This is a genomic window from Duganella qianjiadongensis (assembly GCF_009857915.1).
Classification (GTDB): Bacteria; Pseudomonadota; Gammaproteobacteria; order Burkholderiales; family Burkholderiaceae_D; genus Rugamonas; species Rugamonas qianjiadongensis.
The window spans coordinates 1-115343 of the sequence record NZ_WWCM01000011.1 but is presented as its reverse complement, the minus strand read 5'-3'; the positions used below and the strand labels follow the sequence as shown (position 1 = coordinate 115343).

Here is a 115343-nt window from a genome sequence, read left to right as displayed (position 1 = left end):
TGTCGAGATTCCCCACCATCTGGGCCTGCTCGGCCACTCCGATGCCGACGTGCTGCTGCATGCGATCACCGATGCCTTGCTGGGCGCGGCCGCGCTGGGCGATATCGGCAAACATTTTCCTGACACCGATCCGCAGTTCAAGGGCGCCGACTCGCGCACCTTGCTCAAGGAAGCGGCGCGCCGCGTGGCCGCGACCGGCTACCGCATCGGCAATATCGACGCCACCATCATTGCGCAGCGGCCGAAAATGGCACCGCATATCGGCGCCATGTGCGCCAATCTCGCGCAGGATCTGGGCCTCGACATCAGTCAGGTCAACATCAAGGCCAAGACCAACGAAAAGATGGGCTATCTGGGGCGCGAGGAAGGCATCAACGCCGAGGCCGTAGCCTTGCTGCTGGCAGCAGACTGAGTTCTGCATTTTCTTGAGGATGGGAGTCTAGCGTGGCGCGAGATGTTTATGCGTACCGGCAGGTGGCGGTGCAGTCCGTATCGGACGGGCGGCAGGTCTGGATACAGCCGGTGCCGGGACAGGCGTTTGCCCCCAGTCTGCGCGTGCATTGTGCGCGTGTGCTGTGCGATACGGCGCGCTATCCGCTTGGCACCTGCTTTCTGCTCGATGCCAAGCTGACTGACCGGCAGGGCGGCACGCCTTATCTGTATGCATGGCACGGTGATGTTGTGCAGGTGCTGACGCCCGCGCAGACGCGGGCATTTCTGGCCGAGTTTAAACGTGGCCGCATCTGATACGCCCGCCCTGCAACGTCGTTACTGACACTTCCGCCGCGGCTATTCAGGGCGGTGGCTACTCGCTATCTTCGTCGTTATCCTCGTCACTGGCGCTTGCACCGCGGCTGCGCGCTGCATCGGCGGCGTCGCGCAGCTTAGCGGCATCGGCGATAAACTGGTCGACGCTGCGGTCGGCGCTCAGGTGCCACTGTGGCGGCAGCAGCGCCGACATATACAGTTCGTCGCTGGCGCGGCCGCTGCCTTGCAGATTGAGCAGCAGGAGCAGCATGGCGCTGGCCGCATAAGTGATGCCGCTGCCGATGGCGTAGCGGTGCGGATGGTGCGGCTTGATGGTGCGCAGGTGGAAATACAGCATGGTACAGGCGATCGCCAGTATCACCAGATTGCCGTGGCGCGTCAGCGCGGTGGCATCCCACGCATAGGCCAGGGCCGTGCTGGCAAGGCGCCAGATACCCATCACGCATAGCCCGCTGCCGAGTATGAACAGATGGCGGCCCAAGCGGGCATGGCTGCCGAACAGACGATTGGCCAGCGCCCATGCGCCGCTCCACAACAGACCGGCGCCCAGACAGGAGGCCAGTGCCAGGATGTAGCGTACCTGGGCAAAGCTTTCGATGTCGTTGAACCAGGTTTCGACGAGGGCAAAGGCGGTCGTCAACAGCAGACCGGTGATGGCCGGTGCGGCGCCTTCCCAGCTATGCATGGTGGTGTCGGCCAGTTCCGGCGCCACGGCAAAATCGGCGCTGCGCACGCGCAGACGGGTGTGGCCAAGACGGATCACGCGATGGCCGTCGAGCGCAATCGCTGCGCAGCGCTTGCCGCCGTAGTAGCTGCCGTTGACGCTGCCCAGATCGCGCAGCAGCAACTGGCCATGTTCGTCCAGATCGATGCTGGCATGGCTGGCGGCGCTGTGGGCGTCGTCGAGTATCACGTCGTTATCGTAACCGCGGCCGATGCGGATCGGCAGCGCGCCGATGCGGTGGCGGTGCAGCACATCGCCATTGCGGGCGAGAATTTCAACGAAGTAGGGCGCATTCATTTGGCACCGCCTTTGGGTGCCGGTGCGTGCGTGAGTGCCGTGAGGAAGGCGCGGGTCAGGCGCAGCCCGTTGTCATACGAGACGCCGCGTGCATCGATGCGGCTCTGTAAGCTCATCAGGCTATGATCGGTGCTGGCAGTGAGCAGGGCAAAGTCGTACAGGCCGGCGAACTTGCGGTAGGCCCGCACGCACAGCACGGCACGCAGGGGCAGCTTGGCGTTGTTGACGAAATCCTCAGTACACTGGGGCGCCGTCAGACGGCTATCCTTGTTGTTGCCGAAGTTTTCGTTCTTGAACGAGGCACTGGCCAGCTGGGCGAAGCGGTACTGGTCCAGCCCTGCGCTGCGCAGGAACTGGTGGCGGATCGCGATCTGGCCCGTCTGCAGGCTGCCGCTGACGAAAATGGCGGACTCCATGGCGCAGCTGGCATCATCCACCGTGAACGGCTTGTCGGCCTTGACATTGGAACGCCCCCAGCAGCGCATCTGTTCCGATTCGCGCACCGGCACCTGATACGGGCCCATGGTTTTCAGGCTGAGCGGCGTGGCCAGCAGCTGGTCGACCATGGCGCTCTGGTGCCGCAGCAGCTGGGCCGCGACGATGGCGCTAAAGCTGGCCGGTGCCTTGGTCTGTTCGCCGACCTGACGCAGCAGGTCCTGTGCATAGCGCGCCGGTACGAGGAAGCTGACCAGCTCACCATCGAGCCGCTTGGAGACGTTGATGCCGGCCACTGCACCGTCGACGGTGACGCTGGGACCGCCGCTCATGCCGGAATTGATCGGGCCGGTGAACATCAGCTGGTCGTAGAAGCTGCGCGCAATCACGCCGTTGTAGGCGCCTTCGGAAATGGCGAAGCCCAGATCGAGCGGGTTGCCCAATGCGTACAGATACTGGCCTTGCGTGAGTCGCGCCAGCTTTTCCGGCATCTTGAAGAAACCGGTGCCGCTGCGGCTGACGCGCAGCACGGCCAGATCATGCAGCACATCGACGGCCAGCAGTTCCACATTGCCGTGCTGGCCGCTGGTATCGACCCATTCGCCCACATAGGTGTCCGGGTCGAGCGCGAACTGCGATACCACGTGATAATTGGTGATGACCAGATTGCTGGTGCCGATCAGGAAACCGGAACCGACCGAGGACTGGGTGCGGCCGCTTTTGAGCAGGGTGCGTACCTGCAGCAGATCATTGCGGGCGGCGCCATACAGATGCTGGGCGGCGCTCGATGGGGGCGGCAGCGGGGCGTTATCGGCGCCATCTTCATCGTCGCTGGCAGCGCTCTGCGCCGGAGCCGGCTTTGCTGCCGGCGTCGCTTCCGTTCGCCGTGCGGCAACGGCAGGGGCGCTAGGGTGGCTGGCAGCAGCAGGCGTACTGGCTGCCGGGGCGGCGCCGACGGCTGCGCCCGAAGCGGCCCAGACCGCGCCTGCGCTACAGCTAACCAGCAGTGAAACGATCAGTCGCTGAAAATTCATGCCATCCTTTTACAGTGCCGCTGATTACAGCGCGCCATCCTCCGCGGGGACGGGTGTCAGTGGCGTCATCATGTGCCCCAGCTTGGCTGCCTTGGTGTCCAGATAGTGCTGGTTGAAGGCATTGCGGTTGACCAGCAGCGGCACGCGTTCCGCCACTTCCACCCCGAGCTTGCCCACGGCATCAATCTTACGCGGATTATTGGTCATCAGGCGCAGCGATTTGACGCCGAATTGCGCCAGCATAGGCTGTACCATGCTGTAGTTGCGCTGGTCGGGCTGGAAACCCAGCTGCACATTGGCCTGCACCGTGTCGGCGCCGGCTTCCTGCAGGCGGTAGGCCCGGATCTTGTTGACCAGGCCGATGCCGCGGCCTTCCTGACGCAGATACAGCAATATGCCGCGGCCTTCTTCGGCTATCTTGCGCAGCGCGCCTTCGAGCTGGGCGCCGCAGTCGCAGCGCTGGGAAAACAGCACGTCACCGGTCAGGCATTCGGAATGCACGCGGCCCAGTACCGGCTCGCCATTGCCGACATCGCCCAGCACCATGGCCAGATGTTCCTTGCCCGTGCTTTTTTCCACGAAAGCGTGCAAGGTGAACTGGGCCCACGGCGTCGGCAGGGCGCACGAAGTCGTGTATTCCAGGTCCACATTTGCCGGGGTTGTTGCACTCTGCGACATAGTTCTGCTCTTCAAATAGTGATCTACAAGGTAAAAAACGCGCGCCGGGCTGTTCGAACAGACCCGGCGCGCCCCTCATGATACCAAAACTGGCGGAAAGTTTTTTTAGGCCGGCCTCTAGCTTTTACCGGCAGCTAGCGGCTGGCCCATGGTCCGGCCTAGCGGGGCAGGTCGAATACCAGAATTTCCGCGTCTGTCGCGTCAGCCAGCGTGACGGCATTTTCATCGCTGAGCTTGAGGGCGTCGCCGCCTTTCAGCGCCACGCCGTTCACGCTGACTGTGCCGCGGATCACGTGCACATAGGCCAGCCGGCCTGCTGCCAGCGGGTGCTCCAGCTGATCGCCTGCGGCCATGATGGTGGCGTACAGGCTGGCGTCCTGCTGAATGCGCAGGCTGTCGTTGCGCCCGTCCGGCGAGGCGATCAGGCGCAGTTTGCCCTGTTTGCTCTCGATGGGAATGTGCTTTTCCTCGTAGCCGGGCGCGGTGCCGGTGCGGTCCGGCTCGATCCAGATCTGCAGGAAATGCACGGTTTCGCTGCGCGAATGGTTAAATTCGCTGTGGCGTACCCCGGTGCCGGCGCTCATGCGCTGCACGTCGCCATAGTGCAGTACCGAGCCCGTACCCATGCTGTCCTTGTGTTCGAGCGCGCCGCTGAGCACGTAGGAAATGATTTCCATGTCGCGGTGGCCATGGGTGCCAAACCCCTGGCCGCCCATCACGCGGTCTTCATTGATCACGCGCAGCGGGCCAAAACCCATGTGCAGCGGGTCATGGTAGTGGGCGAAGGAAAAGCTGTGGTGGGAATCGAGCCAGCCGTGCTGAGCGTGGCCGCGGGCTGCACTAGGACGAATTTGCAACATGATAAGGCTCCGTTTCTATTTGGTTAATGTGCGATAATTTTGAAAATCATTTTTATCGCTGCATCCATGAATGACAGTATAAAGTGTCCGTTGCGGATTAAAAAACGGAAAATTTACGATTCAATCATCGAAAAAATCGAATGTTAAGACTGAGCCTGGAAGCTTTGCAGATTGTCGATGCGATCGACCGGCGCGGTTCCTTCTCTGCCGCCGGCAAGGAGCTGCACCGCGTACCGTCGACTATTTCCTACACCGTCAACAAGCTGGAAGATGACCTCGGCGTGCAAGTGTTCGAGCGCCATGGCCCGCGCGTGGTGCTCACGCCTGCCGGGGCCGAACTGCTCAAGGAAGGCCGCTATCTGCTGCGTGCGGCACAGGATCTCGAGCATAGAGTACGGCGCGTGGCCTCCGGCTGGGAAACCGAACTGACGGTGGGCATGGACAGCATGTTTGCCGCCTGCGCCTTGCAGGATGATGTGGCAGCGTTCTATGCACTGGGCCAGCAGACCCGGCTGCGCATCATGCAGGAAGCCCTGTCCGGCACCTGGGAGGCGCTGCTGGACCGCCGTGCCGACGTGCTGATCGGCGCGGCGGGCGAGGGGCCGGCCGGTGGCGGCTATGTCAGCCATGCGCTGGGCCAGATGGACTTCGTGTTCTGCGTGGCGCCCAGCCACCCGCTGGCAGCTACAACGGGCGTGCTGGAGCGCGGACATCTGCAGCCTTACCGCGCCATCAGCGTGGCCGATTCGGCGCGCCAGCTGCCGGCCCGTACGGTAGGCCTGCTGCTGGGGCAGGACAGCCTGAGCGTGCCCGATATGCAGAGCAAGCTGCGCTACCAGCTGGCGGGTGCGGGGTTCGGCTTCCTGCCGGCGCCCTGTGCGCGGGCCGCGATAGCCGCCGGCCTGCTGGTGGAGAAGGCCGTAGCCGAGCCCAAGCCGCCGGAAACCTTCTATCTGGCGTGGCGCAGCGGTGAAATGGGGGCGGCGCTGGCGTGGTGGCTGCAGCGCTGGCAGGCGCCGCAACGCTTTGCCGGCCTGCTCGCACATCTGCCTGCTCCTGTGTTGCGGGCTTGATGTAAATCAGGCGTTGTCCGGGTGTCGCAGCCACTGTTAAATGTTGGCTACTGCCAATAGATTCAGAGTAACATAACAGCATCTCTGACTGCCTCTGCCGGAATTCCATGACTGTTACGCCTGTTACGCCGCCTGTGTTCATTCATCCGCTGGCGGACCGCCACGGGGTGCCGTCGGCGCTGCTGCTCGATGCGCGTGGCATGCAGCCGGAGACGGCGCCGCTGGAACTGCTGCAGCAGCTGGCGGCAGGCAGCATGGTGTGCTACTTCCGCGACGGGCTGAGCGAGCCTAGCCAGCAACTGCTGCTGCAAGCGGGCTGGCAAGCTGCACCGGCGGAGGAAATCCATCACAGCAATGCGGCGCTTGATCAGGAATTCAAAGAAGTGCCGCGTACCGCCAACTGGATCGAAGGCGAGTGGTTTCTGGCCCCGCCACCCAAGCCGGTGGGCAGTCAGGCCGCCTCGCGCGCGCTGGCGCTGAAACTGGTGCAACTGGTGTCGGCCGATGCCGATACCCATGAAATCGAAGCACTGCTGCGGCAGGATCCGACGCTGTCCTACCACCTGTTGCGGCTGGTGAATTCGCTGGGCATGGGGGCATCCCGCAAGGTCAGCAGTTTTTCCCAGGCCATTCTGATCCTCGGCCGGGCCCAGCTGCGCCGCTGGCTCAACCTGATGCTGTTCTCGGCGCGCGAGTCGGACCGGCGTTCGGCCATGCTGCTGGCGCGGGTCGCGGTGCGGGCCCGCTCGATGGAACTGCTGGCCAGGGAAGCCGGCTACGATAAGGCCCAGCAGGAACAGGCCTTCATGGCGGGCATGTTCTCGCTGCTAGGCGTGCTGTTCGGCATGGCGCTGGCCGAAGTGCTGCAGCCGCTGACCATCAGCGCAGAGCTGGCGCAGGCTTTGCTGCAGCGGACTGGTGCGCTGGGCCAGTTGCTGACGCTGGTGGAGGCTGCCGAACATGCCGATCTGATGGCGCTGACGCGCGGCCTGCGTGCGCTGCAGATCGAGGTGGCCAGCTACAACCAGATACAGGCTGATGCCTATCTGTGGATGCAGGCTATTGCGGCAGGCAAGTCCGGCAATGACGCAGGCAACGGCGATGCGTGACATTCTGGAACGCTGTCTGGCCCTCAGCCAGCGGGCGGAGCAGCAGTCCGGCGCGGCGCAGAGCGCTACGCTAGCACAGCTGGCGGCCCTGCTGGCGGCCACACGCGATACCTTCCCGGCCGTGCCGGATAGTTGCACGGATGTCGCCATTATGCAGCTCGATCTGGTGGGTTACATAACTGGCTGGAACGACGGCGCGCAGCGGCTGTTCGGCTACAGCGCGGCGGAAATGCAGGGACAGCACGTGCTGCTGCTGTATCCCGAGGATGACGGCGATGGCGCACTCGATGAACTGGTGGCACAAGCCGACGGCAGCTACAGTAGCGCGGCCGAAGTGCAGCGCCGCACCAGCTCCGGCGAGCTGATCTGGGTAAAGCTCGATCTGCGCCTGCAGCTCGACGATAGCGGCGAAGCGGTCGGCATGGAAGTATGTGCGCGCAAGCTCGATGAAGTGCTGTCGCCAGCCGACAAGCTGACCCTGCACGCGCGCATTATCGAAGATTCCGATCAGGGCGTGCTGATTACCGATGCGCGCGAACGCATCGTTTCGATCAACTCGGCCTTTACCCGCATTACCGGCTACCCGCCGGAAGAGGCGCTGGGCAAGACGCCCGACCTGCTGCGCTCGGGCGTGCACGACGCCGAATTCCGCGCCCGCGTACGCGCGGCCATGCAGGGGGCAGGCGCGTGGCGTGGCGAAATCATCGGCCGGCGCAAGAATGGCGAGCTGTTTCCGCAGTCGGTCACGATCAGTGCCGTGCGCGACATGCAGGGCAAGATCAGCCATACCTTCTCGCTGTTTTCCGACATCAGCGTGCACAAGGATGCCGAAGCGCGCATGCAGCGCATGGCCAACTATGACGCGCTGACGGGGTTGCCGAATCTGTGCCTGCTGACCCAGTTGCTGGGACAGGCGCTGACGGAAGCCCGCCGTTCGCAGGAGCACGGTGCGCTGGTGATGATAGAGATCAGCCGGCTGGGTGCCATCAGCGACACGCTGGGCCATGAAGTGAGCAACGAGGTGCTGTGCGAAATCAGCCGGCGCCTGCGCCAGTCGCTGCGCGAGGCCGATGTGCTGGCGCGGCTGGACGGACATAAATTTGCCGTAGCGCTGCTGCACATCGAGAAGCGCGAGCACGCCGGCATCGTGGCGCAGAAGCTGCTGTCCACACTGGCCGAGCCTTTCACCGTAGAGCATCACCGGCTGCAGGTGGGCGGCCATGCCGGCATCACGGTCTATCCGGAAGATGGTGGCGATGTTTCCACCCTGATCCGGCATGCCGAGGTGGCGCTCAACAAGGCGATCCGCAGCATCGAATCGGGCCTGCTGTTCTACAGCGAAGAAATGAACCAGCGCGCCAAAGAACATATGCGCATCGAAGGCGAATTACGCCAGGCCCTGCTCAATCAGGAACTGCTGCTGTACTACCAGCCGAAAGTGAGCCTGCGCAGCGGCCGCATCGTCGGTGCCGAGGCGCTGCTGCGCTGGCGCCACCCCGTGCGCGGACTGGTTTCGCCCGGCGTGTTCATACCGGTGGCGGAAGAGACGGGGCTGATACTCGATCTGGGTAGCTGGGTGCTGGAAGAAGCCTGCCGCCAGATCCGCGCATGGCAGGACGCGAATCTGATCATGCCGCCGATTGCCGTCAACCTGTCGGCGCGCCAGTTCGACAGCAAGCTGCCGCAACGGATAGCGGCGGTACTCGAACGTCATCAGGTGCAGCCGGAACAGATCAATCTGGAAATCACGGAGAGCCTGCTGGTGCGCGGCGCCGAGAGTGTGATCGCGATCATGAACGAGCTGCGTGCCATGGGCATGCGGCTGTCGCTGGATGATTTCGGCACCGGCTATTCGAGTCTGGCCTATCTGAAGAAATTCCCCATCAGCACGCTGAAGATCGACCGCTCCTTCGTGATCGGCCTGCCCGACGAAGAAAATGACTGCGCCATCGCCCGCGCGATTGTCACTATGGCGCAGCAACTGCGGCAGGAGATAGTGGCGGAAGGGGTGGAAACGCCTGAGCAGATGAACTTCCTGCGCGAACTGGGCTGCGACCAGTTGCAGGGCTATCTGTTCAGCCAGCCTGTGCCGGCGGCCGATTTTGCCACCATGCTGCGTGACGGCAAACGTCTGGCGCTGGGTGCTCGCCTGCCGACGCCCTGACGCGCAAGCCCGTTTGCGGTTATGCTGATCGCTTTAACCGTCGAGTAAGGAAGTCCCCATGAGCCGTTACATCCTCGCTGAAGATCAGATCCATCCTGCCGTCCGGGCACAGGTAAGCAGCTACCACCGCACGCTGGTGGAGGAGGTGCAGGCGGTCGTGGCCAGCAACAAGGTGGTGGTAGTGGGCATGGGGCTGAACCCGTTCCCGCGCAAGGCGCGCAAGCTGCTCGATGCGCAGGGCATCGCCTACACCTATCTGTCCTACGGCAATTACTTCAATACCTGGCGGCCACGCATTGCGCTGAAGATGTGGACCGGCTGGTCAACCTTTCCCATGGTGTTTGTGAATGGCGTGCTGATAGGCGGCGCCAATGATCTGCAGAAGCTGATCGAGCAGGGCGAACTGGCGCGCATGCTGGCCAGCTAGTCGGGACTATCGTGGTTGGGCAGTTCCCGCAACTGGCGCAATGCCGCGGGAACAGCATCGGGATGGCAGGGCACATCGTTCTGTCCGCCATCGTTCTACAGGCAGTCTATTGTCAGGCCTCTGTGCGCCGTGAGTCTGCCCGCTAGCTTGCTGGTAAGGCTGACTTTTACTAACTTATCTGCCTGCTGAATCGCCACGGCGATTCCTCTTACGGGTGAACTATTTCTCTGCAAAAGCCACATACTGAGAGTAGCGTGGGACTGGCGCTTGCCTGTGCGGCATAGTACCTGCTGGTTCGACGAGAAAATCACATGCAATAAAAAATCCGTTCTCTCAATTCCCTATTCCATAAAGGAAGGCCTATGACTATTTCTATTCGAAAGCTCTCGCACACACACGATGCCTGCGCGACCTATGCCACAAACATGAAGTTTGTTCTTACCAACCTTTCTACCCTCGGTATCGCTCGTGCGAAGCCTGCTGCGCCCCAATTCGCTCCGCGTACTCTGGCCAAATCTTACATTCCGCCTACCGGTCTGTGGGGACGTATCACGGTGGCCCTCAGCGGCGCTGCAGCAAGACGTGAACGTGCTTGTGCCCGACTCAATACTTTCTATGACGGGGCGCAAAATTCGCTGGTAGCGACGGAGTTCAGCAATGTTGCGATGCTAAAATTTATTAAGGCATATGACGAATGCGATGATCGCGTCCAGCGAAGTGCAATGATGCAAAGTCTGAATGCTGATGTACGTGTCGCGGCAGAAACCGCACTGAACTGGGGCCGTCGCTAAGATTGTATAAGCGTCTGATTAGCCACTTCTGCTCGGGCGGATAGTGGTCAGGCTATTCCCTCGGCGTTGGGCCGCCCGAGGGAATAGCATCGGGATGGTAGGGCACATCGTGCTGTACGCCATCTTTGTACAGGCAGCCTGATGCCAGTCATCTGCGCGCCATGGGCCTGCCGGCTCGTTTGCTGGCACGCCTGACTCTCACATACTTACCGGTCCGCTGAATCGTCACGGCGATTCCATTTATGAGTGAACTATTTCTCTGCAAAAGCTACTTACCGAGAGTAGCGTAGGACTAGCGTTTGCCTCTGCGGCAAAGCACAGGCTAGCTCGACGAGAAAGCACACGCAACAAAAAAGAATCCTTTCCCTCAACGTCCTATTTATCAAGGAATACTTATGACCATTTCTATTCGAAATCTCGTGAACGCTCACGATAATTGCAAGGCCTTTTACGAAGGTGTAACGAATGTCGTGAACACGTGGACGGACAACGGCAACGCGGGTCGCGGCATCGTTGGTGTCAAGTCGGCCACCGTCGACTTCGCGCCGCGTACTCAGCCCAAATATTATCGTCAGCCTACCAGTCTGTGGGGACGTCTCACGGTCGCCCTCAGCGGTGCTGCAGCACGGCGCGAGCGCGCATGTGCCCGACTCAATACCTACCATAGCAAGGATAGTGAAAACCCGATCAATAGGGAGTTCAGCAATGTTGCGATGCTGAAATTTATCAAGGCCTATGACGAATGCGATAATCGTCTCCAGAAAAGCGCGATGATGCAAAGTCTGGATGTTGATGCGCGTGCTGCAGCAGAAACGGCACTGGGCTGGGGCCGTCGCTAAGACCTTATAAGCGTCTGATTAGCAGCTGCTAATCGGGCGGATAGTGGTTGAGCTGCTCTGTCAGCTGGCGCAAGGCCACAGGAGCAGCGTCGAGATGGTAGTGCACATCGTGTTGCCAGCCATCTTTTTCCACATGCAGGTCGTAGAGAAAATCGCCCGATTGCGGCGCCATCTTGCGCAGCTGTTCCGGCAGATCGAAGAACTGGCTGGCATCGAGCAATTGCGCCAGCCGGTGCGCCTGTGCAGGCGCCAGCTGTGCCAGATCGATGCTGCGCGTCTGCGCCCCGGCCGGGCCGGTAAAGCCGCCGGTACAACGTAAAGTCAGCCGGGTCATGATGGGTACTCCATTGCCTGCTGTTGCGAAAACTGTCTGCCGTCCTGCTGTTTGACTGCGCCGCTCGGCTGAAGTTCCCTCAGCCGGCCCTTATGATCCTACCTGCACCCCCACCAGCTGCCATGCGCGCTGCACCGCAAACTGCTCGGCGGTATCGCCGCCGTACAACAGCACGGCAGCTTGTGCCGTGGCTCTGGCCATATCGGCAAAGCTGGCCGTGGGCGTTAGCAGGCTCAGCGCCTTGTACCAGATCGGTCCGGCCTTTTCCCATGCGTGGCCCTGCAACGCCAGTGCGGTTGCATAGAAGGCGTGATTGGGGATGCCGGAATTACTGTGTACATCACCATCCTGTATATAGTCTGCCATGTTTTTCGGCTGGTCGTCGCCCGACCACGTGAGCGTGCGGTTGCCGGGATCGGCCAGCGAGCGCAGCGCCTTGCCTACGCTAGGCCCCATGATGCTGTCGCCGATCAGCCAGTCGGCATCGGCGGCTTTCTGCTGCAGGCGCCATTGCTTGACCAGCGAGCCCATGACGTCGGAGATCGATTCGTTCAGCGCGCCGCTCTGGCCTTCGTACACCAGCCCGCCCGGCACGGCATACTGGGTCACGCCGTGGCTCAGTTCGTGCGCTACCACGTCGATGGCCGCAGTAAAATCGTGGAACAGTTTGCCGTCGCCATCGCCATACACCATCTGCTGTCCGTTCCAGAACGCATTATTAAATCCGCGCTGGTAGTGCACGCTGGCATCCAGCCTGAGGCCTTTGTTATCCACCGAATTGCGCTGGAATACGGTATGGAAGAAATCATAGGTGTGGCCGGCATTGTCGTACGCCTGATTGACTGCTGCATCCTTGACGGCAGCCGCGCCTTCCGTGCGCACTACCTTGCCGGGCAGGGTAGTCTTGTGGCGGGCATCATAAATAGTGCGGCGCTGCTCGCCCGTATGCTGGGTGGCCGCCAGCGTGGGCATGACGGAACGCTGGCCGCGCAGGTGGGCGGAAATTTCGCACTGGTCGAGCAGGCACTGGCGCTCAGCCGGGCTGGCTTGCGCCGCTTCGGCCAGCTTGCGCAGCATGCGCGAGGGAATGATGCAACAGACGCAGTGATAGGGCAATGAGGGCATGGCAGGCTCCTACGCTTGGCGATAGTGCCTTTATACACGCGTTTCCCTTTCCAGCGCGCCACGTTTGATTTTCCTCAAATTAGTTACCGGCCGGGCGCAGCGGGTCGAGCAGGCTGCGCAGGTTGTTGTGATCGAGCTCGTACATCAGGGCCAGCAGGCCACCCAGTTCGCCCTTGGGGAAACCAGTGCGGGCAAACCAGCCCAGATAATGACCGGGCAGATCAGCGATGACGCGGTCCTGATACTTCCCGAACGGCATTTTATAGCTGAGTAGCCGGGCCAGTTTTTCGCTATCTGACACTGCTTAGCCTGTTACAGCGCGGCGACCTGCACGGCGGTCTTGCCATCCCACACCACTTGCGTGCTCATGTCGCGGCGCGCCATCAGCTTGTTGTTGATGTAGAGATTGGTCTTCAGCGTATAAGTTCCCTGTGGTGCCTGTTCCGGCAGGCTCAGCTCGAAGGAATTTTCGAAACGGCCACCGCTGCGGTTGGTGAGCGGCTTGGCTTTGGTTTTGAAGGGTTCGCCATGGGTGTCGTACACCACCAGTTCCTCGCGTACTTCGGTGATCGGGGTTTTGCTGCCATTCACTAGTTCTACCGTCGTATTGATGCGCATCGGCTGGCCGCGCTGCACCACGTTGTTCGACAGGCGCGGCACGTACGATACTACTTGCGGCTCCGGCGGCAACGCGCCACGGGCGGTGACGTATTCCTTGTCGATCTGGGCCGCGGTCTTGGTCTGGCGCGATTGCGAGTTGATGGCCACGCAGCCGATCGCGCCGGCAATGCCGCCCACCGCTGCGCCTTTTACTGCGCCACGCTTGCCATCGATCAGGGCGCCCAGCAGTGCGCCTGCCACGGCGCCGGCCAGCGCCGAGCTGCCCACGCTGCAAGGATCATCGCCGGCGCTCGCTGGCGGCGGCGGATTGCCCGTCTGACGCATGGCGCCACCGGAAGGCGCGGTAGCGCAGCCGGCAATCAGGCTCAGTATCAGTGCGGATGCCACAAGTCGGGTGGTGTGCTTGGTCATGGCGTACTCCTTCGATCGGTGTCGGGTTTAGCGGATGGTGGTGTCTTGCTGTAATAACTGGCGTTCGCGTTCGCGGATCTGGCGCGACAGGGCTTCGATGCGCGGATTGGCCGGGTCCATGCGGCGCGCGCTTTCCAGATAGGTGCGCGCCGAATCGAAGCGGCGCTGGGCGAGAGCGTTTTCGGCATCGGTGATAAAGGTCTGCGCCATCTCCGCCTTGGCGCTGGCCACGGCGCCGCTCTTCTGCTCGCGGCTATCGTCAGCGGCAGGGGCTGGTCGCGGCGCCGCTGCGGCAGGCGGCGCGGCAAGCGGTACATTCGCCGGCGCGGTGCTTGTAACTGGCGCCGGTGCTGGCGTTGTGGCGGCCGGCGCCGGAACGGACGCTTCATTTCTGGCATCGGTCACGGTCTTCAGGCGCACGATTTCGTTTTCCAGTTCCTCGCGCTCGGCCGCTTCGGTGTTGGCCGCCAGCAGGCTGGCCATGCCCTGCTGGGCGGCAGCCAGATTCTGGCTGGCCAGCGCGCGCCGGGTGGCCTGAACGGCATTGCTGGCGCTGGTCTGCGCCTGATTCAGGCGGCGCCGCAACTTGCCGGAGTTGGCTTCCGCAGCACATTTGGGCACCAGCCGGGCCAGCGTCTTGCTGGCACTTTCCAGCTTGTGCTCGTTGAGCTGGGTGGTCAGCAGACGCTGGTTGCTGCGGCAGGTTTCCACGGTGTCGGCGGCTTGCAAGGTTTTCTGGAATTTTGCCAGTTGTTCCTTGGCCGGCGCGTCGCAATTCGCCTGCGCAATATCGTTCTGCTGGCGGGCGCCGTCCAGATCCCCATGTTCGAGCGCCTGCTGGCCGGCGCTGATGGCACTCTGGCAGGCCAGGCCGCGTGCCTTGTCGCGCTGTCCCATATAGGCAAACAGTCCCAGCACCAGCACGATGCCGATGGCGAGATTGCGCCACAGCCGCGAGGGTTTGCGCTGGCCGCCGGCAGCTACGGACGCTTTGCTATCCGGTTGCGCAGCGGGCTGCGCATGCGCGGCCTTGGCAGCTGGAACGGGTTCAGGCTTGGTCTCTGCAGGCTTGGCGGGTTCGGGCGGCTTCTGCGGTTGGCGCGGTGGCGTGGTTTCCGCACGTTTGGGGATGCGCGTGGTCTCACCTTTGCCACGCGGGACAGGCGGCGCCACCTCGGCCGGCGGCACGACGGGATCGGCACTGCCATGCGCCTGCGGCGCACGGCAGTAAGGACAGAACGCTACCGCACTGAACAGCGGCTGCTGACAACTGGCACACTTCATTGCAGACTATCCTTAGGCCAGTGGCGGCGGCATCAGTGGCGGTGGCGCCACAGCGGCCGTCAGGCCTAGCAGCGGCGCCAGCTCGGCCAGCTGGGCCAGATCGGTCCACGCCGCCAGCCCCTGACGCCAGACCTTGGTCTGGGCCGGCGCCACCTGTCCGGATTGCACCATCTGGGCGATCTGCTGGGCTGTGTAGGGACCATATTGCTGGCCATTGATGCCGAGGTGATACTGGTACTCGGGCTGGGCCGGGATTAGCGGCGGCGGTACCAGTGGTGGTGGCATGCCACCTGCCGCAGGCGGCCATGCCGCTGCCGGCGCCGCGACTGCTGGCGCTACACCGGCAGCACCGATGGCCTGCAGGTGCGCAGTGTCGAACAGTTCTTTCCGCAGCACGAATTTCAGGCGTGGCTGGCCATCTTCGCCTGGCTCGCGCACTTCCCAGTCATAGGCGTCGGCATCCGAATCGGGCACGACCTGGCACCATTCGGCCAGATGGTCGAGCAGGCGTTCCGACAGCACGCTGGCCTGGGCTTCGCTCATGCCTTTGCGGCGTGCCCGGTCGCGTAGTTCGCGCTTTATTTCGCCCGCAATGGCGCTGGCAAAGCCCTTGCGCACGTCGTCGGCGCCGGTGGCATCCTGCACCAGTTTGGCGGTGTACACGGCATTTTCATAGTGGTCGGCCAGCGCCGCCAGAGCTACCGTCTGCACGGCATCGAGCTGGTCGATTTTTTCCTGTACGCGTGTGACGATAGGTTCGCGGTAGGTGGTGGGCAGGCCGTTCTGGCGCACTGCGCGTTCGTTGCCGATGCGGCGAATATCGCCCCGTTCATAAACAAACTGGTACTGGCCGGGCGGCACGAAACGCTGGGTTGAACGGGTCAGCACGCCCAGCATCACCGCCTGCAAGAACTGCTTGAAGTCCTCGGCCAGCCGGTTGATTTCGTCCGTGGTCGGCGCAATCGGGTGGCTGAACTGGGTCGAGTCGATGTGGGTGTGGGTAGGGCTCTTCTCCGCTTCCTTGCGATAGCTGGTGCGCCAGCCTTCCAGGCCGCGCAGTACCGTCATCGGCACGCCGGACAGCTCGCAATAGCAGACCGCACGGCCCGGCACGCCCGTTTCGACGATCTGCAACTGGGCCGAGGTAATCCCGGCCACGGTAGGGATGCAGGTATCGAGCTCGGTGCCGAAGCGGCGTTTGAATTCTTCGGCATGGGCCACACCGATAAAGCATTTGTACTGATCAGCCTTGACGTTGAAGTCGCCCGACAGATTGGCGTCTATCCATGGCATGGCGCAGGCCAGCAGTTTGCGGAAGCGGTCCATGCGCTCGCTCGGGTTCATCTGTTCCAGTGCGTCGAACAGCGGATCGTTGGCCTGCAGGTCGCCTTCGCTGGCGCTGGCCAGTGCCAGCTGGCGTTCCGCCATACGCTTGACCTTGAGCAGGATATCGTTGCGCTGGGCCGCGTCGCCCAGCATGGGGAACAGCACTTTCGAGCCGCCGATATCCTTGAAGGCTTCATCGGCCCATTCGCGCAGGGTGAGCAGGCCGGGCATGGGGCGCACGGTCTGCGCGGTAGGCAGCACGATCAGGGTAGCATGGTCTTTGCCGAGGTCCTGCTGCAGAATCAGGTTGGCCTGCTGCAGCTGGTTGAGCATGTCCAGCACGGCTTCGCGCCCCGCCTGCAGTTCGCCCACCAGACCGTTCCAGACGGCGCGGCCCTGACCATCGATGCCGGTTTTCTTGCCCAGCCAGTCCGACAGGTCCTGCATCAGGATCACGCTTTCCTCGGCGGCTTTGGCGCGCAGGTGGAATTTGAGCGAGTTGGCGATTTCGGTGCGCAGGTGGTCCATCACGGCGATAGCCTGTTTTTCGCCGCTGCCGAACAGGCCGCCCTTGGTCTGCTCCAGATTGGTCAGCAGGCGCTCGTATTCGCGCGTGCGCACGGCTTCCTTGATTTCGCGGTAGCGTTCGGCGTTGGTGCCGAGTGCCTGCATCAGGCCCGTGCCGGGCGATTCCAGTCTGTCCTTGATCTGTTCGACCAGCGATAGCACGTATTCGAGACCGCCGAAATCCTTGTTGTCGAGATAGGCATACAGCTGATCGCGCACGGCCTGCTTGATGCGCTCGAGCAGTTCGCGGCGGCGCTTGCTGATGCGGTCTTCCGTGGTGTCGGCATTGGTATCCTGATCGCGCACGGCATCGCGTTCGAGCCGCTTGAAGGTTTCGCGCACCTGCACCGGCCACTCGCTGCGGTCAAAGCCGTTGCGGATGGCGTCGATGCTGCTGTTGACGCGCTGTTCCACGCCGGCCAGCAGCAGGCCATGCTTGTCCTGTAGCAGATCGTCAACGATCTGGTAGTCGAGGAATTCGCCGTTGCTGCGTTTGAGTTCGATCTGCTTGTCGGAGAACTCGGGGAAGTCGCTGAAGGTATGGGTGCGCAGCGCCATCTGGGCGGCCATGAAATCGTCGCGCTGCTTGTCGGTGGCGCGGTTGGCCGCTGCATCGCTGCTGCCTACGCCGAAGAAGGCCTGCAGCATGGCGCCGGCCCAGCGGTGCGCCTGTTCGTCGCGACGGGCTTCCTGGCGCGTGTCGAGCACGGCCTGACCGAAGGCCGAATAGCGTTTCGAGTACGACAGGCGCATATCGGCAAAGCGCGACTTGGGTACCAGCGCATCATGCAGGAAGTTTTTATGCAGCGCCTGATTGACGGCGGTAGACCGCTTGCGGCGGGCAAAGTCGCCCGAGGCGAAATCTTCGAACAGGGCATCGGCCACCATGTGGTAGACGTCCTTGATGTCCTTGGTGTGCTGCTGGGCCAGATTGCCCGAATCTATCAGATACACTTCGCTATACGGTTCGCGCGGCAGTTCCGGCTGGTCGTAGGCATCCCAGCGGCCCACATAGCCCTTGTTGCCCAGCATGGCCGATTCCAGTTCCATCAGGGCAGCATAGCCATTGGCTTCGGTGCGGTCCTTGTTGGCGCCGGCATAGCCGGTGGGCAGGAACAGCATCAGTTCGACATCAGCCTGGCCCACTTCCGTCTTGGCCAGCCAGCGCGCCAGCAGGCCCATGTCGAGGAAGGCGCCGGAGCCCGTGCCGCCGGCCACGGAACCGACGACGACGATGCGGAACTTGCTGTTCTCCATGCGCAGACCCAGCCGGTTCAGCTGGGCTTCATGCGACAGACCGGCCTTCAGGGTCTTGAGCTTGAGGCGTATCTTGTCGCGCACCTTGGTGTATTTGTCGAACAGGTAGAGGCGCGAAATGGCGCGGATCTGGCCTGCACCTTTGGCCGGGTCTATGCCCAGTTCGCGGATTTTCTTGGGCGTCAGCGACAGCCACTCTTTGATGTGCGGGTATTTTTCCAGCGCGTCGTCATCGCGGCTGTACTTGTCCATATCGAACGATTCGACGATCTTGTCTTCGTCGCTGAACTTGACCAGATCGAACTGCAGATCGTCGGCCTGAGCGCGGCCACTATCGATCACGGCACCGGCGTCGAGATCGAACTGGATGAACTGGGCGACCGGAAAATCGGCCAGACTCTCGACCCGGGTGCGTTCGCCATTACCACCCCACAGACTGTTGAGAATGCGGCGGCGTACCCGCATCAGCACTTCCATGCCGGTGCCGCCTATGCCGATGAAGAGGGTGGGGCGCAAATCCATGATCTGCTCCTGTTTGCGTTCCCCCGCACCCAAAGTCTGGTTCAAATTGTCCATATTGCCCACTTCCTCAGTTCATACTACAAGTTTTATTTGCGACCTGTTACGAAGGTCAGCACCAGCGCTACGATGGCGATCAGGCTGAGCGGGCCGATGATCAGTGGTGCCATGAATTTGGCGGAATTGACCACGGCCAGAACTACGCCAGTCGACATGCAGGCGAGGAACACAAACAGCCACCAGCCGGCAGCGTTGGCCTTGTTGGGCGGCACGCGCTTGGCCACCAGTGTATTGGCGTAGGCGCCGCGCACGAAGAAGAAGGCAAGGTACAGTATCAGCAGAACGGCAACGCCTACCAGCAGATCGCGCGAGGAGGTATCGGCTTCGGCCGGTGCCAGCGCAGGCGTGGCTGCCGTGCTGCTGACGGTGGCAGGGGCGCTGGCGGCAGCTGGTGCGGAAGCGCTGTCGGCAGGCGGAGGCAGCGTGAAGCCGGCGCTTTCTTTGCTATCTTGGGACATTGTCAGGTTCTCCTTAGAAAAAATGGTTACTGCGAGGGCTAGCGGATCTGCAGGGTGTGGCCATCGGCTACCCGGACTATGGCCGGTGCGCCGAAGCCGCGCTTGATTTCGCCGACGATTTCGCCCTGTTCGTTGATCACGCTCTGGGTACTGAAGGCTTTCAGCATGAGGTGGCGCGGCTGGCCGTCCACCAGCACGGCATAGCGCTGGCGCTTGCCCGAGAATAGTGCCAGTGCAGCGATGCCTAGCAGCAGCGTCAGGATGCCGCCGACCACCACGACCACCGGGGTGAGCGGATACTGTACCCGGACCAGCAGTGGTACCTGCGCACGCGAACTGCGCACTTCCTTGGGCGGCACCAGCGCTTCGGCCAGCGGATCGCCGGGGAACAGCTGCTGCATATCGGCAAGGAATTCCGGCGGCAGGGCCAGCTGCTGCCCGCTCAGATCGAGTGTCACCAGCATCGGCAGCTGCACCCGCTTGCCCATGGCGCGGATGGCCTGAGCCGACCAGGCCGACGGCACCTGTTCCAGCGGCAGCCTGAATTTCACGTCCACGGCCTGTTCCGCACCGGGCGCCAGCGCAGCCAGCCGGTCGGGGCTAACTTCAATCGGCACGCTCGGGCTGCCGGCGGCGTTCAGGCTGGCGCTCACGCTGGCATTGCTGATGGCATAGGGGTAGAACTGGTTCTGCAGCGCAGCTTTCAGGTGTACGGTGGGTACCAGCGCCGTGGCATCGACATCGAGCAGCAGGGTGCGCTGGTCACTGCCCAGCGAAGCGCGCATATTGGGCGCATCCATCAGCGCCTGCGGCACGATGCGCAGGGCATCCTGATCGACCGGTTTCAGCCGAGCTGGCGGACGGGTCAGCACGCGCGACAGCCGCCCATTGGCGAGTATCCGGCTCAGTGCCTGCGCCGCGGGTTCGCCGTAAGCCAGCGCATACACCATCAGGCCGCGCGCGTTGTACAGCTTGCCCTGCACCGGCATTTTGAGCGGGAACACCACGGTCTTGGTGATCGACGGCTCGAGGTGCAGCAGGCGGTAGAAATCGCGGTTGCGTTCGGCCGTGGCCTGATCGTTGCCGGGACTGTTGCGGTTGTTGGTGAAGATCCAGATGATGCCCGATTTGCCCTGCAGCGCACCGGTAATGGTCGCGCTGATGGCTTCCTTGAAATCCGTATCGGCCAGCGCCGGGCCATTGCCCTTGTGTGCCAGTGCCAGCGGCGCCAGCAGCCGGCCCACGCTGGCGCCATCGCCCGTGCCGAGCTGCTCCGGCGAGTGGTGGCTGCCGCTGCTCTGGCTGAATGCCAGCGTAATGATGCGGTCATCCGGTTCGGCGGCGGCGGCGGCCACGGCGGCTACCAGCGGTTTCAGCTGCGAGGCCGGATCGGCATAGAACGGTTCCATCCAGCCCGAATTCTGCACCAGAAAGGCTTGCTGGATAGCAGCCGAGGCCGGTGCCGCCAGCGTCGCCAGCAGGCCGGCCGCGAGCATCAGTGGTCGTAGCGTCTTGTTCATGAGGCGAGGTTCCAGCCATCGATGCGAGCCAGTTGCGGATGATAGGCCCAGAGTTTGCCGTGATAGGCGAACAGGCGCATATTCCAGGGCTGGGCCACCACGCCCGTATGAAAGGCGGTCTCCGTGGCGTCGTCGTCCCACACCAGCTGCAGGCGCATGCGGTCGGTGTTTTCCAGCAGTGCGGTGAGCGACTGTGTATTGCCCAGCTTGAGTCCTACCACGCCCTTGTCGCCCACTTCCAGCAAAGGAATCACGTTTTCACTGGCGGCGCCATCGTCGCCATGTTCGGGTTCTTCCCACGGGTTGTTCTTGAGTTTGCTGGCGAAACGGTAATTGATGCTACCGGAGCAGAAACGGGGCGACAGCGCGGGCTGCTGCTGTGGCTGGAGCTTGCCCAGTTCCAGATACAGGTAGTGGCCAGCCTGCTGGTCAAAGCAGAGTTGCCACAGGGTGCCGGCGGTGTCCTGATACGGACAGCCGAAACTGAATTCCGGCGTAAGCTGTGCGGGCCAGGCGATGAACTGGGCGCTGACGCTGCCATCAGCCTGCTGCTGCACATGCAGCTGGCCTTGCGCATACAGCCATACGGCCATGCGGCCATAGGCTACCGGCGTGCTGCCGGCATCGAGCCGGGCGGGAGCATTGGCCACCTTGATGCTTGCGCCGGGCTGGCCGTCTGCCGCGATCTGGGCACAGTGCAGGCTGCCATCGGCTTGCTGCAGCGGCAGCCAGACTTGCTGGTTAAAGGTGACTGGTGCACCGATGGCGGCGCCATTGCCGCTGTAGCTGACCTGATAGCGCAAGGCAGGCAGATCGACCACCAGACGGGCCAGACCCGCATCCGTACCCAGCAGCAAAGTGCTGTGGAAGCCGCTCGCCAGTTCGCAGCGCCAGCTGGCGCGCGGAATATGGGATTCGGCCAGCAGGCTGGTGCTGTTGCCTTCGATCGCTTGCCAGTGTGCGCTTTCCGGCAGCCAGACAAACAGACTGCCTTTGGCCGGGTCGAGTGCCAGCAGTACCTCGGCCGGGGTGCCGAACTGACCGGAAATAAACTGGTATTCGCCCGGTGGCGGCACCGGCAGCGTTGCGTCGGCATCGCTGTCGGCGTGGTAGCTGGCAGGGTTGGCCAGTGCCAGCGTGCGCTGCGATTTGCGCAGGCCCAGCACTTCCGAGTTACGCGCCATGGCGACGCTGCGGGCGCCGAAGGGCGGTATCCAGCCAGTTTCGGCAGCGGGGCGGGCCGGGGCGGCAAGGGGAGTGCCGTCTATGGGCGAGTAGTTAAATTCGGGCGGAAACAGGCTGCCGTCCGTACTTGCCTTGCGCATCAGCATGAAGCGGGCAAGGTCGGCTGCAGGCAGTTGTTGCGAGACGGCATAGCCTAGTTGCGTACTGACTAGCTGAAAGCCGCCACTGCTGCTATCCCAATTTCCCGTATCCAGTGGCCAGACCGTCGTATTCTCGTTATTCATCATTCATCCAGCGACCGATGCTAATACTCAATCCCGTTAATTTATATTTAAGTGTTATGTTACATATTACCGTTTTTTTAGCCCTATGGAAACTTAATGTGAGATAGCGACGCTCTGTAAATCTCACCAATTCTCACTCTGGCTGCCATAGGTAAACAGCACTTTCAGCCACGTTAACTTTGTTTGTACTTTTGAATATTAAAATCTTAATTTTCAGCCCATTTGCGTTCGCTCTAGCGTAACGGGGTGTCAGCGTGGAAAACCCGTTTCAGCTGGTGGGTGTATATTGTCGGCCATTTAATTCACGGCCTCAGCTGCATATATGTCGGTCATTTCACTTTTTATACTGCTGCTGTATTTCGCAGTGTTAATGGGCGTAGCATGGCACACGGCGCGCCATGCCAGTAACCAGAGCTTCTTTATCGGAAACAGGCGTAGTCACTGGCTGCTGGTGGCAGTCGGCATGGTGGGCACGACGCTCAGCGGAGTGACTTTTATCAGCGTGCCCGGCATGGTCGGGCGCGAAGGCTATGCTTATCTACAAGTCATGGCTGGCTATGTGGTCGGCTATGTGCTGGTCGCTGGCGTGCTGCTGCCGCTGTATTACCGCATGCAGCTTACTTCGATTTACCAGTATCTGGCGCAGCGTCTGGGACAGGGGGCTTACCTGAGCGGGGCGGGCTGCTTTATCGTGGCACGCACGCTCAGTGGTTCGGCGCGGCTGTATCTGGTGGTGAACATACTGCAGGCGACGCTGCTCGATAGTCTGCACGTGCCGTTCTGGCTCACTGCGTCAGCGATATTGCTGATGATATTGCTCTACACCTATCAGGGTGGGGTCAAGACGCTGGTGTGGACCGATACTCTGCAGACGCTGGGCATGTTGCTGGCGGTGGTGGCCTGCGTCCACTGGTTGCTGGGCCAACTTGATCTGGATGTCGCTGCGGGCTGGGCAGCACAGGAAAGCGCCGGCCTGACCCGCATGTTCAACCTCCACGTGGACAGTCCCGGCTACTTCTGGAAGCAGTTCCTCGCCGGAATCTTCATCGTGCTGGCGATGACGGGCATGGATCAGGAAATCATGCAGAAGAATATTTCGGTGGCGACCCTGCGCGACGCGCAGAAGAATATGCTGTTGCTGACCGTGGTGCTGAGCGGGGTGCTGCTGCTGTTCATGTTTCTCGGTGGCCTGCTCAGCCTGTACGCCCGTAGCGCCGGCATGGACCTGAGCGGCGACAAGCTGTTCCCGGCCGTGGTGATGCAGCATATGCCGGTCGCGCTGCAACTGCTGTTCTTCCTCGGCCTGGTGTCGGCCCTGTTCCCCAGCGCCGATGGCGCCATGACGGCACTCACGGCCAGCTTCTGCCTCGATATACTGGGCTGGCAGCGCCGCAGCGACCTGAGCGAAGCGCGCCAGCTGCGCCAGCGTCACTGCGTGCATCTGGGCTTCTGCGCGCTGTTTCTGGTGCTGGTGCTGCTGTTCCGCTGGCTCGATAATCCCAGCATGATAGGCTTGATTCTGAAGCTCACTGGCTATACCTATGGTCCTATCCTCGGCCTGTTTGCCTTCGGCCTGCTGACCACGCGCACGCTGCACCATCGCACCCGCTACGCCGTGCCGCTGGTGGCGCTGGCCGGACCGCTGCTGTGCTATCTGCTGGAACTGAATCAGGCAGCGCTGTTTGGCAGCTACCGCATGGGGCTGGAGCTACTGATCGTCAACGGACTGCTGGTTTTTGCCGGGCTCTGGGCGATTTCCCGCCCGGCGCGCTAAGGACAGCATACAATGGCGTACTTGTTAATTTCGCAATCGACTGGAGCTTGAATGAGTAAGTCCCCGTTTTCCTGGCTGCGTAGTGGCTTTGTATGGTTCTGGCATGCGCTCGATACGGGCCGCCGCACCGTACTCAATCTGCTGTTCCTGCTGGTGCTGATCGTGCTGGCCATCGCAATCTTCGGTGGCGGCGCCAAGTCGCTCGGCCCGAAAACCACGCTGGTGCTGAATCTGAAAGGCCATCTGGTCGAGCAGGCCAGCGGCAATGCGCGCGAGGCGCTGATGAATAGCGTGAGCGGCAGCGATAACCGCAAGACGCTGCAGCTGCGCGATGTGCTGAGCGTGCTGGACGCGGCGGCCAAGGATGCCAATATTACGGCTGCGGTGCTGCTGACCGATGAAATGGATGGCGGTGGTCAGGCCATCCTGCGCGAGGTGGCCGCCGCACTGGACCGCTTCAAGGCCAGCGGCAAGCCGGTAGTGGCCTGGGGTTCCAGCTACGACCAGCGCCAGTACCTGCTGGCGGCGCATGCCTCGGAAGTGTATGTGCATCCGATGGGGATGGTGATGCTGGAAGGCTTTGGCCGCTACCGCAACTACTACCGCGATGCGCTCGACAAGCTGGGTGTGACGGTCAACCTGATGCGGGTAGGTACCTACAAGAGCTTTGCCGAGCCGTTTATCGCCAACGGTCCTTCCGATGCCGCCGCCGAAGCCGAGGCTTATCTGAACAACGGTCTGTGGTCGGACTACACGGCGGAAGTGGAAAAAGCCCGCAAGCTGGAGCAGGGCGCCGTGATGAAGACCATTAATGATCTGCCAGCGCTGGTAGCGCAGCAGCAGGGCGATCTGGCCAAAGTGACGCTGGAAGCAAAGCTGGTGGATGGCCTCAAGACCCGCGACGAAGTGCGCGCCATGATGGTCAAGCGCGGTGCGCCCGACGCTGCCGGCAAGAGCTTCCGCCAGATCGGCTTCGACGATTATCTGGCGCGCATCCATCCCAAGCTGACGGGCGATGCGGTCGGTGTGGTGGTGGCGCAGGGCGAAATCAGCGATGGCACGGCCAGTGCTGGTTCCATCGGCGGCGACTCCACCTCCAAGCTGATCCGCGCTGCACGCGAGGACGACAGCATCAAGGCGGTGGTGCTGCGCGTCGATTCGCCGGGCGGCAGTGCGTTTGCCTCCGAAGTGATACGGCGCGAGCTGGAACTGACCCGCGCGGCCGGCAAGCCGGTGGTGGTCTCGATGGGCAATGTGGCCGCATCCGGCGGCTACTGGATCTCGATGGCGGCCGATGAAGTGATTGCCGCGCCGACCACGATTACCGGTTCGATCGGGGTGTTCGCCATCCTGCCGACGGCCGACGAGGTGATCGACAAGCTGGGCATCCACACGGCCGGCAAGCCGACCACGTGGCTGGGCGATGCTACCAACCCCTTGCGCCCGCTCGATCCGCGCTTCGGTCAGGTGATACAGGGCAGCATCAACCATATCTATGCCGACTTTATCGGCCGTGCCGCCAAGGCGCGCAAAACCACGCCGGAAAAAATCGACGCCGTGGCACAAGGCCGCGTGTGGACCGGCCAGCAGGCCAAGGAGCGGGGTCTGGTGGACCGTCTGGGCACGTATGGCGATGCGCTGAAAGCTGCCGCCAGCCGCGCCAAGCTGGAGGACTATCGCGTGGTGTACATGGAACCGGAAGTGAGCAAGGTAGACCGGATTATCGGCCTGCTGGGCGGCTCCGCTGCACAGGCGGTGGCGCAATCCATGGCCCAGTCGCTGGGCGTGCAGTGGAAGCTGGGCGTGGGCCTCAATACTGGCCTGCCGGCGACGGCAGCCAACGGCATTGCGCAGGATCTGGGCTGGCTGGCCGAGCTGACGGCAGCGCACAAGCCGTTCACGGCGGTGACCCACTGTCTGTGCGAATCGCCCTGATACTGCAGGAACTGCGCTAGCCGGCTTTCAGCGGCAGCGTGATCAGGAAGGCGCTGCGGCCATCGTCGAGACGGATGCAGCGCGCTTCGCCGCCGTGGCGGCGGGCGATCTGCCGCACCAGCGCCAGGCCCAGACCTGCGCCATGATGGTCGCGCGTGCCCTGGCGACGATAAAACGGTTCGAATACCCGCTCCGCTTCGGATGCCGGCACGCCGGCGCCGCCATCGGACACCGTCAGACGGGCCTGCCCGTCGGCGCAGCAGATGTCAAGTCTGGTGGGCGGCGCGCCGTGGCGGCGGGCATTCTCCAGCAGGTTGCGCAGCAAGCGGCGCAGCAGGCGCGCATCGCCATCGAGCAGCGCACTTGCGCCATCGAGCTCCGCCTCGTCGTAGTGGGCGCATTCCTCCGCGGCCAGTGCCAGCAGATCGACTTCTTCCAGTCTTACTTCGGCGTTGACGGCATCGAGCCGGCTGGCCAGCAGTATTTCATCGAGCAGGGCGTTGAGTTCGCGGATATCCTGTTCCAGTCCTGCGCGGCGCTTTGGGTCGACGTCGTCCTGCATCAGTTCCAGCGCTAGCCGGATGCGTGCCAGCGGCGTGCGCAGTTCATGCGAGGCATTGGCCAGCAGTGTCTTGTGGGCGCCCACCAGCTGTTCGATCTGGTCGGCGGCACGGTTGAAGCTGCGCGCCAGCTGGGCTACTTCATCCTTGCCTTCCACCGCCACCCGCGCGCCCAGATTGCCGGCGCCGAGCGCCTCCACGCCCTGCTGCAGCCGCTCCAGCCGTTTGGTCAGATGGCGCACCAGCGGGAAGGCGGCAATGCCTATGCCTAGCGCCACCAGCAGCAGGGCATTGTGCAGCATGGCTTTGGGCCGGGTGAAACCGAGCGGCACGCTGGATAGCAGGCGGCGGCCATCGGGCAGGCGCAGAAACGATTCCGGCGGCGGGCCGCGCAGGTCGCGCTGGCGCCAGCGGTGCGGCGGAATCTGCTGGCCCACCACGGCCAGCACCTGCCAGTCGCGCCCGTAGAGGGTGAGGTCGGCATTCAGGCCGGCCGCCATGTGTTCCAGCGCGGCCTGCTGCTGCTCCGGCGGCGCCTCGGCACTGGCCAGTGCATTCTGCATCACTTGCGCCAGTGTGCTGTTGGAGCGCTCCAGCGGCCCGCCGCTGCGGTGCCAGACCAGCATGACGGCCAGTGCGAAGATCACCAGCGTGACCAGCAGCGCGACATAGAAGCGGATGTACAGGCGCGGCAAGCCCCAGTGCCAGCGCGGGCCTGACCGTGGCGTTTCCATCAGTCCTGCACCTTGGCGAACAGATAGCCGCTGCCGCGTACGGTGATGATACGGCGCGGTTTTTTCGGATCTTCTTCGACGGCAGCGCGGATGCGCGACATGTGTACATCGATAGAACGGTCGAACGCTTCCAGCGGTTCGCCCTTGAGTAGTTCCATCAGGCTGTCGCGCGACAGTACGCGGCCTGCATGGCGGGCCAGCACCAGCAGCAGATCGAACTGGTAAGCCGTCAGTTCGCAGGGCTGGCCGTCGAGCCGGGCAGTGTGGGCGGCGGGATCGATTTCGAGGCGGCCAAAGCGTAGCAGCTCCGCGCCGGGTGCGGCCGGCAGGCCGGGCTGGTGGCGGTGTTCGCCGCGCCGGCGCAGGATGGCGCGCAGGCGCGCCAGCAGTTCGCGCGGTTCGAAAGGTTTGGGCAGGTAATCGTCGGCACCGAGTTCGAGCCCGATGATGCGGTCGATGGCATCGCCGCGTGCAGTCAGCATCAGCACCGGCACGTCGGAGCTGCTGCGCAGCTGGCGGCACACTTCCAGCCCATCCATATCGGGCAGCATCAGATCAAGTATGACGGCGTCCACATCGCCCGCCAGCATGGCGTTTAGGGCGGCGCGTCCGCTGGCGGCGTGGCTAACGCGAAAAGCCGCCTGCGCCAGATACTCGGTGAGCATCTCGGCGAGGCGGGGATCATCCTCAACCAGCAGGATGTGATCGGGATCGGCGGCAGAGTTCATGCGTCTCATTCTACGTTTGCCTTGCGCCCCGTACAAGCTTGCGCAGGGCGGCAAGGCAGGCCGGCTTAGCCGCCGTGATGACGGCGCTCGTGCATCTTGTCCAGACGCTCGGCCAGTTTCTGACGCTGGGCTGGCGTCAGATTGTCGCCGATATCGGCCAGCAGCTTGACCACCCGTACCGATGCCTTGTCGGCCAGCGCAATGCCGCTGGCGCGGGCTTTTTCCAGCTCGGCGCGGTTGATGGTAGGGGCGGCCAGCAGGCTGGTGACCTGTTTATGGATCTGGAACAGCTGCTCGTGCATGGGCTTCAGGTCGTCCATGGCGGCTTTCACCAGCGGATCGATCTTGGCTTTCTGCGCGTCGGTGGCGTCCGCTTCCACATACAGATGCTTGAGCATGCGCTCCATGTGGTCGCCGGCGGCCATGGCCGGTCCGTGGCCGCCCATGTGGCGTTCGACAGCAAAAGCGCCCAGGCCGACGGTCAGGGTAGTCCCCAGCAGGAAGGCGGCAATGGTCTGGCGGTTAAAGATACTCATGTTCTCTCCTCATTCGGGTAATCGGGAAACGACAGGAACAGTGTGCGCCGCCTGTGTGTATCGGGCATGTCGGAATGGTAAAGATATGTAAAGCAGTGGTTGGAAATTGTGAGCAAAGTCCTTGATTTGTAGCGAGTTTGTATCGGCAGGGGCATGCTGTCACACAGAGGAATTTTGCTGTGCTAGAGTCCTCGCATCGATCGCCATGGCGGCTTTGCCATGGTCACGCACGCCAATCAAGGACATCAATGGATACCCAGAACAAGACCGTAACTCAGGAAACACCAGCGCGCCGTTCGCGCCTGCTGGGCAGTGTCATCGCTGTCGCTGCCATGGCAGGGCTGGGCGGGCTGGCGTGGTATCTGACTCATCAGCCGGCGGCCGCACCGGCCGGTGCGCCCGGTGCGGCGGTGCCGGGCGGTCCTGCAGGGGCCAGTGGCCCCGGCGGCGGGCGGCGTGGCTCGGTCACCACGGTAGGCGTGGCGACGGCAGAGCAGGCCGATCTGCCGGTGACGCTGGAAGCGCTGGGCACGGTAACGGCCGCCGCCACTACCACCGTGCGGGCACAGGTCTCCGGCATACTGCAGCAAGTGCTGTTCAAGGAAGGCCAGATGGTGAAAGCAGGGCAGGTGCTGGCGCAGATCGATCCGCGCCAGTTCGATATGGCTTTGCTGCAGGCTTCCGGCCAGCGTCAGCGTGACGAGGCCCAGCTGGAAAACGCTAGGCTGACGCTGAACCGCTACCGCACCCTGCTGGGACAGGACTCGATCGCACGGCAGGATGTGGATACGCAGGCGGCGCTGGTCAAGCAGCTGGAAGGCACGGTCATGACGGACCGCGCGCAGGAAGGTACGGCGCGTCTGAATCTGGGCTACACCAAGGTGGTGGCGCCGATTACGGGGCGGGTTGGCCTGCGCGTAGTCGATGTGGGCAATCTGGTGGGCGCTAGCGATGCGGGCGGCATCGCCGTGATTACCCAGCTCTCGCCTATCGACGTGGAATTCTCCGTACCGCAGGATAGCGTGCCGGCCCTGATGCAGCAGGTGAACAGCGGCGCCAGTCTGGCTGCCGTGGCGCTCGACCGCACCCGCACCAATGTGCTCGAAAACGGCAAGTTCTCGGCCATGGATAATCAGGTTGATGTGCAGACCGGTACGGTGAAGGCCAAGGCGCGCTTTGCCAATACCAAGTCGGCGCTATTCCCTAGCCAGTTCGTTAATCTGCGCTTGGAGCTGCGCACTATCAAGGATGCCGTGATGGTGCCGGTGACGGCGGTGCGCCATGGCACGAACGGCGATTTCGTGTATGTACTCAAAGCCGACAAGACCGTGACGGTGCGGCCTATCACGCGTGGCCACTCCACTGCCGAGAAGGTGCAGATCGCCAGCGGCCTGCAGGCGGGCGAACAGGTGATTACCGAAGGCGCCGACCGTCTGAAGGAGGGGGCCAAAGTCACGCTGCCCGGTGGCGGTGGCCAGCGTGGCAGCGCAGGTGGACACGCTGCCAGCGCCAGCGCGGCCGCAGGCGCGGAGGCAGCATCGGGGCAGGGCGAGCGCCGGCATCGTAAAGATCAGGGCGCAGCACAATAATGAGTCCGTCCGCTCCCTTTATCAAACGACCGGTAGCGACTTCGCTACTGATGCTGGCCATTGTGCTGGCTGGCTTTGTCGGGTTTAAATTCCTGCCCCTGTCGGCGCTGCCGCAGGTGGATTTCCCCACCATACAGGTACAGACGCTGTATCCGGGCGGTAGTCCCGAAGTGATGGGCCAGACCGTGACGGCGCCGCTGGAACGCCAGTTCGGCCAGATGGCCGGACTGCAGCGCATGAGTTCTACCAGTGCAGCCGGTGTTTCCATTGTCACGCTGCAGTTCGGGCTGGGCCAGACGCTGGATGTGGCCGAGCAGGAAGTGCAGGCCGCGATCAACGCTGCCGCTTCGCTGCTGCCGACCGATCTGCCGGCGCCGCCAGTGTATGCCAAGGTCAATCCGGCCGATGCGCCGGTGCTGACGCTGGCCATTACCTCGGACACCATGCCGCTGACGGAAGTGCAGAATGTGGTCAATACCCGGCTGGCGCTGAAAATCTCGCAGGTTTCCGGCGTGGGGCTGGTCACCCTGAGCGGTGGCCAGCGTCCGGCTGTGCGCATACAGGCCGATACCAATGCGCTGGCATCTTACGGCTTAGGGCTCGATACCTTGCGCACGGCGATTACGGCGGCCAATGCCAATGGCGCCAAAGGCAGCTTCGACGGCCCGACCCGTGCCTACAGCATCAACGCCAACGACCAGCTGGTGACGGCGAGGGACTACAAGGAGCTGATTCTCGCCTACAAGAACGGCGCGCCGGTGCGTCTGAACGATGTGGCGACAGTGAAGGACAGCGCGGAAAACGTGGAGCTGGGCGCTTGGTCAGGCAATGGTCAGACCTTGCGCCAGGCGATTATCCTGAATGTGCAGCGCCAGCCCGGTGCTAACGTGATTGCGACGGTAGATGCCATCAAGGCGCGCCTGCCGGAACTGCAGGCCGGGCTGCCCGCGGCCATGAAGGTGGAGGTGCTGAGCGACCGTACCACCGGCATCCGCGCTTCGGTCGAGCATGTGGAGCAGGAACTGCTGCTGGCGGTGGTGCTGGTGGTGCTGGTGATCTTCGCCTTCCTGCATAGCCTGCGGGCGACGGTGATCGCCAGCCTGTCCGTGCCGATTTCGCTGATCGGCACCTGCGGCATCATGTATCTGCTGGGGTATAGCCTGAATAATCTGTCGCTGATGGCGCTGACCATCGCTACCGGCTTTGTGGTCGATGACGCCATCGTGATGATCGAGAATATCTCGCGCTACATCGAAGAAGGCGAGACGCCCATGGCCGCAGCGCTCAAGGGTGCGGCGCAGATCGGCTTTACCATCATTTCGCTGACCGTTTCGCTGATTGCCGTGCTGATCCCGCTGCTGTTCATGGGCGATGTGGTGGGGCGGCTGTTCCGCGAGTTCGCCATTTCGCTGGCCATCACCATCCTGATTTCGGCGCTGGTGTCGCTGACGCTGGTGCCGATGATGTCGGCACGCTGGCTGAAAAACCATGCAGAAGAAACCCCTAACCGCTTTGCGCAGCGCTTCCAGCAGTTCTTCGACGACGTGATCGCCCATTACGACCGCGCGCTGGTCTGGGTGCTCGACCACAGCAGCCTGACCCTGCTGGTGGCATTGGGCACGCTGATGCTGACGGTGCTGCTGTATGTGGTGATCCCGAAAGGGCTGTTCCCTACGCAGGATACGGGCCAGTTGCAGGCGCGGCTGGAAACGGGCAAGGCGGTTTCCTATGCCCGCATGGCCGAGCTGCAGCAGCAGGCTGCGCGGCTGATACTGGAAGATCCGGATGTGGCCACGCTCAGCTCCGTGGTAGGGGTGGATGCGGCGAATAACACCATGCTGCATACGGGCAGCATGCTGATCAATCTGAAGCACGAACGCAGCGGCCACCAGCAGCAGACCATGGACAGGCTGCGCCAGCGCATCGCGCAGATACCGGGCCTGACCCTGTATCTGCAGCCGACGCAGGACCTGACCATCGATGCGGAAACCGGGCCGACCCAGTTCCGCGTGTCGGTGGAAGGGGCCGACAACGCCAGCGTGAACCAGTGGGCCATCAGACTGGCAGAGCAGATGCGTACCAAGGCGGAACTGCGCAATGTGGTGTCGGACGTGGGCGCCAGTGCCAATGCGGCCTACGTTACCGTGGACCGCGATAGTGCTTCGCGCATGTCGATCACGGCGGCTTCGATCGATGATGCGCTGTACAGCGCCTTCGGCCAGCGCATCGTCTCCACCATATTCACGGAAACCAACCAGTATCGCGTGATTCTGGAAGCACGGCGCGACGACATTGCCACGCCGGCCGATCTGGGCAATCTGCAAGTGCGCACCGGCTCCGGCAAAGCGACGCCGCTGTCGGCGGTAGCCACCATCAGCGAACGTGCGGCCCCGCTGCAGGTAACCCACGTGGCGCAGTATCCGGCCACTACGCTGGGCTTCGATACGGCAGCCGGGGTGTCGCTGGGCACGGCGGTGGACAGCATCCGTCAGGCCGCGCGCGAAATCGGCTTCCCGCCATCCGTCACGCTGACCTTCCTCGGCGCGTCCGGTGCCTATCAGGCTTCGCTGTCCAACCAGCTGTGGCTGATTCTGGCTGCCGTGGTGTGCGTGTACATCGTGCTCGGTGTACTGTACGAGAGCTATATCCATCCGCTGACCATCCTGTCGACCCTGCCGTCGGCCGGTGTGGGCGCGCTACTGGCGCTGCTGGTGAGCGGACAGGATCTCGGTGTCATCGGCATCATCGGCATTATTCTCCTGATCGGTATCGTCAAGAAGAACGCCATCATGATGATAGACTTTGCCATCGAGGCCGAGCGCGAGGAGGGCAAGGCCCCACGCGCTGCCATTCATCAGGCGGCGCTGCTGCGTTTCCGGCCGATTCTGATGACCACGCTGGCCGCGCTGTTTGCTGCCGTGCCGCTGATGCTGGGCTGGGGCGAGGGCGCCGAACTGCGCCGTCCGCTGGGTCTGGCCATCTTCGGTGGCCTGATCGTGAGCCAGTTGCTGACCCTGTTTACCACGCCGGTGATCTATCTGGGCTTCGACAGTCTGGCGCGCCGCTTTGGCCGCGGCAAGGCAGTCTTGCCTGAAGGTGGTGCGTCGTGAATCTGTCCTCGCCTTTCGTCAAACGGCCGATTGCCACCGTTCTGCTGACCTGCGGGCTGGCGCTGGCGGGCATAGGTGCTTTCTTCGTGCTGCCGGTAGCGCCGCTGCCGCAGGTGGACTTCCCCGTGATTTCGGTGAATGCCAATCTGCCCGGCGCCAGTCCGGCCACCATGGCGTCCAGCGTATCGACGCCGCTGGAGCGGCATCTGGGCGTGATCGCCGGCGTCAACGAAATGACCTCGCAATCGAATACGGGATCGTCCAGCGTCACCCTGCAGTTTGACCTGAACCGCAATGTGGACGCGGTGGCGCGCGAGGTGCAGGCCGCGATCAATGCCAGCCGTGTCGATCTGCCCGCCACCCTGCGCAGCAACCCTACCTATCGCAAGGCCAATACTTCCGGCATGCCGGTGATGATACTGGCGCTGACTTCCAGAACCAAGACGCCAGGCCAGATATTCGACGCCGTTTCCAATACCGTGCTGCAGCGCCTGTCGCAAGTGACCGGGGTGGGCGACGTGGAACTGGGCGGCAGTTCTCTGCCGGCCGTGCGGGTGGAGCTGAACCCGTATGCACTGAACCGCTACGGCCTGTCGATGGAAGACGTGCGGGCAGCGATACAGGCCACCAACGCCAATCGTCCGCGCGGCGCCCTGCAGGGAAATGGCCGCCGTTTGCAGATCTATACCGAGTCCGCCCATGCCACCGGCGGCCGCAGCGCGGCCGATTACCGCAATCTGGTGGTGGGCTGGCGCAATGACACGGCGATCCGCCTGCAGGATGTGGCGGAAGTCGTCGATGGCGTGGAAGACCAGAACAATCTGGGCCTGTTCAACGGCCAGCCGGCGATTGTGGTGATTCTGCGTTCGCAGGCTGGCGCCAATGTGATCGAGACGGTCGACAGCGTGCGCGCGCAGTTGCCGCTGTTGCAGGCACAACTGCCCTCGGACGTGAAGATCGAGGTGGCATCCGACAGCACCAATTCGATCCGTTCCTCGCTGCACGAGATCGAAATCACGCTGGTGATCTCGGTGCTGCTGGTGGTGTTCGTGGTGAGCGTGTTCCTGCGCAGCCTGCGCGCTACCATCGTGCCTGCGGTGGCGACCGTGGTGTCGCTGCTGGGGACGTTCGGCGTGATGTATCTGCTGGGTTTCAGCCTGAATAATCTGTCGCTGATGGCGCTGACGGTGGCCACCGGCTTCGTGGTCGACGATGCCATCGTGGTGCTGGAAAATACCACGCGCCATATCGAAGCAGGCATGGACCGTTTCAAGGCCGCGCTGCTGGGGGCGCGCGAAGTGGGCTTTACCGTGCTCTCCATCAGTCTGTCGCTGATCGCCGTGTTCATTCCGCTGCTGTTCATGGGCGGCCAGTTCGGCGCACTGTTCAAGGAGTTTGCCATTACGCTGTCGGCGGCAGTGATGATTTCGCTGGTGGTGTCGCTGACCACCACGCCGATGATGTGCGCATGGCTGCTCAAGCCGGGTCATACCCACGCCGGTCCGCCGGGGCCGATAGCGCGCTTCTTCGAACGGGGCTTTAACGCCGTCCTGAAAGGCTACGAACATAGTCTGGACTGGGCGCTGTCCAGCGTGTGGCTGGTGATGCTGAGTCTGGTGTTCGTGATCGGCCTGAACTTCTACCTGTTTGCCGCCATCCCCAAAGGCGGCTTCCCGCAGCAGGACACGGGGCAGATCAGCGGCGGCATCCGTGCCGACCAGAGCATTTCCTTCCAGGCCATGCAGGGTAAGCTCAAGCAGCTGGTCAACATCATTAAGGACGATCCGGATGTCGCCACAGTGGTGGGCTTTACGGGCGGACGGCGTGCCGGTGGCGGTTTCATGTTCATCAACCTCAAGCCGGCCAACCAGCGCACGGTGGCCGGGCAGGCCGTGATTGCCCGCCTGCGTCCCAAGCTGGCCAAGGTGACGGGCGTGAGCCTGTTCCTCAGTCCAGTGCAGGATCTGCGCGCAGGCGGGCGGCAGGCCAACGCCAATTACCAGTACACGCTGAAGAGCGATAATCAGGCCGACCTGAAAAAATGGGCCAGCCGCCTGGCCGAGGCCATGAAAACCCAGCCCGCGCTGACCGATGTGGATACCGATCAGGCGGAAAATGGCGTGGAGACTTTTGTCAGTATCGACAAGGCCAGTGCCTCGCGTCTGGGCCTGTCTGCCAGAGATATCGACAATGCCCTGTACAACAGCTTCGGCCAGCGTCAGGTGGCCACTATCTACAGTGAGCTGAACCAGTATCACGTCATCATGGAAGTGCCGCGCGAATACGCCAGAAGTCCGGAAGCGCTGAAAGATGTGTATGTACCATCCAAAGGTCTGCCCGCGCCGAGCGCCAGCAATCCTAACGGCGCGCCGGTGGCGCAGACGGTAACCACCAGCGCTGGCGGCAAAACCACCACTACAGCTAGCACCACGCCGGCCAATGTAGCGGCTCCGGCGGTCAAGGACGCTTCATCCGGCTCTGCGCTCAGCACCAAGGCCACTACCATGGTGCCGCTGTCGGCCATTGCCACCTTTGTCGAAGGTTCGACCGCTACCGCCGTCAACCATCAGGACGGCGAACTGGCTACCACCATTGCCTTCAATCTGCAGGCGGGCAAAAGCCTGTCCGATGCGGCGGCGCAGATCAAGGATGCGGAAGCGGAAATCGGCATGCCGAACAATGTGCGCGGCAGCTTCCAGGGTTCGGCCAAGGCGGCGCAGGACAGTAACAAGTCCCTGCCATTGCTAATACTTGCCGCCGTGGTCGTGATCTACATCGTGCTGGGCATACTCTACGAGAGTCTGGTGCATCCCGTGACGGTGCTGACCACCTTGCCATCGGCAGGCGTGGGCGCCGTGCTGGCGCTGCTGATTTTTAAAATGGAGTTCTCGACGATTTCGCTGATCGGCATCTTCCTGCTGATCGGTATCGTCAAGAAGAACGCCATTCTGATCATCGATTTTGCGCTTGAAGCCGAGCGCTCGCGTGGCCTGACGCCGCGTGCAGCGGTGCGCGAAGCCTGTGTGCTGCGCTTCCGTCCTATTCTGATGACGACGCTGGCTGCCGCACTCGGTGCGCTGCCGCTGGCCATCGGCTTTGGCGAAGGCTCCGAGCTGCGCCAGCCGCTGGGCGTGGCGATTATCGGTGGGCTGATCGCCAGCCAGATACTGACTCTGCTGACCACACCCGTGGTCTATCTCCTGATGGATAAGCTGCGCCGCCGCAGCCCGTCCGAACAACACCTGAGCCGCCTGCATGATGCGGCGCCGGGCACACCATGAGCCTAACTATGTCTCCAAACCGTTTTTCTTCGATGACGCTGGCCGTGCTGGCCGCTTTGCTGGCCAGCGGTTGCGCCGTGACGCCGGCCTACCACGCCGCCAGTACCCCGCAGCCGGCGGCCTACAAGGAAACCGCCAGCGCGGCCGATAAAGCCGCTGCCGGCTGGAGCGAGGCAGCACCGGCCGATATGCTGGAGCGCGGCCCATGGTGGCAGCTATTTGGTGATCCGGTGCTGGACCAGCTGGCCGCGAGCATCGAAGTCTCCAACCAGAATGTGGCAGCGGCGGTGGCTAATTATGCGCAGGCGCGCGCGCTGGTGCAGCAGCAGCGTGCCAGCCTGTTCCCCAGCGTGACCCTGTCGGCCAGCGATACCCGCTCCGGCGGTGGCGACAAGACGCCCACGGCTAACCAGTACCGTGCCAGCATAGGCGCCAGCTGGGAACCGGATATCTGGGGCAAACTGGGCGCGGGCGTGGACAATGCGCAGGCCAGCCTGCAGATCAGCGCAGCCGAACTGGCTGCCGCGCGCCTGTCAGCACAGGGCGAGCTGGCCACCAACTATTTCTCGCTGCGCCAGACCGATGCCCAGAAGGCGCTGCTGGACGCTACGGTAGAAGGCTACGCACGGGTGCTGCAGATCACCCAGAACCGCTTCGATGCGGGGCTGGCAGCGCGCTCCGATCTGTTGCAGGCGGAAACCCAGCTGGCCAATGCCCGCATCGACCAGCTGACTCTGACGCGCCAGCGCGCCACGCTGGAACATGCCATGGCAGTTTTGCTGGGCAAGGCCGCCAGTGATTTCAGCCTGCCGGTGGCCGAGTGGAAGGTGGTGGTGCCGGATGTGCCAGCAGGCGTGCCGTCCACGCTGCTGCAGCGGCGCCCCGATATCGCAGCGGCGGAGCGCCGGGTGGCGGCGGCCAACGCCCAGATCGGCATCGCCCGCAGCGCCTATTTCCCGTCGCTCAATCTGACGGGCAGTTATGGCTACGCGGCGGCCAGTTCGGCGGGACTGTTCAATGCGTCCAATAATCTGTGGTCGCTGGGGCTGTCGGCTGCGCAGACGCTGTTCGATGCCGGTGCCACGCGGGAGCGCGTGGCCGGAGCGGAAGCCCAGCGCGATGCTGCCATCGCCCAGTATCGCCAGAGCGTGCTGGCGGCGTTTGCCGATGTGGAGAACCAGCTGGCTGCTACCCGCGTGCTGGCGCAGCAGCAGGACTTGCGCAAGCAGGCATCGGCTGCAGCCGATCAGGTGGAGGCGCAAATGCTGAACCGCTATCGCGCGGGGCAGGTCAGCTACAGTGACGTAGTGACGGCGCAGAATACGGCGCTGACGGCGCGCCGCGCGCTGGTGCAGGCGCAGGCGGATCGCCAGACCACGGCCATCGCCCTGATTCAGTCGCTGGGCGGCGGCTGGCACGTACCGGCGCCATAGTCCAGAACCGCGACAGAGCGGAATTTCCGGCCTGCTGCGGCAGCGGGCTGGCCTCTTCAAAACAGCGGGAAATCAGGTCTTGCAGCCCTAAAAAGACCACTCATTCGGTGCCAGAAGGAATATACTCCCGCCAGAACTCAAACCGGGGTATAAATCTTGTTAAAACATCTACTATTACCCGCTGCACTGCTAAGCGCATTTGCGGCACAGGCCGACGAAGGCCAGTGGCAACCCTACCAACTGCCACAGTTGAAGTCCGAATTGAAACGCGTGGGCATTACCATCCCGGCCGAAAAACTGGCCGATCTGTCCAAGCATCCGATGAGCGCCATCGTGTCGCTGGGCGGCTGCTCGGCATCGTTCGTGTCCGATGCAGGTCTGGTGGTGACCAATCACCACTGCGCCTATGGTGCCATCCAGCGCAACGCCACGCCCGAACACAATTACATTGTCGATGGCTTTTTAGCCAAGACCCGTGCGGAAGAACTGCCGGGAGGCCCGAACACGCTGGTGTATGTGACGGATAAGGTGGAAAACGTCACCGATCGCGTGCTGAAAGACGTCAAGCCCGGCATGTCGGGCAAGCAGCGCCACGAAACCGTGGAAAAAGCCATCAAGGCCCTGATCGCCGAATGCGAAAGCGATAAATTCTATCGCTGTTCGGTGCCGGCCTTCCACCGTGGCCTCGAGTACTACCGCATCCGCCAGATGATGATACGCGATGTGCGTCTGGTGTACGCGCCGGCCGACATGATCGGCAACTTCGGCGGCGATATCGATAACTACGAATGGCCACGTCAGGGTGGTGATTACTCCTTCCTGCGCGCCTACGTGGGCAAGGATGGCCGTCCGGCCGATCCGTCGCCGGACAATGTGCCATATCACTCGAAAGATTTTCTGGTGGTGTCGGCCGAAGGTCTGAAGAACGGCGATCCGGTGCTGCTGGCCGGCTATCCGGGCCGCACCAGCCGCTACAAGCTGCCGTCGGAAATCCGCGCAGCGCGTGATGCTGCCTATCCGGCCCGCGTGGCCGAGATACAGGCCGATCTGGACGTGATCGCAGCCGCCACCAAGGGCAATCCTGCTGCCGCTGTGCGCTACGCCAGCGTCGACAAGAGCATGAACAACGTCATGAAGAAGACCCAGGGGCTGCTCGACGGCTTCGCCCGCAAGGACATTGCTGCCATCAAGGATGTGCAGGATGCCGAGTTCCGCGCATGGTATGGCAAGCAACCTAACATGTCGAAAACCCTGCTGGCCGAACTCGATAGCGTGATCGCTGCCGATCTGGCGCTAAGCGACGAAGAATTCGGCTACAGCGTGGCCACCACCTCGGACCTGCTCAAGAGCGCCATCACGCTCAACCGTCTGGCGCGCGAAAGCGCCAAGCCGGACGCCGAGCGCGAATCGGGCTACCAGCAGCGCGATCTGAGCTTCATCAAAGCCCGTCTGAACCGTCTGGAACAGTCGTTTGTCGCCAGCGTGGATCAGGCCCGCTTTGTGGCAGCCCTGCAGCGCTATGCCAAACTGCCGAAGTCCATGCACGTGACCGATCTGGATAGCCTGCTGCCAGCCGTGGACGCGGTACCAGCGCTGTACACCCGCACCGAACTGGGCGACACCGCCAAGCGTCTGGCGCTGGTGGGCAAGGATGGCGCAGCCTTCGCTGCCTCGGACGACGCCTTCGTACAGCTGGCCATCAAGCTCGATGACGTGACCCAGTCGCTGAAAGAGCGCCGCAAGGAACTCGATGGCAATCTGGAACGGGTCATCCCGCAATACATGCAGGCCGTGATCGCATGGAAGAAGTCGCAGGGCAAGCCGGTCTATCCTGACGCGAATTCCACCCTGCGCGTCACCTACGGCACGGTGTCGCCATACTCGCCGAAAGACGGCATTACCAAAGGCCCGTTCACCACGGTGGAAGGCATCGTCGAGAAGCATACGGGCAAAGATCCGTTCAACGCGCCGCAGAAGCTGCTGGACGCCATCAAGGCCAAGCGCTATGGCCAGTTCAAGGATACGGTGCTGGGTACCGTGCCGGTCGATTTCCTCACCAGTGCCGATACTACCGGCGGCAATTCCGGTTCGGCTGTGATGAACCGCAAGGGCGAGCTGGTAGGCCTGAATTTCGATTCGACCTATGAATCGATTACCAAGGACTGGTATTTCGACACGGCCATTACGCGCGCCATCCATCTGGATATCCGCTATATGCTGTGGGTGATGAGCGAAGTCGATCACGCTGACAACGTGCTCAAGGAAATGACCATCAAATATCCGGCCAGGAAGTAATGGAACTGCTCGCTGCCCTGCTGGCCTACGCCTATATGCCATGGAAACTGGCAGGGCTGGCGACGACTCCGCTGGAGCTGCTGTCCTTCCTGCTCTCGGTGGCGACGGTGTGGTTCAACATCCGCCAGTCCCACTGGGGCTGGCTGTTTGCCATCATCTCTTCTGCCACCTACGGGCTGGTGTTCTTCGGCTCGCGCCTGTACGGCGACATGGGCTTGCAGCTGGTGTTTATCAGCGTGTCGGTGTACGGCTGGTACCAGTGGCTGCACGGCGACGATAGCCACGAGCGCCTGCCGGTGACGGAGCTGGGCAAGCGTGGCCGCTATATCGCCGCCGCAGCATGGCTGGGCGGCTTTGCCGTGCTGGCGTGGTTCCTCAAATCGTACACGGATACCGATGTGCCCAATTCGGATGGTTTCCTCACCGCTGGCAGTCTGGTTGGCCAGCTGCTGCTATCGCGTAAGAGGATCGAGAACTGGCATGTGTGGATCATCGTCGATGTGCTGTATGTGGCGCTGTACCTGCACAAGCATCTGGTGCTGACGGCCATCCTGTATGCCGTATTCGTCGGCATGGCGGTGATGGGCTTGCGCGCATGGCGCGGCGACGTACCGGCCAGCGGCCGCATGGCGCTGGAATGAGGCCGGCCACACCGCTGCGCATAGCCATACTGGGCGCAGCATCCTCCGGCAAATCCACGCTGGCGGCGGCGCTGGCCGAGCACTATCAGACCCTGTGGGTGCCCGAATATCTGCGCGAGTTTGTCGATGTGCAGGGCAGGGTGCCCCGTTCCGAAGACCAGTTCCATATCGCCAGTACCCAGCGTGCGCGCGAGGAGCTGGCAGCAGCGCGCGCCAGCAAGTATCTTTTTTGCGACACTACGCCGCTGATGACGGCCATCTACAGCCGTCACTATTTTGGTGCAGTGGACGCACCGCTGGCCGCGCTGGCCGCCAGCCACCAGCAGGATTACGACCTGACGCTGGTGACGGCAGCTGATATTCCGTGGGTGGCCGATGGCCTGATGCGCGAATGCGAAACGGTGAGCGTGACCATCAACCGCATGCTGCTGGACGAACTGGCTGCCCGTGCGATACCCTACATACTGGTGTCGGGGGAACCCGGCGAACGACTATCTCAGGTGGAGCGGCATCTATGAAGCGGCTGGCGGTGATATTGACGTTCGTATCGCCGCTAGCACTGGCGGATACCGGCTATTACCTGGTTTCTACCTACGACGTCGAGCATCAGGCCTCGATCGATTTCAAATACTGGAATGCCCACTACAAAGGCCGTACCGTGGCTGCGCCGGAAGTCGGCATAGGCTACGGCGTCACTTCGCGCTGGTACACCGAGGTGTATGCCAAGTGGATCAAGCTCAATGGCGGTGCCGGACAGTGGGTGCAGACCGACTGGCAGAATGACTTTCTGCTGACGCAGGGGCAGTACGATGTCGATCTGGCGCTGCACACCCGCGTGGCGCGCGCCCGCAACAGCGACGATGGCTACAGCATCGAATGGGGCCCCGTGCTGCAGACCGAATATGGCCGCACCCAGTTCAATGCCAACCTGTTTTTCCAGCGTGATCTGCATCTGAACCAGCCGGCTGCAACGTCGACCACGCTAACCTATCAGCTACAGGTCAAGCACAACTGGCTGCCATGGCTGCAGCCGGGCTTGCAGGCGTTTGGCGAAGTGGGGAAGTGGAATGACTGGCTGCCTTACCGGCAGCAGTCGCACCGTGCCGGGCCGATGGTGTACGGACACCGCGATATCGGCCAGCAGGAAGTGAAATACGAATTTGCCTATCTGATAGGACGCAATTCGGCACGCGCAGCCAAGAGTGTGACGCTGCGCGTGCAGGTCCTGTTTTAAAGGTCGAACTGGGCCGATACGCGCAGCGTGCGGCTGGCGCCCGGCATCAGGTAGCCGCCCAGATCAGGGGTTACGTCGCGCCAGTAGAACTTGTCCAGCGCGTTGTCGACACTGGCGCGCAGCGTTACCGGCGTGTTGCCCAGACGGGTGGCATAAGCGCCACCCAGATTAAGCACGTGGTAGGACGGTACGAACACCTTGTTCTCGATGTCGAAGGCTTTCTTGCCCGAGTATTGCCAGTTGGCGCTCAGCGACAGTCCGGATACTTGCGGCACGGCGTAGTCGGCATAGGCGCTAGATTTGAAGGCCGCTACGTTGGTGACGCGCTTGCCATCGAGGCTGGCTAGACCCGTGTCGTGCTGCTGGGTGTTGAGGGCGGTGGCGCTGACGCCGACGTTCAAGGCGCGGCTGACACGGCCATTGAGCGCCATCTCCAGACCGCGGTTCTGGGCTTCGCCATTGCGCACGTACTCGTTCTGCGCCGAGGTGTACTCCAGCCCTTTGCGGATCTGGAACAACGCCAGCGTGGCGTTCAGGTCGGGATGCACGTCGGCTTTTACGCCTACTTCCACCTGTTTCGATTTATTCGGCGCCAGCGCGCGGCCCTGATTGCTGGTGCCCAGCGGCGCGACGCCGCCGTATTCCAGACCCTGTGCCAGCGAGCTGTAGACCGATACATTGCTGCGCAGGGCGTACACCAGCGACACATTGGGCAGCCAGTAGCCGGTATCGGTGTGGGCGTACTGGATGGCGACACCCTGGTCGTCAGCGCCGACATATTCGTCGCGCTTGATCTGCACGTAGCGTGCACCCGCGTGCAGCTTGAGCTGCTCGGTAATGCTGGCCACGTCCTGCGCGAACACGGCGCGGTCCAGCGTATGGCGGCGTTCCGATACGGGGCCGCTGCTGCCTTGTGCCGGTGCTACCACGATAGGGTGGTAGATATTGCTGTAGCCGGTACCGTCCACGCCTGCTTGCGTGTACAGGTAGTCGCCCCATTTTTCGCTGTTGCGTGCCAGCGAGGCGCCGAAGGTGATCGCGTGCCCGATGCCGGCGCTGACGAAGCGGCCCTGCAGCAAAGCCTGCACGGCCAGCGGCGATTTTTTCTCGCCCAGACTCTTGTAGTCGTACACGTCGAAATCGCCATTGCCGCAGTAGCCGGGGTACAGGCCCTGCGCGCCGCAGCCATAAGGGAAGGCCGTGTAGTCATCGCGCTTGAACTGGTGCTGGTTGGCGCTGATGCTGGCGTTCCACTCGGGCGAGAAGCTGTAGGCAAAGCGCGCGCCCAGATTGCTGCTGGTGGTTTCCACCGGACGGCTCCATGGCTGGTTGTTCAGCATGGTGTCGGCCGCCACTACCGGCAGGGTGGTGTTGTTGAGCAGCTGGAAGCCCGGTGCCGTTACTTGCGCTTTCTTCTGGATGTCGCCATCGATCTGCAGCAGGGCTTGCGGCGAGATTTTCCAGTCGAAGGCAGCACTGGCAAACTTGCGGTTACCGTCCGCGCCCTTGATGTAGGAACGCAGGCGTTCTGCGGCCAGATTGACACGGTAGCCGAAGCGCGTATCGTCGAAACGGCCGCCCAGATCCACCGCACCGTACAGGTTGCCGCGCTCGCGTTCTTCCAGCAGCACGGTGCGCAGCGTCTGTTCTGTCGGGCGTTTGGTGACGTAGTTGATCATGCCGCCCGGCGCGGAAACGCCTGCCTGCAGGCCGGACAGGCCTTTCAGCACTTCGATGCGCTCCTTGTTCTCCAGCGGGATCTGGGTATCGCCCGGTATCGCCATGCCGTCCTTGCGGTAGCTGGTGGCGTTATCGAGCTTGAAGCCGCGGATCGAGAACTGCTCGGAATAGCCGACCGCATTGTAGGCGTCGCTCAGGCTGGCGTCGTAGCGGGCCGCGTCGGTGGTGGAGTGGATTTGCAGATCCTGCATCTGCTGGGCGCTGATGACGCTGACGCTGGCCGGGGTTTCCAGCAGCGGCGAGTCGCTGAAGCCGGCCACGCTGGCACGGTTGAGCTGGGCTTTGCTGGCGGTCACCAGTACTTCGGGCATGCTGTGTTCGGCGCTGTCGGCGAGTGCGCTGACAGGAAAGGCAAGGGCGATCGCGAGGGCGAGCGGGCTGGCGGTAAATTTGGCGGTGGTCATAGGGACTCTCTACATGTTCGGCTGGGTGCCGTGCGGGAGAGCCATCAAAGAAGGGAGAACTACTTTGCGCTTTCCTTCGCTGGCATTATCCAGATCAGGTACGAAGGGTATCTCTCACCCGGACACAACGGCCCAGGACCCCTAGCGAAAGCGAGAGTGTAACATAGATCGCACGCCACCCCGCATTTCATGGTGCGGTGCGGGGGGGCGCAGCCGGCGCTAGCCAAACACCTCCGCTATGGGTTTGGGGGCGCCGATGATGCTGGCGCTGGAGAAATCAAAGCCGGTCGAGGTGTAAGGCGTCAGGCGGCCATCGTTGCCTATGCTGGCGTGGGCATGGGTGAACGAGCGGTACACCAGTTCAACGCTATTGTCTGCTGCCGCGTCGTTATCGACGGCGCTGGTAAAAGCAGTGTTGAAGAAGTATTCGTCCACCAGCGCGGGTTTGCCGGACGCTGAATCGTGGGTGTAAGCCTCGATCTGCACTTTGGTGCTGGTGCCGTTGCGCAGATCGTCCATCAGTTTGATCAGCGCGGCGCTCTGGCCCAGTTCGAGCTTGACGCTATCGGGCACGGCTCTGCCTACCGAAGCACCCGTGCCTTTGAGGAAGCTGGAATCGGCCGTGGCGCCGAAACTGAAACCGCTCAGCGGTACCCAGCCGTTGACCCCGTCCACGTGGATAAAATAGTCGAGCGGGGTAGCGCTGGAAATTTGCGGATCGAGCGGGTTTCCGGCTGCATCGGCGCCGGGATCGACGCTGCCGCCGGCCGGCAGGGCGTCGTTCATGGTGCTGACATTCCAGGAGAAGTGCAGGCCGTTGCTAATCGGTACGCCTTTCTGATCGATGGGTGTGAGCACTTCATCGACGGCTTTATAGACGAAGCTTATCTGATTGCCGGTACTGCCGTCGCTGCCGGCGCTGGTCTGGACGCCCGTCGCATAAACCGAACTGAAGTTAAACTCCTGCACCACGTTTTTGAGGGTTGGATCGCCTGCATAGACTTCGATTTCTACCCGGTTCATAGACGTGCCCTTGAGTATATTCGTCATGAAGGCACTCTGCGCGACGCCGCTGCCCAGCGTCAGTCCGACGGCATCCGGCACCGGCTTGCCGACGGCTGCACCGCTCCCTTTGAGCACGCTCGTTTCGGCGCTGGCGCCGAAGGAAAAATCATCGAGCGTCATCCACGCGCTCGCCTTGCCGGTGCTATCGGTATAGCGCAGGTAGTAATGCAGTTCGGTGCCGGGCTCGACGCTGGCGGGCGCTGGCTGGCTGTATGCCTCGGCGACTATGGCAGGGGCGCTCGCCAGCTCTGCGCTGGAAAAATCAAAGCCGGTCGAGGTGTAAGGCGTCAGGCGGCCATCGTTGCCTATGCTGGCGTGGGCATGGGTGAACGAGCGGTACACCAGTTCAACGCTATTGTCTGCTGCCGCGTCGTTGTTGACGGCGCTGGTAAAAGCAGTGTTGAAGAAGTATTCGTCCACCAGCGCGGGTTTGCCGGACGCAGAATCGTGGGTGTAAGCCTCGATCTGCACTTTGGTGCTGGTGCCGTTGCGCAGATCGTCCATCAGTTTGATCAGCGCGGCGCTCTGGCCCAGATCGAGCTTGACGCTATCGGGCACGGCTCTGCCTACCGAAGCACCCGTGCCTTTGAGGAAGCTGGAATCGGCCGTGGCGCCGAAACTGAAACCGCTCAGCGGTACCCAGCCGTTGACCCCGTCCACATGGATAAAATAGTCGAGCGCGGTAGCGCTGGAAATTTGCGGATCGAGCGGGTTTCCGGCTGCATCGGCGCCGGGATCGACGCTGCCGCCGGCCGGCAGGACGTCGTTCATGGTGCTGACATTCCAGGAGAAGTGCAGGCCGTTGCTAATCGGTACGCCTTTCTGATCGATGGGAGTGAGCACTTCATCGACGGCTTTATAGACGAAGCTTATCTGATTGCCGGTATTGCCGTCGCTGCCGGCGCTGGTCTGCACGCCGGTCGCATAAACCGAACTGAAGTTGAACTCCTGCACCACGTTCTTGAGGGCCGGGTCGCCTGCATAGGCTTCGATTTCTACCCGGTTCATAGACGTGCCCTTGAGTATATTCGTCATGAAGGCACTCTGCGCGACGCCGCTGCCCAGCGTCAGCCCAACGGCGTCCGGCACCGGCTTGCCGACGGCCGCACCGCTCCCTTTGAGCACGCTCGTTTCGGCGCTGGCGCCGAAGGAAAAGTCATCGAGCTTCATCCACGCGCTAGTCTTGCCGGCGCTATCGGTATAGCGCAGGTAGTAATGCAGTTCGGTGCCGGGCTCGACGCTGGCGGGCGCTGGCTGGCTGTATGCCTCGGCGACTATGGCAGGGGCGCTCGCCAGCTCTGCGCTGGAGAAATCAAAGCCGGTCGAGGTGTAAGGCGTCAGGCGGCCATCATTGCCTATGCTGGCGTGGGCATGGGTGAACGAGCGGTACACCAGTTCAACGCTATTGTCTGCTGCTGCGTCGTTGTTGACGGCGCTGGTAAAAGCAGTGTTGAAGAAGTATTCGTCCACCAGCGCGGGTTTGCCGGACGCTGAATCGTGGGTGTAAGCCTCGATCTGCACTTTGGTGCTGGTGCCGTTGCGCAGATCGTCCATCAGTTTGATCAGCGCGGCGCTCTGGCCCAGATCGAGCTTGACGCTATCGGGCACGGCTCTGCCTACCGAAGCACCCGTGCCTTTGAGGAAGCTGGAATCGGCCGTGGCGCCGAAACTGAAACCGCTCAATGGCACCCAGCCGCTGACGCCATCCACATGGATAAAATAGTCGAGCGGGGTAGCGCTGGAAATTTGCGGATCGAGCGGGTTTCCGGCTGCATCGGCGCCGGGATCGACATTACCGCCGGCCGGCAGGACGTCGTTCATGGTGCTGACATTCCAGGAGAAGTGCAGGCCGTTGCTAATCGGTACGCCTTTCTGATCGATGGGAGTGAGCACTTCATCGACGGCTTTATAGACGAAGCTTATCTGATTGCCGGTATTGCCGTCGCCGCCGGCGCTGGTCTGGACGCCCGTCGCATAAACCGAACTGAAGTTAAACTCCTGCACCACGTTTTTGAGGGTTGGATCGCCTGCATAGGCTTCGATTTCTACCCGGTTCATAGACGTGCCCTTGAGTATATTCGTCATGAAGGCACTCTGCGCGATGCCGCTGCCCAGCGTCAGTTCGACTGCGTCCGGCACCGGCTTGCCGACGGCTGCACCGCTCCCTTTGAGCACGCTCGTTTCGGCGCTGGCGCCGAAGGAAAAGTCATCAAGCGTCATCCACGTGCTAGTCTTGCCGGTGCTATCGGTATAGCGCAGGTAGTAATGCAGCTCGGTGCCGGGTTCGACACTGGGCATAATGCCGCGGGAGATGGGGCTGGTATCGCTCACCCCGTTGACCACCACATCGACATGGGCCGTGCTGGTGCCGCCGTGGCCGTCGCTGACCGTGTAGTCGAAGCCGTCGGTGCGCTGCTCGCCGCTGTTCAGGGCCTGCAGCGTTTGCGAGGCGCGCGGGTCGTAGCTGAAGGCGCCGTTGGCGTTCAGTGTGACGGTGGCGCCCAGGGCGGTGGTGAAATTGCCGGGATTGCTGATCACCAGCGCATCGCCATCTTTGTCGCTATCCTTGCCGCCACTGCTGCCATCGATGACATTGCCTGTAACGACGGTGTTTTCATCGGTGCTGGCGTGATCGTTGAGCGCCAGTGGTGCATCGTTGACCGCTTTGATGGTCAGGTTGACGCTGGCGATGTCGGAATTATCCTTGCCGTTGCTGGCGTGGTAGCTGAAACTGTCGGCGCCGTTGTAATCGGCATCGGGCCGGTAGATAAAGCTGCCATCGGCATTCAGGCTCAGGGTGCCGTGCGCGGGGCCCTGATCCAGTAGGGCCACCAGTGGCTGGCCATTCGGGTCCTGATCATTGCTCAGCACACTGGCATAGCTCTGTTGCCCTGCATCTTCGTCCAGCGTGTAGTTGTCGTCTGCGGCATGGGGGCGGGCCAGGGTGAAACTGATGGCATGCAGCAGAAAATCGCTACCGTGTTTGCTGCCGGAGGTGTAGCTATCTGTGCCGAAACTGCCGTCGGCCTGATTGTAGCCGCCAAAGGCAAAACTGCCATCGCTACGCTGGGCGCCGGCGCTGAGTTCGACGCTGCTGAAGTTCTGTGCGCTTTCCAGCTGCACCTGCTGACTGCCGCTCAGGCTGTTAGCGGTAATAAATTGTTCGCCGACCAGACTGCCTTGGGCGTTATACAGTCTGATGCGCATGGCTTCGGCGTAGCCGCTGCCATCGTCATTGGCAAAAAAGGAGGCGAGACTGAGATTGACGGCTCTGGCCGCTTCCGTCAGGTTGAAGCGCAGCGCTTCGCGGCCGTCCACTTCCTGCCTGATGCTGCTGGTGGCGGACGAAGTACCGCTGACGCCCAGATCGCCCCGGTAGATGTCGCCGCCGGCCAGTGTGGCGCTCAGCATGTCGGTATATTTGAGGGCAGTCCAGACTTCGGCGGCGTTGCTGGCATCGGCTTTGTGCACGGCGCTGACGCCGCTGTACGACCAGGCATTGACCCATTGGCCGCCGGCACCGGTCTGGCTGGCCGGGGCGTTGCCCAGGCTGATAATACGGTCGGGCGGCACGCCGCCCGCAATGACGGAAACAGACATGGCGAACTCCTGTGCGCTTAGCGGCGTTGACGCTGGTATGCCAGCAGGCCCAGTCCGGCGCCCAGCATCAGCCAGCTGGCCGGTTCGGGGACGGTGGGGACGATTTCGCTGATGCTCACGTTATCGAACAGCCAGAAGCTTTCATCGTGGCGCAGCTGGAACTCCAGCAGCGTGCTGTTCTGGGTGGCGGTAAATTGCACGGAATACGCGGTGTAGCCGCTGGCAGTCTTGTCCTGAAACAGCCAGATGCTGTGCTGATCCGTCAGCACCTCGACGGAGCTGATGGTGGCGGCGTTGTTCACGCTGGCGCCCAGATTGGCGAGCCAGAACGTTAGCTGGTAACTGTGGCCGGTCTCGGTGTTCAGCGTCTGGCTCAGCGCGGCTGCGCTGCCATTCTGGCCCAGTATGGCGCCGTAGTTGCCTTCATAGGGCATGTCGCTGGCGACCAGGTTCACGCTGGTATCACCAGTGAGTACCCAGCCTGTGAAATCACCGGTCTCGAAGCCGCCATTGCTGATGCTGGGAGCGGCTTGTGCGGTGGCGATACAGCACAGGAGCACGGCACTGGCGACGTATTGCAGGAAGAGCTTCATTGAATTTCCCTCCTTACATTTGTTATAAAAATTACACTGGTGGCGGGTATTCTGCGCTTCTCTGCCAGTTTTTTCAGCAGATTTTAAGTGCGGCGTGCGCATTGTTAAAAAAATGCCACGTAATTCTTGTAGGTAATTCTCTGCAGTGATGGACTGGCGTGCGCCTTATATCGAGCTGTGTCAGTACACTGGAAAAGAAGCAGCGCATCACGGCGCTGGAGGCAAAAGGAAGGGACGGGAATGAAGCCATCCTATCGTGAAGGGAGCTGGTTTGCGGTGCCGCTGCTCGACGGCGGCTATGCCTGGGGGCTGGTGGCGCGGCTGGCACCTGCCAGCAAAATCATGCTGGCCTATTTATTCGGTCCGCGCATGGGCCAGCTATTGCCGGTTGACCAGCTGGAACGTCTGACGCCGCAGCAAGCCTTGCGGATACTGCGGGTAGGCGATATGGCACTGGCCAGCGGGCACTGGCCTGTGCTGGGCGATAGTCCCGACTGGCAGGCGGCGCGCTGGCCGGTGCCGCAATTTCTGCGCCGCGCCGAGAAGCTGCAGCGCGCCTGGCGGGTCAGTTATACCGATGCCGATCCCAGCCGCGCCGAGCGTGAAGAAGCGGTGGCCTACGACACCCCCGGGCTGGAGACCGATTCGCTGTTTGGTTATGGATCGGTGGAATTACTGCTGACCCGCCTGCTGGGCGAGACCCCGCCTAGTCGCAGCTGACATTCCACGCGGCGTATTCGCCGCGATGCTTGCGCACGGCCACGCGCACACGCGTGGCGCGATCGCTATCGAACAACAGGGCAAACATTCTGGTCGCGCCATCTGCCGCTGCTGCGGGCTCGATGGCGGCAAGCGTGAAGGGCAGGGCGCGCTGGCGTATGCATTGCGAATTTCCGGCCAGTAGCAGGCGCGCACGTTGCAGCAGCTCGGCATGCTGGCGCAGCAGCGCCACTACGTCTTCGGGCGGCAGGGCAGGCGCCATCAGTACGGTGTGAGGTGCAGCGCTGCAGATAGTGTTGGGACGGGCCAGCCAGACATGCCATGTAGGCGGCTGGGCGGCGGGCTGCCAGCGCGTGCCTGTTCTGGCGCTGGCGTCATAGATGAAGCTGGAGCGGATCTGGCGGCACAGGTCCACGGCCGAGTGGCGCGGTGCGCTGTCGACGCGGGCGATGACCTGCCATGGCTGTTTGCTCCGGCGTGTAATGTCGAACGCCGGCGCAAACAGCGGAGCAACAGGACGCGCGCCATGCGCTTCGCTCAGCGCCAGTGCGCGGTAGTATGCGTCGAAACTGCTGCGTTCCGCTTCGCTGGCTTCGCGCTGCTGCAGTTTATTAGCTGCTTCCCTGTCAGCGCGCGCGTGTGCCGCGCTGCCGGCCAGCAGCAGGACAGACAGGCAGAGCGTCAGGCCGCAGCCCGGCACAGCGCGGGGGCGCAGCATCATACCGCCTTCATGCTGATCTGGATCTGCAGGCCGCCGCCGTCGCGGTTACGCACCTGCAGTTCGGCGTCGTGGCGCTGGATGACGCGCTCCACGATGGCCAGTCCCAGGCCGGCACCGTTGGCCTGTCCGCGTGCCGTATCGAGGCGGGTGAAGGGCTTGAGCAAGTGTTCGATCTGTTCGTCCGGTACGCCGCTGCCGTGGTCCTGCACTTCGATCAGCACACGGCGCGCAGTAGGATTACCCTTGATGCTGCAGCGGATATCGATCTCCGTCACGTCGCTGCCCGGCGTCTTGCCGTAGCGGCGCGCGTTCTCGATCAGATTATTGATGACGCGCTTGATATCGGTCGCGTTGCCCATGGCGTGGGCGCCTGCGGCAATTTCGGTGCTGATGCGTACATCAGGCAGGCGTTCCGCTTCATGCGCGGTTTCTTCCAGCAGGGCCGAAAGGTCGATGCTGGAGAAGCTCGAGGCTTCGGTCGGTTTGGCGTAGTCGAGGAACTGGCCGATGATGTCGTCCATCTGGGCGATGTCGGACTGCATGCCTTCGCGTGCCTCCTTCGACAGATCGGCCATTTCCACTTCCAGCTGCATGCGCGCCAGCGGCGTGCGCAGATCGTGCGAAATCCCCGCCAGAATGACGGCGCGGTCCGATTCCACCTGCTGCAGCTGCACCACCATCTGGTTGAAGCTGCGGTTGGCCTGCATGATTTCGGTGGGGCCTTTTTCCGGCAGTGGTGCAGGGCGCCTGCCTTGTGCAAAAGCGCGCGTGGCCTGCGTCAGCCGGCGCAGCGGCAGGTTGATCAGGCTGGAAATGAAGGCAGCACCGATCAGCGATACCACCGACACCACGCTGGCCCAGCCCAGCCACTGTATGCCCGTCAGGCCGCGTATGCGTTCGCGTTCCAGCATCAGCCAGTAGGCGTCGTCGTCGATCTTGAAGCTGACCCAGAAGCCGGGCGTGCCATTGACCTTGGAGGAGAAGCGCGTATCGGGCCCCAGCTTGGCGCGCACCAGCTTTTCGATATCGGGCATCAGCGCATTGGCCGGTGGCGGCTCGACCTTGTCGTCGTCCTCCAGCGCGAACACGCGGATGCCTTCGTTGGCCACCAGTTCGAACAGCAGTTCGCGGCGCAATTCGGGTGCCGAGTGGGTCAGGGCGGCGTGGGTGATGGTGACCACCGAGATCACCTGCGAGGAAATCTGCTGCACCTGCGGCTCGTGCTGCACCACGCTGATCATGCCGACCCAGGCCGTCATGCTCAGGGTGGTGAGGGCACCCAGCAGGAAAAAGGTGCGCCAGAACAGGCCACTTTTCAGGCTAGCCAGCCGGAGCGAAAAACGCGACATCATGACACTGGCGCGCCTTAGCGCGGCTGGCCCTCCGGTATGAAGACATAGCCCAGACCCCAGACGGTCTGGATGTACAGCGGGCTCGATGGATCAGGCTCGATCAGCTTGCGCAGACGCGAAATCTGCACGTCCAGACTGCGGTCGAACACTTCGTATTCGCGGCCACGGGCCAGTTCCATCAGCTTTTCGCGCGACAGCGGCTGGCGCGCATGGCGGGCAAATACCTTGAGCACGGAGAATTCGCCCGTGGTCAGCGGTACGGTTTCGCCGTTTTTCTTCAGCGTGCGGGTGCCCAGATCGAGCACGAACTGGCCGAACTCGAACGATTGCGGGGTTTCCGACGGTGCGCCCGGAATCTCGTCCGGACCACGGCGGCGCAGCACGGCGCCGATACGGGCCACCAGCTCGCGCGGGTTGAAGGGCTTGGGCAGATAGTCGTCGGCGCCCATTTCCAGGCCGACGATGCGGTCCACGTCTTCGCCCTTGGCAGTCAGCATGATGATGGGGGTCTGGTCGCCCGCGCCGCGCAGGCGGCGGCAGATCGACAGGCCGTCCTCGCCGGGCAGCATCAGGTCCAGCACCAGCAGGTCGTAGCGCTCGCGCAGCCAGAGCTTGTTCATGGCGGTGGCATTTTCGGCCGTGAAAACGTTGAAACCCTGTTCGGTCAGATAGCGGCGCAGCAGGTCGCGCAGGCGCACGTCGTCGTCTACTACCATGATCTTGGCCTGATGGCCGTTCTGGTTGGCGGCGCTGTTGCCGGAGTCGGTCGATAAAGTCGTCATATCCCTGCCAGATTTGTCTTATTCATGTTGCTATGGTAACGTCATAATCGTTCCGCGAAAACGCCTGATTTGAGGCATTACAAAGTGTTACAAACTTTACCCAATTGCTCTTACGGCGTCAGGTAATCCAGCATACACTCGGGACATAGATTCAGTCATTGGGAACGCCAAGATGGGCATCAGTCACAAAAAAATGAACGCGGCAGCCAGCGCATATTTTTGCGTGCGATCGTCCGTCGGCACCTTGCTGGTGTGCGGCGGCCTGCTGGCCGCCGGTCTGGTGCAGGCAGCCGATATGGGCGAAGGCCAGCACCGTGACGAAGCCCGCGGCGGTCCCGGTCGCGACATGCAGGGCGGGCGTGGTCAGGATAACCGCAACAGCGATATCCGCCAGATCGATCCGCGCAGCTACGAGGCACGCGCCGAAGAGCAGCGCCGCGCCATGCAGGAAGCTGGCCGCAATGCCGAAATGAATCGCCGGGCTGGTCGCCTCACGCCCGATGAGCGGCGCGACCTGCGCCGCCAGATCAACGAAGTTGGTCAGGACATCTACGCCAATCCGCCGCGCCGCTGATTCCACTATGGTGCCGGCGGCATACTTATCAATGTATTATTGATATGTAGCAATTAGTTCACAGTTACGCTTCCCACAATGTGAATTATTCAACCTTCCTTTTAGGCAGCGTGTAAGATTAATTAATTACACGCAATGTCTGTCGGCGTGCATGCCGAATGGAGGAGGATGGTGGTTCAAGACGTTGCTCTAGTGACATCTGGGGAGGAAGTTCACACTCCGGGTGCCGGCTTGCCTGTCGGTCTGGTGCGCCAGAGCGATGGCATCTTCATCGACATGTCGATGTCGCAGCTGACGCTGGTGGCCGCTATCAACGAGGTGTTCCACTCGCACCGCTTTTTCTCCGGTCTGGATTACCAAGTGCTGATCAAGGCCCTGTATGGCGTAGGGCCGGAAATGCCGAGCAAGGATCTGGTGCGCATCGCCACCGATCTGGGCGACATTCCGCCTGAACGCGTAGCCCTGTACAAGCCGCCTAAACTGGGGCGCGGCTATGCCGAATACTATTTCGAGACGCTGTATCTGGAAGCGCAGGAACTGTCCGACGGCACCATCATTCCGGAACGGCCGACCCGGCTGAATGTGGACGAATTCGTCACCGAGATGTGGAACAAGGGCATATTGTTCGGCATCGAAGTGGCAGCGGTGGCGGCGGCGATAGCTTCCACCAAGCCGGACCGCATTACCGTGGCCGTCGATCTGGACCCGCAGCCGGGCCAGAATGCCAGCGTGATGGAAGTATCGTCCGACCTGCACCGCAGCGATGCGCCCAAGGAGCGCGCCGATGGCCGGGTCGATCTGGGCAGCTTCCAGAACCGCTTCCCGCAGATCGAAGCCAATGTCAAACTGCTCAAGAAAATACCGGCCGTGCCGGGCCAGCCCGGCTATGACACGGGCGGGCGCCGTACTGCGCCCGATGCGCCGCAGGACCTGACGCTGAGTTTCTTTGCCGGCGAGGGCACGGAAGCGCGCATGTTCGAAGATGGCGAATACGTGGTGTCGACCCGCAAAGGCTTTCTCAATGTGGACGCCAAGTCCAAGCGCATTTCCATCACCGACAAGATCATCAGTGTCGATGGCGTGAGCGGCAAGACCACCGGCAATCTGGAGCTGGCGGGCGCCTACGAGGAATTCGGCGACATCCAGGAACAGCGCGAAGTAACTGGTAGCGATATCACCGTGCATGGCAATGTGTACGGCAACATCACTTCGCGTGGCGGCACCGTAGTGCTGGGGCAGAATCTGGTGAATGGCGCGGTGCATAATGCGTCCGGCAATATCACCATCAGCGGGGTGGCTTCCGGCTCCGTGATCCATAGCGATAGCGGCCAGATCGTCATAGGCCGGGCCGAGAACTGCGTTATTTCCGGCACATCGGTGACCATTACCGACGCCTCCAACTGCGAGATCATCGCCGAACAGGTGCGCATCGAACTGGCCGAAGGCTGCGCCGTGGCGGGGCGCGATGTGGAGATCGACAGTGCCGGTCCGCGCCGCCGCACGGAAATGCTGGTGCATGTGCTGGTGCGCGATGTCAGCCAGTTCGATCAGGAGATCGGCGAACTGGGGCAGCGCGAAGCTGCGCTGATGCAGGCGAACGAAGAAATCCAGCAGAAAATCAATGCTATTGCCGCCATCCCCGACGTGCGCCGCTATCTGGCGCTGGCGCAGAAGCTGCGCAATCAGGAGCTGCAGCTATCGCCCGAGCAGGGTCATTTGCTGCGCAAGATAGCCGCTGCGGTGGCCAGCGAGCTGCAGGCCATCTCCACGCTGCGCGACGAACTGCGGCCCGGTCAGGTCCAGCTCAAGATAACGCAGGAGAAGCTGCAGCGCGTGATCGAGCAGAAACTGGCCGCGACCGGCCATGCACGCTGCAGCCTGCGTATGGTGTGCGGCGAGACCATGGTGCGCACCATGCCGTTCCAGAGCACCAGCACGGACCTGATCATGCAGCCGGCAAAAGACATCAAGCTGCGTCTGCGTAACGGTGGTGCAGGCCGCATGCTGTTCTGCGATAGTGCCGGTGTGCTGAACTGGCATCTGGACCCGCGCGCACCTTCGATAGCCGGATAGCGATGCACTGCCAAATTTCAAGCGTTCATGCTAATCTAGAATCGGGAATTGCCCCGTTTTGTGAGGAACATTGTGTCGGATGAGGCTCAGGCGCTAGAACAGGCGGCGGAAGGTGATCTGCCGGCAGCAATCATCAAGCGTCCCGACGGTATTTTCTTCGCGCGGGATGCTTCGCCACGCTCATGCCTTTCTGCGGTAAGTCAGGTATTCCTCAGCAGCTCCTATTTTGCCGGGCTGGATTATGCTGTTCTGATCAAGCTGCTGTACAACTGCGGGCCGGATCTGCCGCCCAATGTGGCCAGCCAGCCCATGATCCGCTTTGCCGCCGGCATCGAAGCGTTTCACCCCACCCGCCGCACCCTGTACAAGGCCGTCAAGCTGATCAATGGTGAAGCCGAGTATTTCTTCGAGCCCGTGTTTTTCGAAATACCCGATATGCCGGCCCAGCCGGCCCGGCTGAATTTCGACGAATTCGTTTCCGACATGTGGGTCAAGGGGGTGCGCTTCGGGATCGATGCGCCGGCAGTGCGCGATGTGATTTCCTATGGCCGCGTGGCGCGTATCGTGGTGGCGCGCCGGCTGGCGGCGGCACCGGGGCGCGACGCTACTATCGAGGAAGTGTCGCAGGATATCCACCGCAGCGATGCGCCGCGCGAAAAAAAGGACGGCAAGCTCGATCTGCAGGCCTTCCAGAACCGCTTCCCGCAGGTGAAGGCCAATGTCCGCCTGCTGCGCAAAGTGCCGCGCGTGATGGGCGCGCGCGGCTACGAGCTATCCGGCATCGTGCTGGAGCCGCCGGTGCCGCGCGATCTGGAACTGAGCGATATGGCCGGCGAAGGCACGGTGATCGAGAACAGCAAGGACGGCGAGTTTCTGGTGTCGGCGGTGGAGGGCTTCCTCAGCATCGATGCGGCCAGCAAGCGCCTGTCGATCGGGCCGAAGATCATCAGCCGCGAAGGCGTCAGCGCGCGCACCACGGGAAATCTGCAGCTGACCGGCGAGTACGAAGAATTCGGCGACGTGCAGGAACAGCGCGTGGTCGATGGAGGCAATATCACCATCCACGGCGACGTGTTCGGCAACATCAGTTCGCGCGGCGGCACTATCACGCTGAGCCGCAACCTGATGGGCGGCACCACCACCAATCAGGAAGGCGATATTCTGGTGCGCGGCGTCGCCTCGGGCGCGGTGCTGCAGACCCGCAAAGGCGAGGTGCATCTGACCCGCGCCGAGAGCTGCATCATTTCCGGCTCCAAGGTGTATATCGACGAAGCCAGCAACTGCGAAATTCTGGCCGAGGAAGTCCACATCAAGCTGGCCGAAGGCTGCGCCATCGGTGCGCGCAAGATCGAAATCCAGAGCGCCGGGCCGCGCCGCCAGCACGAAATGCTGCTGTACACGCTGGTGCCGGATCTGTCCAAGTTTAATAAAAAGATCATGGAACTGCAGCCGCGCGTGCAGCAGACGGCGCATGAAGCGCGCATCCGCCGCAACGAGATCGAGGCGCTGTCGGGGCAGGCGGAAGTACGTAGCTATCTGACGCTGGCCACGCGCGTGCGCAAGCGCGAGGTGGTGCTGACGCCTGATCAGGAACAGCTATTCCACAAGATGGCGGCCAATGTCGGGCCTTCGCTGCGCGCCATTTCCAAGCTGTCGCTGCTGCTCAAGGCGGCCGAAGTGCAGCACGAACAAGCGCAGGAAGAAGTCAATCTGATCGAGCGGCAGAAGCTGGCCATCATGCGCGGATCGTACTGCAAGGTGGAACAGCTGACGGGCGACGTGCTGCTGCGGACCATGAGTTTTGCACCCGACGGCAATCCGCCTTACGACCGTCCGGCCAAAGAGCTGAAAGCCAAAGTGCGTACCACCGTGCCCGGCATGAATGTGGTGTTTTCCGGCAGCAGCGCCCCGCTGGACTGGACCCCGCCGCTGGAACCGGAGGCCTGAACGGCGCCCGTGTGCTCAGCTCTAGCCGTGGAACTGCACCGGCTGGCCCACGCTCCAGTACAGCCCTTCACCTGGATGCTCGCGCTGGCTGACCAGCGTAGCAAATAGCGGATGCTGCAGGGCTTCCTCGGTGGTCAGCACCGGCGTCACGCAGCAGTCGGCGGCGGCGAAGCTGGCACTCCACTCGGCCAGCGTGCGGCTGGCAAACAGCGCGGCCAGTTCCGCCTTGACAGCCATGGCCTCAGGGCCGCCTACCTGCTGGCCGAGCTGCCAGTGGCGCGCTTTCAGGTCGGGCCGCTGCAGCACTTCGCAGCAGGTCTGCCAGAACTTCAGTTCGAGCGCGCCTACCGCCATGTAGCGCCCGTCCGAGGTGCGGTACACGCTGTAGCAAGGCACGCCGCCGGTGAGCAGGTCGGCACCGGCCTTTGCCGGAGCGCCATTGTTCACGGCCACCAGCGGCATGATGTTGTGCGCCATCACCGTGGCCGTCATCGAGATATCCACCAGTCTTCCGGCGCCGCCCATCTTGACGGCGACCAGCGCGGCCAGTATGCCTTGCAGCGCCGCCTGCGCGCCGCCCAGCAGATCGCCCACCTGCAGATTGGGCAGCACCGGAACACCGTCGCCGGCGCAGTTCTGCGCCAGCATGCCGGCGTAGCCGATGTAGTTGATGTCGTGTCCCGCGTGCTGCGAATAGGGGCCGTGCTGGCCGTAGCCGGAGATAGCGCACATGACGAGGCGCGGATTGCGCTGCTTCAGCACAGTCCAGCCCAGTCCCAGCTTGTCCATCACGCCGGGACGGAAGCTCTCCACCAGCACGTCGGCCTGCTCCACCATGGCCAGCAGCTGCTCGCGCTGGGCGGCATCCTTCAGGTCCAGCCGCAGCATCTGCTTGCCCCGGTTGACGGCAACGAAGAACTGGCTAACCTCGTTGCGTACCGGGCCCATGCTGCGCGCATAGTCGCCGGCGCCGGGGTCTTCGATCTTGATGACTTCGGCGCCCATGTCGGCCAGATGCATGGTGGCGACGGGGCCGGGCAGCAAACGGGTCAGATCGAGTACCCGTATGCCCTGTAGTGGCTGGTCAGGTTGCATGCAAGGATTGTAGCATTAGGGCGCGCCGCGGCCGGTAAAAGTTGACGCTGCTCAACGCTTGCCGGACCGGCTGAGGCTAGGATGAGACATGCCCGTTATCGCGCTTCTGGACGAAAGGATGATCATGTCTGGTTTGACTATGCACACGCAGGACGCCGCAGCCGGCGCCGGCCAGTATCTGGTGTTCCGCCTAGGCGGGCTTGATTATGCGCTCGATTTCGCCAAGGTCAGGGAGCTGCGTCCCTTGCAGGCGCTGGAGCGCTTTGCGGCGGAAGGGGAAATCGTGGCCGGTGTGGCCGTGTCGCACGGGGTGATCATGCCCATCGTCGACATGCGGGTGGCGTTCGGTCCGCGTCCGCCGCAGCATGATCCGCGCACCGACGTGATCATCCTGCAGCTGGCCGATGCGGTGGTGGGCATTGTGGTCGATGGCATTACCGATGTGGTAACGCTGTCGCTGGCGCAGGTGCAGCCGATCGCCGGGGCAGCGGGTGTTGACTATCTGCTGGGGCGGGGCGAAGTAGATGGCCGCCGCCTGATCGTGGTCGATATCGAGAAGCTGATGTCGGTGCGCAAAGCGCCGGTCGGTGTGCGCCAGGCGGCCTAGGCGCCTGCTCATGCAGCTACAGTAGCGGGCCGCGCAGGGCAGGCTGCTACTGTACCGCTGTGGCTAGTGCTTCAGGCCAGCGCTTCCAGCTGTTCGTGCAGCGACAGCCATTCGCTTTCCAGCTCGCCCAGTTCGCGCGCGACGTCGGTCTGCTCGGCCAGCAGCTTGATCAGGCGCGGCTTGTTGGCGGCGTCGTAGATGCCCGGCTCGGCCAGCTGTGCTTCGATCTGGCTTTTCTGCGTGCTGCGCTTGGCCATCTGCTCGTCGACCTTCTTGAGCTTCTGTTCCAGCGGCTTGCGCTGGGCCGACAGGCGCTGGCGGTCTTCCGCCGCCTGACGCTTCTGCTCCTTGGTCTGGACGGCGCTGGCCGGTGCGGCCGCGCTGGCTGCCGCAGGTGCCGGCACAGCGACCGGCGAGGTGACCGGATAATCGGTCTGGTTGGCTTTGCCGGCAGCGGGCAGCACATCGGTGCCTTTACCCAGCTTGGTCTGCATCATCCAGTCCTTGTAGTCATCGAGGTCGCCATCGAATGGCTGCAGCTTGCCGTCGGCAACGATGATGAACTGGTCGGTGGTGGCGCGCAGCAGGTGGCGATCGTGCGATACCACCACCAGCGTGCCTTCGAACTGGGCCAGCGCTTCGGTCAGCGCTTCGCGAGTTTCCAGATCCAGGTGGTTGGTCGGTTCGTCCAGCAGCAGCAGGTTGGGGCGCTGCCAGACGATCAGGGCCAGTGCCAGACGGGCTTTCTCGCCGCCCGAGAACGGCGCGATCGGGCTGGTGACCATGGTGCCGGGGAAGTTGAAGCCGCCGAGGAAGTTGCGCAGTTCCTGTTCGCGCACAGTAGGCGCAATCTTGGCCAGATGCCACAGCGGCGATTCGTCGTGACGCAGCATTTCCACCTGATGCTGGGCGAAGTAGCCGATGTTGAGGCCTTTGCCCACGGTGGCGGTGCCGGTCAGCGGCGCCAGCTCGCCAGCGATGGTCTTGATCAGGGTCGATTTACCGGCGCCGTTCACACCGAGCAGGCCGATACGCTGGCCGATCTGCAGCGAGAAGTTGATGTGGTTGACGATGGTCTTGCTGGTGATCTCGCCGGTCTTCTCGTTTTCGCTGCGGTAGCCGGCATCCACGTCTTCCATCACCAGCAGCGGGTTAGGGGCGTTGAGCGGCTCGCGGAACTCGAACGAGAATTCGGCGGCAGCGCGCAGCGGCGCCAGCTCTTCCATCTTGGCCAGCGCCTTCATGCGGCTCTGGGCCTGACGGGCTTTGGAAGCCTTGGCCTTGAAGCGGTTGATGAAGGATTCGAGGTGGGCACGTTTGCGCTGCTGCTTCTCCATCGCGCCGGCAGCCAGTATCATCTGCGCAGCGCGCTGGCGTTCGAACGAGGAGTAGTTGCCCGAATAGCGCTTCAGTTTGCGCTCGTCGATGTGCACGATGACGTTGACGATTTCGTCGAGGAAGTCGCGGTCGTGCGAGATGATCAGGAGGGTGCCGGTATAGCGTTTCAGCCAGTCTTCCAGCCAGATGATGGCGTCCAGATCCAGGTGGTTGGTCGGTTCGTCCAGCAGCAGCAGGTCGGATGGGCACATCAGCGCCTGCGCCAGATTCAGGCGCATACGCCAGCCGCCCGAGAAGCTCGATACCGGCTGCTTCATCTGGTCCAGCGTAAAGCCCAGACCCAGCAGCAGCTGTTCGCCGCGCGACTGCACGGTATAGGCGTCGGCATCGGCCAGCGCGCTATACACCTCGCCCATGGCGATGCCGTTCTCGCTCGATTCCGGTTCCGCTTCCAGCCGCGCCAGTTCCGCTTCCAGCTTGCGCAGATTGACGTCGCCATCGATGGCGTAATCGAGTGCGGCACGTTCCAGCGGCGGGGTTTCCTGCGCCACGTAAGCGACGCGCCATTTGGCCGGGAAGTCGATTTCGCCCTGATCCGGATGCAGTTCGCCGCGCATCATGGCGAACAGGCTGGATTTGCCGGCGCCGTTAGCGCCGATCAGGCCGATCTTGTCGCCGGGGTTGAGAGTGACATCGACCTGTTCCAGCAGCGGCTTCACGCCGCGCATCAGGCTTACTTGGATAAAACGGATCATCGGTGGTTCTTCTTATTCGGGCTAGGGTGGCAGCGGCGCTGCGGTAGATTACAGCTTGAGCTGGTCGGCGGTGAGCAGGAATACCATGTCGTCGCCATTGCTGGTGGTGAGCCAGGTCAGACCCAGCTCGCCGAAGGCGGCTTCGGCGAAATCGCGCTCGTTGCCGATTTCGACGATCAGCAGGCCGTCGTCGGTCAGGCGTTCGGCGGCACCGGCAACGATCTTGCGCACCAGATCCATGCCATCCTTGCCGCCGTCCAGCGCCAGTTCCGGCTCGGCGCGGTATTCCATCGGCAGCTTGCTCATCGAGGCCGAATTCACATACGGCGGATTGGTGATGATCAGATCGTATTTTTTGTCCGGCACATTGGCGTAGAGATCGGACTGGATCAGGGTCAGGCGGTCCTGCAGCTCGTAGGTGGCGACGTTTTTCTTCGCCACTTCCAGCGCGTCGGCCGAAATATCCACCGCGTCCACGGCAGCGTCGGGGAAGGCGTCGGCCAGCATGATGGCCAGACAGCCGGAGCCGGTGCACAGTTCCAGCACGTTGCGTACGTTTTCCGGTTCCGTCACCCACGGTGCGAAGTACTGCGGTATCAGCTCGGCGATGAAGGAGCGCGGCACGATGGTGCGCTCGTCTACGTAGAAGCGGTAGCTGCCCAGCCACGCTTCGTTGGTGATATAGGCAGCCGGCACGCGCTCGTTGGTGCGGCGGTCGATCACGGCCAGCACGGCGGCGATTTCTTCGGCCAGCAGTTTGGCGTCGAGGAAGGGTTCGAGCCGGTCCAGCGGCAGCTTGAGGGTGTGCAGGATCAGGTAGGCCGCTTCATCGAAAGCTTCCGTGCTGCCATGGCCGAAAAACAGGCCGGCAGCATTGAAGCGGGTGACGGCGTAGCGCAGCAGGTCGCGCGGCGTGGTGAATGGAGTGGTATTCATGGCTCTCTCGGTATAACGGTCAACAGGTCGCGCACGCCGCGCCGCGGCAGATCAGGCCAGCAGATTTTCCAGCGTGCGCCGGTAGATATTCTTCAGCGGATCGACGAAACGCAGTTCGATATGTTCGTCGATCTTGTGGATACTGGCATTGGGAGGCCCGAATTCTATCACCTGAGGGCAGATCTGCGCGATAAAGCGGCCATCCGAGGTGCCGCCGGTGGTCGATAGTTCCGTCTCGACGCCGGTTTCGCTGCGGATGGCGGCCGATAGCGCATCGCTCAGGGTGCCGCGCGGGGTGAGGAAAGGCAGGCCGCTCAGCGCCCATTTCAGGTCATAGTGCAGGCCGTGCTTGTCGAGGATGGCGTGGACACGGCGTTTCAGTTCTTCGTGCGTGCTGGCGGTGGAGAAGCGGAAGTTAAAGTCGATCACCATCTGGCCCGGAATCACGTTGTTGGCACCTGTGCCGGCATTGATGTTGGACATCTGCCACGAGGTAGGCAGGTAGTATTCATTGCCCTCGTCCCAGCGTTCGGCCACCAGTTCGGCCAGCGCCGGCGCAGCCAGATGGATAGGGTTGCGCGCCAGCTGAGGGTAGGCGATGTGGCCCTGCACACCCTGAATGGTGAGCTTGCCCGAGAGCGAACCGCGGCGGCCATTCTTGATCATGTCGCCCAGCGTTTCGTCCGAGGTGGGCTCGCCGACGATGCAGTAGTCCAGCACTTCACCCCTTTCCTTGAGCATATTGCACACCACGACCGTGCCATCCGTGGCCGGACCTTCCTCGTCGCTGGTGATCAGAAAGCCGATAGAACCACGATGCTCGGGATGGGCGGCGATGAATTCTTCGCAGGCCACCACCATGCCGGCGATCGAGGTTTTCATGTCGGCCGCGCCACGGCCATACAGCTTGCCGTCGCGGTGAGTCGGGTTGAAGGGCTCGGAACGCCATTGCTCAACGGGGCCGGTGGGCACTACGTCGGTGTGGCCGGCAAACACCAGCAGGGGCGCCGTCGTGCCTTTGCGCGCCCACAGATTGGTCACGCCGTTGGAGATGATGGTTTCGCACACGAAGCCCAGCGGTTCGAGCAGGCTGATCAGGTGCTGCTGGCAGCCCCGGTCATCGGGCGTTACAGAAGACAGCGCAATCAGTTTTTCGGTCAGGGCCAGTGTGCGGGAAGGAGTCATGGTCATGGTTCAGGCAGAGAAAATTTGTTGGTACTGGGCGGCGGAATAGCCCACGGCGAACTGGCCATCCTTGTCCAGCACAGGACGTTTGATGACGGAAGGCTGCTCCAGCATGAGGGCAATGGCACTGGCGTCATCGACGATGGCGGCCTTGCGCTGGTCGGGTAAATTGCGCCAGGTCAAGCCTTTCTTATTTATTAACGTGTCGCGCGGGATCTGTTGTAGCCATGCAGCAACAATTTCGGCGCTCAAACCCTGTTTTTTGAAGTCATGGAAGACAAATTCCGGATAGTGTTCTGCAAGCCATACACGGGCTTTTTTAACAGTGTCGCAATTGGGAATACCGTACACGGTGATAGACATGGCGTAAAAGCTGGGTCGGATTATGGGAAAAGGCGGGCGTAGCGGGGCGCTAGCATACCATGGGCGGCTAGGCGCAGGCAGAGCGGCCGATTACTAGCACATTTTTGTCACAAAAAAATTGATTTAATTGATGAATTCAACTGAAAATAATTCCATTCTTAAGATTGCTTAACAAATTTGGTGGTGCTATAGTTCTCACACGCAACAATAAGTTGCCTGCCATAAATGCAAGCCAGACACCCGCTTGCGTCATCATTTTGGCTAGGTCTGCCCGATACCATGCGCCAGATTTTTTTTGCAAGTTACTAATATTGCGGGACGTTCATAAGACATGCCGCGATTGAACTTTTGGGGAATATCATGCGCAACAACGGGCCAGTGACGAATGTCGAATATGTGCTGAGGGATGAAGAGACCATCGTCTCGAAGACTGATCTGAAGGGGAATATCACCTACGTCAATCAGGACTTCGTCCGCATCAGCGGTTACACGGAACAGGAATTGATGGGGGCGCCGCAGAATATCCTGCGTCATCCCGATATGCCGGCAGCAGCCTTTGCCGATATGTGGCACTGCCTGCAAGCAGGCCAGGCCTGGAATGGCGTAGTCAAGAACCGCAGCAAGAATGGCGATCATTACTGGGTGGAGGCGAACGCCGCGCCGGTGGTGGAACATGGCCGGGTAATCGGCTACACCTCGATCCGCATCAAGCCTAGCCGCGAAAAAGTCAAAGCAGCCGAAGCAGCGTACAAACTGCTGCGCGAAGGCGCTACCCATATCCATGTGCGCCACGGTCAGGTGGTGCCGGCCCGGCACAAGAGCCGCTTCAGCCTGCGCCGCGTGCGCACGCTGGCCGGCCGTCTGGCGCTGACGGGCGGGCTGGCCGTGTTTGTGGCGCTGGCCACTGCGCTGTTTGTGGCGCAGGGCATGCTGATGTGGGCCAGTTGCAGCGCCCTGCTGTCGGTACTGCTGGTGGCTACCCTGTGGTGGGTGGCGTATAGCAATGCCGTCGAGCCGCTCAGCCAGATCCGCCACGATATAGAGCAGATGAGCGATGGCGATCTGACTCGCAACATCCAGGCCAACGGCTGCAGGGAAGCCAAGGATGCCTTGCAGGCACTGCGCATCCTGCAGATTAACGTGAAGCTGCTGATCGGCCAGATCAAGGAATCGAGCGATGTGGTCAGCCGTGGTGCGATTGAAATGGCGTCCGGGAATAATGAACTGTCGGCCCGCACGGAAGCCCAGGCCAGTTCGCTGGAGCAGACCGCCGCATCGATGGAAGAGCTGACCCAGGCTGTGCGCGATAACGCCGAACACGCCAACAAGGCCAATGTGCTGGTCGATACGGCAGCCGATGTGGCGGCACAGGGCGGTGAAGTGGTGCGCAAGGTGGTGGCGAATATGGACGAAATCACTCAAGGCTCGCGCCGCATCACGGAAATTATCGGTGTGATCGACGGCATCGCCTTCCAGACCAATATTCTGGCCCTGAATGCGGCGGTAGAAGCGGCACGCGCCGGCGAACAGGGACGCGGCTTCGCCGTGGTGGCGTCGGAAGTGCGCACGCTGGCCCAGCGTTCGGCTGCCGCCGCCAAGGAAATCAAGGCGGTGATCGAAGCATCGTCGCAGGCCGTCGCCAGCGGCAGCCAGTCGGTGGCCGAAGCGGGCCGCATCATGCAGACCATCGTCAGCTCGGTGGCAGAAGTACATACCCACGTGGCCGACATCAGCATGGCCAGCAATGACCAGCATGGCGGCATCGAACAGGTGAACGAAGCGGTGATCCATCTGGACGAAATCACCCAGCAGAATGCGGCCGTGACCGAACAGGCGGCCGCCGTGGCCAGCGATATGCGCGACCATGCGCTGCATCTGGGCCAGCTGGTGAACCAGTTCAAACTGGTGAATGTCTCGTCGCAGCGTCCTGCTGCGGCAGAGCGCCAGCCGCAGCCTGGACAGCGCCAGCCGGCACGCCGCGCCCTGCAACTGGCCTCGTAATCGTATGGTGGCGGCGCCGCCACGCCGGCGCCGCTTTACCGCGACTTTTCACGGCAATGCGCTTACAATTCGGGAAATAAGTTCCACACGGAAAAACCGATTACCATGGCGGCGCGCCGCACGCGCTTGGCCCATCGTTAGCGCCCATGAATTCAGTCACTGCCGCCGTGCTGCCGCCTGCCGATTCGCTGGTCCGGCGGCTAACCCGTTTGAATCTGCGTCTGCTCAGCATGACCATGCTGCTGACCTTTCTGCTGCTGGCCACCGCTACGTGGTACGTTGCGCGCGAACGCCAGCTGCACAGCGCCGAACTGAGTGCGCGCCTGCTGGCCAATAGCGTATCCCCCATGCTGGTGTTTGCCGACCGCGCTGCCGCGCAGATCGAGCTGGAGGCATTCTCGCGCCGTAGCGATCTGCTGCTGGTGCAGGTGCGGATGCCCGATGGCGCCGTGTTCGCGCAGTGGCAGTCCGGCCCCGGCACCAGCCAGTTGCAGCTTGCCGCACCGGCCGCTCTGGCGCAGACCGGCGTGCAGTCTGCCGCCAGCTGGAGCGCGCTGGAGGTGTGGGCGCCTATCCGTCTCAAGGATGAACTGGTGGGCGTTCTCCTACTGCGTGAAAGTCTGGCCAGCCTGCATCTGTCGCTGCTGCTGTTAAGCGGCGTCGCAATCACGCTGATGGCGCTGATGATACTGGTAGCATGGCGCGGGCTGGTGCTGGTGCAGCGCAAGGCGCTGCGGCCACTGGTGGAACTGTCCGATCTGGCCGAGCAGATAGCCCAGCAACGCGATTACAGCCAACGCGCCACTATCTACCGGCGCGATGAAGTGGGCCGTCTGGGCGAGCGCTTTAACGAGATGCTCAAGCGGATAGAAATCTGGCAGGCCGACCTGCGCCTGCAACTGGCGCAGGAGCACGAGGCCGGACAGAAGTTCGAACGTCTGGCCCACAAGGATAGCCTGACCGGCCTGCCCAACCGCCTGTTTTTCCAGGGCGAGCTGCAGCGCCATCTGGCGCTGTGCGTCGAGCACGGCGAACTGATGGCGCTGATGTTTATCGATCTCGATAATTTCAAGAAGGTCAACGACCAGTACGGCCATGATGTCGGCGACGAAGTGCTGTGCGAAGTGGCGCGCCGCATGGCGGCCGTGGTGCGCTCGCGCGATGTGCTATGCCGTCTGGGCGGCGACGAGTTTGCCCTGATCCTGCCGCAGCTGCCCGACGAAACGGTGGCAGAACAGCTGGCCCTGCGCCTGATCGCCGCCGTGCGTGCCACCATGACCATAGGCGGCGCCGTGATGCCGATAGGCGCTACCGTGGGTCTGGCGTTTGCGCCGCTCGACGCAGGCGAAGCGACGGCGCTGCTCAATGCGTCCGACCATGCAATGTATGCGGCCAAGCGGGCCGGCAAGAATACGTTCAGGAGGCCGCAGGATGGCGTGGCGTAAATTCACCCTGCTGGCGAGCGCCGTGCTGCCGGCGCTGGTGCTGCTGCCGGCGCGCGGGCAGCAGCAGCAGGAGCTGCCCACGCTGGAAGAACTGCTGCGCCAGACGCCGAACGAGGTGACGCGCGATATCGAGGAATCGACCTCGTCGCGCTTTGCCCGCAGCGCTGCACAGGCGCCCTCGGTGACCTATGTGGTGACGGATGTGGAGATTGCCCGGCTGGGCATGCGCAATATGGCCGATATCCTGCGCAGCATGCCGGGTCTGTATGTGGCCGATGATGGCGAGTTCTTTTATGTGGGCGCGCGCGGACTGGGCCGCCCCGGCGACTTCAATGCGCGTCTGCTGTTTCTGGTCGATGGCATGCGCGTCAACGAGAATATCTATGACGCCGGGTTGCTGGGACCGGAGTTCTTTGTCGATATCGATCTGATCGACCGGGTCGAGTATGCGCCCGGTCCCGGCTCTGCCCTGTATGGCAACAATGCATTTTTCGGCGTGGTGAACATCATCACCAAGGGCGTGGACAAGCTGCATGGGCTGCAGTTGCGGGTGAATACCGACAGCCAGCATAAGCGTGAAGCACGCATCAGCGTGGGCCACCGCGCCGAACAGGGCTGGGAAAGCTGGCTGGCCCTGAGCGGCTACGAGCAGACGGCGATAGGCATGCCGTTTGCGGTGCGCCCCGATCTGCAGCAGGCAGTGAGCGACCGTAGCTGGGACCGCGGCCAGCGCGCACTCGGCATGTTCAAATATGGCGACTGGACATTGCGCGCCGGGGTTAGTCAGCGCGAACACGGCATACCGGAGTACAAGGGGCCGGATGCGCCCGTGGCCATCGTGCAGGACCGGCGCATCTCGAATAACGGCTTTGCCGCACTCGAATACCAGCATCGGCTGGGGCAGGACTGGCAGCTGTATGCGGCCATTTCGAGCAAGCATACCGACTACCGCGCCACCTATCCCTTTATCGATCCCGACCAGCGCTGGAACGAATACCGCAGCCGCTCGCTCGGCAACTGGTGGAACGCCGACCTGCGCCTGAGCACCCAGCGCTGGCGCGATCACCTGCTGATGGCCGGTTTCGAGTACCAGTACGACCGCAAGCAGACCATAGACTATGGCCTGAGCGATGGCACGCTGTTCGATTATTTTTATGGCGTCAACCGGCGTCACGGCCTGTTCGTGCAGGATGCGTGGACGCTCAGCGACAGCCAGCAGCTGACGCTGGGCCTGCGCCATGACGAGGCCAGGGCAGGCGGCGCCAGCACCAACCCGCGGCTGGCGTGGACCTGGAGCGGGCTGGCCGATGCCAGCCTCAAACTGATTTATGGCAGCGCCTTCCGCGCCGCCAATCTGTACGAATACCACGTCAACGCCCCGCTGGAGGCGCCCATACCCACGCCCGAGCGCATCCGCACGGTGGAACTGGCGTGGGAGCAGCGCCTGAGCCCGCAATTGCAGTATCGCGCTTCGTTCTACAGTTCGCGCATGCGTGACCTGATCAGCATCGATCAGCAGCTCGCCGTGTTCGAAAATAGCGCTGCCATCCGTGCGCTGGGCGCCGAGCTGGGACTGGAACGGCGCTGGAGCGCAGGCCAGCAACTGCAGCTCGGCGTTTCGCTGCAGCGCATCCGCGATGCCGCCGGCGTGGTGCCCGACAACTCGCCCCGCGTGCTGGTGAAGTCGTCGTACAGCCAGCCGCTGGCAGGGGAGCGGCTGCGCTGGTCGCTACAGCTGCTCAGCGAAAGCCGCACCAGCAGCCGCGGCCTGTCGCTGCCCGGTTATGCCCAGCTCAATACCACCTTGCTGTGGCGGCCGGCCGAATACGAAGTGGCCCTGTCGGCCTATAACCTGGGCGATGTACGCCATTTTGCCCGCCCGCTGGGCCTCGGCTTCCCGCTGCTGCAGGAAGGGCGTAGCGTGCGCCTGAGCATCAGCCGCGCGTTCGGTTTATGAGCTGGCCGGTCATGACGCGCGCACTGCGGATCCGGGCCGGAACGGCGCTGGCGCTGGCCCTGTGGGCAGGCGCGGCACCAGCGGCCGATCTGCTGCAGCTGAAAGCCGCCTTTATCTACCGCTTCGCCCAGCTGACCCAGTGGCCGCCGCCACCGGCGCGCGAATTTACCTATTGCGTGGCGGGCGACGCCGAACTGCAGGAGGCGCTGCGCACGCTGACCCAGAACATGGCTGGCGGCGCCCATATCGTGGCCGTGAACGAACCGCAGCGGGCCAGCCAGTGCCAGCTGCTGGTGCTGGGGAATGGCGTGCGCGGCGACCTGCGCCGCTGGCTGGAAGTGCTGGGCGACGAGCCGGTACTGGTGGTGGGCGAAAATCCGGAATCGTTCCGTAGCGGCGCCGTGATCGGGCTGGTGATAGAACCCAACGGGCTGGCCTTCCGCATCAACCAGACCGAGTCGCGGCGGCGCGGTCTGGCCATCAGCTACCAGATGCTGAAGCTGGCGCGCGAAGTCAAATAGGGGCGCCTAGCCGTTCAGTTCGAAACCGCTGAAGGAGGCGGCCGACGGCGCACTTTCCGCTGCCTGCGCGGTGCGGCTATCCGGTCCGTTGTTGAGCAGCCAGAGCAGGTTGGTGGCCGAATCGGCATGGGCCAGCGCTTCCTCCTGCGAGATCAGGCCCTGCTGCAGCAGCTTGAGTAAAGCCTGCTCGAAGGTCTGCGAGCCGGGCGACAGGCTCTGTTCCATGGCGTCGCGGATCTGCACGATCTCGCCCTGTTCTATCAGTTCCGAAATGTGGCGGGTATTGAGCATGACTTCTACCGCCGCTGTACGCTTGCCGCCGCCGGCCGAAGGCAGCAGGCGCTGGCTGACGATGGCTTTCAGCGTCGAGGCCAGATCCTGCAGCAGGGCGGGGCGGTTTTCGATGGGGTAGAAGCTCAGTATGCGGTGCAGCGCGTTGTAGGCATTGCTGGCATGCAGTGTGGCGATCACCAGATGGCCGGACTGGGCATAGGCTAACGCTGCGGCCATGGCGACCCGGTCGCGGATTTCGCCGATCACGATGCAGTCGGGCGCCTGCCGCATGGCGTTGCGCAGGGCGGTGGCGAAATCGCTGGCGTCGCTGCCGATTTCGCGCTGGTTGACGATGGATTTGCGGTTCTCGAACAGGTATTCGATCGGGTCTTCCAGCGTCAGGATATGGCCGCTGCGCTCGGCGTTGCGCTGGTCCAGCATGGCAGCGATGGTGGTGGATTTGCCCGAACCGGTAGCGCCTACCATCAGCAGCAGGCCGCGCTTTTCCATAATCAGCTGGCCCAGTATGGACGGTAGCCTGAGATCGGCCAGGCCGGGGATGCTGGCAGGGACATAGCGGAACACGGCCGAAATCTGGCCGCGCTGGCGGAAGGCGGACAGGCGGAAGCGCCCCAGCCCAGCTGCGCTGACGCCGATATTGAGTTCGTTGCTGCCGGCTAGTTCGGCCAGCTGGGCCGGCGTGGCGATTTCGGCCAGCAGCGCGTGGATATTTTCCGCACTCAGCGCCTGCTGGTTAATGGGAATTAGCTCGCCGTTGATCTTCAGGTGCACCGGGGTCTGCACGGCGAAAAACATATCCGAAGCATGCTGATCGTGCATCAGCTGGAACAAGCGCTGCATGGCCATGCCCATCTCCCGCAAAAAAAAGCGGGGATCAGATCCCCGCTCGCTGTCCGGCTTAGATGCCGCGCAGCAGTTCGTTGATGCCGGTCTTGGCGCGGGTTTTGGCGTCCACGCGTTTGACGATCACGGCGCAGTACAGCGAGTACTTGCCGTCTTCCGAGGGCAGGTTGCCCGATACCACCACCGAGCCGGCCGGTACGCGGCCGTAAGTTACTTCGCCGGTAGCGCGGTCGTAGATCTTGGTCGACTGGCCGATGTACACGCCCATCGAGATCACCGAGTTTTCTTCCACGATCACGCCTTCGACGATTTCCGAGCGGGCGCCGATGAAGCAGTTGTCTTCGATGATGGTCGGATTGGCCTGCATCGGTTCCAGTACGCCACCGATGCCGACGCCGCCGGACAGGTGCACGTTTTTGCCGATCTGGGCGCAGGAACCCACGGTGGCCCAGGTGTCGACCATGGCGCCTTCATCGACGTAGGCGCCGATGTTGACGTAGGAGGGCATCAGCACCACGTTCTTGGCGATGAAGGAACCACGGCGCGCCACGGCAGGCGGCACCACGCGGAAACCGCCCTTGGCGAAGTCTTCCGGGGTGTAGTTGGCGAACTTGGTCGGCACCTTGTCGTAGAACTGCATGGTGCCGTCGGATGGCATGGCCACGTTGTTTTCGAGGCGGAACGACAGCAGCACGGCTTTTTTCACCCACTGGTTAACCACCCAGTCAGCGCCGGTTTTTTCGGCGACGCGGATGGTGCCGGCGTCCAGACCGGCGATCACGTGCGACACGGCGTCACGCAGCTCGGCGCTGCCGTTGGCCGGGTTGATGTTGGCACGGTCTTCCCATGCCTGGTCGATGATTTGCTGGAGTTGTTGGCTCATGATGTGCGGTCTTATTTAGTAAGGGATAGACAGAATTGAACGATGCGCTGGGCGGCTTCCAGGCCTTCTTCCGTTTCGGCGACCAGCGCCATGCGGATGCGGTTACGGCCCGGATTGATGCCGTGTGCGTCGCGCGCCAGATAGCTGCCCGGCAGAACCGTGACATTATATTCGGCATACAGACGCTGGGCGAATTCGGTGTCGCTCAGGCCCGTCTGGCTGACATCGGCCCACAGGTAGAAGCCGGCGTCCGGCAGTTCCACCTGCAGGTGCGGCTGCAGCAGCGGGGTGATGGCGGCGAATTTCGCCCGGTATTTTTCGCGGTTCTGTTCGACATGGGTTTCGTCGTTCCAGGCCGCGACGGACGCAGCTTGCACGGCAGGGCTCATGGCGCCGCCGTGATAGGTGCGGTACAGCAGGAATTTTTTCAGTACTTCGGCGTCGCCCGCCACAAAGCCCGAGCGCATGCCCGGCACGTTGGAGCGCTTCGACAGGCTGGAGAACACCACCAGCCGCGCATACGGGCGCTCGACCGTGGCCAGACCCAGCATGTGGGCCGCCTGCATGGCGCCCAGCGGCGCTTCGCTGCCGTGGTAGATCTCGGAATAGCACTCGTCGGCAGCGATGACGAAGTTGTAGCGCTCGGACAGGGCAAACAGGTTTTCCCAGTCGGTCAGGCTGAGCACTGCGCCGGTCGGATTGCCGGGCGAGCAGAGGAACAGCAGCGCCACGCGCTGCCAGACTTCGGCCGGAATGCTGTCGTAGTCGCAGCCGAAGTTACGGGCCGGGTCGGAGTTGACGAAATACGGTTCGGCGCCGGCCAGATAGGCTGCACCTTCATAGATCTGGTAGAACGGATTCGGACTCACCACCAGCGACTTGGCGGCTGGATCGACCACTGTCTGGGTCAGGGCAAACAGCGCTTCGCGCGAGCCGTTGACGGGCAGTACCTGGGTGGCCGGATTGAGTTTGGGGATGCCGTAGCGGCGCTCCAGCCAGCCGGCGATGGCGCCGCGCAGGGCATCCGAGCCCACCGTGGTGGGGTAATTGGCCAGCCCGTCGATATGGTCGATCAGGGCCTGCTGGATGAATTTCGGCGTCGGGTGCTTGGGCTCGCCCATGCCCAGACTGATGGCGCTGTATTGCGGATTAGGGCTAACCTGGGCGAATAACTGGCGCAGCTTTTCGAACGGATAGGATTGCAGCTTGTCGAGATGTGGGTTCACGTGACGGACCAGAGGCGGATCGTTGAAAAAAGAGCAGAATGCATAACAGCAGACAGGCATTATAGCGTCTATGGCGCCAGCGCAGCGGCCGCTGTAGCAATCATGCCAAATAATAAACACCGGTCTGCGGCTGTGCGATACTGTGGACTATCGCGATCAGGAAGGATAAGCATGGAGCAGGATGAATTGCTGCCGTCGGTGCAGGTAAGCCAGCGGGTCATGATAGGGCGTCTGCTGGCCGGACTGGTGCAGGGTGCTTTGCTGTACTGGATCTACCGTAATGCCCAGCAGGGCGGCTGGCTGGCCAGTACGCCCAGCGTGATGGCACCGCTGCTGATGGCCGCTCTGCTGCTGCCGGCCATGCTGATTTCTGCCATGGGCTATATGGCACCCAGAAAGCTGGCGTTGTGGATGCTGGCAGCAGGTGCGGCGGTGCTGGCCATGGCGCTGCATGCGGTGCTGCGCGATGCGGGCCTGTACCGCGCGCCCGGGCTGGAGGGCGATCCGGCCTGGCGCGTGCTGGCCGGCCCGGTACTGCCCGGCGGCGCGGTATTCTTGTTCATTGCCCACTCGCTGGTGCTGTCCGGCGCGCTGGACCAGCGCCGCATTGCCAGCTATGACCGCTATTTCGAGCTGTCGTGGAAGCTGGTGGTGCAACTGCTGTTTTCCGCCGTTTTCGTCGGCGCGCTGTGGCTGGTGCTGCTGATGGGCAGCGGCCTGTTCTCCATGGTCAAGCTGGACTTCTTCAAGAAAATGCTGACCGAGGCGTGGTTCAACGTACCGGTGATCTGCTTTGCCTGGGCGTGCGCCATGCATATCACGGACGTGCGGCCTGCCATCGTGCGCGGTATCCGCAGTCTGCTGCTGGTACTGCTGTCGTGGCTACTGCTGGTGGCTGCCGTCATCATCACGGGTTTTCTGTGCACCTTGCCGTTCACCGGCCTGCAAGCGCTGTGGAGCACGGGCCACGCCACGGCGCTGCTGCTGGCGGCCGATGCTGTGCTGATCGTGCTGATTAATGCAGCTTTCCAGAACGGCCACGTGAAAGCGGCGCTGGCGGTGCGCGTGAGCGCGCGCGTGGCGGCCTTGCTGATACTGCCGCTGACGGCTATTGCCGTCTATGCGCTGGGCCTGCGTGTGCACGACTATGGCTGGACCTCGGACCGCGTGATTGCCGCTGCCGCGCTGGTGGTGGCAAGCTGCTACGCCTTCGGCTATGCGTGGGCGGCGCAGCGCTATGAAACCTGGCTGGTGCCGATTGCCATCGTCAATGTGGCGACATCGATGGTGGTGCTGGCGGTGCTGCTGGCGCTGCTGACGCCTATCGCCGATCCGGCCCGGCTGTCGGTAAATAGCCAGATGGCGCGGCTAGCCAGCGGGCGGACTAGGGCCAGTCTGTTCGATTTCCATTATCTGCGCTTCTCCGGGCAGCGCTATGGCCAGCAGGCGCAGGAACAGCTGGCGCAGCAGAGCAGCGGCGCCGACGCGGCGTGGATCCGCGAGCAGGCCGGCAAGGCACTCAAGGAAGTCCAGCCGTGGGCACCGCAGAAGGCCGGCACGATGGTTTCTGTGCGCGACAATCTGACGCTGTGGCCACGCGGCGCCAGCCTGCCGGACGGTTTTGCAGAACAGCGCTGGCAGGGCAGCGATAGCGCGACGCCGTCCTGTCTGACCATGGCGGGACAGAAGTGCGATGCGCTGATGCTCGATATGGATGGTGACGGTCAGCCCGAAGTGCTGCTGTTTAGCGGAGCCGGCTATCCGGGGCCGGCCTTGTACCGGCGCGAGCGTGATGGGGAATGGGCTCTGCTGGGGCGGCTGGCCCTGACGGGTAATTCCTGTCCTGCGCTGGTGGAGCGGCTCAAACTGGGCCAGTACCAGCTGGTGGCGCCGCCTATCAGGGCGCTGCAGATAGGCGGACAGGTATTGCAGTTCCAGAGCGCCTTCGATCGCGACGACTGCAAGGCGCTGGAAGCGGCCAGCGCTGAACGCTGAATAGCTGAACCTTAGGGCGCGGTGCTCCAGACCTGCTGGGCCACGCGCATCATGTTACGGCCCAGTACCAGTTCGGCTTCGCTCTCGCTCAGCCCCACTTTGCGCAGCGCAGCCGGTAGCTGGTGCCATACTTCGGGCGGGGTGAAAGTCGGAGCGCGTTCCGCGCTATAGCCGGCCGAAGCAGGCCACCAGTAGGCTGGATCGAACTGGCCCGGCGGCGTATCGTCCAGTTCCGGCTGGGTAAAGCAGATATCCAGACCGATGCCGGCGTGCGATACGCCTACCAGATCGGCCACATAGGCGACATGGCGGGCCACATCGTCGGCCGTGGGATGTTCCTGACCGAGGAACCACGACAGGCCGGACACGCAGACCACGCCGCCGGTGGCTGCGCAGGCGCGTATCTGTTCGTCGGTGATGTTGCGGCCATGCGGCACCAGCGAGTAGGGGTTGGCGTGGCTGAAGATGACCGGCTGCGTCGAGGCCGACATGATATCAAGGCTGCACAGACGCCCGGTGTGCGAGCAGTCCATCAGGATGCCGGCATCGTTGACGGCTGCCACCATGCTGTGGCCCAGCGAGGTCAGGCCGCGCGGCAGGTCATGGCAGCCATCGGCCACGCTGTTGTTGCGGTTGTAGGCAAAGTGGATCTGGCGCACGCCCAGATGGGCATAGAGCGGAATCATTTCCGGCTGTTCCAGCAGCGGCAGGGCGCCCTCCAGATCGAAGCTGATGGCAATCCGGCCGTCGGCAGCGGCCTGGATGATGTCGTCCACGCTGGACACCAGCGCATAGCGCCCGGGGTTGGCGGCAATGGTGGCGCGGTAGCCGGCTATCACGGACATGATCTGGCTGACCGGATTCATGTCGGCGCCGACGTTGAGCGAAACGTAGTTGACGCCCGCAGCGTGCAGCCGCTGTACCGGTGTAAAATCAGCCTGCGGGTGCTGTGGCAGGCAGGCGTGGGCATCCCAGTTGATCATATTCGTCCGCTTAGTCGAAAACCCTATGTTCCCACGAATGCGGGGCAAGGGCAAATTGCATTGCCGGGGAAATTGGCTGCATGCTTTATACTTGCGCTGTATTCACCGGAATGCCTGTTTTTTTGCTCATTGACTCCTACTTACCGTACACCCTAAGGCCGACATGTCTTTCTCTACACTGGGCCTGCTTCCCCCGCTGGTCAGCGCCGTCACCGAAATCGGCTATCAGGTACCAACCGCTATCCAGCGCGCCGCCATTCCCGTTATTCTGCGCGGTGGCGATGTGCTGGGCGCAGCGCAGACCGGCTCCGGCAAGACGGCAGCCTTTGCGCTGCCGCTGCTGCAATCGCTGCTGGATAACCGCAATGGGCCGCGACAGCTGCATGGTCTGGTGCTGGTGCCGACGCGCGAACTGGCGGTGCAGGTGGGCGAGTCTATCCGCAAGCTGGTGGCGCATCTGCCTATGCATATCAAGGTTGCCATCGTGTTCGGCGGGGTATCGATCAATCCGCAGATGATGGCCCTGCGCGGCGGTGCCGACATTGTGGTGGCGACGCCCGGACGGCTGCTCGATCTGATCGATCACAACGCTCTGAAAATCGGCCGCACTGCCATGTTCGTGCTGGACGAGGCAGACCGCCTGCTGGATCTGGGCTTTAGCGAAGAGCTCAACCGCATCATTGCGCTGCTGCCGCCGCAGCGGCAGAATCTGTTCTTCTCGGCCACCTTCCCGCCGCTGGTACAGGCGCTGGCCGAACGCATGCTGCACCAGCCGGAGCGGGTAGAAGTGCTGTCCGAGCCGGTCAGCAAACCGGATATCGTGCAGCGCGCCATCATGGTTGATGTACCGCACCGTACCATGCTGCTCAAGCATCTGATCAAGGAAAACCAGTGGAGCCGCGTGCTGGTGTTTGTCGCCACTAAATATGCAGCCGAACATGTGGCGGAAAAACTCAACCGCAATGGCATCCGCGCGGCTGCCTTCCATGGCGAATTCAGTCAGGGGGCGCGGAGCGAAGTGCTGGCCGACTTCAAGGCCTGCCGCTTGCAGGTGATGGTGGCCACCGATGTAGCGGCGCGCGGCATCGATATCGCCCGTCTGCCGGCGGTGGTGAACTATGATCTGCCCCGTTCGGCGGTCGATTACACCCATCGCATAGGCCGTACCGGCCGTGCCGGCGAAAGCGGCGTCGCCATCAGTTTTGTCAGCGCCGAAACCGAGCAGCATATGCGGCTGATCGAAAAGCGTCAGGAAATCCGCCTGGAGCGCGAGCAGGTGCGCGGTTTCGAGCCGGAGCAGACGCTGCCGGCAGCGCCAGCCAATTCGGTGACCGATACGGTGAATGGCGGTATCAAGGGCAAGCGCAAGAGCAAAAAGGACAAGCTGCGTGAAGCCGCAGCGCAGGCTGCCAGCTTGCAGCAGAGCTGATTCCGGCGCGGCGCGCCGGGCGTCTTAGCCGCCTACGCGTTTAGGCTGCAGGCCTTGTTTCTTCAGTGCCTCGATCACCCGTTCGCAGTGGTCGCCCTGAATTTCGATAACGCCATCCTTGACGGTGCCGCCCGAACCGCAGGCACTGCGCAGCTGCTTGCCCATGGCGGCCAGTGCTTCTGCATCAAGCGCCATGCCTTTTACCAGTGTGACGGTTTTACCACCACGGCCCTTGCTCTCGCGCGAGACTTTGATGGCGCCGTCGCCTAGCGGACGGGCACTAGCCGCAGCTTTACAGCGGCACTGCGCAATCGGCTGGCCGCAATCGGGGCACAGGCGGCCGGTTTCGCTGGAGTAGACGGGGCGGGAGCTATTCATGGCGGCATTCTAGCAGATGCCTGTTGGTCCTTGCGGCTAAGGCTTTCCCTTATCTGCCATGACGAATTCCGCCCAAGCGCGGCGTTTCGGTGTAAGGTAAGTCTTTCGTTTTTTCCGGATGCGTCAGGTATGAAGTCAGGTCTGCCAGCAGCTTTCCTCCGTCGCGCGGTGCTGGCCGCGCTGTTTTCCGTCACTACACTGGCATCTGCAGCATCTGCCGTATCTGCAGCGCTCAAACTATCCGATTCCATTCCCGTAGGCCCGCAGGTCACGCTGGGCAAACTGTCCAATGGCCTGAGCTATTACGTGCAGAAAAACGCCAGACCGGAAAACCGGCTGGAACTGCGGCTGGTGATCAAAGCCGGCTCGATGCAGGAAGACGAGGACCAGCAGGGACTGGCTCACTTCCTCGAGCACATGGCGTTCAACGGTTCCACCCATTTCAAGCGCCATGAGCTGGTGTCCTACCTGCAGTCGGTGGGGGTAAAATTCGGCGCCGATCTGAATGCCTCCACCAGTTTTAACGAAACCATCTACATACTGCCGCTGCCCACCGATAAGCCGGAAGTGGTGGAGCAGGGCTTTCAGGTGCTGGAAGACTGGGCCCATGGCCTGTCGCTCAACGATGCCGATATCGATAGCGAACGCGGCATCGTGCTGGAAGAACTGCGCATGGGCAAAGGCGTCGATGACCGTGTGAACAAGGTGCTGCTGCCCAAGCTGTTCAATGGGTCGCTGTATGCCCAGCGTCTGCCCATCGGCCAGGAGGCCGTGCTGAAGAACTTCAAATACGAGGCCATCCGGCGCTTCTATCGCGACTGGTACCGGCCCGACCTGATGGCGGTGGTGGTGGTCGGCGACATCGAACCGGCGCGGGCGCGGGCACTGATAGAACGGCATTTCGGCAGGCTGAAAAATCCGCCTCACGCGCGGCCGCACCAGTACGCAAAAATTGCGGCCCGCGTGCAGCCGGAAGAAGTGGTGTACACGGATAAGGAGATTGCCAACAACTCGGTGTTCATCCGCTATCCTGTCCTGCCGGCGCCGGAAGGCACGACTGTAGGCGACTACCGCCGCAAACTGCTGGAGAACATGGTCACGACGCTGCTGAATATGCGTCTGTACGAGCTGACCCAGCAGGCCAACCCGCCTTACCTGCAGGCTGGCGCAGGCATGAACGGCATTGTGCACGGCTACCGCTCCTTCAGCGCCGCAGCTTTGCTGGGCAAGGACGGCGTGCAGCCCGCCATCCAGGCCATGCTGCAGGAAAGCCAGCGCGCCCGCCAGTTCGGCTTTAGCGAAGCGGAACTGGAGCGCGTCAAGAAAGGCATGTTGCGCAGCTACGAGCGGCTGTATAACGAGCGCGATAAGTCCGATTCGGCCATTTATGCGGCTGAGCTGATCCGCAACTTCCTGGAACAGGAGACCATACCCGGCATTGCGGCGGAATACCATTATGCGCAGACCCTGATTCCGCAGATTACGCTGGCCGATCTGAATGCAGTGGCGCGCTCCCAGTTGCCAGATGGCGGCAGCAAGCTGATGGTGTACACGGGTAGCGCAGACAGCACGCCGCCTGCCGCAGGCGAGTTGCTGGCGCTGGCCGACGCAGCCGAGAAGCGTGGCGTGGCCGCGCAGGAGGAAAAAACGCTGGCCCGCCAGCTTATGGCGCAGCCGCCGAAAGCAGGCAGCATCGTCAGCGAAAGCCGGGACGAGCTGCTGGGACTGACCCGGCTGACGCTGAGTAACGGCGTCAAGGTGGTGCTTAAGCCGACCGACTTCAATAATGATCAGGTGATCATGACCGGGCTGCGTTTTGGCGGCTGGTCGCTGTTTAGTGACGCCGATCTGTTCAGTGCCCGTTATGCCAGCAGCATAGTCAGCCAGATGGGCGTGCAGGATTTTACCCCGGCGGACATCGTGAAAGTACTGGCCGGTAAAACGGCTGCGGCAGGCGCCAGTATTGCCGGCGTCAACGAAAGTGTGAGCGCAGGTTCCGGCAGCGCCGATATCGAAAGCATGCTGCAGCTGGTGTACCTGAATCTGACGGCAGCGCGCAAGGATGCGACGATTTTCCAGTCGTTTGTGGCAAGGCAGCGCGAACTGGCGCGCAATAATCTGGCGCGGCCGGAAGCCGTGCTGGAAGATGCCGTGACGGCCACACTGTACCCGCAGCAGCCGCGCGTGCCGCGTGCCCCCAGGCCGGCCGACTTCGACCAGCTGCAGATCGATAAGGTGATGGGGCTGTACCAGAGCCGTTTGTCGAGCGCGCGCGATTTTACTTTCTTCATGACGGGCAGCTTCGATGTGGAGCAGATCAAGCCGCTGCTGGCGACCTATCTGGCCAGCCTGCCGGTGGATGATGTTGCGGTAGCGTTTCGCGATGATGGCGTGCGTCCGGTGCGCGGGGTAGTCAAACAGGCGGTGTATGCGGGCAGCGAGCCGAAAAGCACGATTTCGCTGACCTTCACGGGCGATGCACAGTTTTCGCCGCGCGAGCGCATGCGGCTGCAGGCGCTGATCGAAGTCATGAACATCAAGCTGATCGAAGTGCTGCGCGAGAAAATGGGCGTGATGTATAGCGGCGGCCTGCGCGGCAATATGGAACGTCTGCCTTATCCGCATTACACGGTAACGGCCTCGCTGCCCTGTGCGCCCGAGAATGTGGACCGGGTGCTGGCCGCCGTGTTCGCGGAGATTGCGAAGATCGCCGAACAGGGCGCGGAGGAAGCCGATCTGCAGAAGGTGAAAGCAGCGTGGCTGAAGAATTATCGCAAGAGCCTGCGCGAGAATGGCTACTGGATCGCGGTGCTGATGAATGCCTATTTCAACCAGAGCGATCCGGCCGATGTGCTGACCTACCCGCAGCGGGTGGAGGCGCTGACGGCAGCCGAACTGAAAGACAGCGCGCGCAGCTATCTGAATCCGGAAAATTATGTGCAGGTGGTGCTGTATCCGCAGAAGTAAGGGTGGCCTGTTACACTTGCGTTTATTTACAGCGTAACGGAGGAAGAGCATGGCAAAGAAGAAGGAAGAACTGGATCCGGAGACGCTGGAACTGATCCAATGGTGTATCGAAGTGGAAGGCTTTCTGGTGAAAGGCGGTGCTACCGAGGCGCAGGCGCAGGAGCATATCGAAGAGCAGGTGGAGTGGTTCACGGACCTGTTCTATGATGGCCTGTCGCCGGAGGAAGCAGCCAAAGAAGCGCTGGCCTGAGCAGCCCGCCGGGGCTGCGGCAGTGATCATCTCGACGTTACTCGGTCTAACCGGGGCGTATCTGCGCCCCTGATTTGCTTGCGAGGGAGGTAGTATGCTGAAGAAGATAGGACTAGGTGTGCTGGTACTGCTGGCCATCATACTGGGTATGGCAACGGTGCAGCCCAACACATTCCGCGTACAGCGCCAGATCGATATCAAGGCACCGGCCGATCGCATCCAGCCGCTGATTAGCGACTTCCATCACTGGACCCAGTGGTCGCCATGGGAAAAGCTCGATCCTGCCATGAAGCGTAGCTATAGCGGTGCCACCGAAGATCTGGGCGCCGTGTATGCATGGGAAGGGGACGACAAGGTAGGCGCCGGCCGCATGGAAATCACCGGACTGAAAGCGCCCGAACTGGTGCAGATCAAGCTCGATTTCATCAAGCCGTTTGCCTCGTCCTGCCAGACCGAGTTTGCCCTGACAAATAAAGGCGATATGACCACCGTGGTGTGGACCATGTCGGGGCCGGCAGACTTTACCACCCGCCTCATGGGCCTGTTCGTCAGCATGGACAAGATGATAGGCAAGGACTTCGAGACTGGCCTGAACAACCTCAAGGAAGTGGCCGAGAAATAGCCGCAGCGCACGCGCATAGCTGCAGTGTGCGCTGGCGCGGCGTCCCTCCTGTTCTAGCGCTGTTCCTGCCGGTAGGCGCCCGGGTTGACGCCTGCCCATTCGCGGAAGGCGTGATTGAAGGCGCTCTGCTCCTGATAGCCGAGCAGGAAAGCAATATCCACCAGACTCAGTTCCGGCTGGCGCAGATAGTCGCGCGCCAGGGCAAAGCGTGCCTGATCGAGCACCTGCTGGAAGGACGCGCCAGCTTCGCTGAGCTTGCGCTGCAGGGTGCGTGGCGACAGCCCCAGTTCCCCGGCAATGCTGGCCAGCCGCACCTGTCCATGCGCCAGATTGCGCACGATCGCTGCATGGACCTGCTGGCTGATGGCGGGCGGCTGCGCGGCACGCTGGCGTAGCAGCTGTTCGGCGTGCTGCTGCAGTACCGGATAGAGGCTGACGTCGGCATTCGGCACTGGCCAGTCCAGCATGGCGGCATCGAAGCTGGCGCAATTGGCGCTGGCGTTAAATGTAGGCATGGCGCCCAGCACCCGCACATATTCTTCGCGCAGCGCTGGCGGGCCGCCATCATGGGTCAGGCTCAGTTGCGCGGCAGGCAGGGCACTGCCAGCCAGCCAGTTACCGAACACCCGTATGCCGGCATACACGCTGTCGGCCAGATGGCGTTGTGCCGCCGGGTAGTTGCTATGCCAGTGGTAGTGCGCCACGCCATCCTGCACGGTAATGGCCGAACGGCCCAGATCATGGGCCAGCTGTTCGTAGCGCATGGTCTGTTCCAGCGCCATGCCGAAGTCGCGGCAGCTGAGCAGGATCAGGCCATACACGCTGTAGCTTCCCAGTTTGACGCACTCGCCCACATGCAGGCCGAAATGTTCGTCCTGCGCCAGTTTCGCGCCCAAGTCCAGCAACTGCACGTACAGGTCGGCACGCAAGCTGTCCGGTAGCGGCGCCAGGCTGCCTGCTGCCAGTCCGGCGGCCTGTTCCAGCATGGCCGGCGTCACGCCGCGGGCGGCAGCGGCATCAAGTAGCGGTTGCAGATAGGAGCCTGCTACGCGCTGGGCATGTTCAGGGTGCGGGCTTGGCATAATCGAACAAGATGGTTGTCATGAAAGCGCAATACCGGTGTTCCGGCTTCTTTTATTCTCGTGTCATTCAAACTAGGCGCGCCCCAGTATAGCAAGCGCGCCGCTACGCTGACAGGAAAACGATGAGACGCTGGAACGGGTGGGGAGACGAAGCAGTGGAGTTTGCGCTGCATGAGGAAGCGCTGGCATTTCTGGCGCAGCGCATCGGTGCCGGCACGCCGGTTGCAGACGCCACGCTGGAGCAGGCTTGCGCCCGGATTGCGCCCAGCCGCCTGCCTGCCGACGCACAGGTAGACAGTCTGCTACAGACCGGTAGCGAAGTCCGCCTGCGTCATGCGCTGGGCCAGAGCCTGCCGGACTGGCTGCGGCTGCGCTACGGCATGATAGAAACGGCGCCCGATGGCGTAGCCTATCCCGAAAGCGGCGACGAAGTGCGGGCCTTGCTGGACTACGCACAGCGGCATAACGTGGCGCTGATACCACAGGGCGGCGGCACCAGCGTGGTGGGCCATCTGACGGCGCCGGCCGGCGCCCAGCCGGTGCTGACGGTGAACCTGTGCCGTTTGCGCCAGCTCCATTATCTTGATACGGAAGCCCAGCTGGCCACTTTCGGTGCCGGCGTGCTGGGGCCGGACCTTGAAGCCCAGCTGCGCGCGCGCGGCTACACGCTCGGTCACTTTCCGCAGTCGTTCGAATATTCCTCGCTGGGCGGCTGGGTGGTCACCCGTTCGTCCGGCCAGCAATCGCTGCGCTATGGCCGCATCGAGCAGATGTTCCGTGGCGGCGTGGTGGAGACACCGGCCGGTACGCTCAGAGTACAGACCTTCCCCGCATCGGCGGCCGGTACCGATCTGCGCGAACTGGTGCTGGGTTCGGAAGGGCGCATGGGCATACTGACGGAAGCCACCGTGCGGGTGACGGCGCTGCCTGAATACGAAGCCTTCCATGCGGTGTTCCTGCCCGGCTGGCAGGCCGCCGAAACCGCCGTGCGTCTGCTAGCGCAAGCGGGGCTGGCGCTATCCATGCTGCGTCTGTCGAACCCGCTGGAAACCACTACCATGCTGGCGCTGGCGGGCCACAAGCGCCTGATCGGCGTGCTCGAAAGCTATCTGGCGCTGCGCGGCTGCAGGCAGGAGAAGTGCATGCTGATGATAGGCGTGAGCGGGCCGAAGCGGGCAGCGCGGGCGGCACTGCGGGCAGCGCTGGAAATCACCGCGCCGCTGGGCGGGGTGCACGTGGGCCGTGCCATGGGCGAGAAGTGGAAGCAGAACCGCTTCCGCAATGTCTATCTGCGCAATGCGGCGTGGCAGCATGGCTATGCCATCGATACGGTGGAAACGGCAGTCGACTGGACGCGCGTGGGCAGCATGATGCAGACGGTGGAAGCGGCGGCAACGGCAGCGCTGGCGCAGTATGGCGAGAAGGTGCATACCTATACCCATCTGTCGCACGTCTACGCGCAGGGCGCCAGCGTGTACACCACGTTTGTGTTCCGGCTGGCCGGCAATTACGCGGAGGATCTGGCGCGCTGGCGTACGCTCAAGCATGCGGTCAGCTGCGCCATCGTAGCGCAAGGCGGCACTATCAGCCACCAGCATGGCGTCGGCACCGACCACGCGCCGTATCTGGCGGCAGAGAAGGGCGAACTGGGACTGTCGGCCATGCAGGCATTGTTGCGCCATTTCGATCCGCGGCAGATCATGAATCCCGGGAAGTTACTGCCATGAGTGCCGTGTGGAGCAAGGGCGGGCGTGCCGCACTGCCGGCGCTGCTGGCACAGCAGTGGGATCTGATCGTGATAGGCGGCGGCATCACCGGCGCTGGCATCCTGCTGGAAGCGGCGCGGCGCGGACTGAAAGCCCTGCTGCTGGAACAGCGCGATTTCGCCTGGGGGACCTCGAGCCGTTCTTCCAAGCTGGTACACGGCGGACTGCGCTACCTGAAGGAAGGGCAGTTAGGCCTGACGCGCGAATCAGTGCACGAGCGCGAGCACTTGCTGCAACAGGCGGCGGGGCTGGTGGAGCCGCAGAGTTTCGCTTTTGGCCACTATGCGGGACGCAAGCCGGGCAAGCTGATGTTTCTGCTCGGACTGGCCATGTATGACAGGCTGGCTGGCCAGCGCAGCCGCCACTATTACGGGCGCGCGGAGTTTGCCGCGCTGGCGCCGAATGTCTCGACACAGGGGCTGCTCGGTGGCATGGTCTACACCGACGCCAAGACCGACGATGCGCGGCTGGTGCTGCGCGTGCTGCAGGAAGCGCAGGCCCATGGCGCCGTGGCGCTCAACTATATGGCCGTGCGGGGCTTGCTGCGCCAAGGCTCGCACGCTGACGGGCCGGTGAACGGCGTGCAGGTGCGCGACACGCTGAACGACGAAGGGCAAGCGCTGCCTTTTGCGGTGCGCGCCCGCGTGGTGATCAGCGCTACCGGCGCCTGGGCAGACGGCTTGCGCCTGCAGGCGGGCGCTAATACAGCGGCTGCGCTGGCGCCGCTCAAACCTCGGCTGCGGCCTTTGCGCGGCAGCCATCTGGTGCTGCCCGCATGGCGGTTGCCGCTGGCGCAGGCGATCAGCCTGATGCACCCTTACGATGGCCGTCCGGTGTTTGCCTTTCCATGGGAAGGCGTGACGCTGGTGGGCACCACCGACGTCGATCACAAAGAAGATATGGCGCACGATGCCAGCATCACGCCTGCCGAAGTGGCCTACCTGATGGCCGTGCTGCATGACCAGTTTCCCCAGCTGGCACTGAGTGAACGCGATGTGATCGCCACCTATGCGGGCGTGCGCCCCGTGATCGATACGGGCAAGGCTGATCCATCCAAGGAGGGCCGTGACCATGCGCTGTGGCTGGAGCACGGTCTGCTGACGGTCACTGGCGGCAAGCTGACCACCTTCCGCGTGATCGCGCTCGATGCCCTGCGCCGTGTGGCCAGCCTGCTGCCGGACTGGCAGGCCGATTTGTCGCCACAGCCCGTGTTCGAGGCCGCACCAGCGCTGCTGCCGCATAGGCCGGAACTACCGGCCGGCATGGCGCACAAGCTGCAAGGCCGCTATGGCGCGCTAACCGAGCAGGTGCTGGCTGCCGCGCAGGAGGGCGAGCTGGCGCTGATCGGCGGCACGGAAACCTGCTGGGTACAGCTGCGCTGGGCGGCGCGCTGCGAGTCGGTGCAGCGGCTGGAAGACCTGCTGTTGCGCCGCAGCCGCATCGGCCTGCAGGTACGGCAGGGCGGGCTGGCCATGATGGCGCGCATCCGCGCTATCTGCCAGCCGGAACTGGGCTGGAGCGACCAGCGCTGGGATGCCGAACAGGCTGCCTATGTGGCATTATGGAATAAGCACTACAGCCTGCCCGCATAAGTACCGGCCTGGCAGGGGCTGCAAAAAAAACAGCAGAACGACAATAAGCATAAGACTGAAAAGAGCGAGACACAGCACCATGGCAGAGCAATACCTACTTTCTATCGACAATGGCACGCAGAGCGTACGCGCCCTGCTGTTCGACCTGCAGGGCCAGCTGGTAGCAAAGTCGCAAGTGCATTTGCAGGCCTATTACTCGGAGCATCCCGGTTGGGCCGAGCACGACGCCGACGGCTACTGGCGCGCAGTAGGGCAGGCCTGCCAGCAGCTGTGGCAGAACTGCAGCGTGCCTCGTTCTGCCGTCCAGGGCGTGGCAGTGACCACCCAGCGCGGCACCGTGGTGAATGTGGACCGCGACGGCAAAGTGCTGCGTCCCGCCATAACGTGGCTGGACCAGCGCCGCGTGGGCCCGCAGCCGCCGCTAAGCCTGTTGTGGCGTACCGCCTTCAAGCTGACCGGCCTGTCCGGCACCATCGAATACTTCCGCCGTGAAGCGGAGATCAACTGGATCGCGCAATACCAGCCCGAAGTCTGGCAGCAGACCTATAAATACCTGCTGCTGTCGGGCTTCCTGAATTTCCGCCTGTGCGGCCGCCATGTCGATTCCGTCGGTTCGCAGGTGGCCTATGTGCCGTTCGACTACAAGGGCCACAAATGGGCCGGGCCGCGCGACTGGAAATGGGAAGCGCTGAAAATCCGCCCGGACATGCTGCCGGAACTGGTGGCGCCGGGCACCATCATCGGCGCCATTACGGCCGATGCGGCGGCGTTCACCGGCATCCCCGAAGGTACGCCGCTGGTGGCGGCGGCGGCGGACAAGGCCTGCGAGGTGATCGGTGCCGGTGCGCTGGAGCCGCATATCGCCTGCCTCAGTTACGGTACCACGGCCACCATCAATACCACCAGCCGCAAATACGTGGAAGTGACGCCGCTGATTCCGCCTTATCCGGCAGCGATACCGGGCGCCTACAGCACCGAGGTGCAGATTTTTCGCGGCTACTGGATGGTGAACTGGTTCAAGGAGCAGTTCGGCCATCTGGAGCAGCTGACGGGCGCCGAGCAGGGGCTGGCGCCGGAATTCATGTTCGATCAGCTGGTGAACGAGGTGCCGCCCGGTTCCATGGGCCTGATGCTGCAGCCGTACTGGAGCCCCGGCATCAAGACGCCGGGGCCGGAAGCCAAGGGAGCGATGATAGGCTTTGGCGACGTGCACACGCGTGCCCATATGTACCGCGCCATACTGGAAGGACTGGCCTATGCGCTACGCGAAGGCAAGGAGCGCATCGAGAAGCGCAGCGGCGTGCCGGTGACGGAATTGCGGGTGGCCGGTGGCGGTTCGCAGAGCGACGCAGCCATGCAGCTGACGGCGGATATTTTCGGCCTGCCTGCTGCTCGTGCCCACATCTACGAAACCTCGGGGCTGGGGGCGGCAATCGCCGTGGCGGCAGGGCTGGGATTGCACAAGGACTTCGACACGGCCACCCGCGCCATGACGCGGCCCGGCCGCGTGTTCCAGCCGATAGCTGCCAACCGGCAGATCTATGACCGCCTGTACAAGCGGGTATATCTGCATATGTATCAGCGCCTGCAGCCTATGTACCAGCAGATCGCCGACATTACCGGCTATCCCGAGCAGGTCTGAGCCTAGCGCATCACCAGTGCCTTGATGGCGTCCATGGCGCTGCTGCTGCCGCACTGGGTAGCCTGCACCTGATTGCGGCCCTGTTCCTTGGCCGCGTACATGGCGCGGTCGGCGGCCACGAACAGCGATTCGATGCTGTCCAGATGGCGCGGATAGGTTGTGGCTACGCCTATGCTTACGGTCAGCCATGGCGAGGTGCCTGAGCGCGGATGAGGAATCTGCAAGCCCTCGATGCGGGCCCGTATGGCTTCGGCCAGCTGCAGCGCCGTGGCGCCATCCGTTTCGGCAAACAGCAGCACGAATTCCTCGCCGCCATAGCGCGCCGCCAGATCGGTCTGGCGCAGGGCATGGGCGGCAATCGCCTGCGCCACCTGCTGCAGACAGGCGTCGCCCGCAGGGTGGCCCAGCGTATCGTTGTACAGTTTGAAGTGGTCCACATCGAGCACCACCAGCGATAGCGGCAGGCCGCTGCGCATGGCGCGCTGCCATTCCTTCTCGATAAAGCTGTCGAAGTGGCGCCGGTTGGCGATCTTGGTCAGCGGGTCTATCATGGCAGCGCGCTGCAGCGCGTCTTCCGACTGCTTGTGATGGGTGATGTCGTGCAGCAGGCCGACAAACAGGGGCTGGCGCAGCACCATGGGGGTGAGTGTCAGGTCCATGCAGACCGAACTGCCGTTGCGGTGGCGGATGATGACTTCGCGCGTGCCGTGGCTGTGGGCCGATTCCGGCTCCGCTGCATAGCGCCGGAAGTAGTCGAGGTATTCCTGCGCTACCATGGGGTTGAGCAGTTCGGCGATGTTGCGTCCTGCCAGTTCCTGTTCGCTGTAGCCCAGATAATTGACGCAGGCCGGATTGGCATACTGGATGCGGCCATCGGCCTCGATGATCAGCAGGCCCTCGGCCATGCTGTTGACGATGGCGCGCAGGCGCTCGGCCTGTTCCTCCTGAGTTTCGCTGCGGCTGCGGATCTGCAGCTGGGTGCGCACGCGGGCGCACACTTCGGCCATGCGCAGCGGCTTGCTGATGTAGTCGACGGCGCCGATATCGAAGCCGGCCACCACATCTTCCGTGTCCGTTTTGGCACTCATGAAGATGACGGGAATGCGCTGGGTGCTGGCGTGATTTTTCAGCTGGCGGCAGGTTTCCAGGCCATCCATGCCGGGCATGATGACGTCCAGCAGTATCAGGTCGGGGTGGACGCGGCGGGCGATTTTCAGCGCACGTTCGCCGTTGTTGGCGACAAATGTCTGATACCCCTGTTGCACCATCATGCTCCGCAAGGCGCTCAGGTTCTCCGGCGCGTCGTCCACGATGAGGATCGCGGCGTCACGTCGGCTAGCGTGTTGCAGAGGGGTGACTGGGGTGAACAAGGGCCGTCCTGCTAATGAATATTGGGTACGTGCAAAATCATAACGCTTAGCTCAGCACTTAAGGAACAAATAATTAAGTTTTTTTTGGGAAATAAATAAATATCCCTCTGACGGCGTTTTCAGGCTGTTGTTTTTTTAAAAAAAAGAGCGGCCGGAGCCGCTCTTCTGTACTGCTGCCTGATTTACAGCTTGGCTGCGATCAGCTTGCCGAGGATTTCGATGCCGGCGCGGATACGCTCTGGCGGCACCGTCACGAAGGACAGACGCAGGGTATTGGTTTCCGGCTCGTTGGCGTAGAACGGCGAACCCGGCACGAAGGCCACTTTCTGGGCGATGGCTTCGTCCAGCAGTTTCATCGCATCGATGTGCTTAGGCAGGGTCACCCAGATGAACATGCCGCCTTCCGGTTTGGTCCACTGCACGGCGGACGGGAAGTGCTGCGCCATGGCGTCCAGCATGACCTGGCACTGGTCGCCGTACAGGGTGCGGATTTTCGGAATGTGCTGGTCGAGGAAGCCGTCCTTGATGACATCGTAGACCACCATCTGGGTCAGCTGCGAAGTGTGCAGGTCGGCGGCCTGTTTGGCCAGTTCCAGACGGCGTACCAGCGGCAGCGGTGCCACTACATAGCCCAGACGGATGCCGGGGGTCAGCACCTTGGAGAAGGAGCCCATGTAGATCACGCCGTCCGGGTTCATTGCCACCATCTTCGGTGCCGGTGCGCCTTTGTAGCTCAGCGCGCCGTAAGGATCGTCCTCGATCAGCGGCAGGCCCAGACGGGCGCAGGTTTCCACCAGTTCCACCCGGCGTTCCACCGACAGCGAGCGGCCGGTCGGGTTCTGGAAGTTAGGCAGGGCGTACAGCAGGCGCGCGCCGGCGGCCACTTTGTCCAGCGATGCCGGCACCAGACCGTGTTCGTCGGTGTCCACCGATTTGAATTCGGGACGGTAGACCGAGAAGGCTTGCAGGGCGCCCAGATAGGACGGGGTTTCCACCAGCACGCGGCTGCCTTCGTCGATCAGCACCTTGCCCAGCAGGTCCAGCGCCTGTTGCGAACCGGAGGTCATCAGCACCTGTTCCGGCACGATTTTCGCGCCGTTGGTGGACAGCGAATCTGCGATCCACTGGCGCAGCGGCAGGTAGCCGTCGGTCGGTCCGTATTGCAGCGCCACTTTGCCGTTTTCGCTCAGCACCTTGTCGAAGGCCGCTTTCATGGTCTCGACCGGGAAGGTTAGCGGCGAAGGCAGGCCGCCAGCGAAGGAAATGATTTCCGGCTGCTGGGTGATCTTCAGGATTTCGCGAATGAAGGACGATTGCAGCTGGTCGGCGCGTTCCGAGAAGCGCCACTGTATCGGTGCAGGGTTTTCGATTTTCATACTTGTCTCACTAGAGTAAAACCGGCCGGGCCGGTGATGCCATCAGCGCGCTTGTGGCACGCTTTCTATATTAGGAACAGCCGCTGGTAAGCGGCCGCCCGCTTACGCGACTTCCGCGATCAATTCGATTTCGACGCAGGCGCCCAGCGGGATTTGCGCAACGCCGAAGGCCGAACGGGCGTGTTTGCCGGCATCGCCGAACACTTCGCCCAGCAGCTCGGAGGCGCCGTTGGTAACCAGATGCTGCTCGGTGAAGTCCGCCGTGGAGTTCACCAGACTCATGACTTTGACGATGCGCTTGACACGGGTCAGGTCGCCGCCTACGGCCGCCTGCAGGGTGCCGATCAGGTCGATGGCGATGGCGCGCGCTGCAGCCTTGCCTTCGGCCGTGTCGATATTCTTACCCAGCTGGCCTACCCATACGCTGCCGTCGGCGCGTTTGGCGATGTGACCGGACAGGAACACCAGATTGCCCGTTTGTGCATACATGACGTAGGCCGCAGCCGGCGTAGCAGGGGCAGCCAGGGTGATGTCGAGTGCTTTCAGTTTTTCGTAGACAGACATGTGAGTTCCAGATCAAAAAATGTGGGTGGGACAGATGCAAGACCGTTATTGTACGTGTTGTAGCAGGCGCTGCCCACAATTGAGGCAAAATCAAGATAGTCTACGGTTTTCCCGCCGTTTTACCTGCATTTCTCGCTCCGACCAGGCACTGCTTACGCTGCCAGTTGCAGAAAATGCTGGGCGCCGGTTCGACACGGGGCGCCGTCATGCTGCACGGACTGCGCTTGCTGGACTTTATGCTACGTGACAAAACCAGTACAGTACAAGTACACTTGTGTAGTTAATTTTTGTACTGTGATGGCAAAATGACCAATACACGACGCCGTTCGCTGCTAGGCGATGCCGCCGCCAATGCCGCCGCTGCCGTGGCCGAAGCGCTGGCCGCCGCCGAAACCCGTGCCGCGCAAGCTGCCAGCCAGGCGCTGGCCGATACCACCAGCGTTGCACTACCGGCCAGTGTGGCGCGGCCGCGCCGGGCTGCACCGGCTGGCGCTCTGCTTGGCCTGCTGTCGCGCGAATCGGGCGAAACCCTGATCGACCAGATCGTACGTTCGGTAGCGGCCCGCATCGACGAGCGTCTGCTGCGCAGCGGTGCGCGCATGCCTTCGATCCGCGCCTTCGCTGCGGCCCACGGGGTGTCGCCCTTCACGGTGGTGGCCAGCTATGACAGGCTGGTGGCGACTGGCTATCTGGAATCGCGGCGCGGCGCCGGCTTTTTCGTGCGCGAGCGCGCGGGCATGGTGGCGCGCCATGGCGGGTTGCGCCACGGCGTACATGGCGGCAGCGGCTTCGAGGTCAAACCTATCGATGTGGTCTGGCTGGTGCGCAATATGTTCCGCCAGATGCCTCATGCCCAGATGCCGGGCAGCGGCGTGCTGCCGTCCGACTGGCTCGATGGGGCAGCCATCGCCAATGCGCTCAAGGCCGTGAGCCGGCAGAATGCCGGTGTGCTGCTCAGTTACGGCGTGCCGCAGGGCTTTCTGCCCCTGCGCCAGCAGCTGCAGCACAAGCTGGCCGAGCTGGAAATTGCTGCTGCGCCGGAGCAGTTGCTGACGACGGCTGGCGTGACGCAGGGGCTGGATCTGGTGGCGCGCGAGTTCACCCAGCCCGGCGACACCATTTTTGTCGATGATCCCGCGTGGTTCCTCATGTTCGGCTCGTTCGCGGCGCTGGGTGCCAAGGTGGTGGGCATTCCCCGTCTGGCCGATGGCCCCGATATTGCCAAGCTGGCCGAACTGGCGGCACTGCACAAGCCCAAGCTCTACATCATTAATTCGGTGCTGCACAACCCCAGTTCCACGTCACTGTCGGCGGCCAAGGCGTTTCAGGTGCTGCGGCTGGCGGAAGAACATGATTTTGTCATCGTTGAAGACGATATCTACTGCGACCTGCATCCGGGCAGCGCGGTACAGCCGGCCACCCGGCTGGCGGCGCTCGACCAGCTGCAGCGGGTGATCTATCTGGGCGGCTTCTCCAAGACCATGGCGGCCAATCTGCGCGTGGGCTTTATTGCCGCCTCGCCGGAACGGGCCGAAAGGCTGGCCGACCGCAAGATGCTGACCATGCTGACCACCAGCGATATCGGCGAGCGGGTGGTGTACAAGGTGCTGTCCGACGGCACCTTCCGCAAGCATACCGACCGCATGCGCGCCCGCCTCGACGGCCTGCGCGCCAAAACTATCCGCCAGATGGAGCGGGTAGGGCTGAAGGTCGATGTGGCGGCACCGGCCGGTATGTTCGTCTGGGTCGATGCGGGACGCGATACCAATGTACTGGCCGAGCGGGCCATGGCGCAGAACCTGCTGCTGGCGCCGGGCAGCCTGTTTTCACCGGCCCAGCTGCCGTCCACCCGCATGCGTTTGAACGTGGCCGCCATGCAGGACCCGCAGGTGTGGCGCTTCCTCGAAAGCGAACTGGCGCGCTCCTAGGCCGGATCGCGGGCGCTCTTGAAATGGCGCGGAACATCCCCAATTAGGGGCAACATTTGCATTAAACGCAATGCGGGCGGCCGGGGGCGACCTGCCGCCACGATGAGATACACCCAAGCATAAGACTATTCACAAGACTATTTGAGGCTTACCAAAATGGCAGATACCGAAAAGCAGACCCTAGGTTTTCAGGCAGAAGTAAAGCAGCTGCTGCAGCTGATGATCCACTCGCTGTACTCGAACAAAGAGATTTTCCTGCGCGAGCTGATTTCCAACGCTTCCGACGCATCGGACAAGCTGCGCTTCGAAGCGATCAACAACGATGCGCTGTACGGCAATGACCACGAACTGAAAATCAAGGTCGCTTTTGACAAAGCGGCACGCACCATCACCATTTCCGATAACGGCATCGGCATGAGCCGTGACGAAGCGATCTCCCATCTGGGCACCATCGCCAAATCGGGCACCAAGGAATTCTTCGGCAAGCTGTCGGGCGACCAGCAGCAGGACGCCGCCCTGATCGGCCAGTTCGGCGTGGGCTTCTACTCGGGCTTCATCGTGGCCGACAAGATCACGGTGGAAACCCGCCGTGCCGGCGCCGCTGCCAGCGAAGGCGTGCGCTGGGAATCGGAAGGCCAGGGCGACTACTCGGTGGAACAGATCGAGAAGAGCGGCCGCGGCACCGACATCATCCTGCACCTGCGCGAAGGCGAGGACGAGCTGCTGTCGTCGTGGAAGATCAAATCCATCATCCGTAAATACTCCGACCATATCTCGCTGCCTATCGTGATGCAGAAAGAAGAGTGGGACGAAGAGAAGAAGGAAACGGTTCTCAAGGACGAACTGGAAACCGTCAATCAGGCTAGCGCCCTGTGGGCCCGCAACAAGTCCGATATCACGCCGGAACAGTACGACGAATTCTACAAACACGTTTCGCACGACTTCCAGGCACCGCTGACCCACACCCACAACCGGGTGGAAGGCCGCAGCGAATACACCCAGCTGCTGTACATTCCGGCCAAAGCCCCGTTCGACCTGTGGGACCGCAACAAGCGCGGCGGCATCAAACTGTACGTCAAGCGCGTATTCATCATGGACGATGCCGAACAGCTGATGCCGACCTATCTGCGCATGGTGAAAGGCGTGATCGATTCGGCCGACCTGCCGCTGAACGTCTCGCGTGAAATTCTGCAGGAATCGCGCGACGTAAAAGTGATCCGCGATGGCTCGACCAAACGCGTGATCGGCATGCTGGAAGAACTGGCCAATGCCGACGAACAGGAGAAGAAGGACAAGTACGCCACCTTCTGGAAGGAGTTCGGGCAGGTGCTGAAAGAGGGCATAGGCGAGGACGCCACCAACAAGGACCGTCTGGCCAAGCTGCTGCGCTTCGCTTCCACCGCCAACGACAGCGACGAACAGAATGTCTCGTTCGAGCAGTACATTGCCCGCGCCAAGGAAGGCCAGGACAAGATCTACTACGTCACGGCGGATAACTACGTGGCAGCGAAAAACAGCCCGCATCTGGAAATCTTCCGCAAGAAAGGCGTGGAAGTGCTGCTGCTGACCGACCGCGTGGACGAATGGATGCTGTCCTTCCTGACCGAGTTCGAAGGCAAGGAGCTGGTATCGGTGGCCAAAGGCGGCCTCGATCTGGGCGCGCTGGAAGACGAAGCGGAGAAGAAGGAACACGAGGAAACGGAAAGCTCGTACAAGGAGCTGGTGGGCAAGATGAAAGAGGCCCTGAGCGACAAGGCCAAGGACGTGCGCGTGACCTTCCGTCTGACCGATTCGCCGGCCTGTCTGGTGGCGGACGAACATGAACTGTCGGGCAACCTGCTGCGCATGCTGAAAGCAGCGGGCCAGAATGCGCCGGAGTCCAAGCCTATTCTGGAAATTAATCCTAACCACCCGCTGGTGACGCGTCTGAAGTATCAGGATGCCGGTACGGCCTTCAACGACTGGGCCAACATCCTGTTCGATCAGGCCCTGCTGGCCGAAGGCGGTTCGCTCAGCGATCCGGCCACCTTCGTCAAGCGCCTGAACGAGATGCTGCTGAACGGCGCTGCCAAGTAAGAGCATTTTCATAATTTTCCCGCCGGAGTGTGCTATGTTTGCGGCTCCGCAAGCATATCTCCGGGGGAAACATGTCTCGATACACCGTGGCGCTGGCCAGCGCCATGTTGCTGCTTGCGCCTGTGGCACAGGCGCAGCTTGCAGCGCCTGCCGCGAGCAGCAGCGCAACCGCACCGGCTGCACCACTTTATCCCGCACTACCGAGCGAAACACCGGATGAATTCCATGCCCCGGTAGACGGTTTCGACTACGTCAAACGCAGCGTGATGATACCGATGCGCGATGGCGTCAAGCTCAATACTGTGATTATCGTGCCGCGCGGCGCCAGTCATGCGCCTATCCTGCTGACCCGCACGCCGTATAACGCGGCCGAACTGACGGCCCATGCGGAAAGCTCGCAGCTGGAAAACATCCTGCAGGGCTATGACAATGCCGCCGATGTGGTGGTGCAGGGCGGCTATATCCGCGTGATGCAGGATGTGCGCGGCAAGCACGGTTCGGAAGGCGATTATGTGATGAACCGGCCGCTGGCAGGTTCCAGCTTCAATCCTACGCCGGTCGACCATTCCACCGACACCTGGGACACCATCGAATGGCTGACCCATAACCTCCCCGAAAGTAATGGCAAGGTCGGCATCATCGGTATTTCCTACGATGGCTATCTGCCGCTGATGGCGCTGGTCAAACCGCATCCGGCGCTCAAGGCTGCCGTGCCAATGAACCCCATGGTCGATGGCTGGCGTGGCGATGACTGGTTCCATAACGGCGCATTCCGTCAGGTGAATCTGGCCTACATCCTCGAACAGGTGGCTACGCGCCGCGGCGAAGCCAAGTGGTATAGCAGTCATTACGACGACTACGACACTTTCCTGCGCGCCGGTTCGGCCGGCGCACTGGCCAGTCAGCGCGGGCTGGAGCAGGTGGGCTTCTGGCGCAAACTCAGTAGCCACCCTGCGTACGACCATTTCTGGAGCGAGCAGGCGATGGATCAGGTGCTGGCGCGCCAGCCCGTTAAGGTGCCGACCATGCTGGTGCATAGCTGGTGGGACGCCGAGGATATTTATGGCGCGCTGGCCGTGTACAAGGCCATCAAGCCGCTGGACCGCGAGAATCAGGTGTATCTGGTGATGGGGCCGTGGAACCATGGCGGTGCCATCGATGAGGGCAGCAAGCTCGGTGCGCTGCGCTTTGGCAGCGATACGGCGCTGCATTTCAGGCAGGAGATACTGCGTCCCTTCCTCGATCATTATCTGAAAGATGATGCGCCGGCGCTGAATATCGCCCCTGTCTCGGCTTTCGAGACGGGCAGCAACAAGTGGCGTGCGCTGAACCGCTGGCCTAGTGGCTGCAACAGCGGCTGCAGCACGACGCCGACGGCTTTGATGCTGGCTGCGGGCAGCAAGCTGACGCTGGGCCGTGTTCCTGCGGCTACCACGCCGGCCGCACCCGCTGTGGCCACGGCTTACGATGAATATGTATCCGACCCGGCCAAGCCTGTGCCTTACCGCGCCCGCCCCATCATGGCAGTGGGCTACGATGAAGCGAAAGGGCAGACATGGCCGCGCTGGCTGGTGGACGACCAGCGCGAAGCTTCCGGCCGCCCCGATGTGCTGAGCTACACCAGCGAGGTGCTGACGGCGCCCGTCAAGATTAGCGGCGAGCCCATAGCCAACCTGCTGGCAGCCACCTGCGGCACGGATGCCGACTGGGTGGTCAAGCTGATCGATGTGTATCCCGATCAGGTGGCGGCGCAGCCGGACATGGGCGGCTATCAGCTGATGGTGTCGGCCGACATATTCCGTGGCCGCTACCGCGAGTCGCTGTCCCAGCCTAAAGCGCTGGCGCCCGATACGCCGCTAGCCTTCCGCTTTGCATTGCCTGCCGCTAATCACGTATTCCTGCCGGGCCACCGCATCATGGTGCAGATCCAGTCCAGCTGGTTCCCCCTGTATGACCGGAATCCGCAAACCTTTGTGCCGAATATCTTCTTTGCCCAGCCGGCGGATTATCGTAAAGCTACCCAGCGCATCTACCACGACAGCTATATCGAACTGCCGCTCGTGAGCAGCAAGCGCTAGGCAGGCGGCGCGCCGTGCTGCTAGCGGGCGCGCCCATACGCTCTAAGCGCGACGGCGCCGGCGTGCAGCCAGCAGCACGGCTGGCACGCCCAGCCCCAGCATGGCGATGTTAGCCGGTTCCGGCACGGCAGGCGCCTGCAGGAAGCCGCGGATTTCTCCGCCCGGATAGGCCGTGCTGTGGATGTTTAAATAGGCCGTACCGCTGCCCAGTCCCATGGCAAAGGCGGATTCCGCACCGGCTATGGTGCCGCCATGGCTGGCAATAAAGGCCGGATTCCATGTGCTACTGAGCGTAGTGTCGAACACGTGGCTATAGGCGCCCGCATGCACGCCTAGCGGGAAGCCGGTGAACGAAGGCAGCTCCGTCATGACGGGCGCCGTGCCTGCGCCTGCCGTGTCGGTGCAGCAGTGGATATGGGCCGCCGTGCTGGTGCCTAGCAGGCTGCCGAAGGCGACATCAACTTCCAGCATGTGGCTGGCCGCATCGAAGCGCAGCACGGTGGCGCCCATGGCTGTGGACGTATTTGGCGGGGCTTCCTGCGCGCCGCTGAGTATGGCCGTATAGGTGGTGACGGCGGCATGCGCGGCCGGCATGGCGGCGGCCAGTCCGAGCAGCAGGCTGGCGGCTGCGGCCAGCCTGATGCTGCGGCAATGCATGTTAGGCTTTATAAGCTTTATAGGCTTCATCTGGTTTCCTCCTCGCGCGACGGGTTAAAGGTCTAGCTTAGAGTAGGGCGCAGCGGGCGAGTTCCCGCCAGCCCTCCGATGAAGTGTCAGAGCTCCGTGCGCAGGGCGAACAGCTCGGGGAACAGCACGACATCGAGCATCTTGCGCAGATAGCTGGCGCCTGCCGTGCCGCCCGTACCCGTCTTGAAGCCGATGATGCGTTCTACCGTATTGAGGTGGCGGAAGCGCCAGAAGCGGAACGCGGTTTCCAGGTCGACCAGCTTTTCGGCCAGTTCGTACAGGGCCCAGTAGCGCTGGGTATCGCCATACACGGTCAGCCATGCCTGCTTGACCGATTCGTCTGCGCGGGTAGGCTGGGTCCAGTCGCCGTTCAGGCGCTCGGGCGCGATGGTCAGGCCGTTGCGGGCCAGCAGTTTGATGGCTTCGTCGTACACGGACGGCGCATGCAGCGCCTGTTCCAGCAGGCGGTAGGTGTCGCTGTGGCTGGCGTGGACGCTGAGCAGGGCCGGATTCTTGTTACCGAGGATGAACTCGATCTCGCGGTACTGGTAGGACTGGAAGCCGGACGAGGCGCCCAGATACGGGCGGATGGCGGTATATTCGGGCGGCGTCATGGTGGCCAGTACATCCCAGGCGTGTACCAGCTGGTCCATGATGCGGGCCACCCGGGCCAGCATCTTGAACGCTGGCGGCAGATCGTCGGCCTGCAGATGGGTGCGCACGGCGTGCATTTCGTGCAGCATCAGCTTCATCCACAGTTCGCTGGTCTGGTGCTGCACGATGAACAGCATTTCGTTATGGTTGGGCGAGAGCGGGTGCTGGGCCGTGAGGATCTGGTTCAGGCCCAGATAATCGCCGTAGCTCATATCCTTGCTGAAATCCATCTGGGCGCCGTGCCACTGGGCATCACCTGCCGCTGCATGCATGGGGCAGCCGCTGGCTGCTGCTTTGTTATCGGTCATGTTGTGCTCGCTTCAGGTGACGGCATCGCGCCGGGCATGGATATCGTAGGCTTGCTGGTCCAGAATGTCGCACAGGATGTCGACCGCATCCCAGACATCGGTAAAGCTGGTGTACAGCGGCGTAAAGCCGAAGCGCATGATGGCCGGTTCGCGGTAGTCGCCGATGACGCCACGAGCGATCAGGGCCGCCATCACGGCATAGCCGTGCGGGTGGGTGAAGCTGACCTGGCTACCGCGGCGCGCATGTTCGCGTGGCGTTACCAGTCCCAGCGGATGGGCGGCGCAGCGCTGCTCCACCAGGGCGATGAACAGGTCGGTCAGGGCCAGCGATTTGGCGCGCAGGGCAGCCATGCTGGTCTGGTCGTAGATATCGAGGCCGCATTCCACCAGTGCCAGCGAGACGATGGGCTGGGTGCCGCACAGGGCACGGGCGATGCCATCGGCCGGGGCAAAGGCGGGCGCCATGGCGAACGGCGCCGCATGGCCCCACCAGCCGGACAGCGGCTGGCGGAATTGCGCCTGATGGCGCTCGGGCACCCAGATGAAGGCTGGTGCGCCGGGGCCGCCGTTCAGATATTTATAAGTGCAGCCCACGGCCAGATCGGCGCCATCGGCATGCAGATCGACCGGCACGGCACCCGCCGAGTGGGCCAGATCCCAGATGATCAGGGCGCCGGCGGCATGGGCGAAGGCGCTGGCGGCACGCATATCGTGCTGGTAGCCCGTACGGTAATTGACATGGGTCAGCATTACCACGGCGCTTTCCTGATTGATGGCACTGGCCAGTTCGGCCACATCGTCGATCAGGTGCAGACGGTAGCCGCGCTCCAGCCAGCGGCTCAGCCCTTCGGCCATATAGATATCGGTGGGGAAGTTGGAGCGCTCCGTGACGATTACGCGGCGCTCCGGCTGGCCGGCCTGCATCTGCAGGGCGGCGGCCAGTGCCTTGAACAGATTGACGGAGGTGGTGTCCGTCACCACCACTTCGCCGTAGCGCCCACCTATCAGCGGAGCAATACGGTTGCCCAGCCGTTTAGGCAGGTCGAACCAGCCCGCCGTATTCCAGCTGCGGATCAGCTCATGCCCCCATTCCTGAGCGATCACCTGCTGGGCGCGGGGCAGGGCTGCACGGGGACGGGCGCCGAGAGAATTGCCATCAAGATAGATTACGCCTTCCGGCAGATCGAACTGGGCCCGTAAGGGCGCGAGCGGATCGTGCGCGTCGCGTTCGAGGCAAGCATTGCGAGTTGTCATTTTGTAACTTTCTTGCAAGGTGGATCGATACTTTAGGCTTCAATAAATTGCCAAGGATGCCAGTGTAACAGGTTAAAAGTGCTTTTCTGCGCCCTCCGCATACCCTGAAACAGGGCTGTAACCCGCATGTTTCCTTGCTTTGCAAACTTTTTTAAAAATTTTTCGATTTTTTTCAAAAAAACCCTAAAGTTCCCCAAAACCCTGCCGTTACTCTTTTCATGATGAGCAGAAGAGCGTCATCAGGCGGTTAGGGCGGGTAGAAAAATATGCGAAAAAAAGTGAAAAATTTTTCGCGACAACCCTAAAGTTCCTAAAAAGGCTGCCGTAAAGAGTTTAGATGTAGCAAAAAAGAGTCGCTAGAAACGTTGTTTTTATTTCAGAGCAGGACTTTTTTTGAAGATCGAAAACCGCAATTTTCCTACGCCGCAAGGGCGTAGATGAGTGATCGGCGAGTGTTTGTCAGACAAACACCGACTTGTCGCGTTCGTCATTTCCTGGAAAAAAATACGGAGTTTGTCTACTACTCCGTTTTTTGTTGCTCCCGCAGAATGTATCTCACTGGAAACGCAAATGTGTTTCCGCAGTGCAGATAACGGACGAGGAGAAGGAAATGACCGCTAACGATATGATGGCTGAAATTCGCGACGCTAACCTGAGCTACCTGATGCTGGCCCAGCAAATGATCCGCGCTGATAAAGTCACCGCGATCTTCCGCCTGGGTATCGCTGCCGAGATCGCCGATCTGATCGAAGGCATGAGCAATGCGCAGATTCTGAAACTGGCAGGCGGCAATATGATGCTGGCCCGCTTCCGCTTCGATGACAGCGCGATTCTGTCGATGCTGACCAATTACAATAAAGACCGCGTACTGGCCCAGTCGCACGCCGCCATCCTGATGGCCGGTCAGCCAGTTGAAGAAATCGCGTAATTACAGACTTTTGCAGCGGAGCCCAGATCATGAGCAAGAAAAGCGTCGTATCGGAAGCCCAGGAAATCCAGCTGGCCATCGAACTGATCCAACTGGGAGCGCGTCTGCAATTGCTGGAGTCGGAAGTGTCGCTGTCGCGCGAACGCCTGCTCAAGCTGTATAAAGAACTGCGTGGCGTATCGCCACCGAAAGGCATGCTGCCTTTCTCGACGGACTGGTTCCTGACCTGGCAGCCGAATATCCATTCCTCGCTGTTCATGAACATTCACAAGTTCCTGACCGAACATGCAGGCGCCAGCGGCATCGAAGCCGTGATGAAAGCCTATAAACTGTATCTGGAACAGATGCCGCCGGAACCGGGCGAAGAGCCGCTGCTGTCGCTGACGCGCGCCTGGACGCTGGTACGTTTCTTCAGTAGCAAAATGCTGGAACTGGCTCCCTGCGGCAAATGCCAGGGCAAATTCGTGGTCAATAGCATGGACCTGCACGGCAGCTACGTCTGCGGCCTGTGCCACATGCCTTCGCGCGCCGGCAAGACCAAGAAAGCCCGCGACGCCGACCAGCTGGCCGCGTGACAGCCGCCACACCCCCAACTTCCTATCTGCAGCGCGTAGGGCGGGCTCCCGCCATACGCGCTTTGTTTATCCAGTGCGTCAGCATGCCGCTGACGCTGCTGACCGTCTATTTATTAGCGCGCCTGCATGGTCCCCTGAATGAATACAGTGCCGTCCTGCTGCAGGGCGGCTGGGCTGCTCTGCTGACCTGGCGTGCGGGGCTGGCGCGCTGGTGGCGCTGGATACAGCTGCTGTTTCCCGCCGCACTGATGCTGGCGCTGGCGCTGCAGTTGCCGCCATGGCTGTTCTTGCTGGCGTTTCTGCTCTCGCTGGGCTGGTACTGGTCTACCTTCCGCACGCAAGTGCCTTACTATCCTTCCACGCCTGAAATCTGGGATGCTGTACGTCAAGTTTTGCCTGCCGGCAAGCCGCTGCGCATGATAGACATCGGCAGCGGACTCGGCGGGCTGGTGCTGTATCTGGCCCGCCAGTGTCCGCAAGCCACCTGTATGGGAATAGAACTGGCGCCGCTGCCATGGCTGTACAGCCGCCTGCGCGCCATGCTCGCTGGCAGTCGCGCGCAGTTTATATTAGGTGATTACGAGAAACTTGATTTTGCGCAGTTCCAGCTGGTGTTTGCCTATCTTTCGCCCGCCGCTATGACGGCTCTGTGGCGTAAATCCTCGGCCGAGCTGCAGCCGGGGAGCATGCTGCTGAGCTACGAGTTTGCCATCGAGGGCCAGCCGCCCGATCAGACCATCCATGCCACAGAGAGCGGCAAGCCTCTTTACATATGGTACTTTTAAGCATCATTTAGCGTTATTCGCTTGCCCATGCCCCTAGAGTCGCGTTATTGTAGTTCTATATGTAAATTTTTCTGAAACCGGCCGCCACATTGCTGTCGGGACCACCGGTTTCACTCTAGGGAGCAGGACACTTGTTAGTCATAATTGGTTATGTAGTGGTATGCGTGGGCGTGTTCGGTGGCTATGCCATGTCCGGCGGTCACCTTGCTGCGCTGTTCCAGCCGCTGGAACTGGTCATGATCGGCGGCGGCGCCGTCGGTGCATTCATGGTCGGTAACACGCCGAAGGCGCTGAAAGCCACGGTGGCCGCGCTGCCGACCGTGCTGAAGGGCTCGCCTTACACCAAAGACCTGTATATGGAACTGATGTCGCTGCTGTTCGACGTCCTGTCCAAAGTCCGCAAGGAAGGTCTGATGTCGATCGAGGGCGATATCGAAAACCCCGAGCAGAGCCCTGTGTTCAGCAAATACCCTAGCGTGCTGGCGGACCACCACATCGTCGAATTCATGACGGACTACCTGCGCCTCATGGTGTCGGGCAATATGGATGCCATGCAGATCGAGAATCTGATGGATATGGAACTGGAAACCCACCACCATGAAGGTGCCGTGCCGGCTCACGCGATTGCCAAACTGGGCGACGGTATGCCGGCTTTCGGTATCGTGGCGGCGGTGATGGGGGTGGTGCACACCATGGAATCGGTGGGTATGCCGCCGGCCGAGCTGGGCATTCTGATTGCCCACGCGCTGGTGGGTACCTTCCTTGGTATTCTGCTGGCTTACGGTTTCGTCGGCCCGCTGTCCGGTCTGCTGGAGCAGAAGCTGGACGAATCGAGCAAGATGTTCCAGTGCGTAAAAGTTACTTTGCTGGCCAGTCTGAATGGCTATGCGCCTGCGCTGGCGGTGGAGTTCGGCCGTAAAGTGCTGTACTCGACGGAACGTCCGACCTTCGCCGAGCTGGAGGATCACATCAAGAAATCGAAATCCAAGTGAGCGGCGGCTTGAGCATGGCTGGAACTGGCATTGTGGGTGCATCTGGGATGAGGAGCTGTCATGGCTGAAGAAGGCTTACGGCCCATCGTTATCAAGCGTATCAAGAAGCACGCCGGCGGCCATCATGGCGGCGCGTGGAAGATTGCCTATGCCGACTTCGTGACGGCGATGATGGCCTTCTTCCTGCTGATGTGGCTGCTTGGCTCGACCGCCAAGGGCGATCTGGCCGGGATTTCCGAGTATTTCAAGCAGCCGCTGAAAGTGGCCATGTCGGGCGGCAGTGCCGCCGGCGACAGTTCTTCCGTCATCAAGGGCGGCGGCAAGGACATTACCCGGCAGGATGGCCAGGTCAAGGCCAGCAATGATCAGGATGCCACCAAGAAGGTGAGTCTGCAGCAGGCCAAGGCAGCGCTGGAAGCGGAAGAAAGCACGCGTCTGCAGTCGCTCAAGGAAAAGATCGAGAACAAGATCGAAGCCAATCCTCTGCTGAAAAAGTACAAGGATCAGCTGCTGCTCGATATTACCAGCGAAGGCTTGCGGATCCAGATAGTGGACGAGCAGAACCGGCCCATGTTTGCTTCGGCCAAGGCCGAGCTGCAGCCCTACACGCGCGAGATCCTGCACGAGATTGGCTTCGTACTCAATGATGTACCGAACAAGATTGGCCTGTCCGGCCATACGGATTCGACCCCGTTTCTTAGTGACAACGGTTATAGTAACTGGGAACTCTCCTCTGACCGGGCGAATGCCTCGCGTCGCGAGCTGATCGCCGGTGGCATGGCCGAGTCCAAGGTATTGCGGGTAGTGGGACTGGCGTCGGCCAACAATCTCGACAGGGCGGATCCCTTCAATCCCGTCAACCGTCGCATCAGCATACTGGTGATGAACAAGCGTACCGAAGAAAGCGTGCTGCGTGATGGCGTACGCCAGATCGAAGTCGGGGCGGAGGAAGAAGCGGCAGCGCCACCGGCGCGTGGAGTTCCCCCGGTGCGCAAATAAGTGCCCCATCAACGAGACAGTTATGACGAGAAAAAAGATACTGGGATCGCATGTCAAACGCCTCATGTCGGGCGTCGCGGACCATGGGCGCCAGCATTTGACGGAAGTGGAGACGGATCTGATCCAGACCGGCCTGCTGCTGGAAGAAGCCATCGAAAAATTGTCCTTCAACTTTATGGCCATCCATAAAGCTGTCGAGGCGGAACAGGCCACCATCACCCAGTTGCTGGCCGGCGGCGAAATCAGTGAAGAGCAACGCACCCAGCTGGCCGCGTTGCAGGGACAGGTAGGCGGCTATGTGAATGCCGCCATTACCAGTCTGCAGTTCCAGGACATGACTAGCCAGCTGCTAGACCGTACCCTCAAACGTGTTACGGGCTTGCGCGAATTCCTGAGTACCATGAGTGCGCACGGTGCCGAAATGCTGCCCGATAGCGATAACGAAGAGATCGTCGACCTGCTCGGCAAAGTCAGCATGGCGCTGGCAGTCCAGAGCCTGGAGCTGCGCAGCGTGCTGCGCAAGGCGGTCAGTCAGCAACATCTGGAGAGCGGCGACATCGAACTGTTCTGAGTGCCGCCCCAGAATATGAATCAACCGGACTACGGGTCCGAACCTTAATGAGTGAGAAAAGAAATGGCCAAGACGATACTTGCAGTTGATGATTCCAGTTCCCTGCGCCAGATGGTGGCCTTCAGCCTGAAAGCGGCTGGCTATCAGGTAGTGGAAGCAGTGGACGGCCAGGATGGACTGGACAAGGCCAAACAGCAAACCGTCGATCTGGTGCTGACCGACCAGAACATGCCGCGCATGGATGGCCTGCAGCTGATCAAGCTGCTGCGCGAGCTGCCCGCTTACCAGAAAACCCCGATTCTGATGCTGACCACGGAATCGTCGGATGAAATGAAATCCAAAGGCCGTGCGGCCGGCGCCAACGGCTGGCTGGTCAAGCCGTTCGACCCGCAACGGCTGATCGAGGTAGTGAAGAAGGTCATAGGCTGATCCCGCGCAGGCAAACATGCTGAGTGTAAACAAGGGAGTATCACCATGACCATCGATATTAGCCAGTTCTTTCAGGTCTTCTTCGATGAAGCCGAAGAATTGCTGGCTGAAATGGAACGGCTGTTGCTTGCCGTCGATGTCGAGCATCCGGACGCGGAAGACCTGAATGCCGTGTTCCGGACCGCCCACTCCGTCAAGGGCGGGGCGTCGACTTTCGGCATCACCGACATGACCGAAGTGACCCATATTCTGGAAACCCTGCTCGATCGCGTGCGCAAGGGTGAAATGCGGCTGACGGCCGAGCATGTGGATGCCTTCCTGGCCGCCAAGGATATTCTGAAAATGCAGCTCGATGGCCACCGCCATGGCAGCAATGTGGATCAGGATGCCGTCGGCAATGTGCGCATGATGCTGCAATCGCTGGCGCAGGACGTGCCGGTGACTGCCATGGCGCCGATAGCGCCGTCGTTCCATTCGAACGAAGCGCACGCGGTCGATCACAGCGGCGGCAAGCGCTTCCGGCTGGAGCTGCCAGCCATGGCGCACCGCGAAGTGCAGGCGCTGGGTGCGGAACTGGGTCTGATGGGCCATGTGTCGATCACGCCGCTCGATAAAGACCGCAATGCCATGCTGGTCACCACCCATGAGAGTCTGGATGATCTGATCGCGATCTGTTCCTTCGTGCTCAATCCGGACGACATGAAGGTGACCGAGCTGCCGCCGCTCGACGACGCGCAGGCCAGACTGGAAGGCGACGAACGCGCCAAGGTGGAGAATGCGCTCGGTTACGGCTTCTTCGATAACACCGAACTGCAGCCGCAGGGTGGCGCTGCGGCCAAGGATGGCGAAGGCTATGGCTTCTTCCAGCCGCTCGACGAAATCCGCGCCAATGCGGAAGCGAGCAGCGAAGATGCGCGCGGCTACGGTTTCTTCCAGCCGGTAGAGCAGATCCGTGCCAATGCCGGCATCGTCGATAGCGGCCCGACGCCGCAGCAGATCGCCGAAGAGGAAAAGAAAGCGGCTGCCAAGAAAGAGGAAAAAGCGCACCCTGTGCCGCATGGCGCGGGCGCCGAATCGTCCTCGATCCGGGTGTCGATCGAAAAAGTCGACCAGCTGATCAATCTGGTGGGCGAGCTGGTGATTACCCAGGCCATGATAGAGCAGCGGGTCGGCATCCTCGATCCGATGAAGCATGAGCGCCTGCTCAACGGGGTCAGCCAGCTGACGCGCAATACCCGCGATCTGCAGGAAGCCGTGATGTCGATCCGCATGATGCCGATGGACTTCGTGTTCTCGCGCTTCCCGCGCATGGTGCGCGATCTGGCGGCCAAACTGGGCAAGAAAGTCGATTTCATCACCAATGGCGCGGCCACGGAGCTCGACAAGGGCCTGATCGAGCGCATCGTCGATCCGCTCACCCATCTGGTGCGTAATTCCATCGACCACGGCATCGAAATGCCGGCCGTGCGGCGCGCCGCCGGCAAGAGCGATGCGGGGCGGCTGTTCCTGTCGGCAGCCCATCAGGGTGGCAACATCATCATCGAAGTGTCCGATGATGGCGGCGGCCTGAATCGTGAAAAGATCCTGGCCAAGGCCGAGCAGAATGGTGTGCCGCTGAGCGAAAACATGAGCGACGCCGACGTCTGGCAGCTGATCTTTGCACCGGGTTTCTCTACTGCGGAACAGGTCACCGACGTGTCGGGCCGAGGCGTGGGCATGGACGTGGTCAAGCGCAATATCAGCGCCATGGGCGGGGTAGTGGATATCCGTTCGGCGCGCGGTTTCGGCACTACCATCTCGATTTCGCTGCCGCTGACGCTGGCGATTCTGGACGGCATGTCGATCCGCGTGGGCGAGGAAGTCTACATTCTGCCGCTGGGCTTTGTGGTGGAATCGCTGCAGCCGGTGCCGGACGATGTCAAGGAAATCAGCGGCAAGGGCCGCGTCATCAAAGTGCGTGGCGAATACCTGCCGCTGGTGCCGCTGTACCAGATGTTCGACATCACGCCGCGCTTTACCGATCCCTGCCAGGGCATCGTGGTGATCATCGAAACGGAAGGCCGCAAAGCCTGCCTGTTCATCGATGAACTGGTGGGTCAGCAGCAGGTCGTGGTGAAGAATCTGGAGTCGAATTATCGCAAGGTAGCAGGTATTTCCGGTGCCACCATCCTCGGTGATGGCGGTGTGGCCCTGATTCTCGATGTGGCAGCCCTGATCCGCTCGTCGCGGCAACTGGCTGACGAACAGATTTTTAGCTAACTCTCGTCAAGGACTTCGATATGGCAGACATACTGAGCAATGCAGCCGAGGAAATCGCCGGACACGAATATCTGGCCTTCACGCTGGGCAAGGAAGAATACGGCATCGATATTCTGAAAGTGCAGGAAATCCGCGGCTACGAAACGGTGACGCGGATAGCCAACGCGCCGGAATTCATCAAGGGCGTGATCAATCTGCGCGGCATCATCATTCCCGTGGTTGACATGCGGATCAAGTTTCAACTTGGCGAACCCGTGTATGACCAGTTCACTGTGGTAATTATCCTCAATATCAGCGGACGGGTAGTGGGCATGGTGGTGGACTCGGTTTCCGACGTGACCACGCTGACGCCCGAGCAGGTCAAGCCGGCGCCGGAGATGGGCACGGCCTTCAGCAGCGAGTATATGGTTGGACTGGGCACCATCGATGAGCGTATGCTGATATTGGTGAACATCGACAAACTGATGGCCAGTGAAGAAATGGGATTAATGGAACAGCTGGCGGCCTAAACCGCGCCGCTAACGCAGTTCGCAAGGAATACAAGCGCCCAGAAGAGTGCGCCACAAGAGTTTCATAATTAAGGCAGGACCCCGGTACGCACTGCGGCCTGCCAGCATAGACAGCTAGGGGAGAAACAACATGAATTTACGCGATTTCAAGATAGGTGCACGGCTGCGTCTGGGCTTCGGCGCTATTTTGCTGATACTGGTAGCCATGGTCCTGATGACCAACTATCTGAACTACAGCAATAAGAGCAAGCTGACCAAGGGGCTGGAACTGAGTACCAGTAAAAATCTGCTGGCCGGCACCATGAAGAGCGCCATGCTGGAAACCGGCATAGCCATGCGCAACATCGGTCTGCAATCGGACGTCAGCCTGATGCAGAAGGAAGAGCAGAAAGTGAAAGACCAGCGTGCCCGCTATGAAAAGGCCGTGGTCGATCTGAAGGCGCTGGGCCTGAATGAGGCGGAAAAGAAAGCCCTGTCCGAAATCGCTGCGCTCGACGCCGATGTGGACAAGGCCTTCAAGGAAGCCATTGGCCAGGTGCTGGCGTTTAACAGCGAAGGCGCGGCCAAGGTGATTTCCGGCCGTATCGATCCGCTCAACCAGCAGACGCTGGGTCTGATCAACAAACTGGTGGAAATGCAGCAGGCCAATGCGGCCGAAGTGATGGCTGGTTCCGTGACTGCCGACCGCGGCCTGATGGTGCTGCTGTTCGTCATCGGCGGCGTGGCCGTGGCCATCGGCGTGGTGTGCGCCGCAGTGACCACCCGTTCGATTACCGTGCCGCTGGCCGGCGCCGTAGCCGTAGCGCAGAAAGTGGCAGCGGGCGAACTGACGTCGCACGTGCACGTCGAAGGCCATGATGAAACCAGCGAGCTGCTGCAGGCGCTGAAAGACATGAACGAGAGTCTGGCCAAAACGGTGGGCGATGTGCGTACCGGTACCGAACTGATTTCGACGGCGTCGCAGGAAATCGCTTCGGGCAATGCCGATCTGTCGGCCCGTACCGAAGCGCAGGCCAGCTCGCTGGAAGAAACCGCGTCCTCGATGGAAGAGCTGACCAGCACCGTGAAACAAAATGCCGACAATGCCCGTCAGGCTAACCAGCTGGCCGTGACCGCGTCGTCGGTGGCAGAAAAAGGCGGCATGGTGGTCTCGCAGGTGGTCGACACCATGGGTTCGATCAAGGCATCGTCGAGCAAGATCGTGGATATTATCGGCGTGATCGACGGCATCGCTTTCCAGACCAATATTCTGGCGCTCAATGCTGCAGTGGAAGCCGCCCGTGCCGGCGAACAGGGCCGCGGCTTCGCCGTGGTGGCGTCGGAAGTGCGTAATCTGGCCCAGCGTTCCGCTGGCGCTGCCAAGGAAATCAAGGAACTGATCAGCGACTCGGTAGAGAAAGTCGATGCGGGCAGCAAGCTGGTGGACGAAGCAGGCCAGACCATGGATCTGGTGGTGACCTCGATCCGTCAGGTGGCCGACATCATGGGCGAAATTACGGCGGCAACCCAGGAACAGAGCAACGGCATCGAAGAAGTCAATCAGGCCATCACCCAGATGGACGAAATGACCCAGCAGAATGCTGCGCTGGTGGAAGAAGCTGCCGCTGCGGCCGAAAGCATGGAAGAGCAGGCCCAGATGCTGGCGCAGGCTGTGAGCATCTTCAAGCTGTCGTACGATCAGGATGCGCGCCGTCCGGCGGCGCGCGTGCTGCCGCGTCCGGCTGCTGCGCCGGCACCTGCTCCGGCCCCAGCTCCCGCCGTCGCTGCACCACGTCCGGCGGCGGCGCCCGCGCGCGCTGCCGCACCGAAAAAACTCAGCACTCCTGCCCCCGCTGCAAGCGACGAGTGGGAAGAGTTTTAAGCAGCAAGGCCGCACGCCTTCCGGCGTGCGGCTGGCACGGCATCTTCGCGACTGAGTTAAGGATTTAAGAATATGCCGCATACCAAAGGCAGTAAAGAATTTGAATTTCACGCCAAGGACTTCGAGCGTGTACGCGGGCTGATCTACAAGCGGGCCGGCATTTCGCTGGCCGACAGCAAGCAGGAAATGGTGTACAGCCGGCTGGCGCGGCGTCTGCGCGCCACCGGCATCGAGTCGTTCGGCAAATACCTCGACGATCTGGAAGCAGGGCGACTGGGCGACGACGAGTGGGAAGCGTTTACTAACGCGCTGACCACCAATCTGACCTCGTTCTTCCGCGAAGCCCATCACTTCCCCCTGCTGGCGGAGCATATCCGCGGCAAGCGCGAGACCATCAATATCTGGTGCTCGGCCAGCTCCACCGGCGAAGAACCGTATTCGATCGCCATGACGGTGTGCGAAGCGTTCAATACGCTCACGCCGAACTGCCACATCATCGCCACCGATATCGACACCAATGTGCTGGCCCATGCCGCCAACGGCGTCTATACCATGGACCGTCTGGACAAGATGGCGCCGGAGCGGGCGCGGCGCTTTTTCCTGCGCGGCAAAGGCGACAAGGCCGGCTATGCGCGCGTGCGGCCCGAACTACGTAATCTGATCACCTTCAAGCAGCTCAATCTGCTGGCCGAAGGCTGGCCGATCAGCGGCCAGTTCGATGTGATTTTCTGCCGCAATGTGATGATTTATTTCGACAAGGCCACCCAGCGCAAGATCCTGGCGCGCTTTGTTCCGCTGATGAAACCGGATGCGCTGCTGTTTGCGGGCCACTCGGAAAACTTCCTGTACGTGTCCGATGCGCTGAAACTGCGCGGCAAGACCGTGTATGAACTGGACGATCAGCATCGTGGCGCGGCGCAAAAAGCTGCTGCCCGGCTGTGAGAGGAAATTATGGACCTCGAACAATTTGCCACCAATGTGTATTTTGACCGGACCTTTAATTGTCAGGCCGCCAAAATCCTGCCGGGCGAGTATTATTATACGAACAAGGAAATGGTGATCGTCACCGTGCTCGGTTCCTGCGTGTCGGCCTGCATCCGCGACCGCGTGACGGGGCTGGGCGGGATGAACCACTTCATGCTGCCCGATGGCGGCGAACCGAATAGTCCGGTATCGGCTTCGGCCCGTTATGGCACGTATGCGATGGAGGTGCTGATCAACGATCTGCTCAAGGCCGGCGCCAAGCGCGAGAATCTGGAAGCCAAGTGCTTCGGCGGCGGCGCTGTGCTGAAGGGATTTACGGCGATTAACGTGGGCGAACGCAATGCCGCCTTCGTGCTCAATTTTCTGAAAGTGGAAAAAATCCGTGTGGTGGCGGAAGATCTCAACGATGTGCACCCGCGCAAAGTGTATTACTTCCCCCGCACGGGCAAGGTATTGGTCAAGAAACTGATGCAGACTCATAACGATACGCTGGTTAAACGCGAAATCGAGTACGCCAGCCGCCTCAAAGTGGCGCCGGTGGCTGGTGAGATTGATCTGTTCTGATCCATGTAGCAAGGGCCATTTGCCCGGAAAGTAGTATGTAATGAAGACCAAAGTTCTGATCGTGGACGACTCGGCGCTGATCCGTAGCGTCATGAGCGAGATCATTAATAGTCAGCCCGACATGCAGGTGGTGGCGACGGCACCGGACCCGCTGGTGGCGCGCGAGCTGATCAAGCAGACCAATCCCGATGTGCTGACGCTGGACGTGGAAATGCCCAAGATGGACGGGCTGGACTTCCTCGAAAAGCTGATGCGTCTGCGTCCCATGCCGGTGGTGATGGTGTCCTCGCTGACCGAGCGCGGCTCGGAAATCACCATGCGCGCGCTGGAGCTGGGCGCCGTCGATTTTGTTACCAAACCCAAGATTTCGATCCAGGCCGGGATGCGCGAATACACCGACTTGATTACTGATAAGATCCGTGCGGCCGCCAAGGCCCGTGTGCGCGCCCGTACCCTGCCGGTAGCGGGCGGCGAAGCCCATAGCCAGCTGCCGCAGCTGCGCAATCCGCTGACGTCGTCGGAAAAGCTGATCATCATCGGCGCTTCGACGGGCGGCACGGAAGCCATCCGCGAATTCCTCATGCAGATGCCATCGGACTGCCCGGGCATCCTGATTACCCAGCACATGCCGGAAGGCTTTACCCGTTCGTTTGCCCAGCGGCTCGACTCGCTGTGCAAGATTTCGGTGCAGGAAGCGGCCGGCAACGAGCGTATTCTGCCCGGACACGCGTATATCGCGCCCGGCCATTCGCATCTGTATCTGGCCCGTAGCGGCGCCAACTACATGACCCGCATCGATCAGGCCGACCCCGTCAACCGTCACCGTCCGTCGGTGGACGTGCTGTTCCGTTCGGCGGCCCAGCATGCCGGCAAGAATGCGGTCGGGGTGATCCTGACGGGCATGGGCAAGGATGGCGCGGCCGGCATGCTGGAAATGAAGCAGGCGGGGGCGCATAATTTTGCCCAGGATGAGGCCAGCTGCGTGGTATTCGGCATGCCGCGCGAGGCGATTGCCATAGGCGCCGCCCATGAAGTGGGGCCGCTTTCGGCCCTGCCGGGCATGGTGCTCGGCCACCTGGCCGCACACGGAATGCGGGCATTGCGCGTATAAAATGTCAAGTGTGACGTTTTAGTGCGACTTTGTTCGCCTTCAAGCAACGAAAATGCTATCCTACAACTTGCTCGCAATTGCAGACACTATTAACAACCGCGTAGAGAAACAACGGAGTAATTCATGGCTGATCCAAAGATGAAATTTTTAGTTGTAGACGATTTTTCGACGATGCGCCGCATCGTCCGGAATCTGTTGAAAGAACTGGGTTATGCCAATGTCGACGAAGCCGAAGACGGCGTGATGGCGTTGGCCAAACTGCGCGCTGAATCGTTCGATTTCGTCGTGTCGGACTGGAACATGCCAAATATGGATGGTCTGACCATGCTGCAAAACATCCGTGCCGATCCCGCTCTGGCCAAATTGCCAGTGCTGATGGTGACTGCGGAAGCCAAGAAGGAAAACATCATTGCTGCCGCACAAGCCGGCGCCAATGGCTATGTGGTGAAGCCGTTCACCGCAGCTACGCTGGATGAAAAACTCAACAAGATCTTCGAAAAACTCGGAGCTTGAGGATGGTGGAGCAGCACAGCGGCACCGGAGCAATGGTGCCGAATGAGGAGTTTCTGTCGCGTATAGGCCACATGACGCGCACGCTGCACGACAGTCTGCGCGGCCTGGGCCTCGATAAACTGATAGAGAAAGCCGCTTCCGACATTCCGGATGCGCGTGACCGCCTTGATTACGTGGCGCGGCTGAGCGAAGATGCAGCCCAGAAGGTGTTGAACGCGACCGACGCGGCCAGTCCCTTGCAGGACCAGATAGGCGGCGACGCCCGCACCCTGAAGGCCGAGTGGCATGGTTTGCTGGCGGCCGGCGAGCAGGCAGATAACGCTGCGTGGCGGGCGCTGGCGGAGCAGACCATAGCGGCGCTGGATCAGGCCGCAGCGGGCACCAGCCAGACCAAGGCCCATCTGATGGAAATCATGATGGCGCAGGATTTTCAGGATCTGACGGGGCAGGTGATCAAGAAGGTCACGGCCATCGCGCAGAATCTGGAACAGCAGCTGGTACAGATGCTGGTGGATTTTGCGCCGGAGCAGATGAAAAAGGAGCTCGACGACGGTCTGATGAACGGACCGCAGATCAACCCGACGCGCGAAAATGTGGTGGCCGATCAAGGGCAGGTGGATGACTTGCTCGACAGCCTAGGTTTCTGACCCGTTCCGGCCCGCCCAGTGCGGGCCTCTCTCATTGGGCCTTGCAGCATGCATCAGACCGCTTTCCTAGTGCGTGAACCGCTGCTCGATGCGCGCCAGCGCGTGCTCGGCTACGAGTTGTGCTGGTCGGCCGCAGCGGCCACGCCAGACGAGCAGGAGCTGCTGCTGGCGTTTGTCGCCAGCCAGCTGGTCAGTCCCGAAGGCGACTGGCTGCTGCGCGATAAATCCCTGTTTCTCGAAGCCGTGCCGTCCATGCTGTCGGCCGATGCCCTGCACCAGCTGCCGCCGCAGCACACGGTGCTGGCGCTGAAGGCGGCCACTTTATCGCACCCCGATACCATGGCGGCCGTGCAGGGGCTGCGCGCCGGCGGCGTGGGCATCTTGCTGCGCGAGGCAGACCTGCTGCGCATCGGCACCCGTTTGCCTACCATCGCCAGCTATGTCGAAGTGCGTTTCTCCGGTGCCGATGTGGCCGATCAGGCGCGCAACTACGCGGCCCTCAAGCATGCTGCCGTGGGGATGGTGGCGCGGCCTGTCAGCAACTGGGCCGATTTCGATGCCTGTGCGCTGCTGGGCCTGAATGCCTTTGTCGGCAAGCTGCACCTGACGCCGCGCCCCAGCAATGACCAGAAGGGCCTGAACCCGGCCCAGACCATCATCATGCAGCTGATGCAGATGGTGCGCCAGAATGCCGATGTGGGCCAGATCGAGGCCGTGCTCAAGCGCGATGCCACGCTGTCCTACAAGCTGCTGCGCTTTATCAATTCTGCCGGCTTCGGCGCGGGGCGGGAAATCCAGTCGTTGCGGCAGGCGCTGGCGCTGCTCGGCTATGCGCCGCTGTATCGCTGGCTGACGTTGCTGCTGGCCACGGCCAGTACCACCGGCTATTCGCCTGTGCTGCTGGAGACGGCGGTGGTGCGGGGGCGGCTGGCCGAACTGCTGGCGCAGCAGGCGCTGGGCAAGGGCGAGGCCGAGCAGGTGTTTGTGGCGGGTATGTTCTCGCTGCTGGACCGTCTGCTGGGCATCAGCATGGATGAAGTGCTGGCAGCCATTCAGCTACCGGACGATGTGGTAGCGGCCTTGCGCAACCGCGACGGCAAATACGGCCCGTATCTGGCGCTGGCCGAAGCTTGCGAACTCAATTCGGATCTGGTGTCATCTCTGGCGGTCGCGCTCAAGCTGACGCCGCTCGAAGTCAATACCGCCCATCTGGCCGCGCTGGCGTGGGCGCAGAACGTGGCCGCTTAAAAGCGCTTGGAAGGTGGCGAACGCGTATCGCGGTCAAGGCCACTCAGTCATTTCCGCTCAAAGCTAGTTCTGCCCTTTGTGCACTGCTGCACCAGTCATTCCTATCTGAATTAAACTATTTATTCCGGTTTAATACCTGCAATTGAAGTTAGTAGGTGAATTTCAGAAAGGCATATTTTGCAAATGACAGGCAGCTTCCGCCCCGAAGCGGAAGTCGGTTTGATCTTGCCCCCGTATGACCGGACACATCCTATCGCTTAATTAACGCCGCTTTCCTGAGCTCGGCGCAGCAGCTCCCTCCTGAACATTCGAGGTGATTTCAATTTTAACGACGAGTGCGGATGAAC

The 115343-nt window shown here is 62.0% G+C and carries 93 protein-coding genes and 1 riboswitch (1 of these 94 running past the window's edge); of the genes, 54 read left to right on the top strand and 39 right to left on the bottom strand.

The annotated features are described in order from the left end of the window. Both ispF and GTP27_RS16110 read left to right on the top strand, forming a co-directional pair. Positions 1 to 412, top strand: partial view of a 2-C-methyl-D-erythritol 2,4-cyclodiphosphate synthase gene (ispF, locus tag GTP27_RS16115; RefSeq protein WP_161040194.1) — the 3' portion only. The gene continues 80 nt to the left of window position 1, outside the view; only the last 412 of its 492 coding nucleotides appear in the window; its start codon lies off the left edge, out of view; the stop codon is at positions 410 to 412. A gap of 32 nt (positions 413 to 444) precedes the next feature. Then, a complete protein-coding gene (locus GTP27_RS16110; RefSeq protein WP_161040193.1) occupies positions 445 to 747 on the top strand; it encodes a hypothetical protein in 303 nt (100 codons plus the stop codon). A gap of 58 nt (positions 748 to 805) precedes the next feature. Here GTP27_RS16110 and GTP27_RS16105 read toward each other — a convergent pair whose 3' ends face one another. The 4 genes from GTP27_RS16105 to GTP27_RS16090 all read right to left on the bottom strand — a co-directional run bounded on the left by GTP27_RS16105 (position 806) and on the right by GTP27_RS16090 (position 4796). Then, a complete protein-coding gene (locus tag GTP27_RS16105) occupies positions 806 to 1789 on the bottom strand; it encodes an FHA domain-containing protein (protein WP_161040192.1) in 984 nt (327 codons plus the stop codon). After that, the gene (locus GTP27_RS16100; RefSeq protein WP_161040191.1) at positions 1786 to 3258 is read right to left on the bottom strand and encodes a S1 family peptidase; all 1473 of its coding nucleotides are present in this window, start codon (positions 3256 to 3258) and stop codon (positions 1786 to 1788) included. The genes GTP27_RS16105 and GTP27_RS16100 overlap by 4 nt, the downstream gene beginning before the upstream one ends. 24 nt (positions 3259 to 3282) lie before the next feature. Then, the gene (gene ribA / locus GTP27_RS16095) at positions 3283 to 3936 is read right to left on the bottom strand and encodes a GTP cyclohydrolase II (RefSeq protein WP_161040190.1); all 654 of its coding nucleotides are present in this window, start codon (positions 3934 to 3936) and stop codon (positions 3283 to 3285) included. Positions 3937 to 4094: 158 nt separating this feature from the next. Next, complete coding sequence (locus tag GTP27_RS16090; RefSeq protein WP_161040189.1) at positions 4095 to 4796, bottom strand: pirin family protein; 702 nt, start codon at positions 4794 to 4796, stop codon at positions 4095 to 4097. 140 nt (positions 4797 to 4936) lie between these two features. Here GTP27_RS16090 and GTP27_RS16085 point away from each other — a divergent pair, with 140 nt between their 5' ends. The 6 genes from GTP27_RS16085 (at position 4937) to GTP27_RS16060 (ending at position 11199) form a co-directional block, all read left to right on the top strand. Continuing rightward, positions 4937 to 5869 (top strand): LysR substrate-binding domain-containing protein, encoded by a 933-nt coding sequence (locus tag GTP27_RS16085; RefSeq protein WP_161040188.1) that lies wholly within the window; start codon positions 4937 to 4939, stop codon positions 5867 to 5869. A gap of 107 nt (positions 5870 to 5976) precedes the next feature. After that, positions 5977 to 6978: an EAL and HDOD domain-containing protein gene (locus GTP27_RS16080; protein ID WP_161040187.1), complete on the top strand. Its 1002-nt coding sequence runs from the start codon at positions 5977 to 5979 to the stop codon at positions 6976 to 6978. After that, the gene (locus GTP27_RS16075) at positions 6971 to 9142 is read left to right on the top strand and encodes a putative bifunctional diguanylate cyclase/phosphodiesterase (RefSeq protein ID WP_161040186.1); all 2172 of its coding nucleotides are present in this window, start codon (positions 6971 to 6973) and stop codon (positions 9140 to 9142) included. The genes GTP27_RS16080 and GTP27_RS16075 overlap by 8 nt, the downstream gene beginning before the upstream one ends. A 58-nt stretch (positions 9143 to 9200) precedes the next feature. Then, positions 9201 to 9569: a glutaredoxin gene (locus GTP27_RS16070; protein WP_161040185.1), complete on the top strand. Its 369-nt coding sequence runs from the start codon at positions 9201 to 9203 to the stop codon at positions 9567 to 9569. 362 nt (positions 9570 to 9931) lie between these two features. Next, positions 9932 to 10360, top strand: coding sequence for a hypothetical protein (locus GTP27_RS16065; protein ID WP_161040184.1), 429 nt, complete (start codon positions 9932 to 9934; stop codon positions 10358 to 10360). Between the two features lie 395 nt (positions 10361 to 10755). After that, on the top strand, positions 10756 to 11199 hold the full coding sequence (locus GTP27_RS16060; protein WP_161040183.1) for a hypothetical protein: 444 nt from the start codon (positions 10756 to 10758) through the stop codon (positions 11197 to 11199). 28 nt (positions 11200 to 11227) lie between these two features. Here GTP27_RS16060 and GTP27_RS16055 read toward each other — a convergent pair whose 3' ends face one another. From GTP27_RS16055 to GTP27_RS16015, 9 genes are all read right to left on the bottom strand, one after another. Then, complete coding sequence (locus tag GTP27_RS16055; protein WP_161040182.1) at positions 11228 to 11533, bottom strand: protealysin inhibitor emfourin; 306 nt, start codon at positions 11531 to 11533, stop codon at positions 11228 to 11230. A gap of 90 nt (positions 11534 to 11623) precedes the next feature. Then, entirely contained in the window at positions 11624 to 12658 is a 1035-nt protein-coding gene (locus GTP27_RS16050) for a M4 family metallopeptidase (protein ID WP_161040181.1), read from the bottom strand. Positions 12659 to 12737: 79 nt separating this feature from the next. Continuing rightward, positions 12738 to 12959: a DUF3820 family protein gene (locus GTP27_RS16045; protein WP_371865938.1), complete on the bottom strand. Its 222-nt coding sequence runs from the start codon at positions 12957 to 12959 to the stop codon at positions 12738 to 12740. A gap of 11 nt (positions 12960 to 12970) precedes the next feature. Continuing rightward, a complete protein-coding gene (locus GTP27_RS16040; RefSeq protein ID WP_161040180.1) occupies positions 12971 to 13690 on the bottom strand; it encodes a glycine zipper 2TM domain-containing protein in 720 nt (239 codons plus the stop codon). A gap of 27 nt (positions 13691 to 13717) precedes the next feature. Beyond that, positions 13718 to 14974 (bottom strand): hypothetical protein, encoded by a 1257-nt coding sequence (locus GTP27_RS16035; protein ID WP_161040179.1) that lies wholly within the window; start codon positions 14972 to 14974, stop codon positions 13718 to 13720. A 12-nt stretch (positions 14975 to 14986) separates the two neighbouring features. Beyond that, positions 14987 to 18646 carry a tubulin-like doman-containing protein gene (locus GTP27_RS16030; RefSeq protein WP_229634019.1) on the bottom strand — a complete coding sequence of 1220 codons (3660 nt, stop codon included), beginning with the start codon at positions 18644 to 18646 and terminating at the stop codon, positions 14987 to 14989. An 86-nt stretch (positions 18647 to 18732) separates the two neighbouring features. Beyond that, positions 18733 to 19161 (bottom strand): hypothetical protein, encoded by a 429-nt coding sequence (locus GTP27_RS16025; RefSeq protein WP_161040177.1) that lies wholly within the window; start codon positions 19159 to 19161, stop codon positions 18733 to 18735. Between the two features lie 38 nt (positions 19162 to 19199). After that, a complete protein-coding gene (locus GTP27_RS16020) occupies positions 19200 to 20681 on the bottom strand; it encodes a hypothetical protein (RefSeq protein ID WP_229634004.1) in 1482 nt (493 codons plus the stop codon). Beyond that, a complete protein-coding gene (locus GTP27_RS16015) occupies positions 20678 to 22150 on the bottom strand; it encodes a hypothetical protein (RefSeq protein ID WP_161040176.1) in 1473 nt (490 codons plus the stop codon). The genes GTP27_RS16020 and GTP27_RS16015 overlap by 4 nt, the downstream gene beginning before the upstream one ends. A 370-nt stretch (positions 22151 to 22520) precedes the next feature. Between GTP27_RS16015 and GTP27_RS16010 the strand changes: the two genes are divergently transcribed. Then, positions 22521 to 23924, top strand: coding sequence for a sodium:solute symporter (locus GTP27_RS16010; RefSeq protein ID WP_308495297.1), 1404 nt, complete (start codon positions 22521 to 22523; stop codon positions 23922 to 23924). Between the two features lie 51 nt (positions 23925 to 23975). Continuing rightward, positions 23976 to 25859 carry a signal peptide peptidase SppA gene (gene sppA / locus GTP27_RS16005; protein ID WP_161040174.1) on the top strand — a complete coding sequence of 628 codons (1884 nt, stop codon included), beginning with the start codon at positions 23976 to 23978 and terminating at the stop codon, positions 25857 to 25859. A 16-nt stretch (positions 25860 to 25875) separates the two neighbouring features. Here sppA and GTP27_RS16000 read toward each other — a convergent pair whose 3' ends face one another. The 3 genes from GTP27_RS16000 to GTP27_RS15990 all read right to left on the bottom strand — a co-directional run bounded on the left by GTP27_RS16000 (position 25876) and on the right by GTP27_RS15990 (position 28417). Then, positions 25876 to 27153, bottom strand: a complete 1278-nt coding sequence (locus GTP27_RS16000; protein ID WP_161040173.1) for an ATP-binding protein — start codon at positions 27151 to 27153, stop codon at positions 25876 to 25878. Then, on the bottom strand, positions 27153 to 27881 hold the full coding sequence (locus tag GTP27_RS15995; protein ID WP_161040172.1) for a response regulator: 729 nt from the start codon (positions 27879 to 27881) through the stop codon (positions 27153 to 27155). The genes GTP27_RS16000 and GTP27_RS15995 overlap by 1 nt, the downstream gene beginning before the upstream one ends. A gap of 65 nt (positions 27882 to 27946) precedes the next feature. Continuing rightward, positions 27947 to 28417, bottom strand: a complete 471-nt coding sequence (locus tag GTP27_RS15990) for a Spy/CpxP family protein refolding chaperone (protein ID WP_161040171.1) — start codon at positions 28415 to 28417, stop codon at positions 27947 to 27949. Between the two features lie 248 nt (positions 28418 to 28665). On the opposite strand from GTP27_RS15990, the gene GTP27_RS15985 reads away from it, so the two are divergent. From GTP27_RS15985 to GTP27_RS15950, 8 genes are all read left to right on the top strand, one after another. Then, on the top strand, positions 28666 to 30006 hold the full coding sequence (locus GTP27_RS15985) for an efflux RND transporter periplasmic adaptor subunit (protein WP_161040170.1): 1341 nt from the start codon (positions 28666 to 28668) through the stop codon (positions 30004 to 30006). Beyond that, the gene (locus GTP27_RS15980) at positions 30006 to 33116 is read left to right on the top strand and encodes an efflux RND transporter permease subunit (RefSeq protein WP_161040169.1); all 3111 of its coding nucleotides are present in this window, start codon (positions 30006 to 30008) and stop codon (positions 33114 to 33116) included. Before GTP27_RS15985 ends, GTP27_RS15980 begins: the two co-directional genes overlap by 1 nt. Continuing rightward, positions 33113 to 36397, top strand: coding sequence for an efflux RND transporter permease subunit (locus GTP27_RS15975; RefSeq protein WP_161040168.1), 3285 nt, complete (start codon positions 33113 to 33115; stop codon positions 36395 to 36397). Before GTP27_RS15980 ends, GTP27_RS15975 begins: the two co-directional genes overlap by 4 nt. Before the next feature lie 8 nt (positions 36398 to 36405). Then, positions 36406 to 37830: an efflux transporter outer membrane subunit gene (locus GTP27_RS15970; protein ID WP_229634003.1), complete on the top strand. Its 1425-nt coding sequence runs from the start codon at positions 36406 to 36408 to the stop codon at positions 37828 to 37830. A gap of 156 nt (positions 37831 to 37986) precedes the next feature. Continuing rightward, complete coding sequence (locus GTP27_RS15965) at positions 37987 to 40125, top strand: S46 family peptidase (protein ID WP_161040166.1); 2139 nt, start codon at positions 37987 to 37989, stop codon at positions 40123 to 40125. After that, on the top strand, positions 40125 to 40766 hold the full coding sequence (gene pnuC / locus GTP27_RS15960) for a nicotinamide riboside transporter PnuC (RefSeq protein WP_371865937.1): 642 nt from the start codon (positions 40125 to 40127) through the stop codon (positions 40764 to 40766). Before GTP27_RS15965 ends, pnuC begins: the two co-directional genes overlap by 1 nt. Then, positions 40763 to 41284, top strand: a complete 522-nt coding sequence (locus GTP27_RS15955) for an AAA family ATPase (RefSeq protein ID WP_161040165.1) — start codon at positions 40763 to 40765, stop codon at positions 41282 to 41284. The genes pnuC and GTP27_RS15955 overlap by 4 nt, the downstream gene beginning before the upstream one ends. Continuing rightward, positions 41281 to 42000: a hypothetical protein gene (locus tag GTP27_RS15950; RefSeq protein ID WP_161040164.1), complete on the top strand. Its 720-nt coding sequence runs from the start codon at positions 41281 to 41283 to the stop codon at positions 41998 to 42000. The genes GTP27_RS15955 and GTP27_RS15950 overlap by 4 nt, the downstream gene beginning before the upstream one ends. Here GTP27_RS15950 and GTP27_RS15945 read toward each other — a convergent pair. The 3 genes from GTP27_RS15945 to GTP27_RS15935 all read right to left on the bottom strand — a co-directional run bounded on the left by GTP27_RS15945 (position 41997) and on the right by GTP27_RS15935 (position 49402). Next, the gene (locus GTP27_RS15945; protein WP_161040163.1) at positions 41997 to 44144 is read right to left on the bottom strand and encodes a TonB-dependent siderophore receptor; all 2148 of its coding nucleotides are present in this window, start codon (positions 44142 to 44144) and stop codon (positions 41997 to 41999) included. The two genes, GTP27_RS15950 and GTP27_RS15945, sit on opposite strands and share 4 nt — an antisense overlap. 54 nt (positions 44145 to 44198) lie before the next feature. Beyond that, positions 44199 to 44297: riboswitch (TPP riboswitch) on the bottom strand. A gap of 66 nt (positions 44298 to 44363) precedes the next feature. Then, complete coding sequence (locus GTP27_RS15940; RefSeq protein WP_161040162.1) at positions 44364 to 48809, bottom strand: cadherin-like domain-containing protein; 4446 nt, start codon at positions 48807 to 48809, stop codon at positions 44364 to 44366. Between the two features lie 17 nt (positions 48810 to 48826). After that, positions 48827 to 49402 (bottom strand): DUF642 domain-containing protein, encoded by a 576-nt coding sequence (locus GTP27_RS15935; protein WP_161040161.1) that lies wholly within the window; start codon positions 49400 to 49402, stop codon positions 48827 to 48829. A 240-nt stretch (positions 49403 to 49642) separates the two neighbouring features. Here GTP27_RS15935 and GTP27_RS15930 point away from each other — a divergent pair, with 240 nt between their 5' ends. After that, positions 49643 to 50122 carry an Imm26 family immunity protein gene (locus GTP27_RS15930; protein ID WP_161040160.1) on the top strand — a complete coding sequence of 160 codons (480 nt, stop codon included), beginning with the start codon at positions 49643 to 49645 and terminating at the stop codon, positions 50120 to 50122. Here GTP27_RS15930 and GTP27_RS15925 read toward each other — a convergent pair. From GTP27_RS15925 to ompR, 3 genes are read right to left on the bottom strand one after another with little or no spacing between them, the layout of a single operon-like run. Further along, positions 50109 to 50843: a hypothetical protein gene (locus tag GTP27_RS15925; protein ID WP_229634001.1), complete on the bottom strand. Its 735-nt coding sequence runs from the start codon at positions 50841 to 50843 to the stop codon at positions 50109 to 50111. The two genes, GTP27_RS15930 and GTP27_RS15925, sit on opposite strands and share 14 nt — an antisense overlap. Then, complete coding sequence (locus tag GTP27_RS15920; protein ID WP_371865940.1) at positions 50840 to 52192, bottom strand: ATP-binding protein; 1353 nt, start codon at positions 52190 to 52192, stop codon at positions 50840 to 50842. The genes GTP27_RS15925 and GTP27_RS15920 overlap by 4 nt, the downstream gene beginning before the upstream one ends. A 17-nt stretch (positions 52193 to 52209) precedes the next feature. Further along, positions 52210 to 52977, bottom strand: coding sequence for an osmolarity response regulator transcription factor OmpR (gene ompR, locus GTP27_RS15915; protein WP_161040158.1), 768 nt, complete (start codon positions 52975 to 52977; stop codon positions 52210 to 52212). Between the two features lie 223 nt (positions 52978 to 53200). Between ompR and GTP27_RS15910 the strand changes: the two genes are divergently transcribed. From GTP27_RS15910 to GTP27_RS15900, 3 genes are all read left to right on the top strand, one after another. Then, positions 53201 to 53551 (top strand): hypothetical protein, encoded by a 351-nt coding sequence (locus tag GTP27_RS15910; protein ID WP_371865936.1) that lies wholly within the window; start codon positions 53201 to 53203, stop codon positions 53549 to 53551. Positions 53552 to 53782: 231 nt separating this feature from the next. Then, positions 53783 to 55624: a flagellar assembly protein A gene (locus tag GTP27_RS15905; RefSeq protein ID WP_229633999.1), complete on the top strand. Its 1842-nt coding sequence runs from the start codon at positions 53783 to 53785 to the stop codon at positions 55622 to 55624. A gap of 72 nt (positions 55625 to 55696) precedes the next feature. Continuing rightward, the gene (locus tag GTP27_RS15900; RefSeq protein ID WP_161040156.1) at positions 55697 to 57571 is read left to right on the top strand and encodes a flagellar assembly protein A; all 1875 of its coding nucleotides are present in this window, start codon (positions 55697 to 55699) and stop codon (positions 57569 to 57571) included. Positions 57572 to 57592: 21 nt separating this feature from the next. Here GTP27_RS15900 and GTP27_RS15895 read toward each other — a convergent pair whose 3' ends face one another. Further along, entirely contained in the window at positions 57593 to 58666 is a 1074-nt protein-coding gene (locus GTP27_RS15895; protein WP_161040155.1) for a CaiB/BaiF CoA transferase family protein, read from the bottom strand. Positions 58667 to 58790: 124 nt separating this feature from the next. Between GTP27_RS15895 and GTP27_RS15890 the strand changes: the two genes are divergently transcribed. Continuing rightward, positions 58791 to 59273, top strand: a complete 483-nt coding sequence (locus GTP27_RS15890) for a chemotaxis protein CheW (protein WP_229633998.1) — start codon at positions 58791 to 58793, stop codon at positions 59271 to 59273. 71 nt (positions 59274 to 59344) lie between these two features. Here GTP27_RS15890 and GTP27_RS15885 read toward each other — a convergent pair whose 3' ends face one another. From GTP27_RS15885 to GTP27_RS15870, 4 genes are read right to left on the bottom strand one after another with little or no spacing between them, the layout of a single operon-like run. Further along, a complete protein-coding gene (locus GTP27_RS15885; RefSeq protein ID WP_202416848.1) occupies positions 59345 to 61366 on the bottom strand; it encodes an ATP-binding cassette domain-containing protein in 2022 nt (673 codons plus the stop codon). A gap of 48 nt (positions 61367 to 61414) precedes the next feature. Continuing rightward, positions 61415 to 62302, bottom strand: coding sequence for a 50S ribosomal protein L3 N(5)-glutamine methyltransferase (gene prmB, locus GTP27_RS15880; RefSeq protein ID WP_161040154.1), 888 nt, complete (start codon positions 62300 to 62302; stop codon positions 61415 to 61417). 51 nt (positions 62303 to 62353) lie between these two features. Then, a complete protein-coding gene (gene dapE / locus GTP27_RS15875; RefSeq protein WP_161040153.1) occupies positions 62354 to 63487 on the bottom strand; it encodes a succinyl-diaminopimelate desuccinylase in 1134 nt (377 codons plus the stop codon). Between the two features lie 9 nt (positions 63488 to 63496). Continuing rightward, positions 63497 to 63850: an ArsC family reductase gene (locus tag GTP27_RS15870; RefSeq protein ID WP_161040152.1), complete on the bottom strand. Its 354-nt coding sequence runs from the start codon at positions 63848 to 63850 to the stop codon at positions 63497 to 63499. Between the two features lie 360 nt (positions 63851 to 64210). Here GTP27_RS15870 and GTP27_RS15865 point away from each other — a divergent pair, with 360 nt between their 5' ends. From GTP27_RS15865 to GTP27_RS15850, 4 genes are all read left to right on the top strand, one after another. Further along, complete coding sequence (locus tag GTP27_RS15865) at positions 64211 to 65851, top strand: methyl-accepting chemotaxis protein (protein ID WP_161040151.1); 1641 nt, start codon at positions 64211 to 64213, stop codon at positions 65849 to 65851. Positions 65852 to 65997: 146 nt separating this feature from the next. Beyond that, positions 65998 to 67296, top strand: a complete 1299-nt coding sequence (locus GTP27_RS15860) for a sensor domain-containing diguanylate cyclase (RefSeq protein ID WP_161040150.1) — start codon at positions 65998 to 66000, stop codon at positions 67294 to 67296. After that, a complete protein-coding gene (locus GTP27_RS15855) occupies positions 67283 to 69253 on the top strand; it encodes a TonB-dependent receptor plug domain-containing protein (protein WP_161040149.1) in 1971 nt (656 codons plus the stop codon). The genes GTP27_RS15860 and GTP27_RS15855 overlap by 14 nt, the downstream gene beginning before the upstream one ends. Before the next feature lie 11 nt (positions 69254 to 69264). After that, positions 69265 to 69774: a YfiR family protein gene (locus GTP27_RS15850; RefSeq protein WP_161040148.1), complete on the top strand. Its 510-nt coding sequence runs from the start codon at positions 69265 to 69267 to the stop codon at positions 69772 to 69774. A gap of 6 nt (positions 69775 to 69780) precedes the next feature. Here the strand turns inward: GTP27_RS15850 and GTP27_RS15845 are convergent, their stop codons facing one another. From GTP27_RS15845 to dapC, 3 genes are read right to left on the bottom strand one after another with little or no spacing between them, the layout of a single operon-like run. After that, positions 69781 to 70914, bottom strand: coding sequence for a PilT/PilU family type 4a pilus ATPase (locus GTP27_RS15845; RefSeq protein WP_161040147.1), 1134 nt, complete (start codon positions 70912 to 70914; stop codon positions 69781 to 69783). 52 nt (positions 70915 to 70966) lie between these two features. Beyond that, positions 70967 to 71794 (bottom strand): 2,3,4,5-tetrahydropyridine-2,6-dicarboxylate N-succinyltransferase, encoded by an 828-nt coding sequence (dapD, locus tag GTP27_RS15840; protein ID WP_161040146.1) that lies wholly within the window; start codon positions 71792 to 71794, stop codon positions 70967 to 70969. Positions 71795 to 71805: 11 nt separating this feature from the next. Next, positions 71806 to 73020: a succinyldiaminopimelate transaminase gene (dapC, locus tag GTP27_RS15835; protein WP_161040145.1), complete on the bottom strand. Its 1215-nt coding sequence runs from the start codon at positions 73018 to 73020 to the stop codon at positions 71806 to 71808. Positions 73021 to 73191: 171 nt separating this feature from the next. Between dapC and GTP27_RS15830 the strand changes: the two genes are divergently transcribed. Further along, complete coding sequence (locus GTP27_RS15830; RefSeq protein ID WP_161040144.1) at positions 73192 to 75015, top strand: DUF4153 domain-containing protein; 1824 nt, start codon at positions 73192 to 73194, stop codon at positions 75013 to 75015. Positions 75016 to 75026: 11 nt separating this feature from the next. On the opposite strand, the gene GTP27_RS15825 is transcribed toward GTP27_RS15830, so the two are convergent. Beyond that, entirely contained in the window at positions 75027 to 75998 is a 972-nt protein-coding gene (locus tag GTP27_RS15825) for a dipeptidase (protein ID WP_161040143.1), read from the bottom strand. Between the two features lie 163 nt (positions 75999 to 76161). Between GTP27_RS15825 and GTP27_RS15820 the strand changes: the two genes are divergently transcribed. Beyond that, entirely contained in the window at positions 76162 to 77427 is a 1266-nt protein-coding gene (locus tag GTP27_RS15820; RefSeq protein ID WP_161040142.1) for a DEAD/DEAH box helicase, read from the top strand. Between the two features lie 24 nt (positions 77428 to 77451). On the opposite strand, the gene GTP27_RS15815 is transcribed toward GTP27_RS15820, so the two are convergent. Beyond that, a complete protein-coding gene (locus GTP27_RS15815; protein ID WP_161040141.1) occupies positions 77452 to 77805 on the bottom strand; it encodes a translation initiation factor Sui1 in 354 nt (117 codons plus the stop codon). 129 nt (positions 77806 to 77934) lie between these two features. Here GTP27_RS15815 and GTP27_RS15810 point away from each other — a divergent pair, with 129 nt between their 5' ends. The 3 genes from GTP27_RS15810 to GTP27_RS15800 all read left to right on the top strand — a co-directional run bounded on the left by GTP27_RS15810 (position 77935) and on the right by GTP27_RS15800 (position 81644). After that, entirely contained in the window at positions 77935 to 80772 is a 2838-nt protein-coding gene (locus tag GTP27_RS15810) for a M16 family metallopeptidase (RefSeq protein ID WP_161040140.1), read from the top strand. 49 nt (positions 80773 to 80821) lie between these two features. Beyond that, positions 80822 to 81022 (top strand): hypothetical protein, encoded by a 201-nt coding sequence (locus GTP27_RS15805; RefSeq protein ID WP_161040139.1) that lies wholly within the window; start codon positions 80822 to 80824, stop codon positions 81020 to 81022. A 94-nt stretch (positions 81023 to 81116) separates the two neighbouring features. After that, positions 81117 to 81644: an SRPBCC family protein gene (locus GTP27_RS15800; protein WP_161040138.1), complete on the top strand. Its 528-nt coding sequence runs from the start codon at positions 81117 to 81119 to the stop codon at positions 81642 to 81644. A 53-nt stretch (positions 81645 to 81697) separates the two neighbouring features. On the opposite strand, the gene GTP27_RS15795 is transcribed toward GTP27_RS15800, so the two are convergent. Continuing rightward, entirely contained in the window at positions 81698 to 82726 is a 1029-nt protein-coding gene (locus GTP27_RS15795; RefSeq protein WP_161040137.1) for a helix-turn-helix domain-containing protein, read from the bottom strand. A gap of 122 nt (positions 82727 to 82848) precedes the next feature. Here GTP27_RS15795 and GTP27_RS15790 point away from each other — a divergent pair, with 122 nt between their 5' ends. The 3 genes from GTP27_RS15790 (at position 82849) to GTP27_RS15780 (ending at position 87726) form a co-directional block, all read left to right on the top strand. Continuing rightward, positions 82849 to 84453 (top strand): FAD-binding oxidoreductase, encoded by a 1605-nt coding sequence (locus GTP27_RS15790; RefSeq protein WP_161040136.1) that lies wholly within the window; start codon positions 82849 to 82851, stop codon positions 84451 to 84453. After that, entirely contained in the window at positions 84450 to 86084 is a 1635-nt protein-coding gene (locus GTP27_RS15785; protein ID WP_161040135.1) for a glycerol-3-phosphate dehydrogenase/oxidase, read from the top strand. Before GTP27_RS15790 ends, GTP27_RS15785 begins: the two co-directional genes overlap by 4 nt. A gap of 79 nt (positions 86085 to 86163) precedes the next feature. Continuing rightward, positions 86164 to 87726: an FGGY-family carbohydrate kinase gene (locus GTP27_RS15780; RefSeq protein ID WP_161040134.1), complete on the top strand. Its 1563-nt coding sequence runs from the start codon at positions 86164 to 86166 to the stop codon at positions 87724 to 87726. A 2-nt stretch (positions 87727 to 87728) separates the two neighbouring features. Here the strand turns inward: GTP27_RS15780 and GTP27_RS15775 are convergent, their stop codons facing one another. The 3 genes from GTP27_RS15775 to GTP27_RS15765 all read right to left on the bottom strand — a co-directional run bounded on the left by GTP27_RS15775 (position 87729) and on the right by GTP27_RS15765 (position 91036). After that, a complete protein-coding gene (locus GTP27_RS15775) occupies positions 87729 to 89096 on the bottom strand; it encodes a diguanylate cyclase domain-containing protein (RefSeq protein WP_229633997.1) in 1368 nt (455 codons plus the stop codon). A 182-nt stretch (positions 89097 to 89278) separates the two neighbouring features. Then, positions 89279 to 90472: an aminotransferase-like domain-containing protein gene (locus GTP27_RS15770; RefSeq protein WP_161040133.1), complete on the bottom strand. Its 1194-nt coding sequence runs from the start codon at positions 90470 to 90472 to the stop codon at positions 89279 to 89281. 102 nt (positions 90473 to 90574) lie between these two features. Then, positions 90575 to 91036 carry a RidA family protein gene (locus GTP27_RS15765; protein WP_155435048.1) on the bottom strand — a complete coding sequence of 154 codons (462 nt, stop codon included), beginning with the start codon at positions 91034 to 91036 and terminating at the stop codon, positions 90575 to 90577. 305 nt (positions 91037 to 91341) lie between these two features. Between GTP27_RS15765 and GTP27_RS15760 the strand changes: the two genes are divergently transcribed. The 3 genes from GTP27_RS15760 (at position 91342) to GTP27_RS15750 (ending at position 97118) form a co-directional block, all read left to right on the top strand. Continuing rightward, the gene (locus GTP27_RS15760) at positions 91342 to 92964 is read left to right on the top strand and encodes an aminotransferase-like domain-containing protein (RefSeq protein ID WP_161040132.1); all 1623 of its coding nucleotides are present in this window, start codon (positions 91342 to 91344) and stop codon (positions 92962 to 92964) included. Positions 92965 to 93120: 156 nt separating this feature from the next. Continuing rightward, positions 93121 to 95040: a molecular chaperone HtpG gene (gene htpG / locus GTP27_RS15755; protein ID WP_161040131.1), complete on the top strand. Its 1920-nt coding sequence runs from the start codon at positions 93121 to 93123 to the stop codon at positions 95038 to 95040. Between the two features lie 71 nt (positions 95041 to 95111). Next, entirely contained in the window at positions 95112 to 97118 is a 2007-nt protein-coding gene (locus GTP27_RS15750; protein WP_161040130.1) for a CocE/NonD family hydrolase, read from the top strand. 42 nt (positions 97119 to 97160) lie between these two features. Here the strand turns inward: GTP27_RS15750 and GTP27_RS15745 are convergent, their stop codons facing one another. The 3 genes from GTP27_RS15745 to kynU form a co-directional block, all read right to left on the bottom strand. Next, positions 97161 to 97775, bottom strand: coding sequence for a CHRD domain-containing protein (locus GTP27_RS15745; protein WP_161040129.1), 615 nt, complete (start codon positions 97773 to 97775; stop codon positions 97161 to 97163). Between the two features lie 116 nt (positions 97776 to 97891). Then, complete coding sequence (kynA, locus tag GTP27_RS15740) at positions 97892 to 98767, bottom strand: tryptophan 2,3-dioxygenase (protein ID WP_161040128.1); 876 nt, start codon at positions 98765 to 98767, stop codon at positions 97892 to 97894. A gap of 12 nt (positions 98768 to 98779) precedes the next feature. Continuing rightward, positions 98780 to 100021 (bottom strand): kynureninase, encoded by a 1242-nt coding sequence (gene kynU, locus GTP27_RS15735; RefSeq protein WP_161040127.1) that lies wholly within the window; start codon positions 100019 to 100021, stop codon positions 98780 to 98782. A gap of 610 nt (positions 100022 to 100631) precedes the next feature. Between kynU and flhD the strand changes: the two genes are divergently transcribed. The 16 genes from flhD (at position 100632) to GTP27_RS15655 (ending at position 114996) form a co-directional block, all read left to right on the top strand. Further along, a complete protein-coding gene (gene flhD, locus GTP27_RS15730; protein WP_155435052.1) occupies positions 100632 to 100949 on the top strand; it encodes a flagellar transcriptional regulator FlhD in 318 nt (105 codons plus the stop codon). A 29-nt stretch (positions 100950 to 100978) separates the two neighbouring features. Continuing rightward, positions 100979 to 101524 carry a flagellar transcriptional regulator FlhC gene (flhC, locus tag GTP27_RS15725; RefSeq protein ID WP_161040126.1) on the top strand — a complete coding sequence of 182 codons (546 nt, stop codon included), beginning with the start codon at positions 100979 to 100981 and terminating at the stop codon, positions 101522 to 101524. Beyond that, on the top strand, positions 101521 to 102309 hold the full coding sequence (locus GTP27_RS15720) for a class I SAM-dependent methyltransferase (protein ID WP_161040125.1): 789 nt from the start codon (positions 101521 to 101523) through the stop codon (positions 102307 to 102309). The genes flhC and GTP27_RS15720 overlap by 4 nt, the downstream gene beginning before the upstream one ends. A gap of 131 nt (positions 102310 to 102440) precedes the next feature. Continuing rightward, positions 102441 to 103301: a flagellar motor stator protein MotA gene (gene motA, locus GTP27_RS15715; RefSeq protein ID WP_155435054.1), complete on the top strand. Its 861-nt coding sequence runs from the start codon at positions 102441 to 102443 to the stop codon at positions 103299 to 103301. A gap of 60 nt (positions 103302 to 103361) precedes the next feature. Then, positions 103362 to 104300, top strand: a complete 939-nt coding sequence (gene motB, locus GTP27_RS15710; protein WP_161040124.1) for a flagellar motor protein MotB — start codon at positions 103362 to 103364, stop codon at positions 104298 to 104300. Positions 104301 to 104322: 22 nt separating this feature from the next. Next, positions 104323 to 104871, top strand: a complete 549-nt coding sequence (locus GTP27_RS15705) for a chemotaxis protein (protein ID WP_202416843.1) — start codon at positions 104323 to 104325, stop codon at positions 104869 to 104871. A 63-nt stretch (positions 104872 to 104934) separates the two neighbouring features. Continuing rightward, complete coding sequence (locus GTP27_RS15700; RefSeq protein WP_161034935.1) at positions 104935 to 105300, top strand: response regulator; 366 nt, start codon at positions 104935 to 104937, stop codon at positions 105298 to 105300. Between the two features lie 45 nt (positions 105301 to 105345). After that, the gene (gene cheA, locus GTP27_RS15695; RefSeq protein ID WP_161040123.1) at positions 105346 to 107559 is read left to right on the top strand and encodes a chemotaxis protein CheA; all 2214 of its coding nucleotides are present in this window, start codon (positions 105346 to 105348) and stop codon (positions 107557 to 107559) included. A gap of 20 nt (positions 107560 to 107579) precedes the next feature. Continuing rightward, on the top strand, positions 107580 to 108068 hold the full coding sequence (locus GTP27_RS15690; protein WP_161040122.1) for a chemotaxis protein CheW: 489 nt from the start codon (positions 107580 to 107582) through the stop codon (positions 108066 to 108068). A gap of 130 nt (positions 108069 to 108198) precedes the next feature. After that, on the top strand, positions 108199 to 109929 hold the full coding sequence (locus tag GTP27_RS15685; protein WP_161040121.1) for a methyl-accepting chemotaxis protein: 1731 nt from the start codon (positions 108199 to 108201) through the stop codon (positions 109927 to 109929). A gap of 72 nt (positions 109930 to 110001) precedes the next feature. Further along, the gene (locus GTP27_RS15680; protein ID WP_161040120.1) at positions 110002 to 110871 is read left to right on the top strand and encodes a CheR family methyltransferase; all 870 of its coding nucleotides are present in this window, start codon (positions 110002 to 110004) and stop codon (positions 110869 to 110871) included. A 9-nt stretch (positions 110872 to 110880) separates the two neighbouring features. After that, complete coding sequence (cheD, locus tag GTP27_RS15675) at positions 110881 to 111477, top strand: chemoreceptor glutamine deamidase CheD (RefSeq protein ID WP_161040119.1); 597 nt, start codon at positions 110881 to 110883, stop codon at positions 111475 to 111477. 40 nt (positions 111478 to 111517) lie between these two features. Then, positions 111518 to 112588, top strand: coding sequence for a protein-glutamate methylesterase/protein-glutamine glutaminase (locus tag GTP27_RS15670; protein WP_161040118.1), 1071 nt, complete (start codon positions 111518 to 111520; stop codon positions 112586 to 112588). 123 nt (positions 112589 to 112711) lie between these two features. Beyond that, a complete protein-coding gene (cheY, locus tag GTP27_RS15665; RefSeq protein WP_008450066.1) occupies positions 112712 to 113101 on the top strand; it encodes a chemotaxis response regulator CheY in 390 nt (129 codons plus the stop codon). 2 nt (positions 113102 to 113103) lie between these two features. Continuing rightward, positions 113104 to 113748 (top strand): protein phosphatase CheZ, encoded by a 645-nt coding sequence (gene cheZ, locus GTP27_RS15660; protein WP_161040117.1) that lies wholly within the window; start codon positions 113104 to 113106, stop codon positions 113746 to 113748. Positions 113749 to 113796: 48 nt separating this feature from the next. Then, positions 113797 to 114996: an EAL and HDOD domain-containing protein gene (locus GTP27_RS15655; RefSeq protein ID WP_161040116.1), complete on the top strand. Its 1200-nt coding sequence runs from the start codon at positions 113797 to 113799 to the stop codon at positions 114994 to 114996. The last annotated feature ends 347 nt before the right edge of the window (positions 114997 to 115343 follow it).

Coding starts and splice junctions, on each gene's coding strand:
- GTP27_RS16105 (WP_161040192.1), bottom strand. CDS start 1,789: ATGAATGCGCCCTACTTCGTTGAAATTCTCGCCCGCAATGGCGATGTG.
- GTP27_RS16100 (WP_161040191.1), bottom strand. CDS start 3,258: ATGAATTTTCAGCGACTGATCGTTTCACTGCTGGTTAGCTGTAGCGCA.
- ribA (WP_161040190.1), bottom strand. CDS start 3,936: ATGTCGCAGAGTGCAACAACCCCGGCAAATGTGGACCTGGAATACACG.
- GTP27_RS16090 (WP_161040189.1), bottom strand. CDS start 4,796: ATGTTGCAAATTCGTCCTAGTGCAGCCCGCGGCCACGCTCAGCACGGC.
- GTP27_RS16085 (WP_161040188.1), top strand. CDS start 4,937: ATGTTAAGACTGAGCCTGGAAGCTTTGCAGATTGTCGATGCGATCGAC.
- GTP27_RS16080 (WP_161040187.1), top strand. CDS start 5,977: ATGACTGTTACGCCTGTTACGCCGCCTGTGTTCATTCATCCGCTGGCG.
- GTP27_RS16075 (WP_161040186.1), top strand. CDS start 6,971: ATGCGTGACATTCTGGAACGCTGTCTGGCCCTCAGCCAGCGGGCGGAG.
- GTP27_RS16070 (WP_161040185.1), top strand. CDS start 9,201: ATGAGCCGTTACATCCTCGCTGAAGATCAGATCCATCCTGCCGTCCGG.
- GTP27_RS16065 (WP_161040184.1), top strand. CDS start 9,932: ATGACTATTTCTATTCGAAAGCTCTCGCACACACACGATGCCTGCGCG.
- GTP27_RS16060 (WP_161040183.1), top strand. CDS start 10,756: ATGACCATTTCTATTCGAAATCTCGTGAACGCTCACGATAATTGCAAG.
- GTP27_RS16055 (WP_161040182.1), bottom strand. CDS start 11,533: ATGACCCGGCTGACTTTACGTTGTACCGGCGGCTTTACCGGCCCGGCC.
- GTP27_RS16050 (WP_161040181.1), bottom strand. CDS start 12,658: ATGCCCTCATTGCCCTATCACTGCGTCTGTTGCATCATTCCCTCGCGC.
- GTP27_RS16040 (WP_161040180.1), bottom strand. CDS start 13,690: ATGACCAAGCACACCACCCGACTTGTGGCATCCGCACTGATACTGAGC.
- GTP27_RS16035 (WP_161040179.1), bottom strand. CDS start 14,974: ATGAAGTGTGCCAGTTGTCAGCAGCCGCTGTTCAGTGCGGTAGCGTTC.
- GTP27_RS16030 (WP_229634019.1), bottom strand. CDS start 18,646: ATGGATTTGCGCCCCACCCTCTTCATCGGCATAGGCGGCACCGGCATG.
- GTP27_RS16025 (WP_161040177.1), bottom strand. CDS start 19,161: ATGTCCCAAGATAGCAAAGAAAGCGCCGGCTTCACGCTGCCTCCGCCT.
- GTP27_RS16020 (WP_229634004.1), bottom strand. CDS start 20,681: ATGAACAAGACGCTACGACCACTGATGCTCGCGGCCGGCCTGCTGGCG.
- GTP27_RS16015 (WP_161040176.1), bottom strand. CDS start 22,150: ATGAATAACGAGAATACGACGGTCTGGCCACTGGATACGGGAAATTGG.
- GTP27_RS16010 (WP_308495297.1), top strand. CDS start 22,521: ATGGGCGTAGCATGGCACACGGCGCGCCATGCCAGTAACCAGAGCTTC.
- sppA (WP_161040174.1), top strand. CDS start 23,976: ATGAGTAAGTCCCCGTTTTCCTGGCTGCGTAGTGGCTTTGTATGGTTC.
- GTP27_RS16000 (WP_161040173.1), bottom strand. CDS start 27,153: ATGGAAACGCCACGGTCAGGCCCGCGCTGGCACTGGGGCTTGCCGCGC.
- GTP27_RS15995 (WP_161040172.1), bottom strand. CDS start 27,881: ATGAACTCTGCCGCCGATCCCGATCACATCCTGCTGGTTGAGGATGAT.
- GTP27_RS15990 (WP_161040171.1), bottom strand. CDS start 28,417: ATGAGTATCTTTAACCGCCAGACCATTGCCGCCTTCCTGCTGGGGACT.
- GTP27_RS15985 (WP_161040170.1), top strand. CDS start 28,666: ATGGATACCCAGAACAAGACCGTAACTCAGGAAACACCAGCGCGCCGT.
- GTP27_RS15980 (WP_161040169.1), top strand. CDS start 30,006: ATGAGTCCGTCCGCTCCCTTTATCAAACGACCGGTAGCGACTTCGCTA.
- GTP27_RS15970 (WP_229634003.1), top strand. CDS start 36,406: ATGTCTCCAAACCGTTTTTCTTCGATGACGCTGGCCGTGCTGGCCGCT.
- pnuC (WP_371865937.1), top strand. CDS start 40,125: ATGGAACTGCTCGCTGCCCTGCTGGCCTACGCCTATATGCCATGGAAA.
- GTP27_RS15955 (WP_161040165.1), top strand. CDS start 40,763: ATGAGGCCGGCCACACCGCTGCGCATAGCCATACTGGGCGCAGCATCC.
- GTP27_RS15950 (WP_161040164.1), top strand. CDS start 41,281: ATGAAGCGGCTGGCGGTGATATTGACGTTCGTATCGCCGCTAGCACTG.
- GTP27_RS15945 (WP_161040163.1), bottom strand. CDS start 44,144: ATGACCACCGCCAAATTTACCGCCAGCCCGCTCGCCCTCGCGATCGCC.
- GTP27_RS15940 (WP_161040162.1), bottom strand. CDS start 48,809: ATGTCTGTTTCCGTCATTGCGGGCGGCGTGCCGCCCGACCGTATTATC.
- GTP27_RS15935 (WP_161040161.1), bottom strand. CDS start 49,402: ATGAAGCTCTTCCTGCAATACGTCGCCAGTGCCGTGCTCCTGTGCTGT.
- GTP27_RS15930 (WP_161040160.1), top strand. CDS start 49,643: ATGAAGCCATCCTATCGTGAAGGGAGCTGGTTTGCGGTGCCGCTGCTC.
- GTP27_RS15925 (WP_229634001.1), bottom strand. CDS start 50,843: ATGATGCTGCGCCCCCGCGCTGTGCCGGGCTGCGGCCTGACGCTCTGC.
- GTP27_RS15920 (WP_371865940.1), bottom strand. CDS start 52,192: ATGTCGCGTTTTTCGCTCCGGCTGGCTAGCCTGAAAAGTGGCCTGTTC.
- ompR (WP_161040158.1), bottom strand. CDS start 52,977: ATGACGACTTTATCGACCGACTCCGGCAACAGCGCCGCCAACCAGAAC.
- GTP27_RS15895 (WP_161040155.1), bottom strand. CDS start 58,666: ATGCAACCTGACCAGCCACTACAGGGCATACGGGTACTCGATCTGACC.
- GTP27_RS15890 (WP_229633998.1), top strand. CDS start 58,791: ATGTCTGGTTTGACTATGCACACGCAGGACGCCGCAGCCGGCGCCGGC.
- GTP27_RS15885 (WP_202416848.1), bottom strand. CDS start 61,366: ATGATCCGTTTTATCCAAGTAAGCCTGATGCGCGGCGTGAAGCCGCTG.
- prmB (WP_161040154.1), bottom strand. CDS start 62,302: ATGAATACCACTCCATTCACCACGCCGCGCGACCTGCTGCGCTACGCC.
- dapE (WP_161040153.1), bottom strand. CDS start 63,487: ATGACTCCTTCCCGCACACTGGCCCTGACCGAAAAACTGATTGCGCTG.
- GTP27_RS15870 (WP_161040152.1), bottom strand. CDS start 63,850: ATGTCTATCACCGTGTACGGTATTCCCAATTGCGACACTGTTAAAAAA.
- GTP27_RS15865 (WP_161040151.1), top strand. CDS start 64,211: ATGCGCAACAACGGGCCAGTGACGAATGTCGAATATGTGCTGAGGGAT.
- GTP27_RS15860 (WP_161040150.1), top strand. CDS start 65,998: ATGAATTCAGTCACTGCCGCCGTGCTGCCGCCTGCCGATTCGCTGGTC.
- GTP27_RS15855 (WP_161040149.1), top strand. CDS start 67,283: ATGGCGTGGCGTAAATTCACCCTGCTGGCGAGCGCCGTGCTGCCGGCG.
- GTP27_RS15850 (WP_161040148.1), top strand. CDS start 69,265: ATGACGCGCGCACTGCGGATCCGGGCCGGAACGGCGCTGGCGCTGGCC.
- GTP27_RS15845 (WP_161040147.1), bottom strand. CDS start 70,914: ATGGCCATGCAGCGCTTGTTCCAGCTGATGCACGATCAGCATGCTTCG.
- dapD (WP_161040146.1), bottom strand. CDS start 71,794: ATGAGCCAACAACTCCAGCAAATCATCGACCAGGCATGGGAAGACCGT.
- GTP27_RS15830 (WP_161040144.1), top strand. CDS start 73,192: ATGGAGCAGGATGAATTGCTGCCGTCGGTGCAGGTAAGCCAGCGGGTC.
- GTP27_RS15825 (WP_161040143.1), bottom strand. CDS start 75,998: ATGATCAACTGGGATGCCCACGCCTGCCTGCCACAGCACCCGCAGGCT.
- GTP27_RS15820 (WP_161040142.1), top strand. CDS start 76,162: ATGTCTTTCTCTACACTGGGCCTGCTTCCCCCGCTGGTCAGCGCCGTC.
- GTP27_RS15815 (WP_161040141.1), bottom strand. CDS start 77,805: ATGAATAGCTCCCGCCCCGTCTACTCCAGCGAAACCGGCCGCCTGTGC.
- GTP27_RS15810 (WP_161040140.1), top strand. CDS start 77,935: ATGAAGTCAGGTCTGCCAGCAGCTTTCCTCCGTCGCGCGGTGCTGGCC.
- GTP27_RS15805 (WP_161040139.1), top strand. CDS start 80,822: ATGGCAAAGAAGAAGGAAGAACTGGATCCGGAGACGCTGGAACTGATC.
- GTP27_RS15800 (WP_161040138.1), top strand. CDS start 81,117: ATGCTGAAGAAGATAGGACTAGGTGTGCTGGTACTGCTGGCCATCATA.
- GTP27_RS15795 (WP_161040137.1), bottom strand. CDS start 82,726: ATGCCAAGCCCGCACCCTGAACATGCCCAGCGCGTAGCAGGCTCCTAT.
- GTP27_RS15790 (WP_161040136.1), top strand. CDS start 82,849: ATGAGACGCTGGAACGGGTGGGGAGACGAAGCAGTGGAGTTTGCGCTG.
- GTP27_RS15785 (WP_161040135.1), top strand. CDS start 84,450: ATGAGTGCCGTGTGGAGCAAGGGCGGGCGTGCCGCACTGCCGGCGCTG.
- GTP27_RS15780 (WP_161040134.1), top strand. CDS start 86,164: ATGGCAGAGCAATACCTACTTTCTATCGACAATGGCACGCAGAGCGTA.
- GTP27_RS15770 (WP_161040133.1), bottom strand. CDS start 90,472: ATGAAAATCGAAAACCCTGCACCGATACAGTGGCGCTTCTCGGAACGC.
- GTP27_RS15765 (WP_155435048.1), bottom strand. CDS start 91,036: ATGTCTGTCTACGAAAAACTGAAAGCACTCGACATCACCCTGGCTGCC.
- GTP27_RS15760 (WP_161040132.1), top strand. CDS start 91,342: ATGACCAATACACGACGCCGTTCGCTGCTAGGCGATGCCGCCGCCAAT.
- htpG (WP_161040131.1), top strand. CDS start 93,121: ATGGCAGATACCGAAAAGCAGACCCTAGGTTTTCAGGCAGAAGTAAAG.
- GTP27_RS15750 (WP_161040130.1), top strand. CDS start 95,112: ATGTCTCGATACACCGTGGCGCTGGCCAGCGCCATGTTGCTGCTTGCG.
- GTP27_RS15745 (WP_161040129.1), bottom strand. CDS start 97,775: ATGCATTGCCGCAGCATCAGGCTGGCCGCAGCCGCCAGCCTGCTGCTC.
- kynA (WP_161040128.1), bottom strand. CDS start 98,767: ATGACCGATAACAAAGCAGCAGCCAGCGGCTGCCCCATGCATGCAGCG.
- kynU (WP_161040127.1), bottom strand. CDS start 100,021: ATGACAACTCGCAATGCTTGCCTCGAACGCGACGCGCACGATCCGCTC.
- flhD (WP_155435052.1), top strand. CDS start 100,632: ATGACCGCTAACGATATGATGGCTGAAATTCGCGACGCTAACCTGAGC.
- flhC (WP_161040126.1), top strand. CDS start 100,979: ATGAGCAAGAAAAGCGTCGTATCGGAAGCCCAGGAAATCCAGCTGGCC.
- motB (WP_161040124.1), top strand. CDS start 103,362: ATGGCTGAAGAAGGCTTACGGCCCATCGTTATCAAGCGTATCAAGAAG.
- GTP27_RS15705 (WP_202416843.1), top strand. CDS start 104,323: ATGACGAGAAAAAAGATACTGGGATCGCATGTCAAACGCCTCATGTCG.
- GTP27_RS15700 (WP_161034935.1), top strand. CDS start 104,935: ATGGCCAAGACGATACTTGCAGTTGATGATTCCAGTTCCCTGCGCCAG.
- cheA (WP_161040123.1), top strand. CDS start 105,346: ATGACCATCGATATTAGCCAGTTCTTTCAGGTCTTCTTCGATGAAGCC.
- GTP27_RS15690 (WP_161040122.1), top strand. CDS start 107,580: ATGGCAGACATACTGAGCAATGCAGCCGAGGAAATCGCCGGACACGAA.
- GTP27_RS15685 (WP_161040121.1), top strand. CDS start 108,199: ATGAATTTACGCGATTTCAAGATAGGTGCACGGCTGCGTCTGGGCTTC.
- GTP27_RS15680 (WP_161040120.1), top strand. CDS start 110,002: ATGCCGCATACCAAAGGCAGTAAAGAATTTGAATTTCACGCCAAGGAC.
- cheD (WP_161040119.1), top strand. CDS start 110,881: ATGGACCTCGAACAATTTGCCACCAATGTGTATTTTGACCGGACCTTT.
- GTP27_RS15670 (WP_161040118.1), top strand. CDS start 111,518: ATGAAGACCAAAGTTCTGATCGTGGACGACTCGGCGCTGATCCGTAGC.
- cheY (WP_008450066.1), top strand. CDS start 112,712: ATGGCTGATCCAAAGATGAAATTTTTAGTTGTAGACGATTTTTCGACG.
- cheZ (WP_161040117.1), top strand. CDS start 113,104: ATGGTGGAGCAGCACAGCGGCACCGGAGCAATGGTGCCGAATGAGGAG.
- GTP27_RS15655 (WP_161040116.1), top strand. CDS start 113,797: ATGCATCAGACCGCTTTCCTAGTGCGTGAACCGCTGCTCGATGCGCGC.